At 42.7% G+C, this 115,343-nt stretch carries 120 protein-coding genes, 6 pseudogenes and 1 riboswitch (2 of these 127 only partly in view); of the genes and pseudogenes, 23 read left to right on the forward strand and 103 right to left on the reverse strand.

Annotation, left to right across the window (positions count from 1 at the left end):
• Positions 1-1,211: the 5' portion of an ABC transporter substrate-binding protein/permease gene (locus ACUUJN_RS14280; RefSeq protein ID WP_068942601.1), read on the reverse strand. The gene continues 253 nt to the left of window position 1, outside the view; 1,211 of the gene's 1,464 nt are visible here — the first part of the coding sequence; the start codon lies at positions 1,209-1,211; the stop codon falls past the left edge of the window.
• A gap of 148 nt (positions 1,212-1,359) precedes the next feature.
• Here ACUUJN_RS14280 and ACUUJN_RS14285 point away from each other — a divergent pair, with 148 nt between their 5' ends.
• Together ACUUJN_RS14285 and ACUUJN_RS14290 are read left to right on the forward strand one after the other, a co-directional pair.
• Positions 1,360-2,538, forward strand: a complete 1,179-nt coding sequence (locus ACUUJN_RS14285; RefSeq protein WP_068942603.1) for a M20 family metallopeptidase — start codon at positions 1,360-1,362, stop codon at positions 2,536-2,538.
• 42 nt (positions 2,539-2,580) lie between these two features.
• On the forward strand, positions 2,581-3,651 hold the full coding sequence (locus ACUUJN_RS14290; protein WP_068942605.1) for a glycine-rich domain-containing protein: 1,071 nt from the start codon (positions 2,581-2,583) through the stop codon (positions 3,649-3,651).
• A gap of 88 nt (positions 3,652-3,739) precedes the next feature.
• Here ACUUJN_RS14290 and glgA read toward each other — a convergent pair whose 3' ends face one another.
• The gene (gene glgA / locus ACUUJN_RS14295) at positions 3,740-5,182 is read right to left on the reverse strand and encodes a glycogen synthase GlgA (RefSeq protein ID WP_068942608.1); all 1,443 of its coding nucleotides are present in this window, start codon (positions 5,180-5,182) and stop codon (positions 3,740-3,742) included.
• A gap of 21 nt (positions 5,183-5,203) precedes the next feature.
• Entirely contained in the window at positions 5,204-7,126 is a 1,923-nt protein-coding gene (gene glgB, locus ACUUJN_RS14300) for a 1,4-alpha-glucan branching protein GlgB (protein ID WP_068942610.1), read from the reverse strand.
• A 236-nt stretch (positions 7,127-7,362) separates the two neighbouring features.
• On the opposite strand from glgB, the gene ACUUJN_RS14305 reads away from it, so the two are divergent.
• Positions 7,363-8,589 carry a glucose-1-phosphate adenylyltransferase gene (locus ACUUJN_RS14305; RefSeq protein ID WP_023988958.1) on the forward strand — a complete coding sequence of 409 codons (1,227 nt, stop codon included), beginning with the start codon at positions 7,363-7,365 and terminating at the stop codon, positions 8,587-8,589.
• Positions 8,590-8,668: 79 nt separating this feature from the next.
• Here ACUUJN_RS14305 and ACUUJN_RS14310 read toward each other — a convergent pair whose 3' ends face one another.
• The 5 genes from ACUUJN_RS14310 to ACUUJN_RS14330 all read right to left on the reverse strand — a co-directional run bounded on the left by ACUUJN_RS14310 (position 8,669) and on the right by ACUUJN_RS14330 (position 14,092).
• Positions 8,669-10,099: a sensor histidine kinase gene (locus ACUUJN_RS14310; RefSeq protein ID WP_023988959.1), complete on the reverse strand. Its 1,431-nt coding sequence runs from the start codon at positions 10,097-10,099 to the stop codon at positions 8,669-8,671.
• A complete protein-coding gene (locus ACUUJN_RS14315; RefSeq protein WP_023988960.1) occupies positions 10,096-10,794 on the reverse strand; it encodes a response regulator transcription factor in 699 nt (232 codons plus the stop codon). Before ACUUJN_RS14315 ends, ACUUJN_RS14310 begins: the two co-directional genes overlap by 4 nt.
• A 1-nt stretch (position 10,795) precedes the next feature.
• A complete protein-coding gene (locus ACUUJN_RS14320) occupies positions 10,796-12,130 on the reverse strand; it encodes a hypothetical protein (protein WP_023988961.1) in 1,335 nt (444 codons plus the stop codon).
• Complete coding sequence (locus ACUUJN_RS14325; protein ID WP_023988962.1) at positions 12,127-12,852, reverse strand: phosphonate ABC transporter ATP-binding protein; 726 nt, start codon at positions 12,850-12,852, stop codon at positions 12,127-12,129. The genes ACUUJN_RS14320 and ACUUJN_RS14325 overlap by 4 nt, the downstream gene beginning before the upstream one ends.
• A gap of 82 nt (positions 12,853-12,934) precedes the next feature.
• The gene (locus ACUUJN_RS14330; RefSeq protein ID WP_023988963.1) at positions 12,935-14,092 is read right to left on the reverse strand and encodes an MFS transporter; all 1,158 of its coding nucleotides are present in this window, start codon (positions 14,090-14,092) and stop codon (positions 12,935-12,937) included.
• Between the two features lie 437 nt (positions 14,093-14,529).
• On the opposite strand from ACUUJN_RS14330, the gene ACUUJN_RS14335 reads away from it, so the two are divergent.
• Together ACUUJN_RS14335 and ACUUJN_RS14340 are read left to right on the forward strand one after the other, a co-directional pair.
• Positions 14,530-15,447, forward strand: a complete 918-nt coding sequence (locus ACUUJN_RS14335) for a hypothetical protein (protein ID WP_023988964.1) — start codon at positions 14,530-14,532, stop codon at positions 15,445-15,447.
• Between the two features lie 66 nt (positions 15,448-15,513).
• A complete protein-coding gene (locus tag ACUUJN_RS14340) occupies positions 15,514-16,278 on the forward strand; it encodes an HAD family hydrolase (RefSeq protein ID WP_068942617.1) in 765 nt (254 codons plus the stop codon).
• A gap of 69 nt (positions 16,279-16,347) precedes the next feature.
• On the opposite strand, the gene ACUUJN_RS14345 is transcribed toward ACUUJN_RS14340, so the two are convergent.
• From ACUUJN_RS14345 to pdhA, 8 genes are all read right to left on the reverse strand, one after another.
• Positions 16,348-18,696 carry a type IA DNA topoisomerase gene (locus ACUUJN_RS14345; RefSeq protein ID WP_068942618.1) on the reverse strand — a complete coding sequence of 783 codons (2,349 nt, stop codon included), beginning with the start codon at positions 18,694-18,696 and terminating at the stop codon, positions 16,348-16,350.
• 563 nt (positions 18,697-19,259) lie between these two features.
• Entirely contained in the window at positions 19,260-20,747 is a 1,488-nt protein-coding gene (locus ACUUJN_RS14350; protein WP_023988967.1) for a glutamate synthase subunit beta, read from the reverse strand.
• Between the two features lie 238 nt (positions 20,748-20,985).
• Positions 20,986-21,474 carry a dihydrofolate reductase gene (locus ACUUJN_RS14355; RefSeq protein ID WP_023988968.1) on the reverse strand — a complete coding sequence of 163 codons (489 nt, stop codon included), beginning with the start codon at positions 21,472-21,474 and terminating at the stop codon, positions 20,986-20,988.
• 17 nt (positions 21,475-21,491) lie between these two features.
• Positions 21,492-22,286 carry a thymidylate synthase gene (thyA, locus tag ACUUJN_RS14360; RefSeq protein ID WP_023988969.1) on the reverse strand — a complete coding sequence of 265 codons (795 nt, stop codon included), beginning with the start codon at positions 22,284-22,286 and terminating at the stop codon, positions 21,492-21,494.
• A gap of 254 nt (positions 22,287-22,540) precedes the next feature.
• Positions 22,541-23,962, reverse strand: coding sequence for a dihydrolipoyl dehydrogenase (gene lpdA, locus ACUUJN_RS14365; protein WP_023988970.1), 1,422 nt, complete (start codon positions 23,960-23,962; stop codon positions 22,541-22,543).
• A gap of 3 nt (positions 23,963-23,965) precedes the next feature.
• Positions 23,966-25,579, reverse strand: coding sequence for a 2-oxo acid dehydrogenase subunit E2 (locus ACUUJN_RS14370; RefSeq protein WP_023988971.1), 1,614 nt, complete (start codon positions 25,577-25,579; stop codon positions 23,966-23,968).
• Between the two features lie 34 nt (positions 25,580-25,613).
• A complete protein-coding gene (locus ACUUJN_RS14375) occupies positions 25,614-26,594 on the reverse strand; it encodes an alpha-ketoacid dehydrogenase subunit beta (RefSeq protein ID WP_013310510.1) in 981 nt (326 codons plus the stop codon).
• 100 nt (positions 26,595-26,694) lie between these two features.
• Positions 26,695-27,762 (reverse strand): pyruvate dehydrogenase (acetyl-transferring) E1 component subunit alpha, encoded by a 1,068-nt coding sequence (gene pdhA, locus ACUUJN_RS14380; RefSeq protein WP_013310511.1) that lies wholly within the window; start codon positions 27,760-27,762, stop codon positions 26,695-26,697.
• A gap of 255 nt (positions 27,763-28,017) precedes the next feature.
• Here pdhA and ACUUJN_RS14385 point away from each other — a divergent pair, with 255 nt between their 5' ends.
• Positions 28,018-28,752, forward strand: a complete 735-nt coding sequence (locus ACUUJN_RS14385) for an alpha/beta hydrolase (protein ID WP_484668620.1) — start codon at positions 28,018-28,020, stop codon at positions 28,750-28,752.
• A 144-nt stretch (positions 28,753-28,896) separates the two neighbouring features.
• Here ACUUJN_RS14385 and ACUUJN_RS14390 read toward each other — a convergent pair whose 3' ends face one another.
• Positions 28,897-29,361: a low molecular weight protein-tyrosine-phosphatase gene (locus ACUUJN_RS14390; protein WP_023988973.1), complete on the reverse strand. Its 465-nt coding sequence runs from the start codon at positions 29,359-29,361 to the stop codon at positions 28,897-28,899.
• Positions 29,362-29,509: 148 nt separating this feature from the next.
• On the opposite strand from ACUUJN_RS14390, the gene ACUUJN_RS14395 reads away from it, so the two are divergent.
• Both ACUUJN_RS14395 and ACUUJN_RS14400 read left to right on the forward strand, forming a co-directional pair.
• Entirely contained in the window at positions 29,510-30,151 is a 642-nt protein-coding gene (locus ACUUJN_RS14395) for a thiamine diphosphokinase (RefSeq protein ID WP_023988974.1), read from the forward strand.
• Positions 30,152-30,431: 280 nt separating this feature from the next.
• Positions 30,432-30,929: a C40 family peptidase gene (locus ACUUJN_RS14400; RefSeq protein WP_023988975.1), complete on the forward strand. Its 498-nt coding sequence runs from the start codon at positions 30,432-30,434 to the stop codon at positions 30,927-30,929.
• 58 nt (positions 30,930-30,987) lie between these two features.
• Here the strand turns inward: ACUUJN_RS14400 and ACUUJN_RS14405 are convergent, their stop codons facing one another.
• The 26 genes from ACUUJN_RS14405 to metH all read right to left on the reverse strand — a co-directional run bounded on the left by ACUUJN_RS14405 (position 30,988) and on the right by metH (position 58,619).
• Positions 30,988-31,680 carry a response regulator transcription factor gene (locus ACUUJN_RS14405; RefSeq protein ID WP_023988976.1) on the reverse strand — a complete coding sequence of 231 codons (693 nt, stop codon included), beginning with the start codon at positions 31,678-31,680 and terminating at the stop codon, positions 30,988-30,990.
• Between the two features lie 138 nt (positions 31,681-31,818).
• Positions 31,819-32,880 carry a ThiF family adenylyltransferase gene (locus ACUUJN_RS14410; RefSeq protein WP_023988977.1) on the reverse strand — a complete coding sequence of 354 codons (1,062 nt, stop codon included), beginning with the start codon at positions 32,878-32,880 and terminating at the stop codon, positions 31,819-31,821.
• Positions 32,877-33,644, reverse strand: a complete 768-nt coding sequence (locus ACUUJN_RS14415) for a thiazole synthase (RefSeq protein ID WP_023988978.1) — start codon at positions 33,642-33,644, stop codon at positions 32,877-32,879. Before ACUUJN_RS14415 ends, ACUUJN_RS14410 begins: the two co-directional genes overlap by 4 nt.
• Positions 33,645-33,646: 2 nt before the next feature.
• A complete protein-coding gene (gene thiS, locus ACUUJN_RS14420) occupies positions 33,647-33,850 on the reverse strand; it encodes a sulfur carrier protein ThiS (protein WP_013310519.1) in 204 nt (67 codons plus the stop codon).
• Positions 33,847-34,995, reverse strand: coding sequence for a glycine oxidase ThiO (gene thiO, locus ACUUJN_RS14425; protein WP_023988979.1), 1,149 nt, complete (start codon positions 34,993-34,995; stop codon positions 33,847-33,849). The genes thiS and thiO overlap by 4 nt, the downstream gene beginning before the upstream one ends.
• Positions 34,996-35,059: 64 nt before the next feature.
• Positions 35,060-35,653: a thiamine phosphate synthase gene (locus tag ACUUJN_RS14430; RefSeq protein WP_023988980.1), complete on the reverse strand. Its 594-nt coding sequence runs from the start codon at positions 35,651-35,653 to the stop codon at positions 35,060-35,062.
• 264 nt (positions 35,654-35,917) lie between these two features.
• Positions 35,918-36,026, reverse strand: a riboswitch (TPP riboswitch).
• Positions 36,027-36,119: 93 nt separating this feature from the next.
• Complete coding sequence (locus tag ACUUJN_RS14435) at positions 36,120-37,673, reverse strand: ABC-F family ATP-binding cassette domain-containing protein (RefSeq protein ID WP_023988981.1); 1,554 nt, start codon at positions 37,671-37,673, stop codon at positions 36,120-36,122.
• A gap of 183 nt (positions 37,674-37,856) precedes the next feature.
• Positions 37,857-38,846: a hypothetical protein gene (locus tag ACUUJN_RS14440; RefSeq protein WP_484668621.1), complete on the reverse strand. Its 990-nt coding sequence runs from the start codon at positions 38,844-38,846 to the stop codon at positions 37,857-37,859.
• Positions 38,833-39,387: a hypothetical protein gene (locus tag ACUUJN_RS14445; protein ID WP_053325604.1), complete on the reverse strand. Its 555-nt coding sequence runs from the start codon at positions 39,385-39,387 to the stop codon at positions 38,833-38,835. The genes ACUUJN_RS14440 and ACUUJN_RS14445 overlap by 14 nt, the downstream gene beginning before the upstream one ends.
• Before the next feature lies 1 nt (position 39,388).
• Positions 39,389-39,784 (reverse strand): hypothetical protein, encoded by a 396-nt coding sequence (locus tag ACUUJN_RS14450; RefSeq protein WP_053325605.1) that lies wholly within the window; start codon positions 39,782-39,784, stop codon positions 39,389-39,391.
• 40 nt (positions 39,785-39,824) lie between these two features.
• Positions 39,825-40,304 (reverse strand): hypothetical protein, encoded by a 480-nt coding sequence (locus tag ACUUJN_RS14455; protein ID WP_023988985.1) that lies wholly within the window; start codon positions 40,302-40,304, stop codon positions 39,825-39,827.
• 51 nt (positions 40,305-40,355) lie between these two features.
• Positions 40,356-42,440: a hypothetical protein gene (locus ACUUJN_RS14460; protein WP_484668622.1), complete on the reverse strand. Its 2,085-nt coding sequence runs from the start codon at positions 42,438-42,440 to the stop codon at positions 40,356-40,358.
• On the reverse strand, positions 42,430-44,265 hold the full coding sequence (locus tag ACUUJN_RS14465) for an ATPase, T2SS/T4P/T4SS family (protein ID WP_023988987.1): 1,836 nt from the start codon (positions 44,263-44,265) through the stop codon (positions 42,430-42,432). Before ACUUJN_RS14465 ends, ACUUJN_RS14460 begins: the two co-directional genes overlap by 11 nt.
• Complete coding sequence (locus ACUUJN_RS14470) at positions 44,266-45,123, reverse strand: hypothetical protein (protein ID WP_023988988.1); 858 nt, start codon at positions 45,121-45,123, stop codon at positions 44,266-44,268.
• On the reverse strand, positions 45,120-45,833 hold the full coding sequence (locus tag ACUUJN_RS14475; RefSeq protein ID WP_023988989.1) for a hypothetical protein: 714 nt from the start codon (positions 45,831-45,833) through the stop codon (positions 45,120-45,122). The genes ACUUJN_RS14470 and ACUUJN_RS14475 overlap by 4 nt, the downstream gene beginning before the upstream one ends.
• Before the next feature lie 22 nt (positions 45,834-45,855).
• Positions 45,856-46,842: an SAF domain-containing protein gene (locus ACUUJN_RS14480; protein ID WP_023988990.1), complete on the reverse strand. Its 987-nt coding sequence runs from the start codon at positions 46,840-46,842 to the stop codon at positions 45,856-45,858.
• Positions 46,843-46,881: 39 nt separating this feature from the next.
• Positions 46,882-48,375, reverse strand: coding sequence for a serine/threonine-protein kinase (locus ACUUJN_RS14485; RefSeq protein WP_080751676.1), 1,494 nt, complete (start codon positions 48,373-48,375; stop codon positions 46,882-46,884).
• A 181-nt stretch (positions 48,376-48,556) separates the two neighbouring features.
• On the reverse strand, positions 48,557-49,615 hold the full coding sequence (locus ACUUJN_RS14490; RefSeq protein ID WP_053326575.1) for a 23S rRNA (cytidine(2498)-2'-O)-methyltransferase RlmM: 1,059 nt from the start codon (positions 49,613-49,615) through the stop codon (positions 48,557-48,559).
• Positions 49,616-49,637: 22 nt separating this feature from the next.
• A complete protein-coding gene (locus ACUUJN_RS14495) occupies positions 49,638-50,411 on the reverse strand; it encodes an ABC transporter ATP-binding protein (protein ID WP_023988993.1) in 774 nt (257 codons plus the stop codon).
• Complete coding sequence (locus tag ACUUJN_RS14500) at positions 50,408-50,722, reverse strand: thioredoxin family protein (RefSeq protein ID WP_023988994.1); 315 nt, start codon at positions 50,720-50,722, stop codon at positions 50,408-50,410. Before ACUUJN_RS14500 ends, ACUUJN_RS14495 begins: the two co-directional genes overlap by 4 nt.
• On the reverse strand, positions 50,719-51,057 hold the full coding sequence (locus ACUUJN_RS14505) for a cyclic-phosphate processing receiver domain-containing protein (protein WP_076295954.1): 339 nt from the start codon (positions 51,055-51,057) through the stop codon (positions 50,719-50,721). The genes ACUUJN_RS14500 and ACUUJN_RS14505 overlap by 4 nt, the downstream gene beginning before the upstream one ends.
• Positions 51,058-51,129: 72 nt before the next feature.
• The gene (locus ACUUJN_RS14510; protein ID WP_179086226.1) at positions 51,130-51,978 is read right to left on the reverse strand and encodes a deoxyribonuclease IV; all 849 of its coding nucleotides are present in this window, start codon (positions 51,976-51,978) and stop codon (positions 51,130-51,132) included.
• Entirely contained in the window at positions 51,968-52,786 is an 819-nt protein-coding gene (locus tag ACUUJN_RS14515) for an Fpg/Nei family DNA glycosylase (protein WP_484668623.1), read from the reverse strand. Before ACUUJN_RS14515 ends, ACUUJN_RS14510 begins: the two co-directional genes overlap by 11 nt.
• A gap of 70 nt (positions 52,787-52,856) precedes the next feature.
• Positions 52,857-53,705 carry a TIGR01457 family HAD-type hydrolase gene (locus ACUUJN_RS14520; protein ID WP_081391290.1) on the reverse strand — a complete coding sequence of 283 codons (849 nt, stop codon included), beginning with the start codon at positions 53,703-53,705 and terminating at the stop codon, positions 52,857-52,859.
• Positions 53,706-54,169: 464 nt separating this feature from the next.
• The gene (gene rnz / locus ACUUJN_RS14525) at positions 54,170-55,099 is read right to left on the reverse strand and encodes a ribonuclease Z (RefSeq protein WP_076295952.1); all 930 of its coding nucleotides are present in this window, start codon (positions 55,097-55,099) and stop codon (positions 54,170-54,172) included.
• Between the two features lie 79 nt (positions 55,100-55,178).
• Positions 55,179-58,619: a methionine synthase gene (gene metH / locus ACUUJN_RS14530; protein ID WP_028541730.1), complete on the reverse strand. Its 3,441-nt coding sequence runs from the start codon at positions 58,617-58,619 to the stop codon at positions 55,179-55,181.
• Positions 58,620-58,900: 281 nt separating this feature from the next.
• On the opposite strand from metH, the gene ACUUJN_RS14535 reads away from it, so the two are divergent.
• The gene (locus ACUUJN_RS14535; protein ID WP_023989001.1) at positions 58,901-59,443 is read left to right on the forward strand and encodes a 1,2-dihydroxy-3-keto-5-methylthiopentene dioxygenase; all 543 of its coding nucleotides are present in this window, start codon (positions 58,901-58,903) and stop codon (positions 59,441-59,443) included.
• A 99-nt stretch (positions 59,444-59,542) separates the two neighbouring features.
• Here the strand turns inward: ACUUJN_RS14535 and ACUUJN_RS14540 are convergent, their stop codons facing one another.
• From ACUUJN_RS14540 to ACUUJN_RS14555, 4 genes are all read right to left on the reverse strand, one after another.
• The gene (locus ACUUJN_RS14540) at positions 59,543-60,337 is read right to left on the reverse strand and encodes an HAD family hydrolase (protein ID WP_023989002.1); all 795 of its coding nucleotides are present in this window, start codon (positions 60,335-60,337) and stop codon (positions 59,543-59,545) included.
• A 154-nt stretch (positions 60,338-60,491) separates the two neighbouring features.
• Positions 60,492-61,001 (reverse strand): hypothetical protein, encoded by a 510-nt coding sequence (locus ACUUJN_RS14545; RefSeq protein ID WP_023989003.1) that lies wholly within the window; start codon positions 60,999-61,001, stop codon positions 60,492-60,494.
• Between the two features lie 120 nt (positions 61,002-61,121).
• The gene (locus tag ACUUJN_RS14550) at positions 61,122-61,328 is read right to left on the reverse strand and encodes a DUF896 domain-containing protein (RefSeq protein WP_013310543.1); all 207 of its coding nucleotides are present in this window, start codon (positions 61,326-61,328) and stop codon (positions 61,122-61,124) included.
• Between the two features lie 108 nt (positions 61,329-61,436).
• Positions 61,437-61,805 (reverse strand): LysM peptidoglycan-binding domain-containing protein, encoded by a 369-nt coding sequence (locus tag ACUUJN_RS14555; protein WP_034095187.1) that lies wholly within the window; start codon positions 61,803-61,805, stop codon positions 61,437-61,439.
• A 188-nt stretch (positions 61,806-61,993) separates the two neighbouring features.
• Between ACUUJN_RS14555 and lexA the strand changes: the two genes are divergently transcribed.
• From lexA to ACUUJN_RS14580, 5 genes are all read left to right on the forward strand, one after another.
• The gene (lexA, locus tag ACUUJN_RS14560; RefSeq protein WP_013310545.1) at positions 61,994-62,620 is read left to right on the forward strand and encodes a transcriptional repressor LexA; all 627 of its coding nucleotides are present in this window, start codon (positions 61,994-61,996) and stop codon (positions 62,618-62,620) included.
• Positions 62,621-62,902: 282 nt separating this feature from the next.
• Entirely contained in the window at positions 62,903-63,205 is a 303-nt protein-coding gene (locus tag ACUUJN_RS14565; RefSeq protein WP_028541732.1) for a hypothetical protein, read from the forward strand.
• Positions 63,206-63,441: 236 nt separating this feature from the next.
• Positions 63,442-63,606 (forward strand): hypothetical protein, encoded by a 165-nt coding sequence (locus ACUUJN_RS14570; protein WP_013310546.1) that lies wholly within the window; start codon positions 63,442-63,444, stop codon positions 63,604-63,606.
• Positions 63,607-63,646: 40 nt separating this feature from the next.
• A complete protein-coding gene (locus ACUUJN_RS14575) occupies positions 63,647-63,787 on the forward strand; it encodes a hypothetical protein (RefSeq protein WP_167348633.1) in 141 nt (46 codons plus the stop codon).
• Positions 63,788-64,486: 699 nt separating this feature from the next.
• Positions 64,487-64,978, forward strand: coding sequence for a PLAT/LH2 domain-containing protein (locus ACUUJN_RS14580; RefSeq protein WP_023989006.1), 492 nt, complete (start codon positions 64,487-64,489; stop codon positions 64,976-64,978).
• 853 nt (positions 64,979-65,831) lie between these two features.
• Here ACUUJN_RS14580 and ACUUJN_RS14585 read toward each other — a convergent pair.
• From ACUUJN_RS14585 to ACUUJN_RS14605, 5 genes and pseudogenes are all read right to left on the reverse strand, one after another.
• Positions 65,832-65,939 (reverse strand): hypothetical protein, encoded by a 108-nt coding sequence (locus ACUUJN_RS14585; protein ID WP_023989007.1) that lies wholly within the window; start codon positions 65,937-65,939, stop codon positions 65,832-65,834.
• Positions 65,940-66,824: 885 nt separating this feature from the next.
• The gene (locus ACUUJN_RS14590) at positions 66,825-67,094 is read right to left on the reverse strand and encodes a CPCC family cysteine-rich protein (protein WP_023989009.1); all 270 of its coding nucleotides are present in this window, start codon (positions 67,092-67,094) and stop codon (positions 66,825-66,827) included.
• 504 nt (positions 67,095-67,598) lie between these two features.
• Positions 67,599-67,982, reverse strand: coding sequence for a hypothetical protein (locus tag ACUUJN_RS14595; protein ID WP_484669759.1), 384 nt, complete (start codon positions 67,980-67,982; stop codon positions 67,599-67,601).
• 12 nt (positions 67,983-67,994) lie between these two features.
• Complete coding sequence (locus tag ACUUJN_RS14600; RefSeq protein ID WP_075154279.1) at positions 67,995-69,137, reverse strand: hypothetical protein; 1,143 nt, start codon at positions 69,135-69,137, stop codon at positions 67,995-67,997.
• 152 nt (positions 69,138-69,289) lie between these two features.
• Positions 69,290-69,536: pseudogene (locus ACUUJN_RS14605) on the reverse strand (YolD-like family protein).
• An 883-nt stretch (positions 69,537-70,419) separates the two neighbouring features.
• Between ACUUJN_RS14605 and ACUUJN_RS14610 the strand changes: the two are divergent.
• Positions 70,420-70,752, forward strand: a complete 333-nt coding sequence (locus ACUUJN_RS14610; protein ID WP_023989013.1) for a hypothetical protein — start codon at positions 70,420-70,422, stop codon at positions 70,750-70,752.
• A 57-nt stretch (positions 70,753-70,809) separates the two neighbouring features.
• Here ACUUJN_RS14610 and ACUUJN_RS14615 read toward each other — a convergent pair.
• The 8 genes and pseudogenes from ACUUJN_RS14615 to ACUUJN_RS14650 form a co-directional block, all read right to left on the reverse strand.
• Positions 70,810-71,067, reverse strand: a pseudogene (locus tag ACUUJN_RS14615) (fibronectin type III domain-containing protein); the annotation flags it as partial.
• A gap of 60 nt (positions 71,068-71,127) precedes the next feature.
• Positions 71,128-71,379, reverse strand: a pseudogene (locus ACUUJN_RS14620) (hypothetical protein); the annotation flags it as partial.
• A complete protein-coding gene (locus ACUUJN_RS14625) occupies positions 71,376-72,041 on the reverse strand; it encodes a Kelch repeat-containing protein (protein WP_076295951.1) in 666 nt (221 codons plus the stop codon). The gene ACUUJN_RS14625 and the pseudogene ACUUJN_RS14620, both read right to left, overlap by 4 nt.
• 333 nt (positions 72,042-72,374) lie before the next feature.
• Entirely contained in the window at positions 72,375-72,857 is a 483-nt protein-coding gene (locus ACUUJN_RS14630; protein WP_076295950.1) for a hypothetical protein, read from the reverse strand.
• A 168-nt stretch (positions 72,858-73,025) separates the two neighbouring features.
• Entirely contained in the window at positions 73,026-73,148 is a 123-nt protein-coding gene (locus ACUUJN_RS14635; protein WP_256026491.1) for a hypothetical protein, read from the reverse strand.
• Positions 73,149-73,259: 111 nt separating this feature from the next.
• Positions 73,260-74,719 (reverse strand): annotated as a pseudogene (locus tag ACUUJN_RS14640) (6-phospho-beta-glucosidase).
• 21 nt (positions 74,720-74,740) lie between these two features.
• Positions 74,741-75,166: a PTS sugar transporter subunit IIA gene (locus ACUUJN_RS14645; protein WP_081326443.1), complete on the reverse strand. Its 426-nt coding sequence runs from the start codon at positions 75,164-75,166 to the stop codon at positions 74,741-74,743.
• Between the two features lie 117 nt (positions 75,167-75,283).
• A pseudogene (locus ACUUJN_RS14650) lies at positions 75,284-75,421 on the reverse strand (PTS transporter subunit EIIB); the annotation flags it as partial.
• Positions 75,422-76,089: 668 nt separating this feature from the next.
• Between ACUUJN_RS14650 and ACUUJN_RS14655 the strand changes: the two are divergent.
• Positions 76,090-76,995 carry an EamA family transporter gene (locus ACUUJN_RS14655; protein ID WP_339200248.1) on the forward strand — a complete coding sequence of 302 codons (906 nt, stop codon included), beginning with the start codon at positions 76,090-76,092 and terminating at the stop codon, positions 76,993-76,995.
• 984 nt (positions 76,996-77,979) lie between these two features.
• Complete coding sequence (locus tag ACUUJN_RS14660; RefSeq protein WP_179085453.1) at positions 77,980-78,222, forward strand: IS3 family transposase; 243 nt, start codon at positions 77,980-77,982, stop codon at positions 78,220-78,222.
• Between the two features lie 64 nt (positions 78,223-78,286).
• On the opposite strand, the gene ACUUJN_RS14665 is transcribed toward ACUUJN_RS14660, so the two are convergent.
• Together ACUUJN_RS14665 and ACUUJN_RS14670 are read right to left on the reverse strand one after the other, a co-directional pair.
• Complete coding sequence (locus ACUUJN_RS14665; protein WP_484668624.1) at positions 78,287-78,427, reverse strand: hypothetical protein; 141 nt, start codon at positions 78,425-78,427, stop codon at positions 78,287-78,289.
• A 588-nt stretch (positions 78,428-79,015) separates the two neighbouring features.
• Entirely contained in the window at positions 79,016-79,777 is a 762-nt protein-coding gene (locus ACUUJN_RS14670; protein ID WP_209942554.1) for a collagen-like protein, read from the reverse strand.
• Between the two features lie 482 nt (positions 79,778-80,259).
• Between ACUUJN_RS14670 and ACUUJN_RS14675 the strand changes: the two genes are divergently transcribed.
• Entirely contained in the window at positions 80,260-80,811 is a 552-nt protein-coding gene (locus tag ACUUJN_RS14675) for a MepB family protein (RefSeq protein ID WP_484668625.1), read from the forward strand.
• A 116-nt stretch (positions 80,812-80,927) separates the two neighbouring features.
• Here ACUUJN_RS14675 and ACUUJN_RS14680 read toward each other — a convergent pair whose 3' ends face one another.
• From ACUUJN_RS14680 to ACUUJN_RS14700, 5 genes and pseudogenes are all read right to left on the reverse strand, one after another.
• The gene (locus tag ACUUJN_RS14680) at positions 80,928-81,152 is read right to left on the reverse strand and encodes a DNA methyltransferase (protein ID WP_370671133.1); all 225 of its coding nucleotides are present in this window, start codon (positions 81,150-81,152) and stop codon (positions 80,928-80,930) included.
• Positions 81,106-81,324, reverse strand: coding sequence for a hypothetical protein (locus ACUUJN_RS14685; protein ID WP_023989025.1), 219 nt, complete (start codon positions 81,322-81,324; stop codon positions 81,106-81,108). Before ACUUJN_RS14685 ends, ACUUJN_RS14680 begins: the two co-directional genes overlap by 47 nt.
• A 403-nt stretch (positions 81,325-81,727) precedes the next feature.
• Positions 81,728-82,183 carry a DinB family protein gene (locus ACUUJN_RS14690; RefSeq protein ID WP_023989026.1) on the reverse strand — a complete coding sequence of 152 codons (456 nt, stop codon included), beginning with the start codon at positions 82,181-82,183 and terminating at the stop codon, positions 81,728-81,730.
• A 56-nt stretch (positions 82,184-82,239) separates the two neighbouring features.
• Positions 82,240-82,497, reverse strand: coding sequence for a YdcF family protein (locus ACUUJN_RS14695; RefSeq protein ID WP_075154283.1), 258 nt, complete (start codon positions 82,495-82,497; stop codon positions 82,240-82,242).
• A gap of 282 nt (positions 82,498-82,779) precedes the next feature.
• Positions 82,780-83,418, reverse strand: a pseudogene (locus tag ACUUJN_RS14700) (hypothetical protein).
• 135 nt (positions 83,419-83,553) lie between these two features.
• Between ACUUJN_RS14700 and ACUUJN_RS14705 the strand changes: the two are divergent.
• The gene (locus ACUUJN_RS14705) at positions 83,554-83,880 is read left to right on the forward strand and encodes a hypothetical protein (RefSeq protein ID WP_023989029.1); all 327 of its coding nucleotides are present in this window, start codon (positions 83,554-83,556) and stop codon (positions 83,878-83,880) included.
• Between the two features lie 61 nt (positions 83,881-83,941).
• On the opposite strand, the gene ACUUJN_RS14710 is transcribed toward ACUUJN_RS14705, so the two are convergent.
• From ACUUJN_RS14710 to ACUUJN_RS14730, 5 genes are all read right to left on the reverse strand, one after another.
• Positions 83,942-84,067 (reverse strand): hypothetical protein, encoded by a 126-nt coding sequence (locus tag ACUUJN_RS14710; protein ID WP_023989030.1) that lies wholly within the window; start codon positions 84,065-84,067, stop codon positions 83,942-83,944.
• Positions 84,068-84,237: 170 nt separating this feature from the next.
• Positions 84,238-84,408, reverse strand: a complete 171-nt coding sequence (locus ACUUJN_RS14715) for a hypothetical protein (protein WP_155613684.1) — start codon at positions 84,406-84,408, stop codon at positions 84,238-84,240.
• Between the two features lie 151 nt (positions 84,409-84,559).
• A complete protein-coding gene (locus tag ACUUJN_RS14720) occupies positions 84,560-84,772 on the reverse strand; it encodes a hypothetical protein (protein WP_028540714.1) in 213 nt (70 codons plus the stop codon).
• A 30-nt stretch (positions 84,773-84,802) separates the two neighbouring features.
• Positions 84,803-85,078 (reverse strand): hypothetical protein, encoded by a 276-nt coding sequence (locus ACUUJN_RS14725; protein ID WP_023989034.1) that lies wholly within the window; start codon positions 85,076-85,078, stop codon positions 84,803-84,805.
• 123 nt (positions 85,079-85,201) lie between these two features.
• A complete protein-coding gene (locus ACUUJN_RS14730; protein WP_023989035.1) occupies positions 85,202-85,399 on the reverse strand; it encodes a hypothetical protein in 198 nt (65 codons plus the stop codon).
• Positions 85,400-85,764: 365 nt separating this feature from the next.
• Here ACUUJN_RS14730 and ACUUJN_RS14735 point away from each other — a divergent pair, with 365 nt between their 5' ends.
• On the forward strand, positions 85,765-86,199 hold the full coding sequence (locus ACUUJN_RS14735; protein WP_023989036.1) for a hypothetical protein: 435 nt from the start codon (positions 85,765-85,767) through the stop codon (positions 86,197-86,199).
• Positions 86,183-86,539, forward strand: coding sequence for a DUF6199 family natural product biosynthesis protein (locus ACUUJN_RS14740; protein WP_254664506.1), 357 nt, complete (start codon positions 86,183-86,185; stop codon positions 86,537-86,539). The genes ACUUJN_RS14735 and ACUUJN_RS14740 overlap by 17 nt, the downstream gene beginning before the upstream one ends.
• Before the next feature lie 28 nt (positions 86,540-86,567).
• Here the strand turns inward: ACUUJN_RS14740 and ACUUJN_RS14745 are convergent, their stop codons facing one another.
• The 9 genes from ACUUJN_RS14745 to ACUUJN_RS14785 form a co-directional block, all read right to left on the reverse strand.
• Positions 86,568-86,753: a hypothetical protein gene (locus ACUUJN_RS14745; RefSeq protein ID WP_068942649.1), complete on the reverse strand. Its 186-nt coding sequence runs from the start codon at positions 86,751-86,753 to the stop codon at positions 86,568-86,570.
• A 592-nt stretch (positions 86,754-87,345) separates the two neighbouring features.
• Positions 87,346-87,549 (reverse strand): hypothetical protein, encoded by a 204-nt coding sequence (locus ACUUJN_RS14750; protein ID WP_071558640.1) that lies wholly within the window; start codon positions 87,547-87,549, stop codon positions 87,346-87,348.
• A 436-nt stretch (positions 87,550-87,985) separates the two neighbouring features.
• Positions 87,986-88,381 carry a LytTR family transcriptional regulator DNA-binding domain-containing protein gene (locus ACUUJN_RS14755; protein WP_071558639.1) on the reverse strand — a complete coding sequence of 132 codons (396 nt, stop codon included), beginning with the start codon at positions 88,379-88,381 and terminating at the stop codon, positions 87,986-87,988.
• A gap of 15 nt (positions 88,382-88,396) precedes the next feature.
• On the reverse strand, positions 88,397-88,543 hold the full coding sequence (locus ACUUJN_RS14760; RefSeq protein WP_071558638.1) for a cyclic lactone autoinducer peptide: 147 nt from the start codon (positions 88,541-88,543) through the stop codon (positions 88,397-88,399).
• A complete protein-coding gene (locus tag ACUUJN_RS14765) occupies positions 88,521-89,075 on the reverse strand; it encodes an accessory gene regulator B family protein (RefSeq protein WP_071558637.1) in 555 nt (184 codons plus the stop codon). The genes ACUUJN_RS14760 and ACUUJN_RS14765 overlap by 23 nt, the downstream gene beginning before the upstream one ends.
• Positions 89,053-89,685, reverse strand: a complete 633-nt coding sequence (locus tag ACUUJN_RS14770; RefSeq protein WP_071558636.1) for a hypothetical protein — start codon at positions 89,683-89,685, stop codon at positions 89,053-89,055. Before ACUUJN_RS14770 ends, ACUUJN_RS14765 begins: the two co-directional genes overlap by 23 nt.
• A gap of 185 nt (positions 89,686-89,870) precedes the next feature.
• Positions 89,871-90,131 carry a group-specific protein gene (locus tag ACUUJN_RS14775; RefSeq protein ID WP_071558635.1) on the reverse strand — a complete coding sequence of 87 codons (261 nt, stop codon included), beginning with the start codon at positions 90,129-90,131 and terminating at the stop codon, positions 89,871-89,873.
• 93 nt (positions 90,132-90,224) lie between these two features.
• The gene (locus ACUUJN_RS14780; RefSeq protein WP_340958639.1) at positions 90,225-91,292 is read right to left on the reverse strand and encodes a thermonuclease family protein; all 1,068 of its coding nucleotides are present in this window, start codon (positions 91,290-91,292) and stop codon (positions 90,225-90,227) included.
• Between the two features lie 113 nt (positions 91,293-91,405).
• Positions 91,406-91,741, reverse strand: coding sequence for a YolD-like family protein (locus ACUUJN_RS14785; RefSeq protein WP_484668626.1), 336 nt, complete (start codon positions 91,739-91,741; stop codon positions 91,406-91,408).
• Positions 91,742-92,083: 342 nt separating this feature from the next.
• Here ACUUJN_RS14785 and ACUUJN_RS14790 point away from each other — a divergent pair, with 342 nt between their 5' ends.
• Complete coding sequence (locus tag ACUUJN_RS14790) at positions 92,084-94,552, forward strand: hypothetical protein (protein WP_484668627.1); 2,469 nt, start codon at positions 92,084-92,086, stop codon at positions 94,550-94,552.
• A gap of 50 nt (positions 94,553-94,602) precedes the next feature.
• Here the strand turns inward: ACUUJN_RS14790 and ACUUJN_RS14795 are convergent, their stop codons facing one another.
• From ACUUJN_RS14795 to ACUUJN_RS14850, 12 genes are all read right to left on the reverse strand, one after another.
• Positions 94,603-95,052, reverse strand: a complete 450-nt coding sequence (locus ACUUJN_RS14795; RefSeq protein ID WP_484668628.1) for a NucA/NucB deoxyribonuclease domain-containing protein — start codon at positions 95,050-95,052, stop codon at positions 94,603-94,605.
• Between the two features lie 147 nt (positions 95,053-95,199).
• Positions 95,200-95,361, reverse strand: coding sequence for a hypothetical protein (locus ACUUJN_RS14800; protein ID WP_484668629.1), 162 nt, complete (start codon positions 95,359-95,361; stop codon positions 95,200-95,202).
• 175 nt (positions 95,362-95,536) lie between these two features.
• On the reverse strand, positions 95,537-96,124 hold the full coding sequence (locus tag ACUUJN_RS14805; RefSeq protein ID WP_484668630.1) for a hypothetical protein: 588 nt from the start codon (positions 96,122-96,124) through the stop codon (positions 95,537-95,539).
• Between the two features lie 176 nt (positions 96,125-96,300).
• Positions 96,301-97,179 carry a hypothetical protein gene (locus tag ACUUJN_RS14810; RefSeq protein WP_484668631.1) on the reverse strand — a complete coding sequence of 293 codons (879 nt, stop codon included), beginning with the start codon at positions 97,177-97,179 and terminating at the stop codon, positions 96,301-96,303.
• A gap of 73 nt (positions 97,180-97,252) precedes the next feature.
• Entirely contained in the window at positions 97,253-97,411 is a 159-nt protein-coding gene (locus ACUUJN_RS14815; protein ID WP_413986265.1) for a hypothetical protein, read from the reverse strand.
• Positions 97,412-97,572: 161 nt separating this feature from the next.
• On the reverse strand, positions 97,573-98,127 hold the full coding sequence (locus ACUUJN_RS14820; protein ID WP_484668632.1) for a phage holin, LLH family: 555 nt from the start codon (positions 98,125-98,127) through the stop codon (positions 97,573-97,575).
• 2 nt (positions 98,128-98,129) lie between these two features.
• A complete protein-coding gene (locus tag ACUUJN_RS14825) occupies positions 98,130-99,086 on the reverse strand; it encodes a GH25 family lysozyme (RefSeq protein WP_484668633.1) in 957 nt (318 codons plus the stop codon).
• A complete protein-coding gene (locus tag ACUUJN_RS14830) occupies positions 99,064-99,516 on the reverse strand; it encodes a phage holin family protein (RefSeq protein ID WP_484668634.1) in 453 nt (150 codons plus the stop codon). The genes ACUUJN_RS14825 and ACUUJN_RS14830 overlap by 23 nt, the downstream gene beginning before the upstream one ends.
• Positions 99,517-99,538: 22 nt before the next feature.
• On the reverse strand, positions 99,539-99,760 hold the full coding sequence (locus ACUUJN_RS14835) for a hypothetical protein (RefSeq protein WP_484668635.1): 222 nt from the start codon (positions 99,758-99,760) through the stop codon (positions 99,539-99,541).
• Positions 99,761-99,817: 57 nt separating this feature from the next.
• Complete coding sequence (locus ACUUJN_RS14840; RefSeq protein ID WP_484668636.1) at positions 99,818-100,171, reverse strand: hypothetical protein; 354 nt, start codon at positions 100,169-100,171, stop codon at positions 99,818-99,820.
• Between the two features lie 29 nt (positions 100,172-100,200).
• Positions 100,201-100,977: a BRO-N domain-containing protein gene (locus ACUUJN_RS14845; protein WP_484668637.1), complete on the reverse strand. Its 777-nt coding sequence runs from the start codon at positions 100,975-100,977 to the stop codon at positions 100,201-100,203.
• A gap of 570 nt (positions 100,978-101,547) precedes the next feature.
• Positions 101,548-101,967: a hypothetical protein gene (locus tag ACUUJN_RS14850; RefSeq protein ID WP_452510973.1), complete on the reverse strand. Its 420-nt coding sequence runs from the start codon at positions 101,965-101,967 to the stop codon at positions 101,548-101,550.
• 262 nt (positions 101,968-102,229) lie between these two features.
• Here ACUUJN_RS14850 and ACUUJN_RS14855 point away from each other — a divergent pair, with 262 nt between their 5' ends.
• Complete coding sequence (locus ACUUJN_RS14855) at positions 102,230-102,373, forward strand: hypothetical protein (protein WP_250271250.1); 144 nt, start codon at positions 102,230-102,232, stop codon at positions 102,371-102,373.
• A 75-nt stretch (positions 102,374-102,448) separates the two neighbouring features.
• Here ACUUJN_RS14855 and ACUUJN_RS14860 read toward each other — a convergent pair whose 3' ends face one another.
• The 10 genes from ACUUJN_RS14860 to ACUUJN_RS14905 form a co-directional block, all read right to left on the reverse strand.
• Complete coding sequence (locus ACUUJN_RS14860) at positions 102,449-103,141, reverse strand: hypothetical protein (RefSeq protein ID WP_484668638.1); 693 nt, start codon at positions 103,139-103,141, stop codon at positions 102,449-102,451.
• 103 nt (positions 103,142-103,244) lie between these two features.
• Positions 103,245-103,841 (reverse strand): stalk domain-containing protein, encoded by a 597-nt coding sequence (locus ACUUJN_RS14865; protein WP_484668639.1) that lies wholly within the window; start codon positions 103,839-103,841, stop codon positions 103,245-103,247.
• A gap of 64 nt (positions 103,842-103,905) precedes the next feature.
• Entirely contained in the window at positions 103,906-106,059 is a 2,154-nt protein-coding gene (locus ACUUJN_RS14870) for a phage tail protein (protein ID WP_484668640.1), read from the reverse strand.
• A gap of 12 nt (positions 106,060-106,071) precedes the next feature.
• Positions 106,072-106,710 carry a phage distal tail protein gene (locus ACUUJN_RS14875; protein WP_484668641.1) on the reverse strand — a complete coding sequence of 213 codons (639 nt, stop codon included), beginning with the start codon at positions 106,708-106,710 and terminating at the stop codon, positions 106,072-106,074.
• Between the two features lie 16 nt (positions 106,711-106,726).
• Positions 106,727-108,094 carry a right-handed parallel beta-helix repeat-containing protein gene (locus ACUUJN_RS14880; RefSeq protein WP_484668642.1) on the reverse strand — a complete coding sequence of 456 codons (1,368 nt, stop codon included), beginning with the start codon at positions 108,092-108,094 and terminating at the stop codon, positions 106,727-106,729.
• 9 nt (positions 108,095-108,103) lie between these two features.
• Positions 108,104-108,514 carry a phage tail fiber protein gene (locus ACUUJN_RS14885; RefSeq protein WP_484668643.1) on the reverse strand — a complete coding sequence of 137 codons (411 nt, stop codon included), beginning with the start codon at positions 108,512-108,514 and terminating at the stop codon, positions 108,104-108,106.
• A 12-nt stretch (positions 108,515-108,526) separates the two neighbouring features.
• Positions 108,527-109,081, reverse strand: coding sequence for a phage tail domain-containing protein (locus ACUUJN_RS14890; protein ID WP_484668644.1), 555 nt, complete (start codon positions 109,079-109,081; stop codon positions 108,527-108,529).
• Positions 109,082-114,496 (reverse strand): transglycosylase, encoded by a 5,415-nt coding sequence (locus ACUUJN_RS14895; protein ID WP_484668645.1) that lies wholly within the window; start codon positions 114,494-114,496, stop codon positions 109,082-109,084. It abuts the gene before it with no gap.
• A gap of 375 nt (positions 114,497-114,871) precedes the next feature.
• Positions 114,872-115,210: a hypothetical protein gene (locus tag ACUUJN_RS14900; RefSeq protein ID WP_484668646.1), complete on the reverse strand. Its 339-nt coding sequence runs from the start codon at positions 115,208-115,210 to the stop codon at positions 114,872-114,874.
• 65 nt (positions 115,211-115,275) lie between these two features.
• Positions 115,276-115,343, reverse strand: partial view of a hypothetical protein gene (locus ACUUJN_RS14905; RefSeq protein WP_484668647.1) — the 3' portion only. 721 nt of this gene lie beyond the right edge of the window; 68 of the gene's 789 nt are visible here — the last part of the coding sequence; the start codon falls outside the window, past its right edge; it ends in the stop codon at positions 115,276-115,278.

The following is a 115,343-nucleotide window of genomic DNA, read 5'->3' on the forward strand; positions in this document are numbered from 1 at the left end:
ATGACATGACGCATAGCTTTACCTCGTCCCATACCCAATGAACGGGCAGCCTCCATCTGTCCACGGTCTACTGCCTGGATACCTGCACGGAAAATTTCAGCCAGATATGCCGAGCTATTCAGAGACAATGTGATTATACCAGACTGGAGTGGAGTAAAATTGACACCCAGCGTCAAAGCAACCCCGTAGTGAATGATCATGAGTTGCACCAGCATAGGTGTGCCACGCAGGATCTCCACATAAGTGGTACCTAACCACTCAATGATGCGTATACCACTCATCCGCAGCAAGGATACGATTAGACCAATGATGAATCCGAACAGTACTCCGAGTGCAGACAGCAACAGAGTGTAGCCGATACCCGTAGCGTATAAACTGCGGTATTTCCAAAAAATATCTACAATGTTATTAGAAGAAACCTGACGATCCGCAGAAAGTGCACTCGCTTCCGTGGAAAACTTCTCAATCGAACCGTCTGCTTTCAGGCGAGCCAACGTTTTATTTACAGAAGCAAGCAATTCTGCATTCCCTTTACGGATACCTACAGCTGTTTCTGCTCCTGCATCCTCAGGCACAGCCTTGGCAAGGGTTACGGTACCGTCTAACGTGTATCCTTTAGCAACCGTATCTTCGATCACGACAGCGTTCACACGCTGGGTCCGCAGCTGGAGTACCAGGTCAGATATTTTGTCCAGTGAAGTTACAGAGGCATTGGGCACTTTTTGAGCAATTTCTTCCTGAATACTTCCCTTTTGTGCGCCGATCTTCTCGCCTTTCAAAGCATCCATCGTCGGATATTTGTCTTTATCCTCCGGGCGTACCATGATGACTTGCTTGGAGCGATAGTATACATCCGAAAAATCAATACTCTTTCTGCGTTCATCCGTTGGTGTCATACCGGACAGTACCAAGTCTACACGACCACTTTGCAGAGCAGGCAGCAAAGAGTCAAAACTCATGTCTTCAGGGACCATCTCCGCATCCAAATCTTTGGCGATTTCCTTGGCGATATCCACATCGAACCCAACAATGGTATCCTTACCGTTAATGACTTTATGAAACTCATACGGCGGAAAGTCGGCACTCATGCCCACTACAAGTTTTTTCTGTGGCTTTGCTTCCGTTCCGTATGCATTGAGCATGGGAAGACCAGTCAACAGCAAGATAACCGCCGTCAAAACCAGGGCGGTAAAACGATATGCCTTTTTCAATCTTTTTTTCTCTCCTTAAATTCTTTATAATAAATAAGATTGTGTCATTATAAATGAATATGCATGATTATGCAATGAATGTTATAGTACAATTTCAGCATACCTAACGCAGTACCTACATTACAGCTTATATAAAGGAGTTTTCAGCATGGATTTTAAACAGACCATTCAACAGACCATTGAGCAGCATGCCCCACGGTTTAAGAACATTTCGTTATATATTGGCGCAAATCCTGAACTTGGAAACGAGGAATTTCTGGCCGCTGCCCGTTTAAAAGAAGAACTGGTTTTTCACGGATTTGAGGTCCAGGCACCTGTATTGGGCATAGAAACAGCCTTTATTGCAACTTACAAAGCTGCAAAACCCGGACCGGTTGTCGCTTTTCTGGCAGAATATGACGCTCTGAAAGGTCTAGGACACGCCTGTGGGCACCATCTGATATGTATGATGAGTACCGGTGCTGCCGTCGGCCTCAAGTCGATCATCGACGAAACTGGTGGAGAAGTACGGGTATACGGCACACCTGCCGAAGAAACACGCGGTGCAAAGGTTCCGATGGCCGCTGCCGGGTTGTTTGATGATTGCGACATAGCACTTATGACGCATCCTTATGACCGTTACGAAAAATCAGGCAAATCTCTGGCGATTGATGCTGTACAATTCGAATTTTTTGGTCAATCTGCTCACGCGGCTGCCAGCCCGCACGAAGGCATTAACGCGCTGGACGCTGTGATTCAAACGTTCAATGGCATCAATGCGTTCCGTCAACAAGTAAAAAGTACAGTGCGTATCCATGGGATCATTAATCAGGGTGGGCAAGCAGCCAATATTATTCCTGATTACGCCTCAGCCCAATTTTATGTGAGAGCCGCTACACGTCAAGAACTGAACCCGCTGACTCGCCGTGTTATTCAAATTGCTGAAGGAGCTGCTTTACAGACCGGGTGTCGTTTGGAGACCTCCAATTATGAGACTTCTTATGATGAAATGGTCACGAACCGTGTACTTTCCGATGCGTTTACCGCAAATTTGGTGCAGGCTGGCATTTCACAAGAAGATATAACGGAAGGCGAAGATCACGGCTCCATGGATATCGGAAATGTATCGCTTCATTGCCCTGCTATCCATCCTTACATTCAAGTTATTGACGAGAAGCATGCCTTGCATACACCAGAATTCCGCGATTTGACGATGCAGGACCGGGCCATGGAAGGAATGCTGCTGGCTGCGAGAACTTTGGCATGGACTGCTTGCGATGTAATCACGAATCCTGAACTGCTAGCCCGGATAAAAAAAGAATTCGCTCTGCTGAATAACGAACGCTAAATCTTAATTCCGTGTTCTTTCAGAAAGGAGTAGTCAGCCATCATGGATAGTATGAGCAGCTTTTGGACGTTGTTTATTGTGGTGATCCTCATCATTTTTTGGTTTATATTCCGTGCAATACGCAGAAACCGGGGAAACAGAAAAACACGGAGCCGGAATGCTTTTTTCCTCAGCTCCCCATCCCCTTCGTCCCTTGCGCAGGAGCGTCATCCAGAGATTACAGAGCTGATGCAGCTACTGGAGCAATCCATTCCCGCCTCCTATGCTCATAGCGTAAGGAGTCGTGTAATCGAAGCCCACCCTGAGCTGACGGAGCAAGAATATGATTGGCGCTGGCATGAGCTAAAACGATATTTTATGCTATGCGCGATTATGAATCGAGTGCCTATGTTCAGTAGTGATGTGGATGAATTATGGCACGAAATGTTGATGTTTACGCGCGAATATCAGCAATTCTCGGAAGCTTTTTTTGGTCGTATGCTTCACCATGCTCCTCATTCCGGCGGCTCTCAGCCGATGCCTGAGGAGCGGGCGTGGTTTGACTGGTTGTATGTAGAATGCTTTGGCTGGAACCGCTATAGCGCCAGTTTGTGGGGAACTTTTTTTAATCATCCATTACCGAGCGACGAGCTTTCGCGCTATTACAAACTCACAACTTCCGCGCAGCCAGCAGGTGACCGCTGGAATATGCAGGAGAATATAGCTATTTCACAGCAGGCCCAACAAGCGGTTCATAAGATTGTACGACATCTGCGCGAGCGGGTGAATAAAGCGGTGGATGATCCTGAGGGTAAGCAATTGCCTAAGGTCAACTATTTGCAGGTCGACTACTTGTTATTAGCTGTTGTGTGGTATTCATGGTATCAACCTGAACAATTTGCCATACACATGCACCCGGATGCTACAGGTAATGCCGTATTAGCTAGCTCATCCGGCTGTAGCTCGGCAAGCGGCTGTTCGAACTGGGATACGCATCACTCGCACCATCATTCCCCCCATGACAGCTCTCATCATGGAGGCTCTTCTCATCATGATTCAGGCGATTCTGGTAGCCATTCTTCGTGTAGCAGCGGCTCTTCATGTGGAAGCAGCTGTGGTGGCGGGGGCGACTGATCATAGCAAAAAGGGAATTCCTCAGCCAGAAAACTTGGCTAAAGGGATTCCCTTTTTCTTTAACATGACTGGGGTGTTCCTATTCTATTCAGTCCGTTTTTGTTAGCAAATGGTAAATATCTATATACGCTTCGGCCGAAACATCCCAACTATATTCTCCTGCAAAAGCCGTCTGTGTAAGCTTCGACCAATGCTCAGATTGGCGATAAAAATGAACAGCACGACGAATGGTGTTCAGCATATCATGTGCATTGTAGTTCGTGAAACTAAATCCGTTTCCTTCACCTGTGGATTCATTGTAAGCCTGCACAGTATCGTTTAGGCCCCCTGTTTCTCGTACAATAGGGATACTTCCATAACGAAGTGCCAGCAGTTGGCTGATCCCACAAGGTTCGAACCTTGATGGCATAAGATACATATCGCTTGCCGCATATATTTTTCGTGACAGAGGTTCGCTAAAAGCGAGCTGCGCCGACATTTTCAGTGGATAGCGTCCCGCTGCCTCACGGAACCAATGCTCAAAAGCCGGATCCCCTGTTCCCAGCACGACAAACTGGATATCATCATAATACAAGATTTCGTCAAGCACTCTCGTTACCAGATCTAGCCCCTTCATATCTACAAGCCGGGTTACCATGGCAATCATAGGTACGTCTGGCCGCACCGGCAGACCCAGCTCCTTCTGCAGGCCAATTTTGTTTTCCTTTTTCTTTGTCAGATTCGTTCGGTACTTCGTATAAATACGATTGTCCGTGGCAGGATTGTAGCTTTTGGTGTCAATTCCGTTCACAATCCCCGTTAAGCGACCCTGATCTCCCAATTTACGAAGCAGACCCTCCAGCCCATATCCGTAAAATTCCGTTTGAATCTCCTCTGCATAGGTTGGACTCACGGTCGTGACATGATCCGAGTACGTAAGCCCACCTTTCATAAAATTCAGTCTGCCATGATACTCCACACCCTCGGGGGTGAAATAGCTCCCATCCAGGTTGAGCAGCTCAGTTAAGACCTCATACGGAAAATCCCCCTGATACAGCAGATTATGTATCGTAAACACCGTGCGAATATCACTGTAGAAGGGCAAATGTCGATAATCGGCATTCAGAAGCAGCGGAACCATCGCCGTATGCCAATCATGACAATGCAAAATATCCGGCCGAAAGTTCAGTTCAGGCAGCACTTCTAAAATCGCCCGGTTAAAAAAGGAAAAACGTTCGCCATCATCCATATAACCGTAAATACCGTCACGACCGAAGTAATACTCATTGTCAATAAAATAAACCTTGATTCCGTCTAATGTCAGTTCCTCTATTCCACAATATTGATTACGCCAGCCTACGGCTACTTGCTTCACCGCTACCGGACGCAGAGACTTTTTATAAGTATCGGGAATCCCCGCATATTTAGGTAAAATGATTCGGACGTCGCACCCCGCCTGACGAAGTGCCTTCGGCAGTGCGCCAATGACATCAGCCAACCCGCCTGTTTTAATAAATGGATGTGCTTCTGCTGCCGCAAACAAAATGTTCATATGTGCTTCCTCCTTATGTGTTTAATCTGCTTTTTTAGGCCTCCGAGGCGCTTTCTTGAGTATAACGATGCTCAGGGGTGGTATGGTCACCTCCAAGCTGTGAAGCTGTCCGTGGCAAGGGATGGGGGCGGTCCGTATTATTCCCGTATTCAGCTGGTCCCTTCCCCCAAAGTCCTTATGATCACTGTTCAGCAGTTCGATATAACTCCCGGCCTTTTCCAGCCCAATTCGGTAGTTCTCTCTGGGCACGGGCTGAAAGTTAATAAGCACGACCAGTGTATCTCCCGGCTTTTTACTTTTACGTAAATACGTAATTACGCTCTGCCCACGGTCCTCCGCCTCAATCCACTGATATCCATCCCACGAATGATCCAGTTCCCATAATGCCTTTTCCTGAATATACAAATGATTCAGCGCTTTCGTAAAAGCGTGCAGCGAACGGTGACTGTCATAATCCAGCAGAAACCAGTCAAGCTGCTCCTCATCCTTCCATTCGATGAATTGGCCGAATTCCCCTCCCATAAATAAGAGTTTTTTGCCCGGTGAGGTGATTTGGTAACCGAGAAGCGCTCGAAGCCCGGCAAATTTTTGCTCATAGCTACCCGGCATTTTATCAAGCAACGACTTCTTACCATGAACAACCTCATCGTGCGACAACGGCAGTGTAAAATTCTCGCTGTACGCATAAGCTATGGGGAATGTCAGCAAATTATGGCGCTCCGGCCTCTGATCGAAATCCGTTTCGATATAATCAAGCGTATCGTTCATCCAGCCCATATTCCATTTGTAATTAAAACCGAGTCCTCCATCGCTTACCGGGGAAGTCACCATCGGCCAGGCACTGGACTCCTCTGCCATCATCAGAGCATACGGATAATAGCGGAATACTGTTTCATTCAGTTGTTGAAGAAAGGCAATAGCCTCCTCATTTTCAATGCCTCCTTTAGAGTTAAAACGATATTGACCGTCCTGCTTTTCAAAATCCAGTCGTAGCATACTCGTCACAGCATCTACGCGCAGGCCGTCAATATGGTACACATCCATCCAGAATAGCGCATTAGATATCAGGAAAGAACGCACCTCCGGCTTGCTGTAATCAAACGTCAGTGTTCCCCAGCCGGGCTTTTCCGCAATCAGCGGATCCGCGTATTCGAACAGGGGCGATCCGTCAAACAGCCTTAATCCATGAGCATCTTTTGCAAAATGGGCTGGGACCCAATCCATCAGCACTCCAATTCCCGCCTGATGGCAACGATCCACCAAATACATAAAATCATGCGGTTCTCCATACCGGCTTGTGAGTGCAAAATATCCGGTGAGCTGGTAGCCCCAGGAAAGATCATACGGATGTTCACTCAGCGGCATTAGCTCAATATGTGTATACCCCATATCGGTCACATAAGGCACAAGAAGCTCAGCTATTTCCCTGTATGTATAAAACGTACCATCTTCTTTTTGCTTCCAAGTGCCCAGATGAAGCTCGTATATGTGCAGAGGCTTTCCATAAGGTGCTCTACGTTTTCGGCGCCAAATCGCATCGTTCCAAGCATAACCATCTATAGAAGCTACCACAGAAGCCGTTGCCGGTCTCACTTCAGCACGTACCGCGTAAGGGTCTGCTTTCAGAAATCGTTCACCGTTTGCACCCGTAATTTCGTATTTGTAAAAAGTTCCTTGGGATATCCCCGGAAAAAAACGACTCCAAAAACCGGATTTGGGAACCCTATATAAGGAATCCTGTTCCCCATTCCAGTTGTTGCGATCTGTAGCAAGCCCGACATGGAGAGCATGAGGAGCCCAGACCGTAAAGCGGACGCCCTGTTCTCCGTTCTCCACAGTAAGGTGGGAACCCAAAGATCGGTAGCTGTGATAAAGCGTTCCTTCATGAAACAAATAAATATCTTCTGATGAAATAGCCTGTTGCGGAAGAGTTTGGTCTGTCATCACGTCACCACCCTTATATGTTTTGTAGGTAAAAATGTATGAATCGGTAATGCATTCGCTTTTGGGTCAAAGCTGACCTGAGTTATTACCCCATTCTAGCCACAATGAACAGAAAAATGACTAGGAAAAAAATAAACCTTAGTTTTGGGGGAATCTTATATACCTTATGGTTTCAAGAGTACCCCATACCGTTTATGTATGTACTACACTGACAACTAAACCGGGAGGGAAACGAAATGTTTAATAAAGAATGCATTGCCATGCTGCTGGCAGGCGGAGAGGGACGCCGTCTTGCTCCCCTTACTTCAACGATTGCAAAACCCGCCGTACCTTTTGGCGGTCATTACCGGATCATCGATTTTCCTCTCAGTAACTGCGTAAATTCAGACATTGATACTGTAGGTGTACTGACGCAATATGAGGCAGAATCCTTGCACGAACATATCGGGGATGGAACACCATGGGGTCTTACAAAAACAGATGACAAAGGAATTACCCTGCTTCCATCTTATAACACAGGTAACGCTGAATACTTAGGAACGGCAGATGCTATTCATAAGAATATCGAATATATTGACAGCCAAAATCCGGAGCATGTGCTTATTTTATCCGGTGATCATATTTACTATATGAATTATCGTGAAATGCTAAACCACCATAAGGAAAAAGGAGCTGCGGCTACCATTTCTGTCATGGAGGTACCTTGGGATGAAGCACACCGTTTTGGTGTTATGAGTGCCGATGAAGATCTGCGTGTCACAGAATTTGCAGAGAAACCGGAGAAACCGGAAAGTAATTTGGCCTCTATGGGGATTTACCTTTTCAAATGGGATTACTTAAGAAATTACTTGTTAGAAGACGCACAGGATGCTCAATCCAGTCATGATTTTGGTAAAGATATCATCCCTAAAATGTTAGCGGACCAAGAATCCTTGTACGTTTATGAATTCCAGGGCTATTGGAAGGACGTGGGTACCGTTAAAAGCCTATGGGATTCACACATGGATTTGTTACAGGATGATTGTGCTATCGACCTTCAACGCAAGGACTGGCCGATGTATACACGTGAACGCCGCACAAGGTTGAGCGCACAAAAGGTACCTAACCGTCAAACACAACCATTGGGCAGCTTGCTGCATGATTCCTGCCAAGTAGAGGGCCGAATAGAACGCTCCGTTGTATTTAGTGGTGTCGAGGTAGGTAAAGGATCAGCCATCAAAGAAAGTATCGTTATGCCTGACACACGCATTGGACGTAACGTCCATATTGAACATGCGATTATCGGTGAAGGTGCTGTGATTCGCGATGGTGCTGTCATTAAAGGTAACCCGGGCGAAATTATGGTCATCGGACCCAATGAAACGGTATTTGGTAAAATGGCGGTACGACCGCAAACTACACGTATGCTGAAAGAAGCTTACGAGCGCAATACACGCTTGCGTGCCGAAGGTTTTACCTCATAACGTACCCCCAAATTAAAAACAGCCAGCCCTCCCGATTGAGAGGACTGGCTGTTTTTCTAATTACACCTATAAGTAGGCTTTAAATCTGTCCTTCAGTAAGTTGTGATGGTTCCACGGACTGCTCTGCTTGCAGAGCAGGTAATGAAACCGTAATCGTAGTTCCAGCCCCCAGTTCACTTCTGATGAGCATCTGACCATGATGGCGCTCGATAAACTGTTGCGAGATTGCCAATCCCAGTCCAGTACCACCGTTTTGGTGGTCTACCTGGAAAAAGCGGTCTCTGACTCTGGCAAGATTTTCAGCACTAATTCCAATCCCTGTATCTTGTACGGATATCTCGATATTGCCATCAATCCGTTGTAGAGACAGGAAAATAATTGAGCTTTCATGCGAAAACTTGATAGCATTGTCCACAATGTTCAAAAACACCTGTTTTAGACGGTTACCGTCTCCATGGACGAGATATGCCGTTTCCTCCGAATCCAGCTGAAGTTTTATCTGCTTCATTTCTGCTTTGGCCCATACGTTCAGCATAATTTCCTGCAAAAGCTCCCGTAGATCCACCGTTCCCATCACAAGCTTCATGGCATTCTGCTCCAGCTTGGAAAAATCGAGGATTTCCTCCACCAAGCCAATCAGTCGATCCGTCTCTTTAGAAATAATCTTCATCCCGATTTTCGTCTCTTCCGGGTCATAACCGCCAGAATTTAACGTTTCACTCCAACCTTTAATAGATGTAAGCGGAGTACGCAATTCATGAGATATGGATGATATAAAATCATCCTTGATTTGATTTGTTCTGACAATTTCCTGTGCCATATAGTTCAGAGTCGAAGCCAGTTCACCCAACTCATAGCGATAATCGCCTTCAATGCGTGCATCAAACCTCCCCTGAGCCATCTGAGCAGATACATCGCGGATATTATTAATTGGTCTAACAATGGAATTCGCGAGCCCTGTACTGACCACAAATACAATAACCAGTACAGCTGCCATGATGCCAAGAGAAAACAGCGTAATCGTAAACAGCTTATCATTTACCAATTCCAGCGAAGTCGTATACCGAATAACATACACCTGGTCTCCGACGATATTGTCCAGTTTTTGAGATACCGCCATCACCTGCTGCCCCGTACTCGGTTGCTTTCCGATCCATTTGCCCGTATCTCCAGCTAATGCTTGTGTCACATCACTTGTTTGCACACTTAGATCTGCTGCAAAATTAGTCGAGTTATCAATTACATTTCCCTGTTCATCAAGCAACTGCAGTTCAGTGAAGGGCAGAGAAAATGTATTTAACAAATACGATTGCAAAGACTGTTCCGGCTCTTTGAATTTGGGTGCAAATTCACTTACCGATTCGATACGGCTTTCGATATGTTTGTAAATGGAATCGTAATAGTACGACCGGAGTGCAAACATAAAAATGACTTCTACTAACAGAAGCGCCAAGAACACTACGAAAAAATAGTGAAGCACAATCTGTCGGCGAATCCCCTTTTTGATCATTGAGACTGACCTTTCCATTTATATCCATGTCCCCACACTGTTTGTAAAAAAGCTGGCTCAGATGGATTGTTTTCAATTTTCTGCCGCAAACGTCGGATGTTCACATCCACAATTTTCGGATCGCCCATATATTCCTTGCCCCATACGTGATCAAGTAGAACATCTCGGCTGAGCGGCGTGTTTTCTTTTTCGAGAAAAAATTGAATCAGGGAAAACTCAGTCGGTGTCAGCTCGATCAGCTGCCCGCTCTTCTTAAATTGCTTAGCAATCAAATCTAGCGTAAACGGTCCAGACTGGAAGGACACTTTGGCTGCTGTTTCACGATGTACATTCACCCGACGCAATAACGATTGAATCCGTGCAATCAGCTCCGTCGGGCTAAAAGGTTTACTCACATGGTCATCGGCCCCTACAGACAAGGCATACACCTTATCCTGCTCCTGTACCTTCGCTGTGAGAAAAATAATGCCGATGCGCTCATTCGTTTCCCGGATTCTCCGACAGACTTCAAAACCATCCATACCGGGTACCATTACGTCAAGCAGTGCAATATCAATATCCCGCACCGTGTTCAAAATATTCAGAGCCTCATGCCCTTCCGACGCCTCCAGCACCTCAAAACCGTTACGTTTCAAGTTAATGACAATAAAACTGCGAATGGATTCCTCGTCTTCCATGATTAAAACTTTACTCACTCTACTCTACCTGCCTTTCCCCCATCTTGTTTTTTATAGTTTTACGCGGTTCCAGCTCACTGGATCGCTTAATGCCAATGACCTGCGCATTCGTTCGCCACAGTTGGCTATACCCTTCGTTGTTTCGCTCCCATTGTGACAACGAGAAAAATTTAATTTCCGCAATCGTTTTGTCTGTATCATCCAAAATGAAGCGCAAATAGCTGTCCTTCTTCGAAACTTTCGGATCAATCGTCACCTTGCCATGCAGCTCTTTCGGTAATCTGAAGTAGACCTGTTCATTAGAATCACGATACTGCTGCTGCTTAAAAATCGTCCCTTTCGCCCCGTCCCACTGATAGAACGACACAAAATATGGAACCTCATCCAGCGGCTTGTTACTCCAACCTTTTGGCTTCTCCAAATTACCAAATTCCAGAATACCGTCACCATCCACATCACCACTGGCGATGGTCGCATCCTTGAAGGTGACATCCATAAGATTAAGCTTCCTGAGCTTGCCGTGATCCATCACAATGACATTGGAGACGGTAGTGGTCTGGGCAATTTTGGTATCTATAACAATCCCCTGCCTACCCTCGGCTACCTTGCCAGCAACGACATTATAGACACCTAAGACCTGACTGTCCAAATCCAACGATCCGATTTCCTTAAAGGTTCCCCCACTGAATTGAAATGTTTTAACTGTAAAGAATTCATTACGTCGCAGCGTGATAATCGTCAAATCATTCAAATTATCCCCGTTCAAGTCCATCTTGTTATGGTTAAAATCATCTACGACGAAGTCCGTATAGCCTGTAGCATATATTTTCTCCAGAGTTCCTCCGGTATAGGAATACACGATGAGTCCCTTCTGATCCCCGCCATCGCCACTATCTCCACTGGAAAAACCCGCTACAATATCGAGTGTTCCATCATTCGTTAAATCCACGAGCTTAAATGACTCTAGCACAGTGCCTTCCCCATCAAACGTTAGCTTCTTTACCCACGTTCCGCCCTGATCTTCAAACAAGGCACCATGTATTTTTACACTCTCATCTGGCGTTTCATAAAAGAGCACTGCTTCGTCTGTGCCATCATTGTTCAGATCACCCGTCCGAATTGGCGTCGGGTCATCTGGGTCATTCGGTCTTAAAGGCTGTACCGCCCCTAGTTGCGTATTCACTGCACCATTCAACTGCTGTTTCTCGTCAGACATCGTCGGTGTCTCCATCAGCGAAATGGGATCGCTAATAACATTACAGCCGCTTAAAAATCCAGCAAGGAGCAGCAAGGAACAGCAGCCAGCTACCATTCTCAACAGCATTATTTTCACTTCTCTTGCCGTCCCCTTCACAATTTGTTCTTTTCTGCTTGTGTCAATCGTCTTCCCTGAATATCAAACACCAATTCACCATCATTCAACCCCCATATACGGGAAGCAAAGCGTTCAGCCATTTCCAGCGGCAATACAGTAATGATCGTCACCCGCTCGTCAGAACACAGCTTGCGAAAGGTCTCCAATACATGCGCTGCCGAAGCTGGATCAAGTCCATTTACAGGCTCATCAGCTAAAATAACTTTGGCTCCGTGCACGAGAGCACGCGCAGTCGCTACCCGCTGCCGCTCGCCACCGCTGAGCTTGTCGCATTTATCATGCGCCTTATCCAGCAGACCCAGATCCTCTAGTACGTCCATCGCTCCCATGTAATCGTCGGAACGCACCATACCGGTCACCATTCTCCACATTGGAGTTTGACCGGATCTGCCAATGAGCACATTTTTAAGAGCGGTTCGATTCATATTTAGATGCGGGTTTTGCTCCAGGTATGCCCATTCCCGCTTTATTTTCATCTTGCCCGTCCACCCGGATTTCAGCACATCATTGCCACCTACAATTAAACTGCCTTCATCCCATGGCTCTAGTAAAGCAAGACAGCGAAGCAGCGTCGTTTTGCCGCTTCCACTTGGCCCTACTATGGCAATGAATTCGCCCTGATGAATTTCAGCATCAATTCCTCGAAGTAGCTGGGTCCGTTCAGGCCCCACTTGCTTGGTCAGCTTCCGAATTTTAATCATCTAAGTGATTCCCCTTTGCGCGCCATCAATACTGTTTATATTTTATAGTAAATGTGAAACAAATACCATGCAAACCGCAGTTTTAAACCGCAGGTACTCTTTTTCTGGAAAACAGACCTAACAATCCGAAAACAACGTAACTACCTCCAAGGACAAGAAACATGCTGCCTTGAGTTCCATAGTCCAGCAATCCTCCGCTAATATTAGGTCCGATCACACTTCCCAGATTAAAGTGAAAGGATGCCAGTACATTCGCGGCTGCTAAAAATGATTTGGGCAGCAGATCAGCGGCATAGGCCAAACCGAGGGAGAAAAAGGAGCCTACTAAACCACCTGCTAGGGTCAGCAATATCAAAGTGAACATAAAATGATTACCGCTCCATGGTAGCAACATAAAGGTTATTCCCCCTGCTATACCTACGCTCATTAGCACCTTTTTACGTCCCCAACGGTCACTCAGTATCCCTAGCGGTAGCTGCAGCACTAACCCTCCCAAACTGACGAACGGCAGCAAGGCGGCGATTTCATCGGTATGAAAGCCAATACGTAGGCCATAGACTGGAAAGTTACTGTTCAGGCTCGCTTCCATATAGCCGTATAGAAATGCTGGCAAAAGAGCGTACCATGCCCAGCTGTAACTGCGACGAAATCTTTGAGTGGGACGTGCCTCGGACTCCAGCTTCTCCGGTCTGGAGTCCGGCAGCTTAATTAACACCAACAGCAAGACAAGCAAGCACAATAAGGCCAACGCAGCGAATGGAACCAGCATTCCATAATCGAGTAGCCATAATCCCAATGGTCCTAATGCAAAACCCAGACCGTATGACATACCATAAAAGGAAATGTTGCGGCCTCGCTTCTCTGCTGGAGTCACCAGCAATATCCATAGCTGCGCAGAGTAGTGCAGTGCACTGTCACCAATACCTACTAGCAGACGCAGTACGAACCATACCCGAATATCAGGGATTAGCGGGAACAACAGCAGCGTAATGAGCACTAGCACAAGCCCTCCGGCCATCAGCTTTTTGAACCCTAACAAGCCCAATGTCCGTTCTGCCACCAACGTCATTGCGAATGAGCCAATATACAGGGCAGCCGCATTCATTCCGTTTAGTGAAGATGAAACTCCCATTTGTTCCAACGAGATAGACAGAATAGGTAATAATAAACCTTGGCATAATCCAGCAACAATAATAACAGCAATTAAAATAAAATAATGAACCCGTAACGACGACGACATCCTAGCTCCTCCTGATCGAACAAATAAAATAATTAAAATTAATGTTAAGAAATGATTTGCATTTGATTCCATAATCAATAATAATTCTTATCACTATGTATTCCATACCGTCCTGCAAAACCGACAAACACATACAAATTCAGGTGTAATTAGTGTATTAAAGAATAGAAGAAAAAAATCGCCATCTGAGATGACGATTTTACGGAAAGAGCTTGTCTGGTATGTATCCGACTCCTTTGGTTAAGGAGCCTCGTATGTTCAATCCGAACCCATTCACGTCACAACGCACTATTTCATATTATAGTGGACAATCCCTGGCAGAACAAGCCATAATAAATAAGTGAGCAATTATTAAAATGCTCATGTTTTGCTTATGGACGGGCTTAATTACGTTCACCGCTCTGGGCTAGAAGACAGAATAGGAGGCATTGGGTTCCATGAGTTATCAAATTAAAATAGACACTTCTCCAATTTATGAATTGCTCGGCAGCTTCATGGCCTATGTGACTAAAAAGTGGGTCCAAGATATGGACTTGGGCCATGAATGGATCGACAAGGTGGATGCACGACTACAACATGAAGTTCGTACTGAGCTTGCTACAGCTCAGGATTGCCCTTTTAGCGATTATGACGCACTCTATGCCTGGGCGTTACTTCGACCGGAATCGGATGAAATATCTGATTATATCTCTTATTTGGACCACGGTCCGGATAAAGATATGTTTGAGCTGCTCGTTCCGCATATCCCTTTTTTAACCTTTGAAGAATCTTTACGCATTCGTAAGGTATACGCACCACTCCTCAAACTGTGGGATCGTGATTATTTTCGGGCCTTGGAAGGCGAACTACGTGTGTTGGCAGAAGAAGACGCTGCGGAAAAGCGCATGCTACTGAGTAAAATGGAACCAGAAGCACTGGTTGAGTATGCGACAGCTGGACTAGTCGTGCCACACATGGAAGACCTGGATACAGTAGTCCTATTTCCGGTTGTCCATAATCGCCCGATTAATTCATACTGTTTTTATACCCGCACACTGCTGATCCAGTATCCAGTAGATATTCCCGAGGAGAGCGAGGAAGAACCGCCTACGCTTCTGCTACGGCTCACTCGTGCGGTCAATGATCCGCAGCGGCTGCGAATTCTGCGTTATGTAGCTCAAGGTCCTAAGTCTCTCGAAGATATGCGCCATGATTTGAGCCGTTTGGAAGATACACTCATGTCTGATATGATGATTTTACGAGTGGCTGGTCTGCTCCGTATTCACATCGGACGTTATCATAAGGAAAAATTCAGCATCCGTCCCGATGGCGCGGCTGATTTACAGGTATTTTTGGAATCCTATATTGGATTGTAATTTGAATTGTACTTTTAGTTATAACCAAAGCAGCGTTAAAGCTTTGGCTTGGAAGGAGTATGCATCATGTCGTATCCGAAGCAGCACATTTTATTTGATCTTGATGACACCTTAGTCCACTGCAACAAGTATTTTGACCTTATCCTCAACCACTTTTTTGATTTGCTTCAGGAATGGTTTGCAACTCATAATCTAACGAAAAATACGATTCGTGAAAAACAAATCGAAATTGATGTGGCTGGAGTTCATCAAGTGGGCTTTGCCAGCGAGCATTTTCCACAATCTCTGATAGATACGTACCAATTTTTCTCGGAACAATTCGGACGCCGTCTCGATTTTCGGGAAGAGCAGGAGCTTCGCTCTCTTGGCCGAAGTGTGTACGAACAGGAAATCGAACCGTATCCAGGCATGGTCGAAACGTTGAACTCCCTCCAAAAAGCAGGGCATTCCCTCCATCTTTATACTGGGGGTGAGCAGATCATTCAAGAAAGAAAGATTGAACAAATGAAACTGGCTACCTACTTTAATGAGCGCATCTACATTCGCCAGCATAAAAATGTCGAAGCACTGGAAGAAATCATCCAGATGAATGGCTTGGACCGAAGCATCACCTGGATGATCGGGAATTCTCTGCGCACTGATGTATCTCCAGCCCTTGCCGCAGGTATTCATGCTGTGTATCTCAAGCAGCCTAAGGAATGGATTTACAATATGGTTGAATTGCAAAAAAACGTGAACTCCGTGATGTATACGATACAGAAGCTAACGGAAGTACCACGAGTTATCCACGAAAGCATACAATTGCATCAACAAAAAAGGACCCTCGGATAGGGTCCCTTTTTTGTTTTTAAAATGTTATTCAACCTTTGATTCAGCCAAAATGGTGGTCTAAACCCTGTCTCAGGATTCCTCTCGAACGCTAAGTTGTCCTGTACCTGGTTCATTCAGAACAATTCGCGCTTTGACGGTCGATCCATCTTTACGCTTAAAAGACAACAATTGCGTCTGTCCCTTCGTCAACAGAGATTTGAGCATCGTTCCGGTAATCTGCTTTCCAGCATATTCCTTCCAGACGACAAAGCCACAACCCTGCTTGTAGTGGCTGCACCCATACCCTTTGCGGCCTTCTATAATGCTTCCGCCGCAATTAGAGCGTGGGCAGCTACCCAAAGCTTGCCTTTGGCTCACCGAAAAGCCTGAGGCTCCTTCGGAGGAGCTGCGTGCAGCGGAACCCGCTGTTCCCGCAGCACGACTTGCTGGTGCTGCTGCCTGCTCCAGCGTTGCGCTTCCACCGCGTCCTGATGTAGCACGCCCCACCCCTTTAGCGGCGGTGCCTCCACTCGCGCGTGCATTACGTGCGCCTTCTTTTCCAGCTGCACGCTTTCCCCTTGCTTCCTCGCCAAAGGCATTTGCCGGAGCCGGTGGCTGCTGCCTCACCTTGTCAATGATGGACAACGTAAATCTTTTAACGTTATCCATAAACTTCTCTTGAGCCGCCTCTCCTTTGGAAATTTGGTGTAGACGACGTTCCCATTGACCAGTCATCTCCGGCGAGGCTAATAGATCAACCCCAGCATGACGGATCAGGTCAATAGCCATCTTTCCCTTTTCCGTAATAAGAATCTTTTTGCCCTTCATTTCAATATAGCCAACCTTTTTCAATCGTTCAATTGTGGCGGCCCGCGTCGCAGGTGTGCCTAAACCGGCGTCCTTCATGACCTCACGCAATTCCTCATTCTCCATCTGTTTGCCCGCGCTTTCCATCGCCTTAAGCAATGTACCCTCCGTGTAGCTTTTAGGGGGCTGAGTCGCCTTTTCTTTCATCTCGGCCCGAACACAATCCACGGGACGCCCCGCATCAATCTCAAACTTCTTATCCGTCCACTCGTCCGTTTCCTCTTCATCCTCTTTTTTCGGTGATTTGCTCTTTTTACCTTTATCCTGATCAGCCTTACTCAAAACCACTTTCCATCCCAAGGAAAGAAGCTCTTTGATATTTGTTTTAAACAGATGCTTGTCCACCTGTGTCATTACGGTATGCATTTTGTATTCAGCAGGTGGGAAAAAATGTGACAAAAACCTGCGAATAACCAGGTCATATACATTTTGCTCCTCCTTGCTTAGCGTTCCTGGCCTTTTTAACGTCGGCAGAATAGCATGGTGATCCTCAACACGAGATGGATTGCAGACCGATTTATTCTGTTTATGGACCAAATTGGGGTTGGCTTGTTGTACCAGATCAGCATAAGGACCTGTCCCCAGCATCCGTAGTGCCTTGTGCATGCCGTCTATATTTTGCTCTGTCACATAGTTAGAATTGGTACGCGGATAGGAAATGACCTTGTGACGCTCATAAAGCGCTTGTGCCACATCCAGTGTTTTTTTGGCCGAATAACCGTACTTGGCATTCGCCTCGCGTTGAAGCAGCGTTAAATCGTACAATTTAAAAGGATACTCTTTTGTCTGCTTAGTATCATATTTGATGATTTTACCTGTTTTTCCACGAACGGCCGCAGCGATCGCTTCAGCTTCCTCTGGCTTCGTCAACCGATCCCCCTGCCACGCACCTTTGTACTTGATCTGATCTTGCTTAAATTCAGCCCATACATCATAGAAAGTTTGAGACTGAAATGCCTCAATTTCCTTTTCCCGGTCATGAATCAGTGCCAGCACGGGAGTCTGCACCCGTCCTACCGACAGCAGTGTGTTATGTCGTGTTGTGAACGCTCTGGAAGCATTCATTCCGATCAGCCAGTCCGCTTCACTTCGTGCCCGCGCAGCTTGAGTCAGAAATTCAAACTCCGAAGCATCTCGCAATCGTTCAAAGCCTGTCGCAATACTTTCCGCTGTCAAATCTGAAATCCACAGCCGCTTAACTGGCTGATGCAACTTCAATTGCTGCTGAATCAACGCAAAAATATATTGCCCTTCCCGTCCAGCATCACAAGCATTTACGATGGCATTGCAGCGTTTAGCCAGTTCACCAATCATTTTCAGCTGATCTTTTGTTTTCGGATTCGGTACAATTTTGAACTGCTCAGGGATAATAGGAAGATCCTTAATATTCCATCGTTTGTACTTATCATCGTATGCATCCGGCTCAGCCAAACCCAACAAATGTCCGATCGCCCAGGTTACAATGTATTTCTCACCTTCCAAATAGGTACGGTTATTTTTAGCCCGCGGCTCCATAACAGCGGCAATCGTCCGTCCCATATCTGGTTTCTCAGCAATAATCAACGTCTTCATTCATACTCCATTCCTTCCTGACGGCCTTCTGTTTCTCCTCCATGAATCATACATATACATGGAATGTTAATGAAAACACAGGTATCCTGGCCTCATGCAAAAGGAGCCTTCTCCCGATGAAAGCTCCTTTGTAAATTCATTTAGTCAAACGCTTCAACAATATACGTGTATTATACCATAGATGCCATGCTTCTCTCAGGTCATGATTTTAAACAGTCAATAAAAGTTATGTATATGTTAGTTTATATTACATAAATATCGGATTTTATCTAATTTTCTTGTGAATTAATTCTTTTTTCTATAAAAAAGCTACACTAAACACTCTTTTTTATGTTATGATCATTTTATATAAGAGATATATGATTACACAACTGAATAAAAGTCATATTATATAACATACATTTCACAATACTTTACATACCACCATAGAAAATTAATTGAGAAAAATATTGTAGACCAATAAACATTTATTCATATTTCACTTCTGAGACACTCAGCTTGAAATACAATAAAACCCCATCCGAAGATGGAGCTTTTACTGATCCGTAACATAAAATTTATAATTACACCAAAACAGTAGCGCCCATGAGGTATTTATCAACCTCTCGTGCAGCTTCGCGACCTTCATTAATAGCCCACACGACAAGACTTTGTCCGCGACGCATATCACCTGCAGCAAAAACCTTATCTACATTGGTAACATATTTTCCATAACGTGCTTTAACGTTGGAGCGACGATCCGTCTCCAAACCAATTTGCTCTACAATCGTTTGCTCAGGACCATCAAATCCAATGGCAATAAGAGCAATTTGTGCAGGGAATATGCGCTCCGTACCTGGAATCGGTTGATAGATTTTGCGGCCCGTTTCATCAACAATCCGTTGAATTTGAATGGTGTGTAGCTCTTTCAAATTACCGTTCTCATCACCTACAAATTTGGTCGTCATGATGGAGAACTCACGCGGATCTTCTCCGAACAGCGCCTTCGCTTCTTCCTGTGCATAATCGAGAGAATACACGTTTGGAAATTGTGGCCAAGGATTGGCAATCGGGTCACGCTCCATAGGCGCTTTGGTGTGAGTACCAAATTGAGTGACACTCCGACAACCATGACGCAAAGAAGTAGCTACACAGTCTGAACCCGTATCACCACCACCGATTACAATAACGTCTTTACCTTGGGAGGACAAATAGTTGCCATCTTCCAGGTTGGAATCCAAGTAACTTTTGATGGTACCATTCAGATAGTCCATCGCATAATGAACACCCTTCAAATCGCTACCTTCAATGTTGAATTCTCTTGGCTTCGTAGAACCACCGCATAGGACAACCGCATCATATTCAGCAATCAACTGATCGGTAGGGATATCTTTGCCGATTTCCGTATTTGTGATGAATTGAATACCTTCAGCCTCTAGCAAATCCACACGCCGCTGAACAACCTTCTTATCCAATTTCATAGACGGTATTCCATACATCAATAATCCACCCACACGGTCCGCACGCTCATACACAGTCACGCTGTGCCCTGCTTTGTTAAGCTGAGCAGCTGCAGCCAAACCTGCCGGACCCGAACCAACAACAGCCACACGTTTGCCTGTACGCTTTTCTGGCGGATTAGGAACGACCCAACCTTCCTCAAAGCCTTTTTCGATAATAGCTTCCTCAATGGTTTTAATTGTAACAGACTGTCCGATCAGGCCGACTGTACACGAACCTTCACATGGCGCAGGACAGACACGACCTGTGAATTCCGGGAAGTTATTCGTTTTGTGCAGCCGCTCTAGTGCTTCCTTCCACAAACCACGATATACGAGATTGTTCCATTCCGGAATGAGATTATGAACCGGGCAGCCTAAAGTTGCTCCCATGATATCCATCCCCGTATGACAATAAGGAGTTCCGCAGTCCATACAACGCGCCCCTTGGGTACGCAGCTCTTCTTCAGACATATGCTTATGGAATTCTTCCCAATCCTTTATACGCTCTGCCGGATCCCGGTCTGTAGGAAGCTGTCGTGTGTATTCCATAAATCCAGTTGGTGTAGACATGTTACGTTCCCCCATCTCTTCGCTTATGAACCCCGATCATCCATTCAGAATTTAAGTCAAATTCGAATTTGTCTGTTTGTATTATGAAAGGGTCTGTTCTCGTTGAATTTGATTTATTGTATCACAATACAGCGTAAAAGTGATGAAAACTTATGCAACTTTCTGCATCAACAGCCAAAAGGATTTTTTATATGGTTTATTAATTTTTCAAATGAGTGGGGTCGAATACAGTCTATTCTTATTCCGTTCTCTCGTAAACAACAAAACGATACTCATAGGGATTTTTGTCATCCTTGATACCCGGGGTCTCACTGACTATATTCCAGCCGTTCCAACCCAGCTCAGGGAAGGTTGTATCGCCTTCAAAAGTCTCCTCAATCCGAGTCACAATCAGCCGATCAGCATGTGGCCAAAACAGTGAATAAATCTCCGCTCCTCCAATGACCATTAACTCCTCCTGCTTTGCTAATTGGAGCCCTTCTTCCAGTGAATGAATTACTTCCGCACCTTCTGCCTGATAGCGCTGATCTCGAGTCAAGACGACGTTACGTCGGTTTGGCAGGCTTTTTCCTCCAAAAGATTCCCACGTCTTGCGTCCCATGAGTACCGTTTTATTAATCGTCTGCTCTTTGAAAAAAGCCATGTCTCTAGGGAGGCGCCAGGGAAGTTTGTTATCCCGGCCAATCACACCATTTTGTGCCATAGCCCATATCATTGAAATGCCCATTTTTCCACCTCCTCTAATCAGATGGCGACAGGCGCCTTAATCCCTGGATGATACTCGTAATTTTCAAAAGCAAAATCGTCGTAGGTATAATCAAAAATCGAATCCGGCTTGCGCAGAATTTTCAACTGAGGCAACGGATAAGGATCACGTTCCAACTGCGTATGCACTTGCTGCATATGATTTGAATAAATATGCACATCGCCGCCTGACCAAATAAATTCGCCGGGCTCCAAACCGCACTGCTGTGCAACCATATGCGTTAGCAATGCATAACTTGCGATATTGAACGGTAACCCTAAAAAGGTATCCACAGAACGCATCGTTAGCATACAGGAAAGTTTCCCTCCAGCTACATAGAACTGAAATACAAAATGACATGGCGGCAACTTCATCGATTCGATTTCAGCTACATTCCAAGCACTGACGATGTGTCGACGTGAATCCGGATTATTTTTAATAGCCTCAATGACATTCGAAATTTGGTCAATATGTTGTCCATCTGTTGTTTCCCACGAGCGCCATTGTGATCCATATACAGGCCCCAGATTGCCCTGCTCATCCGCCCATTCATCCCAAATGGTAACTCCGTTCTCCTTGAGATAAGAAATGTTGGTATCTCCCCGCAAAAACCATAACAGCTCATGAATAACGGATTTCAAATGTACTCTTTTGGTGGTCACCAAGGGGAAGCCCTTGGCCAGATCAAAACGAAGTTGTCTTCCGAAAACAGATAGTGTACCCGTTCCTGTACGATCCTCTTTTTTTACTCCATTCTCTAAAATATCCTCCAGCAGTTCCAAATAGTTACGCACGTTATTCCTCTCCTTTGAGCATGAATAAAAACCTGGCATCGCCAGATTCTAATCTTTAAAATTCTTTTTCTGCACCAATATCTATATTTAGTTTATCATGTACGGTGCTTCGTTGACCATGTACTGTGTGAATTTTCATGGTAGTCCTGAAAATCCTAAAGCTTGAAAAAAAAGAGACAAAGAGCGCAGATATAGCGCTCCTTGCCTCTCTTTGTCATGTATGAAAACCAAAAACGAGATAATGAAAAATGGTATTAGCGACGTGGTGCCAATGCATGGATCGGATGACCCAGCACGACTTCCGCTGCTTCCATAACGATTTCGCCCAATGTAGGGTGAGCATGAATAGTCAAGGAGATATCTTCGAGTGTAGCACCCATTTCAATCGCCAGACCCAGCTCAGCAATAAGGTTGGAAGCTTCCAGACCTACGATTTGCGTACCCAGTACCAGACCTGTGTCAGCGTCAGCTACGATTTTCACAAAACCTTCAGCAGCGTTCAGGGAAACCGCACGACCGTTTGCTCCATAAGAGAACTTGCCAACTTTGACATTGTAGCCTTTTTCTTTGGCTTGTGTCTCTGTGTAGCCTACACTGGAGCATTCTGGATCTGTGAAAACGACAGCCGGCATACACTTGTAATCTACTACAGACGGCTCGCCTGCGATTGCTTCAGCAGCTACTTTACCTTCGTAAGAAGCTTTGTGCGCCAGAGCAAGACCAGCTACGATATCGCCGATTGCAAAGATGTGAGGAATGCTAGTACGTCCTTGGTGGTCAACTTTCACCATTCCGCGCTCATCTAGTTCGAGGCCGATCAGATCCAGACCCAGTTCACCGTCAGTGTTTGGACGACGTCCAACAGTTACAAGCAGATAATCAGCAGTTACTTCTTTGCTTTCGCCGTTGACGGAGAATTTCACTGTTACGTCTTTATCTGTTTGCTCTGCACTTTCCGCTTTAGCGCCAGTGAAGATTTCGATGCCAGTTTTCTTCATGCTTTTCGCAACGATTGAAGTCATATCTTTGTCGAAACCAGGAAGCACTGTATCCATACCTTCAATGATCGTTACTTTGGAACCGAATTTGGAGTACATTTGTCCAAGTTCTGCACCAATGTATCCACCACCGATTACGATCAGGCTTTTCGGAATTTCAGGCAGGTTCAATGCTTCTGTAGAAGACAGAATGCGTCCGCCAAATGGGAATGGTTTCAGTTCGATTGGACGGGAACCTGTTGCGATAATTGCATTTTTAAAACGGTAACGTGGTGATTCATGTTCGTTGAATACACGCGCTTCGTTTTCGTTGATGAACATGCACTCACCATTGAAAACTTCAACTTTGTTGCCTTTGAGCAAGCCACTTACGCCGCCTGTCATTTTCTTAACAACACCGTTTTTGAATTCTTGTGTTTTAGCAAAGTCTACTTTTACGTTCTCAGCCGTAATACCGAAAGACTCGCCATGTTTAGCTGCTTCGTATTGATGAGCTGCAGAGATCAAAGCTTTGGATGGAATACATCCACGGTTCAGACAGACACCGCCCAGCTCAGATTTGTCAACGATCAATACGCTTTGTCCCAATTGTGCGGCACGGATGGCAGCTACATAGCCGCCAGGACCCGCACCGATAACCAATGTGTCAATATCCAGAGAAGCGTCTCCTACTACCATTGATTACACCTCCATAACAAGCAACTCAGGGTTAGCGAGCAGCTGTTTGATATAGTTCATGAAGTTTTGAGCAGTTGCACCGTCAATAATACGGTGGTCAAAGCTCAAGGAAAGAGCCATTACTGGAGCAGCTACAATTTCACCGTTTTTCACGACTGCTTTTTCACTGATGCGGCCAGTACCCAAAATCGCAACTTCAGGGAAGTTAATGATTGGAGTAAAGAACATACCGCCTGCGGAACCGATGTTAGTGATGGAGATTGTGCTCCCTCTCATCTCATTCGCAGCCAATTTTCCATCACGACCGCGCACAGCTAGATCACGAATGGAATCAGCAATCATCCAGATACTCTTACGATCAGCATCTTTGATAACAGGAACGATCAAGCCGTTGTCTGTATCTGTAGCGATACCGATGTTGTAGTATTTTTTGTAGACAATTTCGTTTGCTTCTTCGTCGATCGTGGCATTCAGAGCCGGGAATTGACGGGAAGCAGCAACCAAAGCTTTTACGATGAATGGCAGGTAAGTTACTTTTGTGCCTTTCTTCTCAGCAATTGGTTTGATACGAGTACGGAAAGCAACCAATTCAGTTACATCTACTTCATCCATAATCGTAACGTGCGGAGCCGTATAAGCCGATTTAACCATAGCATTGGAAATAGCTTTGCGGATACCTTTAAATGGTACGCGCTCTTCCTCAGCACGTGGATCTGTTGCTGGTGCGGATGGTGCTGCAGCTTTCGCTTCTTTCTTAGCAGGCTCTTGTGCTTTTGCAGCTTCTTTCGCTACTGGTGCAGCCGCTTGACCTCCACCATTTTTGAAAGCTTCTACATCTTCTTTGGTGATTTTACCATTTTTGCCGGAGCCACTCACTTGAGCGATGTTTACACCTTGCTCACGAGCAAATTTGCGGACGCTAGGTGTGGCCAATACGTCTTTGTTAGAAGCAGCAGGTGTTGCAACTGGTTTTGTGTTAGCTCCGCCTTTTGCAGCATCCTCTTCTTGTTTCACAGCAGCTGGTGCATCTTCTTGTTCAGGAAGTTCGCCCTCTGCAGCGATTACAGCCACAACTTGACCTACATTAAAGATGTCGCCGTCTTTGGCAAATACTTCTTGAACCGTACCATTGACTGGACACGGAACTTCAACTACTGCCTTATCGTTCTGTACTTCCATGATGATATCTTCATCTGTTACTTTGTCGCCGGGCTTGATGTGAATCTTGATGATTTCGCCTTCGTGAAGACCTTCACCCAGCTCTGGGAATTTATATTCAAATCTAGCTGTACCTGCAACTCCGCCTTGTGCAGCAGCACTTGGTTCAGGGCTAGCAGCTGGTGCTTCTGGTGCATCTTCTTGTTCAGGAAGTTCACCTTCTGCATCAATTACAGCTACGACTTGACCTACGTTAAAGATGTCGCCGTCTTTGGCAAATACTTCTTGTACTGTACCATTAACCGGACAAGGAACTTCAACTACAGCCTTATCGTTTTGTACTTCCATGATGATATCTTCATCTGTTACTTTGTCGCCGGGCTTGATGTGAATCTTGATGATTTCGCCTTCGTGAAGACCTTCACCTAGCTCCGGGAATTTATATTCAAATTTAGCCACGTTTAAAACCTCCCAAATTTACGGTGTGCTTTAATTAAAATTCCAATACTTTATTAACCGCATCAATGATACGTGTTGGCGTTGGCAACCAAGTATCTTCAATTTGAGCAAAAGGATAAACGGTATCCGGACCTGCTACACGCAGAACGGGTGCTTCCAGATGCAGGATTGCTTTTTCGTTAATTTGTGCAATAACTTCAGCAGCTACACCGGAGCTCTTTTGCGCTTCTTGAACAACGATGGCACGATTGGTTTTTTGAATAGAAGCAACAACGGTATCAATGTCAATCGGGCTAATGGTACGCAAATCAATGATTTCTACTTTGATACCTTTTGTTTTTTCCAGCTCATCAGCAGCTTTAATCGAAGTGTGTACCATCATACCGTAAGTAATGATCGTCACATCGGAACCTTCACGAACTACATTAGCTTTGCCCAGTTCAACTGTGTAATCATTCTCAGGAACTTCAGCGCGGAATGCATGATACAGGTTCAAATGCTCCATGAAAAATACTGGATCATTGTCGCGAATAGACGCGATCATAAGACCTTTTGCATCGTAAGGGTTGGAAGGAACAACAACCTTGATACCAGGTGTTTGAGCCAGAAGACCTTCCAGGGAATCTGTATGCAGCTCGGCTGCCTTAACACCGCCACCAAAAGGTGTACGGAATACGATTGGAGAATTGTAACGTCCACCGGAACGGTAACGCATACGGGATGCTTGAATTGCCATTTGATCGAGCGCTTCAAAGATAAAGCCTACGAACTGGATTTCAGCTACAGGGCGGAAGCCTTGAATACCCAGACCCACAGCAAGACCCCCGATTGCGGATTCCGCTAGCGGAGTATCGAATACACGTTCTTCGCCAAATTCTTTTTGCAGACCTTCCGTAGCGCGGAATACGCCACCTACATGACCTACGTCTTCACCGAAAAGCAGGACGTTAGGGTCGCGTTTCAACTCTACGCGCAGTGCGTCACGAATCGCTTCTTTCATGTTCATTTGTGCCATTTGCTTCATTTCCTCCTTAAACATTGACAGATCAATTTCAGTTCAGGTCAATCGAAAAGCAGACCGGATCGGGTTACCGCCCGGTCTCTTTTAAGTTCAATTATTTAAAATCAGCTTTTTGTTCTTCCAAGTGCTTAGGCGTTGTTTCGAACATGCTATCAATCAGGCCAGGAATTGTCATTTTCTCTGTTTTCTCGGCTTTTTTGATCTCTTCGTTCACTTTTGCCTTAGCTTCTTCTTTTACGCGAGCTGTATCTTCTTCAGTCCAAAGACCTTTTTTCTCAAGGTATTTCGCAAAGCGGGCAATCGGATCTTTCGCATTCCATTCGCCTTCTTCTTCTTTGGAACGATATTTTGTTGCATCATCAGAAAGGGAATGCGGACGGAAACGGTACGTTACGGCTTCAATCAATGTAGCACCTTCGCCATTACGTCCACGTTCTGCAGCTTCTTGAACGGCTTTAATAACTGCAAGCACGTCCATGCCGTCAATTTTCACGCCTTTAATACCAGCAGCTACTGCTTTATGAGCGATCGAAAGAGCAGCCGTTTGTTTTGAGAATGGAGTCGTGATCGCGTAACCATTGTTTTGCACAAAGAAAATAACTGGCAACTTGTATACACCAGCATAGTTCAGGCCTTCGTAGAAATCACCTTCGGAAGAACCGCCGTCACCTGTATATGTAATGGCGACTTGTTTTTGCTTTTTCAGTTTGTAACCCATCGCAATACCCATAGCATGCAAAATTTGCGCGCCAATGATGATTTGCGGCATCAGTACATTAACACCGTCCGGCACTTGGCCGCCGTGTTGATGACCACGGGAATACAAGAAAGCTTGGTATAATGGCAGGCCATGCCAAACGATTTGCGGAATATCGCGGTAGCCTGGAGCAATAAAGTCTTCTTTTTGGAGCGCATATTCGCTACCAATCATGGTTGCTTCTTGTCCGGATACCGGAGCGTAGAAACCGAGACGTCCTTGACGGCCTAAGTTAACGGCACGGTCATCCCAAGTACGTGTAAATACCATTCGATACATAATTTCTTTCAATTGATCATCTGTAAGTTTAGGCAACATATCTTTATTGATAATTTCACCATCTGGAGAAAGTACGGACAGCGCCTCAACTTCCTCTGTGTAAACTTCATAAGGAACCTTGCTCATTTTCTTCACCTCAACAAAAAAATTTGAATATCAAGTTCCGCTGTTATAGGATTATTATACACCTGTTATATCGCTCGCGTCAAAGATTTAGTTATTTTTTTTGAGTTTGCCACATTTTTGTGTATGTAACAGGGTATGTTTTTTACTATAACAGCTTAGTACATGATTGAAATTTTAAACATCTATTGCAATCAGGGTAATCTTAACTTATTGTGATCCCGAATGCAAAATAATACCCAAGAAAGGTGACGAAAAATGACGGATTCTCGGTATTTAAAACGAACCATCCTTAAAGACGAAGTAGACAGCCGCTTTCTTGGCGAGACCAGAACTCTCCGGATTTATTTGCCGCCCGGCTATAATGAAATATTGAGCTACCCGGTCGTATATTGTCAGGACGGAGAAGAATTTTTCAATTTTGGCCGCATTGCAACTCACGCCAACCGCCTCATTCTAGATGAGGGCGTCGAACCCTTCATTATTGTAGGAGTGGAAGTGAATACCAAAATCAGAACTCAGGAGTATGCTCCCTTTGGCAATCGTTTTGAGGCGTATACCGCCTGCTTTGCAGAAGAAATTATTCCCTATGTAGAGCAAAAGTATCCTATAAGAAAAGATGCAGCGTCCCGCATTTTGGCGGGGGATTCACTGGGAGGCAGTGTGTCTCTGCATTTGGCTTTGATGTATCCTCAGCTATTCAACCGCATTATCAGCCTCTCAGGTGCTTACTATGAAGCTTCGCAGGAAATCATCGCCGGTGAGAAAGATCTGTCTCATTTGCGGGTGTGGATGACAGTTGGCCTTCAGGAAGATGCATTTGAGAGTGATACTGGCATTTACAACTTTGTAGAGCTTAACCGTCAATGTGCAGATTTGCTGCGCGAACGGAACGCTGAAGTTTCTTACCGTGAAAAGGATGGCAAACATTTGTGGGGCTTTTGGCAAAACGAGTTGTCTGACGCGCTAATGTATTTTTTGGATCGCGCCTGAGTAAATATTCTTCCAGGTAACTAAGGGGAATGAGAGCATTGACCTAATAGGTCATAAAGCTCCTTCCTCTTTTTCATAATTTGGTTACGCTTTCAAAAGTGTATAACGAAAAACGGCAATTATTGCCGTCATCTTTCGTTCACATTATAGCTTTTCTTCTATGATCTTGTCCAGCAAGGCGTCGCACCCTGCGTCCATTAATCGATAGGTCTCTTCAAAATTCCCTGTAAAATACGGGTCGGGTACTTCTCTTAATTTTTCTTGAGGGAGCAAATCCATAAATTTTAGAATATCAGCCTCCGCCCCACCTGCAATCTTACGCATGTTTTGTTCATTGGAGTCATCCATGCACACAATATAATCAAACGCGTCAAAATCGCGGCCCGTTACTTGCCTCGCCTGTATGCCTTGTTCGCTGATTCCATGCAGCTTAAGTTGCTTTAGTGTTCCCTCATGCGGGGGATTTCCGATGTGCCAGTCGCCTGTCCCGGCCGAGTCTACCCCGATTTCTGCACCCAATCCCCGTTCCTGCGCCTTATGTCTCAGTATCGCCTCCCCCATCGGAGAGCGGCAAATATTGCCCAAACATACAAACAAAACGTTAATCATTTCGTTCTCCTTCCTATTACACGTTACACTTCCTTTTTTCTGTTTCATTGTATCCGTGTCCTCCAAAATTGTGCAAGCCATATTTAACGCGGTATACTTAAAAACGATGGTATATATAGGATCGTATCAGAAAGAAAGGATGTTGATTATGACAAAAAAACGAGCGATTGTATTTTCAGGCGGTCGTCTTAATGAAGAAGATTTACATCAAATACAACCCGATGATTTTATTATAGGTGCAGATAAAGGTGCTCTTTTCCTGATCGAACACGGTATTACACCACATGTCTCTGTAGGAGATTTTGATTCGATCACACCAGAGGAAAAAGAAAAGGTAGAATTAGCAAGCCAACGTATGATTGCGTGTGATCCAGTACTTAAAGACTTAACAGATACTGAGCTTGCTTTGGAAATCGCTATGGACGAGCACGTAGATCATGTATTGTTGCTTGGTGTGACTGGCACCCGGATGGATCACACATTAGCTAATGTTCAAATATTGGTACGCGCAATGCAGCATCATATTAGCTGCGCTATTATGGACGCACATAATTATATTGAGCTCACCGGATCAACGCTTGAGATCCAGCCTATGGGCTATACATATACATCGCTGCTTCCTATGACTTCCGAAGTAACAGGTATACAACTGGAAGGATTTATGTATCCGCTACATAATGCCACCCTCAAAATGGGACAATCGCGTGCTGTCAGTAATAAGCTAACGGCTTCAAAAGGTACGATTTCCATCAAAAGCGGTCTACTACTCGTTATTCAAAGCAAGGATTAATTATGACATTGTTGTAACCATTGTTCAGATTGTTCTTTCACTCAAAACCCTTGATTAACAAGGGTTTTTCCGTTTATAGAGATCTATGAATCGATATATTTTTTACAAATTGTAATTTTTAATCGTTTTTTAATAAACGCTGTGTAAGTCTTGTCCCTCAAGCATTTGAGAGTTCTTTTCCAACTATTAGGCGGCTTCAAAACTGTTATACTCAACGCTGTCAGTTAGTTAGCAACTCAGCAAAATATTGCACAAATCAATTTCTGGAGGTACTTACAACATGAATATGCATAAAATCATAAAAAAGGTAATTATAGCAGGGGTCGCAGCCACTATCGGCTTTGGTACTTTTGCAATTGAGGGAACAAATACGGCACAAGCTGCCACTACTACTTCAGTAGGCCAAAAAGTAATTAACTACGGTGAAAAATATATGGGAACTCCTTATAAGTTTGGAGCTTCCACGAGCACTACACGTAATTTTGACTGTTCTTCTTTTATGAAGCACATATTCAAGAAATACGGAGTGGATTTGCCACGTACTTCTGTTCAACAGTCTAAAGTCGGACATGCCGTATCCAAGTCCAATTTGAAAAAAGGTGACTTAGTGTTCTTTTCAAGCGGTAGCCGTGCCACAGGACGCAACATTACCCACGTAGCAGTCTATATGGGCGGGGGGAAAATTTTACACACTTACGGCGGACCTGGCGTGACCATCTCCGATTTGAACTCCAGCAACTGGAAAAGAACATACATTAAAGCACGCCGCGTGCTGTAACTCATTTTGAAATATGCGAGCCGGGACGAAAAGTTCCGGCTTTTTTATATACCTTATGCTATTCTGATACGGTTGGTGTTCTGAGTGAATAACCAATACCTCGTTCCGTACGGATCATTTTAAACTTATACCCTTTATCTACTTTAACCCTCAAATGTCTGATATAGACGTCTACTACGTTCGTATCAACGATATAATCATGTTTCCAAACATCCTTCAGAATTTGCTGCCTGCTACAAACTTGGTTAAGATGTATCGCCAGATGAAGCAAAAGATCAAATTCTTTCGGAGTTAGTTCCAGCTTTTGTCCCCCTCTGCTCACCATTCTGCTTGCATTGTCTATATGTAAATCACCCGCTTCGATCGCCCTTTTCACATCACGTTCAATACCAAAAATCCGCAATAAATTAGCCACTCTTGCCTGAAAAACTCTAGGATAAAAGGGAAGAACGATCACATCATGTGCCCCTTGTTCAAAGCAGGAAACAATATGGTCCTCCTCATCTGATGAAGTCATTGCAAATAGCGGGACATGAGGATGGTTTTGCTGCAAAATGCGAATCAAGCCTTGTGTATCCGCCTGTTCATCTCCTATGTTCAGGAGTAGCAAATTCACCGGATTGTGGGCTGCATAAGAGCTTGCATCCGATGTATTGCTAACATGTACCACCTGATAACCTGCCTGCTCCAATGGAAGAACAATTACGGGAGACGCTTCATTTACATCCACAAGTAAAATTAACGGGCTCATCTTTTCACCCACCTGGTTTGGACATAGCATTACATTGGATACGAACAAGTTTGTTATAAGCCATTAAAGCATATTAATATTATTGTAACAAAAAAGCAGAAAATCATTCTCCAAAGAATGGCTTTCTGCTTTTATGGTTTAACCCAAATAGCGATGATACAGACTTCTTGCTTTTGCCACGTCCTTTGTCCCATGGATCAACGCTCTGCCATCTGCAAAAACAACCAAGCGATGCTCGCTTGTACTAAAGGAAACCAAAAACGGATTCTGCTCTACTTCTCCTTCTCCCAAAGAAGCAAATCTATCTGCTATTTCCGCAAGATTCAGATGTGTCGGGTTTGCTGGTCTAATTTGAACGGTATCCCTGCCGCACAAAACATCTGTTTTCTGCCGATGAGAGGCCGACAAGTAGGGATACGTCGGTTGGTTGCCGCAAGAAGGACAATTCTCCTTTTTAACGCTATCTACTGCTATCGCTACATACTCATTTTTCCACAAATCAAACGAAAGCAGCTTTCCTCTCAAATCTTCTGGATATCCACCCAGAAGTTTGAAAGCTTCCGTAGTTTGGTTAGCCGTGACCATCTGTACGGCCTGCGGAATAATCCCGGCGCTATCACAGGTTTCACCACCAAACGGCACAGTTCCCAGCAGACAGTGAAGACAAGGCGTTTGACCCGGTAAAATGGTGTAGGTTACACCATAGCTGCCCACACATCCCCCATAAATCCAAGGAATCCGATGCTTTAGTGCCATGTCATTCATAAGAAGTCGGGTATCGAAATTATCGGTTGCATCCATTATGAGATCTACCCCCTGGATCAACTCTTCCAGCTCTTCCACCCTAACATCCAGTACATGTGCATGTATAACCGTTTCCGAATTAATATCCTTTAATCTTCGCTGAGCAGCTACTGCTTTGGGACATCTTTGCGCAGCATCACTTTCCTGAAAAAGCTGTTGGCGCTGCAAATTGCTCCATTCCACATAGTCCCGGTCTACGAGGCTCACTGTACCTACGCCCCCGCGAACAAGTGTTTCCGCAATACCTGTGCCTAGCGCTCCAACACCTATGATTAATACGTGAGAGGAAGCAAGCCGACGTTGTCCTGTCGGTCCAAAGGGTGTGAATCTTTCTTGTCTGGAATAACGGTCACTTGGATGTGTTCCTCCTGCACCGGATTTGTCAGATACCTTCATGCCTGAATCATGCCTTCTGTCGGACTGCTCGCTGAAGCGTAACGTTTTACAGGAATCATCCCCGCCTCAAAACCATATCTTCCAGCACGAACAGCCAGTTTCATAGCCTCAGCCATTTTTACTGGGTTCTTCGCTCCTGATACGGCTGTGTTCAATAAAACAGCATCTGCCCCCAACTGCATCGCCATTGCCGCGTCACCGGGTGAGCGAATACCCGCATCGACAATAACCGGAACCTCCGCCTGTTCAATAATTAGCTCTAATGAAAACGGATTGAGCAAACCATGTCCTGTACCAATCGGTGAAGCTCCAGGCATAACGGCGTGTACTCCAAGCTCTTGTAGCCTCTTGGCTAGAATCACATCGTCCGATATGTAGGGCAGCACGATAAAGCCTTCTTCTAACAGCTTTTCACTAGCCTTCAACGTTTCAAAAGGGTCAGGCAGCAGTGTCTTGCTATCCCCAATGACTTCCACCTTAATCATATCGCACAAGCCGGAGGCTTTTGCCAATTGGGCAATACGAATGGCCTCCTCTGCTGTTGTAGCCCCTGCTGTGTTGGGAAGAAGTGTATACCGGCTCAAATCCAGCATATCGAGAAAATGCTGCTTATCCCGTTCCTCCAAGTTCAATCTCCGTACAGCAAACGTCAATATTTCCGTCTCAGCAGCCTCTACGGCTTGGGATTGGATATCTAGATCAGAGAATTTTCCTGTTCCCAACAACAACCTTGAGGTAAAAGATGCTTTTCCAATGGTTAACATGATCAACCGCCTCCCACAAAATGTACAATCTCTAGGCAATCTCCATCCTTCAGTACTGCTTCATCATGATCTTCACGGGTCAATATACGCCGATTCAGCTCTACCACTACAGTTTTCACCTTTACATCAAGCTCATGTAGCAATTGATCCACATGAGTGATTCGATTAGAAAAGGTCAGGCTCTGGCCGTTAATCGTCAGCTTCATAAGCTTTCCTCCTTGAGGAGCTCAGAAGAAAATCTACTTATCCCAAGTTCAGCTGCACCAGCCCCATTAAGCATAGCTGCCAGCGCACGCCCGGTAGCATCACTCAGCAGGACACCGTTGCGATAATGCCCGACGGCAGCATATACGCCCTCGACCCCAGGGACAGTGCCTATAAAAGGATGACCTGATGCGGCCTGCGGACGTAAGCCCGCCCAAGTGCGTATAAAAGAAGCTTCACGGACGCGCGGCAGCCAAGCAGAGGCACGTGCCAGCAACCCCTCCAAGCCTCCTACGGTCACCTCTTCGTCATATTGATGCGGAAGGCTCGTTGCCCCAATCCAAAGCTCGTTATTCTGTTTAGGCACGAGGTAAATATCATCAGCATAAATGGTGTATTCTAACGGGTGATCCTTCAAGGAGACCGCTACCGCTTCGCCCTTGACCGGATAAAGTGGATATTCAAATCCAACCTGCGCTAGCAATTTCATGCTATCCAAGCCTCCGGCAATAATGACCTGATCGCAGGAAAAAAAGCCACTATCTGTTCGAACACCGCAAACTCGACCATTCTGTATGACCAGTTGCTCTGCCTGTGTACCAGACCATACCGTTGCCCCCAGCACCGCAGCAGCACCTGCATAAGCACGGCAAAGCTGGACAGGAGCCACTTGTGTCTCTTTTGAACGATATATTGCCCCGATCGCTTGTTCATCCAAACCTGGAATTCGTCGGGCCAATTCCTTCGCATCCCACCAGATAGGACAATCATCCTCTCGCGTTTTAGCAGCTTTCCAGCGTTTTTGGCCTTCAGTTTCCGTACGGAAAGGAGTCACAAATCCTTCTGTACGGAATTCCACCGAAATACCTGACAAACGCTCCAGATCACAGACAAGCTCAGGGAATGCGTCTCGACTTATGCGAGCAAACCGTGCCAGCTCAGAGTCGGTGAACTCTTCACTTTCCGCTGCCAGCATTCCAACCGCTGCTCCTGAGGCTCCCTCACCCGGGATCAATCGTTCCAGCATGATCGTACTTCTTCCCTCCTTGGCCACATGGTAAGCAATGGAACTGCCGATGACACCTCCACCTATGACCAAGCATTCAGCGTGTCCTATCGCTCTTGCCTCTGTGTGTATCTTTGGCATTTGTTCCGTGTCTCCTCTCCATAAACCATTCTGCTTTCAGCTTGCCTCTACTCTCGTTTTCTCGCTACAGGTTGTGAACTACAAGATCTGCCATTCGCCTATATTCCAGCGCAGCTGCAACGGGCGACTCAGCCTCCCATATACCAGACATCACCGCAATTCCGCTTGCTCCGGCCCTATAAAGCTCCGGGATATGGTGCGGTTGTATGCCGCCCAGCGCGATCACCGGAATGTTCGACAGCCTGCAAATATGTTCAAGCTGAGCTAAACCCCGTGGTACAATACCGGGCTTACAATGGGTCTCATATATGTGACCATAAAGTACATAGTCCGCTCCTACCCGCTCGGCAGTCTGCGCCTCCTTCAAGGAATGCACAGATACTCCACAGCGTGTACCCTTTGGAAGTAGGCTTTTCACATCCGCTACAGGTAATCCATTAGCTGGTAGCTGGACGGCTCCAACCAAAGTAAGTAAAGCTACATCCACACGATCATTTACTACAATTTGTTGCAAAGGAACTCCCTGCTCCACCATGCTGCGAGTCAAAGATAGCAATGCAGAGGCACCATTCTGTTTTAAACGTGCGTGTACATAATGAACATACGGACAAATCACAGCAGCCACTTGGGCTGCTTGTGCAAAAGTGCCCTTTTCCATCGAAATTGCGTGTAATTCGATTTTGTCTTCACCTCACATTGGACTAATGGATCTAAGCTTAGTCAGCCACGTCTACCAGCAGTAATGAAAGGGGATTGTATGTGAATCGTCTACGGAAGCTCGAACAACTTAAAGTGAACGAAACGCAAAAAAACCACTTCCCCAAGGAAGTGGTTTAACGAACGTCCAATAATCGAACGGACAATGATATCCGTATACGTGTATCGTCCCACGCACAAACAAAAATAAGATGGTGTTGCCTTGTTTGTACGGCGCTCACTTCCCTACGCTGGCATAACCCAGATCAGGTGCAAAGGGTCCGAAATCCATTTATTCCGTCTCAGCCGCATGGGCGGCTCCCCTAGTGTGACTATTTTATTGTATAAGCTAAAGATAGCTTAGCATATTTTCCTAATTCTGCAAACCCCACTTCGTGTGAAATATGCAGAATTGGATTTAGTTGATGTTAGTTAACTTTACTTGACCACTCTTCCACATTCCACGTTTTGGTTACCCAATCCTCGTAAAAGTCCGGTTCGTGAGATACAAGCAATACGGTCCCTTTGTATTCCTTCAAGGCACGTTTCAGCTCATCCTTAGCTTTAACATCCAAGTGGTTGGTAGGCTCATCGAACAGTACCCAGTTGCTTTCACGCATTAACAGTTTGCAAAGACGGACTTTAGCCTGTTCTCCACCACTGAGCGCAGATAGCGGACGCGTGATATGCTCATTCTTTAAACCGCAACGCGCCAAATGCGCTCGTACCTCATGCTGGTTCAAATGTGGGAATTCATTCCACACATCGTCAATCGGTGTAATTTTCTCCGCCTTTACTTCCTGCTCAAAATAAGCGGGCTGCAAAAAATCACCTTGATAGGTTTTTCCACTGATTGGCGGTATTTTTCCCAATATGGTTTTGAGCAATGTCGATTTACCGACACCGTTGTAGCCAACAATAGCAATCTTTTCGCCACGTTCAATCGTCATGGACATTTTAGGCAAAAGGGCATGCGTATAACCAATCTCAAAATCAATACCCTCAAATACCGTCTTTCCGCTTGCACGTGCTTCTTTGAATTGAAAGGTTGGCTTCGCAGCTTCTTCAGGCTTATCTATACGTTCGATCCGATCAAGTTGCTTTTCACGGCTCTTTGCTCGGCCTGATGTAGAGGCACGCGCTTTATTACGCTGAATAAAATCTTCCTGTTTCTTAATAAAGTCCTGTTGCTTCTCATAAGCATCAATATGCTGAGCTTTGTTCAGATCCGCCATTTCAAGAAACTTTTCATAGTTAGCTGAATAACGGGTCATCTTGGCAAATTCAAGATGGTAAATAACATTAACGACCTGGTTCATAAACTCAGTATCATGTGAAATAAGAATAAAAGCATAGGGATAATCCTTCAAATAGCGCGTAAGCCATTCAATATGCTCTACATCCAAATAGTTGGTAGGCTCATCCAGCAGCAGGACATTTGGCTTTTCCAACAGCAACTTAGCAAGAAGCACCTTTGTCCGTTGCCCACCGCTAAGTGCAGATACATCCCGGTCCAGTCCTATGGCCGACAGACCTAGTCCATTCGCCATTTCTTCAACCTTCACATCAATGAGGTAAAAATCCCCCATATCCAGTTGCTCCTGAATTTCACCCATCTGTTCCAGCAGCACTTCCAACTCTTCAGGAGAAGCATCCCCCATTTTGTCAGTAATCTGCATCATTTCCTTTTCCAATTCCAACAAAGGAAGAAAAGCGTCTTTCAAAACATCACGTACCGTTTTGCCCGGTGTCAGCTTGGTATGCTGATCCAGATAGCCGTAACGTACACGTGGAGTCCATTCCACTTTACCCTCATCCTTAAGCAATTTTCCAGTCAGAATGTTCATGAGTGTCGATTTACCGACACCGTTAGCTCCTACCAAACCTACACGTTCCCCCGCAAGCAATCGAAAGGAAACATTTTTAAATAATGCGCGGTCCCCAAAGTTGTGAGATACATTTTCTACAGTCAATAAACTCATAAGCTGTTTTTGGCTCCTTATTGTCATCGGCGCTGCCGACTGTTCTTATTTCATATGCATTTCGTTTCTTTCAAAGCTTTATTGTAGCACATTCTGCAACCATATCGGAATATGGAAAACAGCGATTTTTAAGGTTTTTGATATGGATCTGCCTAAAAAAAGAAAAACCACCCATGAAGGTGATTATTTTAAGCCATTATAACATTTGTACTCAAAGTATCCCGCAGCTGCTGCAGATTTTTCATCCGCAAAACGTTCACTCGCTTTAAAGGGAGCTGGACATGAATCTCTATAAAAATATTTCATCCCAGTATCTGGTTCTATGCCGCCTATAATGTCTTGCTTTCTAACGACTCTCCCACCACCAAATCCATAGTTATTGTAATACCTGTCTCCGACCGGAATGCCTTGGATAAACGCGATCAGACCCACATCATCTACTGTGTTGTACCACTCCTCTTGCGGAATGAGCGGTAGCGTGAACGTATAAGTTATGCCGTTACGTGCAGCTTTTTCGTTATGGACATTAATAATTCGCGCCAGGTCCTCTTGGACGCTGCGAACGATGGTGGAACGACGTATTTGCTCAAAAGTTTCTGAATTATTCAGTAAAGATATAGGGGTCTGGTCCTGAAGTTCCTTTCGAAAGCCCTCCACCCACCTGTGATTCCGCGCATCATATGCGTGCACATAATTATCCAAGGTGAACCCCACACTGTTGCCTACTGAATCAACATAGGCATATGGCTTTTTTTCGCTCCATTTGGGACCTATGGCAGCTTGTCCATGCTCGTCGGTATAGGCTTCTGAAGTGAACGCATAATAACCGTCATAATCTAGAATTACAATGGCTGGTATGTAATCCAATAATGCACGTTGTGCTACTATATCCCCATCAATGCCTACATTAAGAAAAAGGGTGTGCAGGAACGTGTGCAGCGCTGCTTCTTTATCTACACGAAAAAACTTATCCGATCCGTATCCGGCCTCGCGTTCTTGACGTTCATTCTGTGAGAGCATAACCCCTGCATCCTGAACTGCGGTACGGAGAGCCGACGTATATTTCATTTCTAGCTGCTGCACTTCACGCTGATTCTGGACCCGTAAGTCACTAACTACACCAAAGGGCAAAAACAAAAGTATAAATATGACTGCAAAATCAGTAATCTTCATTCAGAACCATGCCCCCGTAAGAAGCTGTAACTGCCGGCTTTCCGCTATCTGCCCCACCGAGAAGCCATGATTTGTACAAGTCCGCAGGAGTCCGATTCGTATTATGTAGCCGGACCGTAAAATAATCCCCGGCCATCAAGGTATACCGACGTAGCTGATCTGATTTTGGCTGCTGATTGTCAGGAAACAGTACAGGTAAGATTTGCGGATTATAGTACCCATCATATACAGTTTCATAATTGCCCAGAAAACTGTCTGGCTTCGCGGCATCTGCATAGTCCGGTACATACTTTTTGTGCATATGCTCCAAGTCAACTTCGTAGATATTGCCTGTCAATTCCAGATCACGCATAAAATCGTTATACATCGTCGGTGTAATGTAACCTTTGGTTCTTACCATATCAACAAAACGTACAGTTGAATGATATGTATTTAACCCGGATATATCATCCTGCCGTTCAGCAGCTTGAGCTGCGGGTACGATGTACAAAAGCAATACAGCGAGCAGTGCCCCCAACAGCTTGGATATTGTTTGAACCACTTCATTCCTCCTCCAATTTCTCAAAACGTACAGATGTTATGTCCCCATTCCCATTACGCTGTGGGTATATGGAATATAAAGAAGAAGCATCCAAGGTCGATACATCAGGCTCAAACGGTTCAGAATACGCATCGTACTCTGTTCCGTCGACATGAATCGAAATCCCCTCCTGTAAGTTCATGCGAATTGCCTGCATTACCTGAGTTCCTTTTATCCGTTCCGGCAACCCCACCCCAGCAGTACGGGCTATTCGCCCTTCAGAATGCTCCTCCTGCTGTGATCTTAATTCCAGTGCACCATCCAGCTGGCTGGACAAGTCTGCTGCCGTTACACATGCGGTTATGAACAGAATAACTGACACACCAAGCCGCAGCATGCTTGAAGCGTGATCAGACATACTCTCATCCCCCCTATGATTATTATCTTTACTGTAGTGCTTAGGACTGGGTAAACAACAATCCACGGACAACGTTCGATTTGTCCTTGACGATTTCAGCCTTGAATTTGCCACTTGGATTTACGTATTCATTCTCTTTCTCATTAAGCGTATTCGTGATTTTCCCAGTCTTATCACTGCCGCCATTCACGGCGCCATACTGTTCACTGTCTGGGCTAATGTTCAGAGCATTACCGTACCACTGGCCTGCCATATTTTTGCCGGTTTTAATCTGAATGCCGAATTGGTCCTTCCCCTGAAACTTCCGCAGCGCATTGGTCACCTGGGAACCGCTAATGGTTGTGCCATCATATACCGTAAAAGAGGCTTGCGACAATTCGGTCTGGATATCAGCAAAATTGTTTTGTGCCGTTTTAGTCGCCTCCTGGGCTGAAATAAACAGTATAACTACAATCGTAATTAGAGCGATGGTCAAAAATATCCCAGCGGCTACCTTTAAAGCTGTTGATGCGTTATTCATTATTTTTCTCTCCTTAGCTTGTTATTTTGTATTAGTCATAATAGAACTTTTTCACTGAATTTTTTGTATTTGCTCATAATAGTTATCCATTTGAACAAAGCTCATACCGATCAACGGAATCACCAAATATAAAAAGATAAGACCATACATCGGGGCAAAACCAATCATCCTCCCCCAGATAGCCTTGCTGTCTATTATTTTTTCATACTCCTGTTTTCTTTGTTCGAAATAGTAGGACATATAGGATTCCAAATCATCGAAGGCCTCTCGAATCGTAATTTTACCCAAAGACAAATGGAGCTTGTCCACTAGACGTTGAAATTCCGGCAAAGGTGCCTCTTCTTTTAGCAAGTCGAGAGCTGCCTCTGGCCCGTGTTCATAATGAAGCAAACATTTTTGCAGAGGTCTTTTGAATATAACTGAAAATCTGTTCAGCCACTCCAATATCTCCTCGACAGACATTCGTTCCATAACCCGTAAAATGGAAATAACCGTTTGAAATTGATACACCTCATGCCTCATATCCAACCGACGCATTTTTCGTTGCAAATATAATAAAAGCATAGGCATTTGATAGGCTACATACCCAACAATCAAACTAATCAGTACTTCCCACCACTTGATGTATTCATCATTCCAATCTTTCAGCTTTTGGAGGATACGCCGAGTATTTGTGGATAGCTGTTCAGGAGTAGCAGTTCCATTAGCATTATGCTCTAAAACAACGTACGTTTGTTCGTATGTGCTGTTCGCCCTCATGTTCAGCGAATGCATGATTTTGCGATCAATCTCACTCTGCTTCAAAGCTTCTTTTTGCTCCACCGGACTTAAACGTCCAAACATTTGACCTGATTGTACTGGGGCGTGAAGGATATGCGTTTTCTCAGCTTCATGTAAAAAAAATATCGTACTGATGCTGAGCACCAATCCTACGATAAAAAGAGCCATTCTGCGTATGTAGAGCCACTCCAGCTTAACCTCCGCACCACTTTCCTTTAATAGACGGGTTATTTGGAAATAAGAAGACATATGCTGACGCGGAATTAAAGAATCCACCACATTACGAATGATGGGAAAACGGTATAGCTTCTGCTCCCAAACCCTCCGGCCTCTACCCGCACGATATCCTGTCTCATCGGTCTGTTGCAGTTTCTGTAACAGGAAATAAGATACGATTATCACAATATAAACGGACAATTTCGTTATATAACCCAATTTTCCCTGATAAAACTCATCCATGGATGGAAAGCTGGATCTCGCCCATGTCTCGATTGGGGTCGTAAAGAAAACAGGTGCCAGTGCGATCACGTTTAGACTTTTTAACAGATAGTCCAGTTTATTTCTTCGCAGCAACTCCAACTGGATTTCGCGTGCGAGACTGCCGAGCCCCTTCAAATAAATGGAGCCCCCCTCATCAACCCGGTCACCAAACTCCATTACCATATATGAGATACCGGCAAAAGCTTTTAAAAATCGATTAGGAGCCGACTCATAGTATCTTTCCAATGCTTCGTGCGGATCAACATCTGTTAGCGCCTCATGGATGAGTCGTGCGTGTCTCCCAGCCTCTGCCTCAGCTAAATCGGCCGCTTCGGATATGGCTTCCTCCACCATACCGTGCTGATGGTAATAATGACGTACATTGGCGAATAATTCGATCATCTGTGCAAGTAGCCTTTTTTCCATCCGGCTAATGGCCATATCCAAAATAAGACTGTTGATTACCACTCCGCATAAAACAGCCAATATAGCAAACTCTATTCCTGGCTTCATCATGACCAGCACAACGCCACTGCAAGTAAAAGCCCCCCAGATGAACAGCGTCATCTTCATGGTCTGTAGGCGAAGCTTGTACTCATCGTAGGCATGCTGACCAGCTAGTCGCTTACGTACACTTGTGATGTATCCAGATAAAAAAGGCACCTTCATACACAGCGTGTACAACTTATGCAGTAAGGCTTGCAGCTCACGTTGAAGTACCGCTTTTCCTTTGCGCCCTTCCTGAACAGAATGAATTCGTCCTCTGCGAACTGCATGACTACCGCGCTTACGCAACCCCCACAAAACTATATATAGAAGCGCAAAGCTCCCACCTGATATTAGTAAAATCCATAATAAAATTTCTTTAAGACTCATAGTCTTCCTCCCAATAGCGGGTCAAAAAACTGCGGAAATCTCTGGCATCCTTTACATTCATCTGCTCACACATTTCTTTTGCACTTTTGGCAGTTAGGGGCTCCATCGGTATATAGCTTCCGTTCCGATATTCCATAACGTGGCGATAACTATAGCTCGATGAAGCATTGGAACCTGCATCCGTATGATCCGGGTCACGCGGCACGCATTCTGTGATCCGTTCGATGTAGCGTCGCCCTTCCGCATCACGTTTGAGATGCACATCAAAGTTAATGACATGAACTACCTGTTCCTCAGCGATGCCTTCATGCTGAAATACTCCTGTTTTGAGCAATGAATTACGAAGTGAAAACACGAGATCACGAAATGTTTTGGCATGATGAGTAAAAATGGTGAACAGACTGGCAACCTGCGACATTTGAATCATCCAAGCAGCTACTTCATCACTTGCTACTTCGCCTAGTATATTGACGGTTCCATCTGTTTTTTTCTGCAAGTCAAGCCCTTGTTGTCCTGAAATATGGTCCGTTTCTCGAAAGGTAAGAATGTTACGGCGACTGTAAATGCTGCGTAGATGCAGTTCAAAGGCCATTTCTTGAACACGAAGCGTATACGAAGCATAAATATGCTTGACCATCGCCATTAACAACGTCGTCTTACCTGAACCCTGCGCGCCTGTAATAGCAGTAATCCGGCTGCCTTTCATTAAATAAGAAAGTAACTGGATTGGAAAATCAGCATTCTGTCCCTTAATTAACTGTTCCAGCGATGCGCTTTGAATATCGAATTTACGGACAAAGAAAGCCCACGATTCTGAGAAAGGAGGGCGCACCACCACTACCCGTGACCCATCCTTCATTTCGTTGACCTTATAACCATTCGCTTCGGAAAGCTGTCCCGGGTAATTGTATTTATAAATATTTTGGCACACCCTTTTAAGTTCACGCTCAGATCCGAAGGAAAGGAACGAAAGATGGATAGTTTTACCTTTATAAAAGATCCATACGCTCTCATAACCATTGGCAGTAGGCGCAGATGTTTGTTCAAATACATACCCATCCGAAGGCCAGTCTGATGATGCAGGAATCCCACCTTCCGGCATACCACTGACGCCCCCACTTACACCGTCGATCCGCTGGTCACGAATATCATCAATGACGGAAAAGCCTTTGTAATGCTGATAAATCCGCTGGACAATAATATCCACTTTCTCCAAAAAGGAAAGAGGGCGGTACTCACAGTCATAGATATAACGAATATCCTCTGCGGTAACGAGATAACTTCCATCTTCTTCACCTTGCTGTGAATACCTCATTTCGGCCAAGTCATAAGTATCCAGTAAACGTGATAGTGCATCAGCGCCAAACTTCTGCTGGTATTGGTAAAATATAATTTCGAATTGATCCTGTATGCTAAACAACTCAGGTCGGGAGAATGGCATAACAATATCGACAATTTTCTCGTTTAAGCCGTAACCGTTAATCAGAAGCTCAGCCATCAGATTTTTAACAAAACGTTTATCACCCATGCTGCCATTGGCACAGTCCTTTAACGCCCTGCGTAGTTCCGCCCTTTGATGGATACGCCGTCTATATTCCTCTTCATGCAATCCGGCATCCGCCATCTGGCTATGACTTAGTTCATGAAGTGCATTTTTGATATACTCTATTAATGTTTCGAATGTGGCATCTTCGTTCTTTTTTTCTACCCGAAGGGTTGAATGTCGCGAGTGAAGATTCCCTCGGTATTTAACAATAATCAGTACGATGCACATCAGTACTATACAGGTAAGAATCAATCCGTTGATCATTTGAGCGGACAGCATTTAAGCGCCCCTCTCCAAAGCCTTGAGCCGAAGATCGGACTCTGCCGCCTCCAGAATAGCTTTGCTGATATGCCGTATACTCTGCGCCCATCTCACGGGCATAAAAAGCTTGCGGTGCTGCTCTTTTCCACTTCGCACCTCACGCTGCACATGGCCGATCACATCCCTGCGGTTCCATGCGTCCATAAATCCGGTGCTATAAGGGACTGTATACAAAGCACCTTTGTAGCCATATCTCCTGCGAATATTCGTTTCATTCACTTGAGAATGCACATCATATTTCCCAAGTACAATCAATAAGGGTAACGATGAATAGGTAGATAACGGAGACACAGATTCAAAATAAGCGTCTAACTCTCGCATATTCTGAGTGAGTGAAAGAACGGCCAGTTTGGCTCGTGCACATGCTTCATGCTGTACAGCCCCCCACCCTGCTCCACTTCCTGCATCAATCAGCGTTAAATCATAATATTGATTCGCTGTATCTATTACTGCCCGTACAAGCCCTGGAGATAGTAACGGCGGTGCAGCTCCAAAGCTGGAGGTTCCCTCAAGTACATCCAAAGTATGTTCGAGTACAGGCGTCGTATAATTACGAATATTTTCTTTAGACAGTGTCCCTCGCAGAACTAAACGTGCGGCAGCATCCCAGCCCCCTTCCTGAAGCTGTAGGGTTGGATCGTCCATACCATACTCTTGTATAGGTAATCCTGATTCAATACCGGTATATTTACGACCCAAATGAGTCAATAATAGTCTTCCTCGATATAGATTGCCTATGGTAATTGCTATTGCTGCCGCCAAAGAGCTACTTCCACTAGCCCCCTTAATGGGGCTCCAAAACAAAATGGTACTCATGCTCTACTCCTTTCCGCACGCTTTAGCGCACGACGACTCACTTTTAATTCCCAACTCATCCATTCCCCAATACAACGGCATAATTGTTTCTTATACGTTCTGGATAGCGGTTTTAGTAGTAGCTGTTTTTTATGCTCATTTTCCAGTTTCAGAGCAAGCAGCCCCTCATCCCATGGCAGTACATATGGCTCTTGCTGCCAAAAAGCTGGGAAATGGTTCATGTATTCCCACAGGTACGGCTCCTCCACACCACAATCCACAGCCTGTAAAAAAAGCTTGTGAAATACAAGATCTTTAGGAAATTCAGGTTGACTGAATAAATGCTCAAGCCAATTCTGTCCGTTATGCATTAGCATGCGGCTATAATCACTGACCCAAACTCGGAGTTCTGCCCTTTTCCAAACAGAAATGGGGCAAAAATTAGGTAACTCTACATCCAAAATAACAATGTCATAAGCCTGCTCTGCCTTCTGATCAGCCGTCATACCTATATGCAGGTCTTCCCATGCTGTAAATCCAATTGCTACATCAAAACCACTAAACTGCGTAATGGGAAGTGGTTTGTCAAGCATCCCTATGCTATACCGATACCGTCCCCGCAGCGTAGCATCCACAAGCAGTACCTGTTGGCCGGAAGCTGCTAATATGCTGCTGATGTATAACAAGGTATCGCTTTTGTCACAAAGCCCGGCAAATATCCATGTTTTCATACTTCCGTTCCTTTTCTCTCATTTATTTGGCATACGGATCAGAGCTTCCGTCCTGCGTCAGAATCTTTGTTTGTTCTTGATGATCCTGCTCGTTCTCATATTCATTTCTTGTATCATCAATTCCGCTTGCTGGGTTTTCTATAGTAGCACCCGCATGCTGAGCTGCAATTTCCTCACTCAGACTCCTTTCCACAGGTGTTGAAATCACACTGTTTGATGAATTAATTGCATTTTCAAGGGAATCCCGCAGCTGCTTGGACAGCTTTTGTTCAGCAATGTGTATCAAATTTGGATCACTATTCATTAACGCTAACACCTGCGCATTAGGCGGATAGGTCGGGATTGCTTTGGGCTGAAATTGGGGATCGACATATGTCAGAGCATAAATGGATGCTTTATGCAGATAGGCATCAACAATCGCGCTCGAAAGCGATAATATTTCCTGCTCATTCAAAGTGACCCAGACAATTGGACCTTCCAGTCGGGAAATCTTCTTTTTAGATAATAGAATGTAATCCTGACCTGTTGGAAATTGAATGCGAATATCCACTTCGTCCCCCGACTTCAGGCTGTTGGGTAGTACCACCACCTTTAGCTCACGGTTGCGTAAATCTTTAGGTGTGGGTTCATCAGCAGTTATCATAGCCGATGTAAGCACAGATCCTTTTTTAAGCTCAATCTTGGCTGTGGTTCCGGAAACTTCACTTTTATCTGCCAGCAAATTTGATGGAGCCTGAGAACCGGGAACTTTAATTCCCTTCAAATCATTAGATGCAATCTGTTCACCTGGAGAAATGTCACGGACAACCACCCAGCCTTTTTTCGCGGTTCGTTGCTCCTGTTCATACACTTTCCATTTCAGTTCTGCCTCTACCTCAGCCTGTTTCCTGACCTCATTCATTTGATGGATATTAACCATAAGGTAGCCAGCAAAGATAATGCCAACAATCCCAGCGCCAATGCAACCGGCGTATAGTTTTTGTTTACTGCTTTTTCTTAGCTTAGACACACAACTTCTCCCCTGCCTCTTTTGATATATACCTTCTATCTAGCGCCGTCGCTTAAGGAATACGAAGCGTCTTCTCCGGGTATCTGGAATGACTCCGCGAAACAGTTCGTCCAACACCTGATCCATCTCATCATCCGGTTCGAAGGGGTCTGAGTGGAACGGTAGAGCAAATACTTTATTGTGATCCAGCTCCTTACGAAGCCTGCGGGCCGCCTCCGAGGTTGCCAATGGCAAGCAGTAATTCCATTTGTGCTGTGGATGGCGCTGAAGAGATCGGGCTAACCCTGCTATATCCTGAACTCTCCATTCGGCCCCTGAGCCAACGACGAGCGGATAATCGGCTCTCAAGAATTCTTCCAGTCGTTCATTGTCCTGCCCACTCCCCAGGTCCAGTACGATAAATCTATAGGAACCACCCAACAAAGAAATGACATCCGCACGAGATGTTTGTCGCCAGTAATGTACTCCATCGACTTCAAAACGCCGACTTGAACTCGATTGTCCAACAGATGTGCCTTCTACGACTTCTTGAAGTCGGGCAAATGCTTTGGCTGTGCTGTGCAGCTCAACCAAAGCTACGGAGCGGGACCTTCGAGCCAGATAGTGGCTCACCGCAATTGCTGTATGCGTAGCACCGGAGCCGGCAGATACACCCAGTACAGCCACTACCCTTGTACCTGCATAATCCAATGAGGCATCATTAACGGATATTCCTTGTTGAGCAGGCTGAAAATCAGCACTGTGCCGCAGTTCTCCAATGACCTCCCCGGCAGATTGAAATCGTTCCTCAGGATGCTGACGCAGCAGTTTTCGAATCACTGGGATCAAATGGCGGGGCAATTCTCCGCGAATATACCCTTCTACTCCCGCAGTCCACTCGCTATATTTGCCTCCTGTACAAAGATACAATAGCAGCGCTCCCAAACTGTATAAGTCTGAACGAGCATCCGTCTGACCAGCTCCATATTGCTCCGGAGCAGCGAAGCCCACTGTGCCCAGCTTTACCGTATCTTGATCCACCTCAGCCTTATAGCTCCTCGCTATTCCAAAATCAATCAGTATAAATTCCATTTCCGGTGTCAGCATAATATTCGTTGGTTTCAGATCCCGGTAAATGACTGGCGGTTGACGGGTATGCAAATAGTCCAACACATCCAGTACCTGCAAAGCGAATGGGACGATTTGCTCCTGTGGAATATAGCCTTGGTAGTCCTTCATGTATGCTTCCAGCGTAATTCCTTCGATGTAATCCATGACCAGATATACCGCACCAGATGGAGGATGCTCAAAAAAATCAACAATTCTCGGTAAACGTGGATGGCTTAGCGAAATCAGCATCTCTGCCTCCGTGCGTACAAGCTTCATCACTTGTGGCCCGGCAACCGACTCCTTCACCGCCCATTGCTTGCCTGGCAGTTTTAAATCCTCTGCCATGAACACGCGGCTCATTCCTCCCGAACCCAATGTGCGAACAATACGGTAACGCTCACCGATAATTGATCCGAATTCCAACTGTGATGGTTGCTTCATTATTCTCCTACCACCTTTCTCAAGCAGACAACGCAAAAAAGGGAAAGCTGCCGCAAAATCAAATTTCCATGTCGTCATGAAAACCGTTTTCGCGGGATGCTTTCCCTTGATTTAAACGTGATTATTATTTTTTAAGGAACAATTTGGATTTATTATATAGCATACCTGTATCCATTGTAAAGTATTATTTTCCATACTTGATCATGTACAGGGTGATCTCATCTCGGTTATGGAATAGCTGCTTAGCTCGTTGAATCTGCATGCCGGACTCTTCAAATGAAGCAATTACATCATGAATGAGCGCCAAAGGCTTTTTATGCATTAGCTTGACCGTAACGATAGCAGTACCACCACTTCGCAAACTATATAGTAAATCAGTAACGAGCCTTGCCATTTGCTTAGGACTCCAGCTCATATCACAAACCAGCAGATCGAACGAATTCTCTTTAAATTTGACTTCACTTGCATTTTTACGCAAAAAAGTCAGATTGGCGTACTTCATCAGTGATGGCTCCATCTTTGCCGGATCAACCGCTGTAACTTTCAGTCCCCGTTCCAGTAAGAAGGAAGTCCATCCACCCGGTGCTGCCCCAATATCCAGTCCCTGATGGAAAGCGGCAAAATCTATGCCGAACGTTGCTTCTGCTTCCAATAGCTTGAATTTGGCACGAGAAATTTGTCCATCTTCTTTTCGAAAACGAACCGCTCCTCCGCTCCAATCCGATAGATTGTCCTCAGGACGCGATACACCTGCATACCACGTATCTGTATCTGCAAAAACGGACACAATAAGATCGGCGCCTTGTACTGTCTGCTCCATAGGTAGATCACTTAATTGTTCACTCAAAGCCTGCTTGAGCGCACCTGCGCTTTCAATCCAACTGCTATTAGATCCTTTGCGCACTTGTAAAGAAACACGTTGATCCATCAGTTCCTTGCGGTTACGGATGAATGCAACCAGACGCTCCTGTACCTGAACCAGGTCCGTTCCTTCTTCCTGAAAATGAACAGGAAATAAGTGACGTAAAAACATCGGCGGCTGACCTGTAATTGTCCTCACTGCCTCAATTTCTTCCGCAGGTAGTGTAGCCAGAAAAATTTCACCAGGTAAAAGCATCGTGCTTTTAACAGAGCCAAATATTCTTCTAAGCTCCTCTTGAGCATAGGGTGCAAAACCGTGATTGGCTGTACAAACAAATCTTGATGATGACAAAGTAGATTCACTTTGTTCATCTGTACTGATATATAGTTCCTCCAAAATAACATTACCCTCCAGTGCACACCCGAATCCAGGGGCGTTCTCCATCCCAATCCAGCTCAACCGGAACTTCATATGTGTGCATAATCAATTCTTTCGTTAAAACTTCCTTTTTCGGGCCAGCTGCTGCGACCTTACCATCACGAATCAATGCAACATGCGTAAAGAGGGGGACAATCTCCTCAATGTGATGAGTCACATAGACCACTGATAACTCCCGCTTGCGGAGCCGATCAATCTCGACCAGCATTTTTTCCCGCTCAAATAGATCCAACCCGGCACAAGGCTCGTCCATAATTAGCAGACGAGGTTCTGCCATCAGTGAGCGGGCCAGCATCACCTTTTTACGTTCTCCTTGAGATAACGTCCCCAGCGGGTGATGAATCAAGTCGCCTAAATTCATACCCTCCAGCAAAGATATGGCCTTTTCTTTTGCCTCTGTCGGAATTTCCTGATAAAAGCGCAAAAAAGCATACGCACCTGTAGCGACCACTTCCCAAACGGGATCTTTTAGCGCCAGCTTTTCCAACAAAGTCTGGCTGATATATCCGATTTGTTTGCGAACTTCCCGCACATCACATTGACCATACATTTGCCCAAGGACTTCAACCGTACCACGACTTGGAAACATATACCCTGTCATCATTTCCAGCAATGTTGTTTTACCGGAACCATTGCGACCCAGAATAGCCCAATGTTCACCTTCTCGTATGTCCAGGCTTACATCGTCCAAAATCCGTCTTTCTTCCCGCTGCAACGTAATGCTCTTCATGGATATCATTCCATCACGCTCCTTATTTTGCTCAGCAAGTGTTCTACAGATTCCATTTTGTAGATGATTTCAGGATTTTTGTTTTCACCATTATATATAAGAAGCGCTGGAACACTGGATATCCGGTACTCCTGTACCAGTTCAGGAATATAGTTAATGTTGCTCTGCACCACTGCTTCTTCAGGGAGCAAATACTCTGCTACCTCCAGCATTTTACGGGCAGCCGCGCATGTTCCACACATGGGAGTGTACACAAACAAAGCCAGCTTGCATCCCTCCCATATGGCACGGCGCACCTCTTTTTGTCCGATCTCTTTCATCGTTCAGACCCTTTTCTGATCTCTCGCATACGTTCCTCTGGTATGGGCCCGTTATGCACGGTGACTCCCTCTGGCTTATTCGCATAGAGTAGCTCGTACATGGCTCGCCGCCCCTCTGGACTGGAGGAATGCAAGTAAATTTCATGTGGATATAACCGTTTCCCTGCGATAGCAGCAGCCACATCCTTTCCCGTAGGCTGACCTGGACCCAAATCATAATCTAGCGATAGTATTGAAATAGGGTATTCATGAAGTAGCAGCAGACACTCATCCGCATCTCTTGCCAGCTTAAAGCCCGGAGGACAAGGCCGATAATCGTCCATAAACAAATACATCAACTTCTCCTCCTTTTTCCCATAAATGCAAGCTCACAAGCCTCAAAGATAGTTATTACCAATCAGACCGATTTACTCCCAGCTTAGAATCATTTGAATATCCTCCTGATGTGTCCCATCAGGTCCCGTCCCACTCTCCAAAACGATAGGAATACCTCTTACAGCATCCTGATCTGTCATCCAACGCATTCCTTGAGTACCAATGTAGCCTTGGCCCACACGGGCATGTCTGTCTTTTTTAGAGCCATACGGGTATTTAGAATCGTTCAAATGAACTCCGCACAGAGCTGACCAATAGCCGAGACGATTCCCTTTTTCGATCAAAGCCTCGTCCATTCCACCGTTCCATAATCCCGCTGCATACGCATGACAAGTGTCAAAGCAAAAGCCGATACTGTCAGGATTCTGGCACAACTGACGGATTTGCACCAGTTCCTCAAGCGTGGTTCCCATGGGCCCGTGATCCCCCGCCTGATTTTCAATCAATATTTTAGCTTTTCCTTGCCAGCCTTCCAGCACATCATTAAAACAGTTAATAATGTTACGATAGCCCTCTAGTGGGTCTGACGAATGCAGATGCCCAAAATGAACGACGATCCCTTTTGACCCACAGGCTTCAGCAATATCCAGATCATTGCGTAATGAAGCAATCGTCAGCTCATAAAGTTCCTGACCACGCTCGGACCCATGAGCCGGATTAACAGGATATGGTGAATGAGCAATGGATTGAAGCTGGTGCTCTAAACAGTAAGCGTTGCAAGCAGCAGCATCAGTAGCACTCCATTCCTTCAGTCTAAGACTACGAGGATTTTTCGGGAAATATTGAAATGAACGTCCCCCCTGCTCTCGCGCACGCATAGCGGCTTTGGAAAAGCCACCACGCGTACTCACATGGGAGCCGATGAGCAATTTAGGCATCATGCTGCTGTACCGGGCAATAAAATGCTTTTTTCCCCGCCAGTTCAACCCTTACAATTTTTCCGCCACTTGGAGATTCTTCTCCTTCGCGGTCATATACTCGACACTGATGATCAAATCCACCTGTTAGCGTGTCCCCCTCCATTAGAGGCATTTCCATGTACCCGCCTTCCGCAGTAGCTTCACGTAGTACGGATTGAGTGGCATGATATAGTTTTTCCACTTTTTCTGGGGACTGCACAATGTTTTGTACTTTGGAACCCGGTGTAAATCCGGCGATATAAGCAATTTCGTCCGAATAACAATTGCCAATACCCGAAAAAATCTGCTGATTCACCAGCGTTGTTTTCAAAATCCCCCGGCGTCCCTTCAGCCGTGCTGTAAACTTTTCCAATGTCATGCGGCGGTCTAACGGATCAGGTCCCAGGTCTGACAAAGCCTCCTCTGTTTCTTTAGCCGTCAGTAAGTGCAGATAACCTAAGCGCAGTCCGATAAAATAAAGCTTTAATCCACTAAAATCTAATTCGATCTGAACTGTACGATCTGGACGCTGCTCCTCCGTTCCCAGATATAACAGTCCTCCCAACATCAGATGAAGTACGAGCCGCCCGCCCGTGTTTAAATGAAAAATCAAATGCTTGCCTCGACGTTCTAAATATACAACAGTCGTTCCCAGCAATTGCTTCTCAAACGTTTCCACTTCAGTATTAATGGACTTTTCACGGCTAACCTTCACTCCAGTAATCGGAATGTCCAAAATTTGTTTTGATAATAAGATTCTGTAGTTTTCCATTTCAGGAAGTTCCGGCATATCAACATCTTTCCTTTCGTAGCTACATAGCTTTTAATTCTCGCAAGTTTTGTAAGACATATACTTTCTATTATTTCAGCTCTTCTTTCATCCAGTCCTGCAGTTCAGCGAGATTTTCAAACATCAGGTCAGGCTTCACTCCAACGGTATGCACATGTTCATCCATATTAGCGCGGGTCGTCACGCCCGACAGGATCAGAGCTGTTTTACAACCTGCTGCTGCACCTGCCGCAATATCTGTAAGCATATTATCGCCCACAACCAGAGCTTCATCCGCCCTAATGTTTAAGCGGTTCAGCGCATAGTTCATCAATACGCTTGAAGGCTTGCCGATGACAATAGGCTTTACCTGTGAAGCTGCTTCAATTGCAGCTCCAATCGTACCTGCACCTGGCGTTAGCCCATCATGTGAAGGCAATTGGAGATCCGGGTTTGTCAAAATAAAAGTTGCTCCTTCCCGAATCCAACGCATGGCAGCGGCCAGCGCATCATATGTAAATTGACGATCTATCCCCTGCACCACATAATCAGGATGGTTCTCAACAAGCTGCAAACCGGCTCCTGTGAGTGCATCGCGTAATCCTGTTTCACCAATACAATAGACACGAGCTCCAGGACTTTGCTGTGCAACATATTGTGCAGCTGCTAACGCCGAAGTATATACTTCATGGCTGGCCGCTTCAATTCCCATACCAACCAAATGCTCAGCCACCGATTCGGGTGTGCGTGAAGCATTGTTTGTAACATAAGCATAAGGTATCTGGTCTGTACGCAATCGGGATATGAACAGATCCGCACCCTTGATCATCCGATTTCCATGATAAAGTGTTCCATCCAGATCAATTAGTAACGATTTTATCGCAATCCCCTCCCCCACTTCAAATCCATTCACATCAGAGCATTGAAAATTATAATTCATCCCACGAACGATGTTCTCCTTCTTATTTAACCACCTTAATTATTCAGGTCATAAAATAATCGGCCGTCTCCATTCATCTCATCTATCTTAAGTCAAAAATGCTTATGAAGTCCATGAATTGCTGGTAAACCCTCCAAAATGGCGCCATTCCTCGCTAAAAGCCGTCGCTTTCACATGACATAAGTTCACTTCTTCGTCGAAATCCATCGAAGGAGCTATTTCCTCAAAGGAAATCTCCTGTATTTCCTGGTCATACTCAAGAAATAGAATCCTTTAAATTCGATATATAGAAACTCGAATATGACACGCCTCTATATGTGGTAGAACAAATTCATCCCCCACCACCGTGTACGGGTTCTCATCTCTTGTCGCATCCTGCGCTTTCCCGGAAAATAATTTGGGTGAAAAACAAAGGCACCGGGGCAAGCCCCGGCACCCATGAACATATCTTCTCCAATCGTTTATTAACCGATATCGGGTACCGGTAACAACACATGCTGCTCCGCAAGCAATGAATTGGGAAATATGCTTCGCGCTTCCTCCAGCAATGGCTGAAGCTGCTCCTGATCTTTATACCTAGAACTAAAATGCGTCATGATTAGCTGACCCGCACCTGCGGCTTTTGCAGCTTCCGCTGCTTGAAGCGCCGTACTATGATGATACTCGTATGCTGTATCTGACAGTTCATGCAGAAAAGTGGCTTCATGAACGACGACAGTTGCATCTTGAGCCAGCACTACCGTATTCGGACAAGGTCTCGTATCCCCTAAAATCGTGATAATACGCCCTTTTTTCGGCGAACCCAGTACATCCTGAGGATGCAAAATAACTCCACCTTCTACCTCCACGCTTTCCCCACGCTTTAACTTACCGTACACCGGGCCGGGCTTAATACCATATCGCTCCAACAGCTCTTGGTTAAGCTTACCGGGCTTATCCATCTCTACAACTCGGTAGCCATAGCTGTCGATCCGATGATCCAGCAAAGCTGACTCCACCCGGAATTGACCGTCATCAAACAGAACCCCGCCCGTATGCTCCACAATATGTAGTTGGTAATTGATACGCGATTGGCTGATCCCTAAAGATAGCTCGATATATTGCTGGATTCCAGGCGGTCCATATACCGTCAGTGGTGTCGTTCCCCCCTGATACGCCCTGCTCGACAGCAGTCCCGGCAGACCGAAAAGATGATCCCCATGCAAATGGGTGATAAATATTTTTTCAAGTCTGCTTAGTTTGAGCGGCGAACGCAATACCTCTTGTTGAGTGCCTTCGCCACAGTCGAACAGCCACATGCTTCTTCGTTCTTCCAGCAAACGAAGAGCGATGGACGTTACATTTCGCTGAATCGTAGGCACCCCTGCATTTGTACCGAGAAAATAAAATTCCATAACATTAACCTTCTTCCTGCTGACCAGCAAAAAACCTCCGAAGCTCGGAGGGTATTTGCTATCCTATCTGATAAAGGTGTTAAACCTTTTCGACGTTAAAATACTGCGCCTGAGGGTGGCTGAACACCATGGCTGATACAGAAGCCTCCGGTTCCATCATAAACCCTTCCGTCAGCTCAACGCCAATATCCTCAGGTTTTAACAACTGGAACAACGGCCCCTGATCCTCCAGATCTGGACATGCCGGATAGCCAAAGGATACCCGTATGCCTTGATATCTGGCACCGTGTCGCTGTTTCATTGTCATATCGGCAGGGTCTGGGAACCCCCAGCTATCCCTGATAATATGGTGAAGCCGTTCCGCTAACCCTTCTGCTACTTCGAGTGCTACCGCTTGAAGTGCATGCGAGCGCAGATAATCCCCTTTATCTTTCCACCGGGTAGATATCTGCTGAATCCCATGACCAGCTGTAACGACCATGAAACCTACATAGTCCATAACCCCGGATTCCACTGATTTCAAGAAATCAGCCAGACATAGATAAGGCTCTACCTGCTGGCGCGGGAATGTAAATGTGTGCAGTACCTTGCTCACATCCGACGGATCATAGATCAGAATTTGATTTCCTTGGGACTGCGCTGGAAAGAAACGATACATAGCATGTGCCTGGATGATTCCGTCCGTCACAGCTTCAAACATGATGCTGTCCACGGTTTCCTTCAACTGAATCGCTTTCGGATCTTCCGAAGCCAGCAGCTGCTCAACATTGCCTTTTAAACCAAGATGATGCCCCATTAGCATTTGCATATTCACGTAAGGCAAAATATAATTCAGTGGATAATTACGCAGTACATGACGATCCGTATCTGGTGGAATATAGACGGGCAGATCCTGAGCAATGTTAGAGCGCACAGCTCGAGTGAGCTTAGGGAGCGGCTTAGCTTCCACGACTATTGCCGCTTCAGCCTCCCGCTCAGCCTCCATGTCCTCAGCCATTTTTTTGCGGGACTCAGGATTCATAAGCTTGTTGGCAATATCCAGCCCATCCATAGCATCCTTTGCATAGGCAACCAGACCATCATACTCAGGACGGATACGATTTTTAGTGAACTTACGTGTTAAAGCAGCTCCACCAACCATTATTGGAATATCAATATTCGCATTTTTCAAATCCTGTGCGGTCAGCACCATTTGTTGTGCCGATTTAACAAGCAGTCCGGATAAGCCAATCATATCGGCCTTTTCTTCACGGTAAGCCTCAATAATGCGTTCTGGTGGTACTTTTATACCCAGATTCACGATATGGTAACCATTGTTGGATAGAATAATCTCCACCAGATTCTTACCAATGTCATGCACATCACCTTTGACTGTAGCCAACAAAATCTTACCTTTTACTGAGGATTCATTCTTCTCCATGAACGGCTCTAAATAGGCTACGGACGCCTTCATCACTTCAGCGCTTTGCAGCACCTCCGCAACAATCAGTTCGTTATTGTTAAACAGTCGTCCTACTTCCTCCATCCCCTTCATCAGCGGGCCGTTAATAATCTCCAGCGAAGAATATTTCACGAGCGCTTGCTCCAGATCCGGAATGAGTCCCTCCTTACTTCCCTCGACTACATAGGAAGCCAGTCGTTCTTCGAGCGAAAGGTTTGATATCTTTTCTTTTTTCTCCACTTTCTTGTTACGGAAAGCTGCTACAAAAGCGGATAAAGTATCGTCATTTGTTTTATAGATCAAGTCTTCCGCAAGTTTCCGCTCATGCTCTGGAATGGATGCATAACGTTCAAGCTTCTCAGTGTTTACAATCGCATAGTCCAGACCTGCTTTGGTGCATTCATATAAATAGACGGAATTGAGCACTTCACGACCCGCTTCCGGCAAACCAAAAGATACGTTACTGATGCCCAGGATGGTATGCACCCCGGGAAGCGCTTCTTTAATAATGCGAATGCCCTCAATGGTTTCCTTAGCTGAACCGATATATTGCTCATCACCTGTTCCTACTGGGAATACGAGCGTATCAAAAATTAGATCCTCCGCTGCCAAACCATAACGGTTCACCAACAGATCATAAGAACGTTTAGCTACCTCAAGCTTATCCTCACGTGAAATAGCCTGTCCGCGTTCATCAATTGTTCCAACAACAACAGCGGCGCCGTACTTATGAATAAGAGGAGCCATTTTCTCAAATTTCTCTTCACCATCCTCCAAATTAATGGAGTTAATTATTGCCTTGCCTTGCGAATATTGAAGTGCTGTATCAATGACTTTAATATCCGTGGTATCAATCACTAAAGGTACCTTTACCTTGTTTACAACCAGTTTCAAAAATGCTTCCATATCCGTCATTTCATCGCGATCCGGGTCCTGCACACAAATATCAATGACATGCGCTCCGCTTTTTACCTGAGCACGGGCAATTTCAGATGCCTCTTCATATTTGCCTTCCACGATCAAACGCTTGAATTTGCGGGAGCCCAGAACATTCGTTCGCTCACCAACCATATACGGACGATTGTCCTGTTCAATATATACAGGCTCAATGCCCGATACGGCAGGAGGATGATGACCTACCAGCGGACGCGGCTCAAACTGCGCCATACTTTCACTCATAACTCGAATATGCTCAGGCGTGGTACCACAACAACCCCCAGCAATATTCAACCAGCCTTTTTCAGCAAAAGCAGCCATTTTACGTGCTAAAGAATCAGGCGATTCATGGTATTGGCCATTTTCATCGGGCAAGCCCGCATTTGGATAACAGCTAATAGCTGCAGAGGACATTTCAGACAGAGAGCGAATATGATCACGCATAAACTCTGGACCTGTAGCACAATTCAATCCAATCGAAATTGGGTGCAAGTGTTCCAGTGATATGCAAAAGGATTCGATATTTTGTCCGGCCAACGTAGTTCCCATAGGCTCAATCGTGCCTGAAATCATTAGCGGAAGCTCGATACCTGTCTGCTCAAAAGCTTGCCGAATTCCGATGCTTCCAGCTTTGACGTTAAGCGTATCCTGTGAGGTCTCCAAAAGGAGTACATCCACGCCGCCTTCAATAAGCGCCAAGGCCTGCTCTTGATAGCTTTCAATCAGCTCAGCAAATGTAACCCCACCTGTGACAGACAAGGTTTTCGTGGTTGGGCCCATAGCTCCTACTACAAAACGAGGCTTGTCCGCAGTGCTGTATTTATCCACCGCGTTACGCGCCAGTTTGGCCGCCACCAGATTAATTTCACGGGCACGTTCTGGTATATCGTAATCCGCCAAAACGACGGATGTTGCTCCAAATGTATTCGTTTCAATTAGATCTGCTCCGGCCTTCAAGTATGCTTCATGAATCCCTTGAATGACATCCGGTCTCGTTAAGACCAGCATTTCATTACAGCCCTCCAGCTCTTCCCCACCAAAATCATCGGGGGAAAGGTCTTCCTGTTGAATCATGGTGCCCATGGCCCCATCAAGAAGGAGTATTCTTCGTTGTAATGCATCCTGCAAGCTAACTTTATCCAAATTTCTTCACCCCCGCAAAACGTTAAATCCTAGTTTAGCAGAAACCGTATCATTTAGATAGATTGAAGTAAAAACATACGTTTTATACAGGTTGTTCTTTGTAAAAATGACTTCTCTTATCCATTTTTATAGTTTGTAGCATTATAGAGCGTACTTAACCCTGCATCCTTTAGCTATGGTCATTTGCATTATAAAATGTTGAAATCCTGTATTGTACAACGTTTCAAGACATGGTATTCTTTATACAACATTAATCCAAGTGGAAAAGAGGGAATATATATATGGCCGAAATCTTAATACGTAATACGAATGAACGAATTAGCGGTGAAGAACAAGTACGTGAATTTCTGGAGAGTCACGAGATATTGTATGAACATTGGGATGCTTCCAAATTGTCTGGGGAGCTGCAAGAAAACTTTACCTTAACAGATGATCAAAAGGCCGCTGTTCTCAAAACATTTGAACCCGAAATCAAGGATTTAGCCGCACGTCGCGGATATAAAATATGGGACGTTATCACTTTATCTGAAGCAACGCCGAATTTGAACGAGCTGCTGGCCAAGTTTGAGCAAATTCACACCCACACCGAGGATGAAATCCGTGCCATTGTCGCTGGTAAAGGCATCTTCATCATTAAAGGCCCAGAAGAGATCGGCTATTTTAACGTAGAGCTTTCACCGGGGGACGTTATCTCCGTACCTGAAAATATACCTCACTTCTTCACTTTAATGGAGAATCAAAAGATCGTCGCAATCCGCTTGTTCATCGAAGAAAATGGCTGGATTGCCGAACCGTATGAAGATCCAACCTTCATTAAAGCATAATTACGAATTTATCCTTGTGTGAATAAAAAAACTCCCTCTGCTCTGTAACAATAGCGAAGGGAGTTTTCTTAATACTCGTTTCTAAAGACTATTGATTTCTTACTTTAACGATTGAATAATTCCGTCCAATTCAGACAGATGCTTGATTTGGAACTTCGGCTTGATCTCTGTGGTATTGGTTTTAGTGTTTCGGTTCACCCAGACCGAGTGTACACCTGCTGCCAACGCTCCTTGAATATCAGTCGTCAGTTTATCTCCTACCATTAAAGCATGTTCAGGCTCAATACCAAGAAGCCCCAAAGCATGCTGGAATATAGACGGATCAGGCTTGCCTCGACCAAATGAACCTGAAATGACAACATGATCAAAGAAAGGAGCTAATTGAGGAACTCCATCCAGTTTCTCCTGTTGTAGATCAGGGGAGCCATTTGTCAGCAATAACAGCTTGTAATGTCCCTTCAATTGTTCTAGAATCTCGAACGTTTCTTCATATACATGTGGACGCGCGCGTCTTTCCGAAGCAAATTGGGTAGCCAGCTTTTCCGCCAACTTCTCATTATCTATCCCTAGTTGCTGGAGTCCTCTGCGCCATGATTCCTTTCGATAAACAGGGGCCAACTGTTCCAATTGGCGGAATTCAGGTTGCTCACCTGCTGTAAAATTCGCCCACAATCCTTCAAACGGATTAATGCCGATCATTTGAGTAAAACTAAAGGTTTCATAGGATTCATACAAAGCGCGTGCTTCCTTACGTACGGCTTCCTCCAGAGTTTTTGGATCAACGCCTGCTTCACGGGAGCCTGTTTGACACGCTGCATCAAATGCCTCTTCTACACTACGTTCATCCCACAAAAGGGTATCATCAAGATCAAACATTACCGCCTGAATCGTCATCTGAATTATCCACTCTCTTTCCACAGTATATGTACGCCTATTTGCTTGATTAAGCATTTGAATCGTTATGTGTGCCCATATTAAGCAAGCGGCCGCAGCATGTTATATGAAATAACATCATACGGCCTTTGTTACAGAGCTACAGGCAAATCAGTTATTTCTTGTCTACCTGTATCTGATTGGATAGCGCAAACTTCTCAAGTCGCTCTGCAATGGCATCCGTGTCATAGCGACCTAATGATTTTGTGAAAATAAAATTACCACCCTTACCTTTTCTTTCAACGGTTACGTAACCCTTTTCAATCTTGATGGCTTTCATGTCCCCTGCCGTCATTGGACGTTCTCTACCACCTTTCAGCATATAGAGAGTATCCTTTCCCACTTTCAAATAAGGACGACGGATGAAAAAGATAACAGCCAGCATCAAGTACAGGCCGAATACAAGCCAATCCATCCCTCGCATACCGGTCTTAGTCAAAAAGTAACTCATAAGCATGTACAATACAGAAAGACCAGCCAGCATAATTGGCACAGTAATGTTACGGCCACGGAAAATATCCATTGTAGAACCTGCGCCGCTAATGGTTTGAATGCCTTGCTTTTTGCGCGATTTATTTAAATGCGCTGTGTTTTTGCGTACTTTTCTTTCAAATGATCGGGCCATCTCTCAATTCCTTCCCAGATATATTACATTAAAACAATTGCCTCAAAGCTGATCTATATAGATACCATAAAAGGTACCTAAAACAAAAGGCAAATTGCAGGCTTGGGCACTTTAACAACATTAATGCTTCAGCCCGTCATTTCCTTTCGATGTATCATCGTCCACAAATTCAATCGTCTCAAGCTGCTGCCGAAAATTACGGCGAATGTTACCTAAATAAATTTCCCGAAGATTGGCGCGCTCTGTGGCTTCCTCTTCCGTCAAACCCTCGGATTTTGCTTTGCGCGCTAATTCATTAATGCGCTGTACCAAGCTGTCTATATCCAAATTGTGTCCCCTCCATAAAAGCAAAGATATAATACACTTTGACATGTAGAAAAGAGCTTGTCAAGGCTCCCGTATTACGCTCCCTGACAAGCTCTAATAGTCTATAGATCAGAAGTTAGGAAGCTTGAGTACCTGACCTGCCTGCACTCCCCGATCCTCCAAACCGTTAATCCGCACAATTCCTTCTATATATACCCGTGTATCCATTCGTTCCGGTTTATGATTTGCGGCAATCTCCCACAACGTATCCCCAGGTTGTACGGTCAGTTTAGTCACTTCTTCCTTGGAAGCTGAAGGTGCCGCGAAAACTGTAAGTACACCTGCCCCTGCAATCCAAGCAACAATCACTATAATAAGAAGCTTAAGTAAAAGAGTATTGGTAATAATCTGCATAAAACGTGCCCTACCCTCTTTTCGAGTCTCCTGTAAATTTTCTAAATTCATCGGAAAAATACTTTGATAAGTGCTATATTTCATCATTGGCTGTGTCCTCCAAACGTTTGTTCTTATGTTTTCACAATATAACACGAACATTTGTTTTGTTCAATAGAAAAGAGAACAAAAGTTCGTAATTATTTTTAGGGATTATTTAGAACTTATGTTTGTACGAACGGAGGTTCTATGCTATAATTTTCCCAAACGTTACTAAATGGGGTTGATACGGTATGTCTAAGATTTCGAGCCGCCAGCAGGCCATTCTTGAATTTATCCGCAATGAAGTGCGTCTAAAGGGATACCCCCCTTCTGTACGCGAAATAGGCGAGGCTGTCGGATTAGCCTCCAGTTCTACGGTTCATGGTCATTTGGATCGTTTAGAGAAAAAAGGACTCATTCGCCGCGATCCTACAAAACCACGGGCTATTGAGTTACTCGGTCAAGACGAATCGGATAACAGCAACTTGATTAATTACTCCATTAGTCGTGTCCCCGTCGTCGGCAAAGTAACTGCTGGCCTTCCTATTACGGCGACAGAAAATATTGAAGATTACTTTCCTCTTCCCCAACACTTTGTTGGTGAGGATAAAATATTCATGTTATCTGTTGTAGGCGAAAGCATGATTGAAGCTGGTATTGCTAACGGAGACTATGTAATCGTACGTCAGCAGCAGACCGCTGATAATGGTGATATTGTTGTAGCTATGACAGATGAAGACGAAGCTACAGTTAAAACCTTCTACAAAGAAAAGGATCATATCCGGCTTCAACCTGAAAATCCAGCCTTTGAACCGCTTCGCCTGACACACGTCAGCATTTTGGGCAAGGTTGTAGGACTCTTCCGGGACTTCCACTGATTTCTCGTTCTTTCTTCCCCGTTATTCTATCCACTAATATAAAACCGGCTGCCTAGGGCAAGCCGGTTTTGTATTGCTATTATGTTTATTATGTATCTCACAACTTTTTTTTCATTTCAGCAACCTATCCCTATTTTTTCTACTAAAAATCAGCCTCCTCATCTCAAATAATTCCCCACTGACCTTGAGCAGCTATACTGTCATGGGCAAAACTAATAGATCTTTCTTTGTTTTAGATAAATATGGTATATTAATTACTTATAGCTCTGTAGGAGGAATTAAATGAAAAAAATTATAATTTCAGCGTTTGTTGTGATATTTATCGCCATAAGCTGTGTAGTTCCAACAATGGATCATTTGTATGCAAAAGAGAACTCCCACATAACAACTTACGACCGTATTAAGTATATACAAATACTTATCCATTTCAGGTATTTAGAAAAGCAACTCGAAGCTGTAATTTTCGAAAGAAATAATTATCCAGAAGACAGCCAAGAATATAAACAGCTCTCTGAACAACTGAATCATATTCTTGCTCAAGAGGCGTACTACGAGAAAAAACTTAACACTCTTAATAGTAAATAATTTTCATACTAACTGCCTATTATCTTTATCTACACTATTAGACTCATGCCGACCTGCCTATAACATTCTCCTGCAACGTAAAGTTGAAAAGGCGAAGACAGGTTCGCATGAGTTTTTTTATTATCCATTAGGAATATAGGTACTAGCTTCTTTTTGCTTTTAATAGATTTATGCTGATACATTACTATCACAATTGACATATGTATATAGCAGAACTAAGCAAAGGAGATATGCAGATGATCAGAAATAGAGTTAAAACGTATAAGCATCGCATCGGGAAAAACAGATATCTGGTCGTTAAAGTCTTTCAAGCCGCAGCTGCTAAAACAGGAAGCGGAAATGCACTAGCAACCAATGCCTTGAATATCAAAATTTCCAAGCGTAAGCATAAACGCCACTAAGATTTAACCGTACCTTCATTTCTTGAAGGGAGGTGATATTATGAGCAGAAGACATTGCAAACGTGATTTAAGAAGAAGAAGATTAAACATCCGTTCCACTCAAAGAGCCATTGCGCGTGCAAGAGGTAACGCACTGGCTGTTAATCTGTTTAGCGTAAATGATAGACAACGCAGACGTTAATAATCGTTTTCAAGCAAAAGCGGGAAGGATTCTTCCTGCTTTTTTTGTGTTAAACGATACACCCAACTCCTAAATTCCATAGAACTGCTAAATTCAGTTGCCTTCCTTTTAAATACCATACATATTCAACTATGCTTCCACTGGTTAAAACAGAAGCGAAATGGTACCCAGTCAAAAGCAGCAGCATTCTTGACTCAAATACTTTGTGTACAACTGACCACACCTATAGCCCTCAAACTTGCTTCAGCTTTTTTCACTTAAGTATTCCGGCTGTATATCCGTCCATGGTTTGTACGTTGCTGCATTGTTTGCTCAATTTTTTATTTTAAAACTTTATAAGGCCCCACTTGCCCACCACCGTATTCCACAAACTCCATCATATCCTACTCAACGGCTGGACTACAGATGCTCTTATCTGACTTAATGCAGCTGAAAACAATTCGATATTGGATCAACACTTCATATGTATGATTCATGTTGATCAACTCGACAATTCATTCTGGATAAGCGCTAAAAATCCTTCTCTAAATAATCATACCCTTACATGATTATTTAGAAAGCTAATATCCGACACATAAAGATAAAATACAACAAACAAAGACAAGAAAAAAATTTCTCTTCACAACCAATGAACTATGTACAAATACATTACACATGTATAACATTAAATACAAATACTAGAAAGGTGGTAACAATTTAATGAAAAAAGTATCTTTACTAGCATCAGTAGCAATGCTTATCTCATCTGTAGCTTTTGCTGCACCTTCTTTTGCAGATCAGGTCACAAGTGACACTTATAGTTCATTACAAGACTCAAATAGAAGTATAGAGTCTGTTACGCCTTTTGCTAATGTTGAATATGTCGTTACTGTAAATACGGCCAATCTCAAAGATGCCGGAACAGACTCGAACATCTCTATAACTCTGTATGGTTCTAATGGAGATTATGCTACCGCTACACTCAATGGTAGCTTTGAACAAGGAGATTCCGATACAACAAGAATCAGCACTAGTAACCTAGGTGACATCAGAAAAATTACTATTAGAACTGATGGATCTGGGTATAAACCAGGTTGGAAAATCGCTAATGTCAAAATATCTGGAAACGGGAAAACTTTCTCATTTGCAGGTCCTAACCGTTGGCTTGGTGACGGCGGTTCCGCAGATTCCGAAACACTTTTTCCATCCTAAAACAAATATTCATACAAAAGACTCTGTCGATATTTGGATAGAGTCTTTTAGTTTTGGATGAATAATCCTACTAAAATTGTATCGCCGTAATTATAACCCCATCTCAAGAATCAATTTTAAGAATAAACTCACTAATGGGAAAAATGTTATGTAATTTTGCTATATAAACAAAAGCTAAGAAATGGCCGCTGGAAAAACATATTGAATCTACCAAGAAAATCATAGCTTTAAAAAGAATTCAAGCATCAAATCACAACACCTAATTTTTTCGATTTAGCATGTCTCTTTTAGTCTCAATACTTTTAAGTTGATCATGTACATTTTCGAATATTGGATTATTATTTCCATCTACCTGACTTAGCGTAGCTGCGAACAGTTCGGTATTCTACTTTACCACTTTGTACTTATGATCAACAGTTACATTACTCTCTTGTATTTTCACAATAATCTCATCCCCAATAGCCGCCAGTGAAAGCAATTAACCCTCAAGCCAATTCTCTTATCATAGGATACCTCCAAAGTATAATAAATCTTCTAAATACTATAAAAGATGTGTCAAAGTATCGTGCGTATTATCGCAAATAAAAGACTCATACCAGTTATTGTTGCAAACTAATAAGGCCCTATCTGAGATTAAATTTAGGTATTAGGAAGGATTATACCCATTCAATGAAACATTCCCCTTCTTACAAAATACAATAAGCGCAAATCTATTATGGCAGGAAATCCACCAAGTATTCGCCAAAAGAGAAGCGAATACTGTAGCTATTGCCAAATAGCTTATGCGCTCATTGAGTTCAACTATTTGCCATCCATGAGTGAAGTGGTATTATCCAACAGTTCTTTTCACGAATTAAACCCAAAGTGATTTAGTGATGATAACTAAGAGAATAAAGAGCACTAAAATTGCCGCTGTAGAAGTCCATACACCGCCGCCACCTGCACCTTCATATGCACCCATGTCTTAAACCTCCTTTATTTGTCGTTCACCTTAATATATGTATAAATACGTTCAGTGATAGGGCATGCAGGTAAACAAAACAAAGGCTCACACCCAGATAAACCGGTAGAGCCTAATAATCTTTATAAAAGAATTAATTTCAAGATGATTACCAACAAAATGAAGAGTGCCAAGACAGCAGCTATCGATGTCCAAATCTTCCCGGCCGTCTCTTCGTAACCTCTTTCTATTCCTCTCACACGTAACGCCTCCTTTGTTTACTCCACAGGCTATGCGAGGTCTTGTTTATGGGATGGACTTCTAGGAAAATAAAAACACTTTACCAGCGTATCCAGCAAGGTGCCACTGATGAAGAACTTTTACTATTGCCACAACTAAAGAACAACAAGAAGGACTCCTACAGCATTTAGCTGATAGAGTCCTTCTTTATATCTGCCTTAATTCAATTTAATTGCATTGAGTTATGGCTTCGAGTATATATTTTTCACTCCTCAAGACTCAATTAATGAATTCTACTATATTCCAAAACAATAAACATCCCGTCAGCGCATGCCAGTAGGGTATCACCCATTCTTTCGGATTATGCAACGGTTTGGTGATATTTCAAAAGAATTTATGTAAGGTCAAGCTACTCGCCTTACGATATTAAACGTTCTGTCCAGTTCCAAGTACCTTGGCTTGTTACTTTGATCTTATCCCCAACGATAAAAAAGGCCGTTTTTGTGGTGGAATCCCCGAAGAAGCCCTTGTACCACTCTTTGCCTGGCTAATCGATTAAACCCTTCGGCGCGTTCCAGTGCCACCCCACATATCTATATTTGCTCCTTCAAAAACTTCAAGAAAATTCCTCTTAACATTAGATGGAAAGTAGAACTAACGTTCCAGTTAGTTATAGGGTTCCCAGTTCGTATCGCGTATATCTTTATCTGAGGCTTTTCTCACAAACTCTATGCATTTTTCTTCGCAAGCGCCAAAAACTTTATAATTTTGCTGGCCCTGTCTTAAAGATACTATGTTTGCCCCGCCATCATAATCAGGATCTGCAAACTGAATACCATCATCTTCCCAAAAACAAATTTCACAAATATCATAGGTTCCAGGCGGTTCATCGTTTAAGGTTTTGTAACCACAGCAAGGACAAGTATATTTTCCCACCGCTATAAGACCTCTCCTTATTATGTATCTATTTTTTTGTTCCGTTAGCCAGTTAAGTGAGTCCTTCATTACTTGTAATTAAAGGAGATAGGAAGATATCTTTCGGATAAATCGCTTTAAACTTTAAACATCAATATATCGGTCTGTATATCCTGTCTGTATCTGTATCAATCACATAACCAACCTCTGTGTCATCTTCAAAACGCAATCGATTAAAATTATGAAGTCGACAAAATATATCAGGTAAATCTCTAATATTAAGAGTTATCATTTTTGCTTGTATATACTTTTGATATAGTTCTTCTTGTGTGCATTGGTGACCAGTAATCAAATTTTGAAAAAAGTAACCTTCAATTTTAATAATCATAAAATCACCACTGGTGGTTAACCATTTTTTATAAATTTAGAATACTTACATAACAATTACTCAACTAAAGCGCATATTAACTTAACCTTAGTGAACAAATTAAAGCTCCCTTTCTAACACATTTGCTATGATAACTTCTATTTTTCTATTAATTTATTGAATATTTCTCTATCTTTGGAAGTAAAGTCGGAAATCCGTTTCTTTTGCTCGTACGTGTTGGTACTTGAATCCAATTTAATGAAGCCTTTTTCACCAATCAAATACACAATATTTTTTTTCATCTTATATGACACAATATTATCAACAGCATTTTCCAGTGGATCAGCAAGATGATTATAAAGTATTAAAGGGTCGTGTGGCCCCCCTCTGAAAATTTGAAAAGTCCCGTCACCAAAATATTCTACGGTATCTTTGCCTGATGGGTATTTATACTTCGTATTATCTCCAGAACTCACCAGGAAAATTAGAGTAGTAGTTGTAACTAGTATAGCTATCAAGATAAAGATGTATCTGTGCTTCATCCAATTCACACCTCACTTCCAAGCTTTTCTTGTATCAGTTACTGTAACATAAGATGTATACTCTTTGAGCGTCCCCCATGATTCCATTAAATTTGTTAGATTGGCCGCAGCCCAACCGAGTTTGTTGTGCCCAGTAAACATTTGTTTAAAATTATACTCGAAATTATATATATCATAATATATTGTAGTAATTTTCCATTGCCCGTTAACGTAATTTCCATTTATTTTATAATACATGTTGTGAAAAGCATTATATAAATCTCTATCACTTTCTAATCCCTCAGATCCATTATATGAAAAACTTTTAACTTTATTAGCATTAGCTTTTTTGACTGCGGCATTAACTATTGCGATGTGCTCTTTAGATTTTTTAACTTGCTGCGCCTCATATGACCACTCGTTAAAGTGTAAATGTCCTGGTTTGTAATCAAGTGAATGCTGAAGTAAATTTGCTGTGATGTCCCCGTACTTCTTTCGAGCTATAGGAACAGCTACTAATGTAAATGCTTTACGATCAGGATAATGTATTACAGTGTCTGTCGAATCTTTTACCTGCTCTACGCCTCGCACCCAAGTCTTTTCTAGTTCTACCATAGGATTTTCAAACGGAAAAGTATTATTTCCTGCATACACTAACATATTCTTACTATATGCGCCTTCTAGTATTTTTTGCGAGACATCAGGCTGATCCTGTTCTCTTGTTTCCTTAGGTTCTAACTGAGGAGTGTACTGAATTTTTCCCAATTGATCTTCTTTTTGTTTTAAAACAAGTTCAAACTCAAGAATCTTTTTGCTGGTATCAATCTGTTCTTGATACTTATCTACATAAGCGTGTGTAAACGTAATATCACGGATCGCGTTTTCATTTCTCACGACTTGGATGTTACATTTTCGATAGTAGTCCTCACTATCAGGTTTATATTCTGCGTTTGCCCATGTGTACAGCATGTTGGAATTATCCGCATTGTATATAACTGAAGGAAGCGAATGAAGCGGAATTTTGCTTCGAATATGTAGCGAATGAGCCAAGTTTGTAGACTTAGCTGAAAGGTTTATGGAACTATTATTCTTATAAGTAAAGCCAGTGATCTCACCTTTTATAAACTCGATTGGTTCAACACCGGATTTGCGTTCTATTCTTAATGAAATGCTCATTGAGATAATCTCCTCTATTAATTCAATCTATTTTCGCAGGAAAAATTTATGAAAAATAATTTCCGAATATTAATATATACGAAAAATATTAAATAGTAAACATATTTTAACTTGGTAAAGGACGTAAAAAAGACCCGGTTACCTAGGGCCTTTTATGTACTTGCAGAAATAATATCCTCCAACTTAATCCAGCTAAAATCATCCTCACCGCGTGACAGCCGTACGTGAGTTGTAGGAATCTATTAGCGCTTGCTCGATTAGCTGCACTTCCTGATCATCCAACTCTGGCTTGCCGCGCCGTTGACGGTCTTTCATGAGCTTTAGATACGCTTCCTTATGTTCCAGTATGAAGATGCAGCTGCTTTCCCATAATCCATTACCTTCGAGTCTTTTTGACATGTATGTAGCCTCCTGATGTGTTATGCACAAATTATATTCTGAGTACAAAAAATAAACTCCCGATCATTGGAGGTTTAATACCGTATAATGCCTATTTCCAGCGAGGAAAATGTAATGATCTTTTGGTCACCATCCCAGCCCTCTATGATTACAATATAGAGCGCATATCGCTCTTGTTGTCCCCTTCTTCCCAAAGCCAGCAACCGCGCGCCTTTATGTCCACTACACTGCTACCTGTCTTTATCTCCAGTTCCATCATGTTGGGCACCCGTCTTCGCTCAGCAGAATTATTGTAGAGTATTGGAGTAGCGTTCGATATCAGGTAACAAAGCGTTCAACTTCTTTGTTACCCAGCGTTTCCGTATACTATACAGATCAGAACAATGAACGACGAAAGCGGACACAACTATTATGCAACAATAGCGGAATAGACGGTTGCCAAAGTTACACTAAACTTTTGCAGAAGTTTACGATGGCGCACGTAAAGCCATGGAAAGAATATGGGGGCGATATTCCTGAGCCAATAGGATAAGACAAGAACAGCAGTAAATTTAATGTGTGTATTCCTAAAAGCCTACTCGTCCAATGTCAAAAGGGGCTACTGCCGAAAATTCTCCCTTGAACCAGCATTGCCTTTACAAATTGAGCAAATGAGGGATTTACAATAAAGTTCGGACCTCCCCCCCATTAACCCAGCCTAAACAGACGTATCGCAGTTCGTGCCAACCTCAAACGGCAGGTCATTCACCCCATTGGTGCCAAGATGCCAAAGGCTGAGGATAGCTGCGAGTTCCCAAAAAACAGTGTTCAATAAAGCGTACAATCGCAGCACGTTAGTTACATTTAACTAATCAGGAAATTATCCAAGTAGGAGGAAATAACCATGGCATTTGAAGGTTATAGAGAAGACAAGCGAGAACATTGGTTTGACTGGCCATTCCCCTTGTCGGTATCAATACTGTATGTGGATGCGGATGTAGATCTAGATGTAGATGAAACAGAAACGAAATGGTACCTCATTGACGAACAAGAAAAACACTTGATCCGAATTAGGGATGAAAAACAAATTGAACTGCTTCATCACTGCATGTATGGAGTCTTGTTAAATGACGAGAAGATCAACTGGATTATTGATAAAAATGGCGGTAGATTTACCTATCATGATGGTGTGGAAGATTATATCAAATCCCAGAAAGAATACCTTGATACATTATAAGAGGCGTGAACAGTTAAAAGCTCTACCGACCAATTAAGGTTAGCAGAGCTTTTAAATTTATTTAGAATATTCACTTACTTCAAATGTTAGGATACGATCATATAGCATGTAATCCTTTCGGCTGCTGAATGGACCTTTATTATTATCGTGTTTATTAATAGCGTATGAAGCCGATCCAGAACCAGCCTGCTTGCCCTCATACCATGAGATAAAGTCATTAACCTCTTTCATGCTTAGGTCAAACTCCTTTTCCAAACCAGTTGTCATAGTAACCACCAGAATTGCACGGTCCCCAGTTGGTAGAGATGGATCAGTTGGTTCGGGAGTTGGTGCCGGCTCAGGTGTGGAACCGTCAATCTTCCCGAATATTTCTATAGTATTAACCGGAGAATTAGCCAATGTACTCTGACTTCCTCCAATAACGTAAATTTGTCCACCTAATGTTATAGCCCCAGCCCCACTTCTGGCTTGCTTTAAGCTAGCCTCAGGAGACCATTTATTCTGTTCAAAATCAAAGGATTCTACTGTATTAAGTTCATAACTACGTCCACCTGCTTCAGTTTTTCCAGCAATAGCAAATATTTTATTGGAATAAATGACAGCTTGGGCCCCTCCACGTGCTGTCAAAAGATTGGGTTTAGTTGACCAGTATCGTTATCGGGATCACATTCAAGAAATGTGTTTAGTGAGACATTTGAATTATTATCAATATGTCTACCTGCTACAAGATAGATTTTGTCCTTATGTACAACTGCAGAGGAACCATGAAGTGTATTCGGCATAGGTTTCTTCGTTGACCAGATGTCGGAAGCCGGATCATATACTTGGACAGTAGCAACTGAACGCGTATTTGTTGTCATCCCACCAAACACATAAATCTTTCCCTTATACAAAACACTTGTCAACGAACCTAAAGCCTGCGGCATAGCTTTCCTAACACTCCATGTATCTGTCTGGGTATTGTAAACTTCAACATTATTTACTGAGGACCCTCCTGTCCAGCAAAAGGCATTACCTGTATAGCCACCAATAACATAAATATCATTTCTATAAACAACGGAAGTTGCTGTAGAACGAGCCGTAGGCATGCTACTTCCTGAGGCCCATATATTATTTTTCGGCTCATAAATTTGAATATCCTTATATGGGTTTGATTCTGAAGAACCACCGAAAATATATATCTTGCCATTCAATTCAGAAACAGCACTTACCGCCTTAGGATTTTCTATAGTCGTTTTAATCGACCATTCATCGCTTACAGCTTCTGCTTTTACCTCTAAAGCTGACATATTCAAGAACACTATCGCTACAATTAAAATACTCCATAATGCTTTAATTTTACTTATTACTCGATCTCCTCCTAGCCATATATTGAACTATTACCAAGATAAATCATTCTTAAAAACCTGTCTAAACATAAACTTGCTGATCTATGAATATATTATAAATATTTGTATATTTAGTTTTTATTGGGTATAAAAAACTCAGCCAGTTACCCGGTTGAGCCTTTCACATCTACTCTAATTCAAACTGGTCAACGAAAAATCTCTGCCAACCAATTGTAGTTAGCAGAGATTTCTGTTTTATTTGAGCATTCACTTACCTCAAACGTTAAGGATTTTTTAATATTTAATTATAGCTGATCCTGCTTTAGCCCACTCTTTTGATTCTAATTGAATCCATCCATATAATTTTGAATCAGAGTTGATCTTTTGTTTTATCAGAGAAAGGTTCTCATAGCTACTGGAACCGTAAAGACTCCCTGTTTTTGGAGCAATTTTTACTGATAACGTATTTTCTATACTCGGTGTATTTTCATCAGTTGTCCAGACCAAACGATTATAATAATTAGCATTAAAAGGATTTTCCAAACCATTAATTGAAAATTTCACTCTTTTCCCTGTAACTGATACATCTGTATATGCCGTGTCATCTTTAAATATTACTGATTGTGATAAAACTATTTCTTGATTTGTGAAATTTTTGTAAGTGTCAAGCGTTACAGTTGCTGCATCTGCAGAAGCTGACAACGGAGCAATAACTGAAAACAAGAGAGCGATTGTGGAAAAACATAAAGTAGCTTTCCTTCCTAATTTCATTCTCATTTTTTTGTCCTCTCCTTCTTTTAATACTCATTAATAAACATACAGCTTAATGACTGTCAAAGTAAGGGGAGCTTTGTCTGACATGAAAAATACACATTTGATTAAGTCTCCTTTTTCGCGTCCACTCTAAATTCAAACTGCTCACGAAAGAAATAAGATCCGTTAATCTTAATTAACTCCGGTGTAATCTTCTCCAACTGCGCCGTAGTCCACAATATCTATCAAATCCTCGCCCAACGGTTGTATTACACCAAAGCCACTAAACTTGGTGATATAAACAAACAAATTCAATAAACAATATTTTTCACCCTAACTAAGAAAAGAACATCAGTGTCTGATGCCCTTTCAATTTGCAGCAGTTTCAAAAATTTAAGATTATGCGGTCCATTACAGATAAAGTGATTATTTCTGAAAGTACTTTGTTCCATTACTCGCAATGACGTCTTTGTACCAATGAAAACTTTTCTTTCTAATTCTTCTAAGCGTGCCAGAACCGTCATTGTTTTTGTCCACATAGATGTAACCATACCGCTTCTTCATTTCGCCGGTACCGTTACTCACAAGATCAATCGGCCCCCAACTTGTGTACCCTATAATATCAACCCCATCTTTTATTGCTTCAGCAATCTCTGCAAAGTGAAGATCCAAATACGAGATGCGGTAATCGTCTTCAATGGTATCGTTGTCCATAAGAGTATCTTGCGCACCAAGTCCATTCTCAACGATAAACAATGGTTTGTTGTACCTTTCATGCAACTGGTTGCAGGTAATACGCATGCCTTTTGGATCAATCGTCCATCCCCACTCGGAAGTTTCCAAGTAAGGATTGATTACGGAACCAAACACATTCCCATCCGTAAAATTTTTCAGAATTTCAGGATCAGCACTGGTACAACGGCTCGAATAATAGCTGAAGCCGATGTAATCCACAGTATATGTCTTCAAAATCTCCAAATCTTCAGACTCAAGCTGTAGCTGAATTCCATTCTCGATGAAAAAGCGTTTGGCATAACCGGGATACTCCCCTTCGGACTGCACATCAATCAAGAAGTATGAATCACGCTCCATTTTCATTACTTCCCAGTAATCTTCCGGATTGCTACTGTATGGATACACATTTCCAGCCGCCAACATACATCCCATCATGGCGTTAGGAATAATTTCATGACAAGCCTTGACTGCTAGTGCACTTGCAACCAGTTCATGATGCGCTGCTTGATACAGAACTTGTTGTTTGTCCTCGCCTTCTTCAAAAATAATGCCCGCTCCTGTATAAGGAAGATGCAATAACATATTAATTTCATATTAATTTCATTGAATGTCATCCAGTATTTCACTTTATTTTTATAGCGTTCAAACAGTGTTTTAGAGTATTTTTCAAATAGTTTAATCATGATTCGGTTTTTCCAGCCGCCATACGTTTTCGCCAAGTTCACGGGTAAATCAAAGTGACAAATCGTAACGACAGGCTCAATATTGTACTTCAGAAGTTCATCAAACACGTCATCGTAAAATTGCAATCCTGCTTCATTTGGAGTTATATCGTCACCATTGGGAAAGATACGGGCCCAGGAGATCGACATTCGAAATGATTTGAAACCCATTTCAGCAAAAAGCGCGATATCCTCTTTATAACGATGATAAAAATCGATAGCTTCATGTGAAGGATAAAACTCGCCTTCCTCGGGTACAAATGAATTTAAGTTGCCAGTCGAAACCTGATTACGTTTGGGCCCCGTCGGCATCAAATCAATGGTCGTCAGTCCCTTACCATCAGCCAGGTAAGCTCCCTCAATTTGATTCGCAGCTGTAGCTCCACCCCACAGAAAATTATCCGGGAATTTAGTGATTTCATTAAACATTTCCACGTACCTCCCTATTTTTTATACATATACTTTGATTAAATGTTCTTTTTCATTAACCATGTCATTTTTGGTCCCTACAATGACATCACCGACCTGAACACGATCACCATCCTTAACAAATGCATTGAAATGCTGACCTTTTAACTGAACCGTATCTTGTCCGATATGAATGAGTATTTCTACCCCGTCATCACTAATGAGACCAATGGCATGTTTAGTACGGTAAATCGTTTGTACAATGCCGTTCACTGGGGATACGACACGTCCATTCGTGGGGCGGATGGCTATCCCTTTACCCATATGCTCTCCTGCAAAAGTCTCGTCTTTAATATCTTGGAGTCTAACAACAGTACCGGTCATCGGACTAACAATTTCAAATGGTTGGTCATTCAATTGACTTATGTTGGGAATGGGTTCTTGTTTGTCGCCCATATTTGTTGACATTGTTTCTGTTGGATCTTTAAAACCAATGAAGTAGGTCAAGACAATTGATACGTCCCAGATGTTTCAGTAATCCAACCGAAAGCAAAAACAGTTCATTGAATCCTTTAATCATTCCTGTCGCAGCCATTCCGTTTTGGACAATCCTTCGTCCTTCAATTGAAAGCGCAATCGTGTTACACAATGAATAACTATGGTAACGCTTTCAATACCGCCAACTCGAGACAAAATCTCCTTGGCCAACTGGTCATAGTTCATGAATACTCTTCCTCTCTGGCTGTGACTTTGCATCAAAATAACTGAATAGCTGCCCCGTGCATAGATCTTAGGCAACATCACCATGCTGGAAGTTTAGCGATCCAGGTTTTGCCCTGCGACGGTTACAATCCTGTAAGGCTGTGTTAGCGATTTCCGATTTGTCACAGGCCTCAAATTTTGTGAAAGTTAGCTGAAGGTACGTCTTTTCTGGCCAGAAATGGTATTGCCTGATTGAACAGTCACAATCCAGTTGATGTACAAGCTCCCTTTGCGGACAATAATAAAACACTCTTTTTTGAAAATGCAAGGTTTTTTTCTCTGGAATTTAACTTGTAGAGAGGAATTCACATGAACATTCTTACATTTCATATATGAAGTAATTTTGGCCCAAATATTTAAAAAATAATTTGGGCTTGATTGCTATTTAATCATATTACTTTGTATTTAACTGTTACTGTCGCTTTGACCTACTTTAGATTTCATCCTGATTCTCTCCGAATCAGATTATTGACAAGAACAAACCTTTGCTTTTATACTGATACCGAAATGAACGAAATACTAAAACCCGATGGATGTGGATTTTTCTAGAGAGTCATCTCTATTTTCGCCACACGAATGCCTTTACGCATTTGTGTGGCTTTTTTGTATTCAAAAAAGGAGGATTGTTCATGAAGTTGTGGCATTATGCAGTTATTGTTTTCTTGGGAGGTTGTTGTTACGGCATACTTTCCACATTTGTTAAACTGGCATATAGCGCTGGTTTTTCAACACCAGAGGTAACTGGTGTGCAGTATTTCTTTGGTGCAGTTTTGAGTTGGATGTTTGTAATTTTTGTAAAAAAGAAAAACCTTACGTACAAGCAGGTTACAAAACTCCTTCTATCCGGAATTCCATTTGGACTGACAGGTATGTTTTATTATCAATCGCTACAGACCATAAATGCTTCCCTAGCTATCGTCCTTTTATTTCAGTTTGTTTGGATTGGGACACTATACGAATGGGTTCTCCAGAAGAAAAAACCAACCAGGGGTAAACTTATCTCGATTGGAATACTGCTCATCGGCTCGGTTTTGGCGGCAAACATTTTTTCTCAAGGTGATCTCTCACTCTCGTGGCAAGGAACGATTTGGGGGCTATTGGCTGCTTCAACATTCGCTTTATTTGTTTTCCTCAGTGGTGCTGTTGCGAAAGAATCTTCGCCCACACTGAAAAGCGCCCTTCTTTCAACCGGAGCTGTTATTACTGTTTTTGTGGTATTTCCGCCAACCTTCTTATTTAACCTCGATGTGCTGGCAGGATTGAGTCCTTTTGGATTAGTCCTCGGGGTGTTCGGAGTTGTGCTGCCTCCGCTTTTGTACTCCATAGGTATGCCACATATTGGGTCAGGAATGGGTACAATTATGACTGCATCTGAATTACCCATGGCCGTTATTATGTCTTCTCTTGTATTAGGAGAATTTGTAGGCTGGTCTCAATGGATCGGTGTTATCATCATTTTATGTGGCATCGCATTTAGCAACATAAGACACAGAGGATCAAAACCACAGACTTTAGTGAAGAAGAACATAGCATAACAAGATATCTATAATTTTAATAGGTTAGATGGACAATGATTTCAGAATAAGATTTGAAGCATTTACAACGCTGTGTAAAATGCGGGGGCTTATAACGCTCATCCCAGATTTCAAAATCATAGTCTTAGAAGATTCACCCGCTCTGTTCAAACAAAAAAGGACCTATCGGTCCTTTTTGAATATATGGCTAAACCTGTTTTTCATGTTTGAAAGGTTAAATTTTTTTTCGCAGGATTAGATTCCTCAGTTTCAAATATAGCTCCCCAAATTTTCCAAACTCGTATGTTTTCTGTTTTTATTATCAAGCATAATCAAATTATCTTTAGGCTGGTTAAGCCCCTCTTTTAGACTCTTAGCCTCATTATAATGCTAAATGAAAGTTGCTTCGATGAAGTGAAGCTCGTTAAATATTCTGTTCTTGTCATTTTTGTAAACTTCAAAGATTTGTTCAATATTTGGAAAGTATACATCATCATTTTCTGTTAATTCGATAGTCCTTGGGATTCGCTTGTTTAAATCATGGATTGCTACAGGTATACGCCAGATCCATGTATTCCTGCCGATTCCGGTTTCTCTTTCTAAGAGAAGATAAGTTAGTTAATGCTCTAGAGGGAAAACGAGGCAAAGCAAAAGGGCCAGGCATCGGCAGACCTCGAACACGACCCGAATATCCGGAGGTCAAGCTGAAACGCCTCGAAGCGGAAAATGAAATGCTAAAAAAGCTCTTGCAAATGTGAACGGAGGAATGGATGCTGTACCCAAGAGTAAAAAGTTTGCGGTGATCCAAGAATTGCTTAGTAAGGGACATAGCATCGTACTACTATGGCAAGAAAGTAGCCTACGTTGTTTCTGGCAATCATCTGAACCGGGAGTTTAAGACTGACCAGCCGAATCAAAAGTGGGTAACGGACATCACTTACCTCATGTTCAATGGACAGAGACTCTACCTTTCCACGATTCAGGATCTTCTTAACAACGTAATGGTTGCCTACCAGATCAGCAGCAGAAAGATTTGAGCCTGGTGTTAGATACGGTGAAAAAGGCAAGAAAGCGACAGGACGCGCGAGGTGTTACTGCATAGCGACCAAGGATTTCAATATACCTCTCGCCTCAGCTCAACAGGTGGAGCATGCCATCCAGAAGTATATCCATTTCTACAACCATGAACGCTTTCATGAGAAACTAAACAACCTGACTCCTTATGAATACAGTACTCAGGCTGCTTAATTATTGCTTTTTGATAGCTGCCTGCTTGAAAGGGGTCACTTCATGATTGCGGATGCTTCTTAATTTACTTTGCGAAGAAACCAAGATCAGATAGCGACTTGACCTTCTTCGGCTTTTTATTTTCCACCTTACCACCGTGGAGAATGATTTCGAATTCTCGGTTTCTGTTCTTGGCCTTCTTCGTCGTCAGGCTCATAATCTTCATCAGGTGGAAACGACTCCTTATAGAAATCGTTCTAAGAGGCCGTCCAACTCCTTAATGCCCTCTTCATCTACATTTTCGTATTCATCCTCCGTCAGTCCTTCTACCAACACAAGATTAAAGGCTTCCTTATGCAATGCCTAAACTTTAGGCCAATCGACCTCGGCCCGTTCTTCTGTAGCTTCCCATTTTTCGCGACCAATCGAAAAAGAAAATTTATATTGATTGCCGCTCATGAGTTGTCGTTTCTGACGGATCAAAGCAATAGTTCCTATTTTGTCACAACAAAAAAAGAAGGTAGGAAAAGTTTCCTGACCTTCTTAGCATCCATATTTCTATGTCTGAATAATATCATTGCTTTTTACCATGTTACTACGGATTTTCCATTTTAACTTTAAAGATAGGCTTTGGAGTAGTGGTAATGTTTAATGGATCTTATTACTACCACTACGTTCTCTTGCCATGCTACACAATCCCCCCCATAAATACGTCTGCTTACTATGAGTGTAATTAGACAAACTGACGATATGAAATCGTACAGTCTTTTCTAAAGCGGCTACATATAATGTTCTATATATCATTAAGAATGGCTTAAATAGTCAACTTTAATATAGTAAGAGTAGTATTGGTAAAGTTATGAAGTTGGGCTGGGGTTGCATTTGCATTTACTAATTGAATAGTTGTAGGAACGACCCCTACAGTAATAATGACTTCTGCCGAAGTTGGTCCGCCACCGTTACCCGTGAAAGGTACTGGGGTAACAGGGAATCCATTTACGGTAAGGTTAAAGTCAGCATTGCCTTGGTTATGAATTGTAAAATCTATTAGATAGCTCCCCGTTTCGTTGATTGTTATCGTTGGAGATGGAGGAGTGAAAGTAAATGCACCACCAACATTAGCCAAAACTCCAGTAAAGGTAATTGGTGAGTTACCCGGAACTGTGTCAGTTCCCGTACCAGGATCTGCTCGGAAAACACTTAAGAAGTCTGATATCCCGGCGCCTGCAGGCCCTGTTGCCCCCGTTGCTCCTGCTGGTCCTACCGCCCCTACCGTTCCCGCTGGTCCTGCTGGTCCTATCGCTCCTGCCGGTCCCACTGGTCCTGCTGGACCTACTGCTCCTGCTGGTCCTGTTGGTCCAGGAATTCCTTGAAAACCTTGTAGCCCTTGCTGGCCTTGAGCGCCTGGAACTCCCTGTGGACCCGGCAGTCCCTGTGGTCCCTGAGGTCCTTGAGGTCCTTGAGGTCCTCGGATCCCTTTAACAATAACTTTCGGTAAAACTTTGACTTTTTTAACTACACATCTTCTAAATTTTCTCCGATGCATTTTCTTTTGCCAATAATAATGTCGAAACATATTTAATGATCACCTCCAAAGTCTAGTCAAATTAGTTTATTGTGCAATTAACCAAAAAGATTGGGCTGTTGACTTCATCTTGGGAAAATAGGCATAGGTCTGACTCTATCGTGTTAGCATTATTACAGCTCATCCTTCTGAAGCTTATATCCAGTTCAATCAACCGATCCAGATTCTGCACTATCTGCATTTTTATATTTCTAGCCTGTAGGTCTTTGACCCACTGAGCTATACCAGCCTTAACAATCTTTCGGTACTATACCATTGATCAAGGATACCCTCGACGAACTCTATTTCGCGCTGTAGTAGTGTCTCTTGCTATTCGTTGTCTGTCCCATTGTCATTGGGGAGACGTTCACACGTCTCCCTTTTTATTTATACTAGGCAGAATATACACAAACTTGTGAACCATCTGCGGTTACATTAATATAGTGAATGCTACGTTAAACAACGGTTTTATATATGGGGGAGAATAAATAACAATGGTTAACAAAGAAATATCTTCTGGTGACCAAAATTCTTGGACAGCATCTGATAAGATTCATACCGACCTGCTTGCCGCTAAAGTTTCAGTTTATAATCCATGCAATTTTAAATGTACTGGACCAATTCCAGAAAAACAAAACTCTGACTATGGGGCCTACTTCTTTAATTTAAATGCCCACTCTATACGATTCCGTATTGCAAAGACAACTCCAAAAAAGATCGGGCAATTTGTGACTATATATAAGAGAATTGGGGATGGATCAATACAACCCTATGACGTATCAGATCCAATCGACTTTTTGGTTATGTGTAAAGACAGTAGCTTGGGGCAATTTGTATTCCCAAAATCCATTCTGATTAAACATAAAATATTATCTAACAAAGGTGAAGGTGGTAAAAGAGCAATACGTATTTATCCACCATGGGACACGCCTACAAGCCTTCAGGCTCAAAAAACTCAGACATGGCAGTTAAAGTATTTTCTTAACATACCTGTAAACGAACCAATAGACATTTCTCGTGCAAACGTACTTTACGATTTAGAATAATGTGTTGCAACATTAGAAAGACGTACCGGCTCCATGCCGGTTGCCTGCTGATATCGCATTTTAATCACATCACAAAATACCGGGTCCAGTTCCATGGTCCTGCAACAGCGGTCAAGCTAATCACAGGCCATAAGGGTAGAGCCGCTGCCGCCAAAGAAATTGACAACTACGCCACTAAGCTGGCTACTATTCATAATGGGAATAGCTAGTAGATCAAGGGGCATCTGAGTGGGGTGAACATACTTATTTACATTGCCCCGTGAAACTTCCCATACTGTCCTAGGCAGCGGTTCCTCAACAGGAAGACCAGCCTTCCATACCGTAGTCTGTGTTCCGATCACCGTATCGGGCTGGAGCCTTGCTTTTCAGATGAGCGTAAAAGATCGGCTCATGTTTAAAACGATACTGTGCCCAACCAAAGGAAGCAGCATTCATAGCATCCTCAAATTTTCTTTCTACAATAACAAAAGTATGTTTCTTAGTAGAAACAAAAGCCTGATGAACAAGTGTCATCAGGCTTTGCTAAAATCAGGACGGCTGCTTTGGTTTAAATAGAGAGCGGTATTATGGTAAAGAAATATTTGAAAAGTTAAAGACAGGAGAACATATTTATAAGGGTTTAACGTACATATTTTTAGAATATTAAAAAAAATATAAATCGCAAATATTGGATTTTGGTACACAACTTTATTGTATATCGCACAGGGGAAAATAATTGTAGTTGACTCGCTAGTACACAACTTTATTGTTCGAAGAAAACTCCATAAAATAAGTTTTAGACTGACCTTAGAAATTAGAACAGCGACAACCAAGGATGAAAAAATAAAGGTCCTAGACTGTCGCTGTTCCATTAAACTAACGTGTCCCGTTAGTTCAATACCAATCCCATTCCGAGTAATGGTGATTATTAGCCCTGTTAGAGCCTCGCGAACGTGATGTAATCGACTTGGGCAGGCTCTGCCGATTCGATCCGAAGTGCCCGGTTGATCTGCCCCCGGTGATATTGCCCATGTAAGAGGACCTGCGACAGGATGTCCCGGACGGACGTTCGGAACGGAACCCCGCTCTGGTTCGCATAGTCGATCATCTCGTCCAACTCGGATTCCTCGAACCCTTCGATATAGACGCGATATTGCTCGGCGTTTTCTTCGAACATCGTCCGGATCGCCGTCAGGTCTTCCGCTTCCTCCCACAACGAATATTGCGCGCTGCCCTTGCCCTGCAATCGGGACAGCCAGACTCGTTCCGCGACCGCGACATGCCGAACCAGCTTCAGAAGGTCCTTGTTCTTCACCTCACTCTTCTCAAGCACGTCCAAGATGCGTTCGTCCGCCCAGTACAGGTGGTCCATCATGCACTTGATCGTCTTCATTTCGGTTCCCCCCTCTTCGTTTCATCGATTACTTGAACCTACTGTTATTCGTTAGTTTAATCATTTGAATGAACTAAAACAACCTTTTTTGGATGAATTCCTTGTTGCTGTAACACTTCCAAGGAGAAACGTACATTTTCAAAGGTATTAGTTGCTTTATCTTCTTTAAGTAATGATTCTGAAGGTACTCCTAACGCTACCCCGACATTTTTTAGAAACTCCCATTCGGTTGTTTCTACATGAAGGGTCGTACCACCAGAAGGTAGAATAAATTGAGCGATACCGCTATGGTACAATGTTGCGACTCTTTCCATTAATTGTGGATGACTTGCTTCTGGAATTAATATAATGTCTGACTGTTCCAACTCCGTTTAGAAAAACATAAAATTACTAATACATTCAAAGGGGAATGACATATGAAGAACTCCTCAGTATTAACGCCTCTGGAATCCGGTATTTTCGAAGTATTCAAAGACTATTTATTCTCTTTTTGGTTAAATTTTACTGACCGTTAGCTTAATGAAACATCGTAAGACTATTACTTTATTTTCTTCTGACACCTCAATAAAGACCGCAAAGGCTTAAGCCCTTACGGTCTAATTTACTTCTGGCATCCTAAGTCCGATTTCACCTTCCTTGTTGCGGCCCCGACCATAGTCAATAACCACAAAATCCAAAGTCCGATTAATTTTAAGACTGTTTGCTATATTTACAATCGCTCGTCGTCGTTTAACTGCAAATGTCGTGGCTGAGATACTAGGCACATCTTTTCTGTATCCCTTCTCCATATACTGCTGGGCCTTGAGGTATTTTTTACCGTCTATGAACAGCAGCTTAGCAGCAAGTCCCTCGTGTGGATCCCTCATGTTGTTTACGGCGAAGCGGACATTGTTTGTGATGAATTGATAGAATTTGTAATTCATATGCCGTTTGTCCTTTAGGATTACAGCGTTTGCTGTTACACCTGCCGTTAACTCCTGACCTGACTCTCGTTTTGCAATTGCCCCCTCGGCGGAAAGTAACTCATACGCATACATTCCGTTTTCAATCTACTGGAGAGCAAACTCATAGTTTTTGATCACCTCGATCATATCAACATACTTACTAAGAAGCCACTTTGTTTTTCGAATATCTTCCTGCTCAATGTCCGAAAAAAAGTTTACCTGGATTATCTTTTGTGTATCAGAAGACTCATCTTCAAGACTATTAACTATACACATTTGATCGTCATTCATCGTTTATCATTCCTTTATATAATGTGATAATTTGGTGAAATCGTTATTTTTGGTATATATATGTAAATCAAAACACTATAATTACCTTACACCATAGTTTGCATACGAAGAAAACAAACTAAGGAGGCTTTACTTTTGAGAAAATCTATTATTGCTTTGGCTGCTGGCACAGTTCTTCTTGGGGCATTGTCTGTACCGTCTTTAGGTTTTGCAGAACAAGCCCCAACTTCAGCAAATATTTCTTCTCAGTCACCATATGATCCGCCTCAAGGGAACAAAAAATGGGTAAGTGGCATCAGAGGTGCAACAGTTAAAGAGGATATGAAATCGACAGTTCCAACTCAAAAATTTTACATGACAGGAGGATTTGGAGGAAATATTAATTTATATAAATGGCAACAAAAAGGCAACAACAAAGTATGCCCATTATATCAAGGCTACATTTACAAAATATTCCCTTAATAATAAAACTAACTTTAAAGTAAGCACTTTTTTTCAAAGGTGCTTACTTTTTTCATCGTTATTATTTGCCATATTTAATCCTCACCTCGCTTGCCGGCACAGTCTCAATCAACATATACCTATCTACTTGTACTACACCTATAAACAACAGTACAGCAGCTAATATAGTGGTATATGCGCGTATCATGTGGCATCCTCCTTGACCGCCGCATTCGCAAACACTTTAGATAACTCGATATTAATACACGCTTTGCCCTCTGCGTTCGGTGCATTAAAATAATCAGTCCACAGCTGGAAGGCTTTCATGAGTGACCCGTTTAGTCTGGCTATCTCTGCATCCTTTGTTGTATTAGGGATTCAGATTCCTTTTGAGTATCGACGAGTACCTTTATGTTTCCTTTCAATAATTTCATTTTCGGTGTTCGAAAAATACAACCGTTTTTCTATATCATCTACCCAACTTTTTTCTTTTTCGGCTTCCAGTATCCAGTAATCCATTCGCTTTTCCCAGTCTGGTTTATCTGTCATTGTTGTTCCTCCCCCAGCATTCGTCGTCTTCATCGTCTCCTATAAGACGTTCTGAGCAGCACGGACATAGACGATTGTAACAATCCTCGCATCGCCAAGTAGCCCGCGATTCAGGAGAATCCATCGCTTTCCACTCACTATAGGTTAATCTTCATCGCGATTGTTTCCCGTCGTATGAGTACCACAGTGTATGCATTCTCCTGTCACCCAATCGTCGTCTTCGAAATTTCAGTTCTTCTTCTTTTCGATCAATCTCAATATGCAGTTCTGACCAAAATAATCCTTCTGCCAAAATGCGAAAATCTTCTCCTTGCAAGTCTTCTGTGTCTTCTTGTTTTTCCTTTTCTGATTTGATCAAGTCCATGATCGAATATTCGTGTCCGCTTCCTGCTCATTATTCACTACGATTTTCATCTATATATTCTCCCTTTGGTGCCGTGTGACCGACACCCTGTATAGGCTTAATATTCAAATCACGATATCTTATCCCATGTTCAATGGGGCTGCTGCCTAATTCTTCATGTTCATCATCACATTCCCGACAGCAAGCAAACTCCCCATCGTATAACCTGCCTGTAAGTTTTTCTCTAGCTTCGCTTATCGGCTTTCCGCAGTTGGCACATCTGGACTTACCATCTTGTTTAATAGCCGATATCGGCCACACATTCATATCTATCATCCTTCCAACGTTCCTGGGTGAGCGTATTGTATTGGTGGTTACTCCCTACCTCATCCACGTAAAACCGCTCTATGTAGCGTTTGAGGTGTATTACCTCACTGTGCTTATCGCTCATTATAGGTATATTTGTCTAATATCTATGTCAATCAGTTCTAATCCCCCTAATTCTTCTATTTCTTGTGGGGTTATGATCATATTGGGCTTTTCAGACCGAATCTGCGCTCCGATCTCACGCATTCTATTCCCTTCGTATTCTTCTAGATAAACCAACTGTCTCACCGCTACTGTTTCATACACTTTGTATTTACTCACGGGTTATCTCTCCTTTGGTATAGGGGATGCATTGTGTCTCTCCCCCTTATGGAAAGTTGCCCCTCCTTCTTGTCCCCTATGGGTTTAAAACTTTTAATGCAATGCTCCAAAATACTTTCATGGCATTAGCTTTGTATAAACGGTCTTCGCATCTTCATATGTCAGGCGAAAATATGCACTTTTCTCATCCCATCCGCCTCGTTTTGTAGCTAACCCTTTAGCAACAAGATCATTCCAAACCGATCGACCGTGTCACAGTAAAAATTGTTTTTGTCGGCTTCATGTTGTAGTTAAGCACAAAGCGTGCTCACCAAGCCCTCAACACTGATATCTTCTGCATAAACTATCAAAAAGGAGATGAGATAATGACTAGATTGTTAGATGCTCGAACATCTCAAAATGCAAGCTATGGTAATACAATCTCAATTCCCTTGCCAGCCAATACTCCTGTAGCCATTGCAGAGCTTGGCTTAGACGTGACGGGCGCTGGGGAAAATATGCGTGTACAATTATCAGGGATTGCTGAGCTTTCATTTCCCACTACTCCACCATTTGACTCCGTTATTGCTATTTCTATTGTTAGAGGCACTCTCGACTCTCCTGTTGCTTATGCCCTTTACTCTGTTAGTGTCTCCGAGGCAAATCCCAACGCTGTGCAGGTCGTCACCATTAATGCTTCCGATTACAATGTCCCTCTACCACCATCAAATGAATTGGTGTATACCTTATATCTATTTTGCACAGCGGATGCCACCCGAATAGGAATAGAAAGTTTTAACGCGGTTGCCTATTCAGATTAAAATTACACCTTCAGATGGAGGGCAAAGCCCTCTTATTTTTCTTCTATCCGTCCTTGAGGGACGATACTTTCCATCTGTCGTTCTTTTTTGGTATAGTTTACTTAAAGGGGCTGATCCAATGGGATTCATGCTTATTCTTATTGCGATTATTTTTTTCTCGCTTGGTATTTTAAGTAAACGAAATCCCACTTGGGGATGGCGTGCAAACGAAGCCTGGAAGATCAAAGGTGACTCAGAACCAAGTGATGCTTACATTGATGACATGAAATTTAGAGGCTCTGTATCGATTCTCTTTGGGTTCTTCTTTTTAACATGTGGACTTTTGGTTATATTCCTGTAAGTTCTACTATCTGTTTTCAATCCTCAAATTACCCACATCCATAAGGCACTTGCTGTTTGGCGGCGACTCCCAAAATGTCACTGCTCACGTTTTCAAAAACAGAAATCTGTCTCTCATCCATAGCTTCCAGCAAACGAACTTCCTTAATCTTCAAAGACCGACTGCCGCTGTAGTAAGTAGTAAAAATCATTTTTCTCGCATAGTATTTACTCATCTAACCAGCCACCTATAAGGAAGAACAATGTAGAAACTCGACTCGTCACTTTGGAGTGTGAGTAGCTTAGAAGAGCCAGTATACCCGAGTGTAATGACTTCATTTTCTAAGACTTTCAAGGCATCCAACACATATTTGCATTCAACGTTAGTTTGAAATTTTTTCACAGCCGACGTTTATGCACACATCTACAAAAAAATAGAGATGAATAGCATGGAGAAATATGAGTCTTTTACCGGGAGTCTTCTTCAATAATATTTTTTTATGGGGAGATTGTGGGGAGAACTAATTAGTCTCAAATGACGGATGGATTACACACACAAAAAAAAATCCCTCAACGCTTAGAGCGCCAAGGGATTCCCATTTTAGTAAAGAGTCAGATATTGATCACGTTCCCATTGATGCACTTGGGTGCGATACAAAAGCACTCAGTATTCCTTTGGGTTTCAACATATTTTCTCTCTTGAATATACTGCAAAATATATTATGTTCAGATTATCAATATACTTTCAAATACACTTAAATCTTTAAAAAGCGCGGTCAAAATGCGGTCAAGAAAATAGCTTTAGTGGTCATATGCTAAAGCTATTTTTTATCCTTGTGATGCAAGAACTTTTATGTGATTTAGTATTTTTATGAGTTGTTCGTGTGATATTTCTTTCCCGCCATATCTCCAAACTTCATTCACTATTGACTGTACTTGTACTTCCTTAATACCTCCGTTTTCAACAGAATAAGTAAAAGTATCATTTCCTTTGATTTTCATCTGGTTTTCTTCATTTAATAAAATTACCATAATAGACCTCTCCTAAATCGTATAATTAAATCGTTGTTTACTGACAAGCTAAAATCTTATTTACTTCCTTCTAAAACAGAAAAGTTGGATCCCAACGGAATATGTGCGAAGATCTACTGACGACAGCGCATTATTTCTCACTTCTAAGAAATGACGGTAATAAAATCTAAAAGATATGTACACGCTGCTCAATTCTTCGGTTGTAGGATGAAAGATCTATACGAATGGGTAGTAATTAGTAATCACTTTTCCCATATTATAGTTTTTTCGGAGCAATAACATTCACCATTCCTCTACTTTATTCCTTGTTTAAGAATTATATCCACTAACATATATTAAATCCCATTATTAGGTTCTTTGGCAACATAAATTCAGGCGCTGGATGTGTATCATTTTTCGACATTTAAATACAATATTTTCAACAAAAAAAGAGTTGCTATCTAGTAGCAACTCCCGTGAATATTATGTCTGAATTAATGAAACCCATCTCTTTTATAACCTCGTCAAACCGATGATACGCAATAGGGCACCTTTTTGAGGTTTTTGTTATATCACACTCAAAGTAAGCATCTTTGAAAATACCATTAACGATTTTTACTTTTTCTACATTAAGAGTGTTACTTCTGTCCACATTCAAAAAACGGAATCCGTTACTGTTCAAAAAGTTTTCCCAATGTCTAAGGGTTCCAATCATGTAGTAAGTCTTTTCAAATGTGTGAACTAAAATCTGGTCTCTCTTACGCCCTTTAGATATAAAAAGAACCTTATCCACTTGTACGTTTTCGCCTTGATCAATACCTCCAGGGTCTGCCGATACTGTTAAACTTAGCATTTTGTCATTCCTCGCTTATTTCAACAATTCTTTCGGTGGCTCGGGGCTATGAATCCAAGAAAGACTTGCTGTGCTAACTGACGCAACAGCAAGTGTTGTTAGCATTGCAGCAATATTGTAATACATACCAGCCTTTACTTTACTCAGTTTGTTTTTCTTCATTTCTCACACCTCCTCCTATTAGTGTTAAACTCTGAACAAAAAAGCTAGCGCCTACTACCGGTAAAGCCAACCACAAATTAAGTGCAATAATTGCAACTCCCGAAAATTTTAGCAATGGGTAGTGTCGCTTTGATATGCGTGTCTTCCCCTCTAGCCGTGATGGTGCGTAAACCAAGACAAGTACAATACTTATTATCGAAGTAATGACGATCCAATTGTAATTAAAACTTGCAAAAGATAAAGCGGTAAGTAGAACTGTAGATACAATAATACACGCTATATTGCTCTTTAAATGTATGCCTCCTACAGTTTGACGTAGCATCGAAAAAGATATCATTGCCAGCACAGCTTCTTGTATCTTATCCGTAAAAACTGAAATACCAATAGTTAGCAAAACAATTGAAACTGTGTTGATCGTAACGGCTATCCCATGTTTTAAAACATTTACGGGTGCTGGATGATCGGGGACAACAGTTTTGATGTGTGTTGCTATATCTAGAGCGATGGAGTCAAGACTTTTTATGGTAATCACGCTCCGTTTTTAATGCATAATACAAAAACATTACAGATGCTAGGGTTATGAATAAAATACTCAGAAAGAAATTGTTAAAGTAAAACATAAATGTACAAGCAGCTAGTACCCCGATTATTAAGATAACAACAAGTACATGTTCCCACCTAAAACGGAGATTTTCATAATCTGCTGTAAAGCCTATATTAAATTTATACAGAAACCACGAAACAGCTAACACCCATGCGCTAGTTACTGCTTGCGCCAATGATCCTTCTGCTGAAGTCTGCATTTCAGTTGTTAATGTACCAAAGAGCATCAATATAATTACCGCTTGGAATAACGTATATAGAAATGTGCCTGTAATGGATATTATAGCTGCCCAAATAATTGGCATTCTAACAACAGTGGTTATCAATAATGTAAACAATATAATGTTTATGGTTGGAGCAAAGAAAGATAACGATGTCTCTTCCCTCAAAATAAAGCTCTGCAAATTCATTATTAATCCAATAAACAATGCAGGCCATACATAGTCTAATGCCCTAACTCTGAAAATAGTTAACATTAAAACGAACGCTGCAAAAGTTTCTACAGTTGAAAAAAGCAAGAACCTTATAGGCTCCCACATATCACATAACCCCTTCGCATAATTGGTAACAAGCACACTTTTAATACTACATTTGCTACCAATGAGTGGCAATCCAATTAGCAGTGTAATTTGGTATAAATTGTGCATATGTAAGGTAATTTTTTTACGTGAAGTTATATAAAATTCAAGCAAAAATAACCTTATAGACAAGCCTCTTAAAATATCTATTGTTCTAAAAGCCATTGTTCTAAGAAGGCTCTCGTTTCACGAGCCGGAAAATACCATTTCCTCCCTATTTTCCGTTTGATAAATCTCGGATCGTAAAAAAAGGTATCGAGGATTGCATTCCAACTCATACAAGTTCTCTTCTTCAATTCTTTTGTATCCCAAAATATATATTCAGCATCAACTACTTCCACCAACTCCGAAACTTTTTTCAATATAAGTTTTTTCGCTTCCTTTTCATCTATACTAATCTCAATCAAAATTCTCATCCCTCTTTTTGTAGAGTGTAGTATTAATTAATGAAATCATAAAAATTCCTCGGATATGCACCGAGGAATAGTTTTTAACAAAGATTATCTTTCACAAGCTACTCCATCACCATCACGATCCAGTTTCCTACTATAACCTGGTTCACCTTCATAAATTGGATCGGCACCAGCAGCACGAACCGCAGAACAGTTTTTATAGTATACATTGCTTGATGATTCTCTTGGTTCAGAATAAGTTTGGACGACTTCCTTTTTAGGAGTAACTACTTTAGGCTTAGATTCTTTTACACTTGAATCATTACTTTTAGATTCAGTCTTTGCAGTTGCCTTTTGAGCTGTCTTCTGATTGAATCCATCTTCCTGCGCATAGTTTTCAATACTCCAGATGCCTGTTCCACTCTTTTGAGCAGTAGCTTGAATCTCCTTGAATTGATCGACATATTTAACGTTTGGAGGATTTATGTAGGCCACCCGAGCATAACCTTTCTCGATTAACATTTCATTCAACATCTTATCTCCAACCCATACATAACCAAGTAGACGACCATACTTATCTCGTTCTGAAACATCAAGCTCTAGGGAAAGATTACCCTGCTTTAATTGCTTCAGCGTAAAAGCCGAAGCTTCTTTTGCGAACGGTTGGACTGGTGTACCCTGTTTTACGCTTTCTGGCGTATCTACTAGGAGTAGTCGAATCTTTTCCTCTTTCCCTTGAACTGATGCTTTAAATGTATCTCCATCCGTTCCCGCTATTAAAGTTATAGGAATACGTTTTGGTTGTTCAGAATCCGCCTTTTCGTTAGATGCTGAGGTAGAAACAATGTTTGAAGTTTGCTCAGATTTAGTTGTAGTAGGCACCGCAGAAGTTTGTTCTACTTTAGCTGGAACAGCTGGTACTTTATTCGCTAATTCCTGCTGCTTAACATTAGACAGATTGCCGATGAACGCTAGAAAGAAAATTCCGGCAAGTGAAAATAAAACTATAGCTAGTTTACTTTTTTGATTTGCTCTCTTAGCATTCTGATATTTTTTATAACCCCAGTAGCCAAGCCCTCCTGCGATAATAAGCAATCCTAAATACTTAATAATCGCAACAGCTATAATTACTGCAAAGATAATTACTATGATCTTTCCCTTTCCATTACTTCTCATGATATCCTCCTAGGCACTTAGTTCTAGGATAAATATACCATGTACATTTTCCAATATATACACTTTTATTACAATAATCGCACGAATATTTTGCTATTCTCTAGATTTATCTGCTAGATACTTGCTGAAATGATATCCTCCAACTTGATCCAACTAAAATCATCCTCGCCACGAAACAGTTTTACTTCCCTACGCGCCGTGTTAATTGACGTAACTACACCAGTCATAACCGTATCGTCGAACGGGCTAAAAACAGTCACGCTAACAGGCTGGCGTGAGTTGTAGGACTCTATTAGAGCCTGCTCAATTAGCTGCACTTCCTGATCATCCAATTCGGGTTTACCGCGCCGCTGGCGATCCTTCATAAGCTTCAGGTATGCTTCCTTGTGTTCCGGTATGATAATCCGGCTGCTTTCCCACAAGCCATTTTCTTCTAATTTTTTAGACATGTATGTAGCCTCCTGATGTGTTATTCCCAAATTATAAAACGAACACACGTTCCTTACAAGGGATATGATTTCCAGTACACAAAAAAATAAACCTCAGATTAATCCGAGGCTTAATATTCTGTATAGTACCTATTTGCAGCCCATAAGTACATATTTTGTCTATTACCTCCAGCGACACTTACTCTCCCTTTCCCATCTTAGCAATGGTGTTTCTTCCCAAGTTCAAGCTTTCCGCTAAATTTTTGAACCACATTAATAAATGAAAACATTTCCCTTTAAAACGATTGTATTGTATTCCTCAAAAAGGAAAAGATAAGAAGCAAATAAAAGGAGGTTATTGTAATGAGTGTTGGAGTTTCATCCATCTACGGAGAAAGGCTAATGCCCCCAAGTATCTTTAAGTTTCAGGATTTGTCCCTTTATAATTACCTGTCCAAAGTCCGGAAAGAACTACTTAACGAGCGTGACGACAGTGACAACCCAAGAGGATTTCTTGACGAGTATGGTTATATCGTCGAGTACAGAGATGGTATGCCAACAACACTTGGCGAAGCATCATTATTTACCGCAATAGCTATAGTAGCGTTAGCAACAGGGAATTATCATAAAGATACATGGGAGTCCCGAAACACAAACAATAAGATCAAAATGTTTTTAACCACCCTTTTGAATAGTTGGGGAAATGAAGACCGAAACTATGTAGATCATCCTATTCGTCATATATTAAAGGGTGAGTACACTAAGCAAGGGGATTTCATACGTTTTAGTCCACTGACAAAAGATAGCTTCGGAGCTATAGTGGCAGCATGTTATTACTCCTTTGTATGTCCTAATAGTGATTATGGCGTTCGAAGTAAAGCTCGCGAACTAATTGAAAAATGGTCAGATTATCTATTGAAAAACTCTAAGTGGAGAACCCACTACAACTATTTAGACAATGAATTTGATTACGAAATAATTAATGGAGAGCAATACTATAAGTATATTTATGATCTTGACGGCGGACGAGTTATGTATAAAGGACTGGAGTCTTTTCAACTCTTGCCTCATGAAATAATCACTTTCCGAAATGTCGCGAATTTAATGGGCGTTAAGACTCAGAATTGGGATATTTGGCCAATAGGAATGAGTGATGGCCTAAAGGACACAATCATTCAATTTATTGCTCCCTATATTGCCAATGAAATGGCAAAAGTATTTAACTATGTCTTAGAACAATTAGTGTTTGACAAACCTTATTCAGTCCAATTAGGTCCTAAGGAATGGAACTATGGCAAAGTTGAGGGAAACTTTACAGTAGGTATCCCCGATCATCTTCGTAAGTATGTTGTCGATCGATTCAAGCGGGGTATACAAGACTACATTTATCAAAGCATTACCCTCGATGAATATAGAACTTCCCAAGCTGAGTTTTTTCGAGAGCACGTAATTGACAGTATTCTTTATGCTTTCGAAATTCTTCCGCCCTCCGAATGGAAAACGATATTAAATACAGCTATGAATAGCCTTCTACCTTGGTTAAATAGCTCTATATGGGTAGAGGCCGTTACGTTCCTTGGAACTCAATTGATGTTGACGAAAATGGGTCCAAGTGGAGTCAGTTATTCCTGCTGGTCGTTCATGTCAGAGTTTGAAGTACGTCCAGAAATAACACTGCTGCTAAAAATCCCTACTCAAGATTTTTTTGATGCACTTAAAAAGGATAATAATCCGAATGGTCTTTGGGCCTGGTTAGCCAATGATATATCCACTGTGCTCGATCACCTCACTCGATTTGAAAGCGAAGATACTGGCCACTGGTGGGAGTTTGCTTATGGAGCAACTCCATATATTGAATGGGTTACAAAACCTGATCATGAACCACGAAAAAACCGAGAATCCTCCCGGCTTGATTACTTAGTTCTAGCCGGGTTAACTGAAAAAGGTGCACCAGTGGAAGCAAATACAAGTTTAGATTTGAATATTTTTATTAATGAAGCGGAAAAAGCTTACAACGGGTTTATTCAATCCATAATAAAGAACTTCAAGGATACTGGTGTATATGCCAGAAAATTTATAAACGAGAGTGGAGAAACCGTCAGGGAAATGTGGAACGATAGAGAAGAGTACTCAAAAGCATTATTTAATCGTGGTCGCTTTGTACTGCAGAATATGTGGGGCTTCAATACGTTAAAATATTCCCTTGAGATATTATCGAATGGAGAGCTTGTTGAAGAGATATGGGATTCTGTTAATCAATATTGGCGTGGTGTCTGGTCGCATGCAACCGGAAAAGCAGATGAAATGATCGAAAGGTTTATAATTGATAATGATGGTATAACATCACTTGAATTGTGGAAATCAAGAAAATTAGAATACTTAAATTACTTGAAACAAGTATGGCAAGACAGCAGTATGACGGATGATAAATTGAAATTTAAAACATCTATCGATCTAAGGGAGAGATTAACCCAAATATACTATAACCGAGGGAACTATAAATACTGGCAAGGGGTTTGGTCCGATAAAACAGGAGAAGCTGAAAAAATGATTGTAAGGATCAACCATTCATTAGAGGATGTGCTTACTATTGAAAAATGGCATCCTGTAATTACGATTGACTATATTATGAAGGTCTCTTCAAACGGAAAACAACTTAAACATTATGTGGAACAGGCTGATGGTAAAAAGATCTTGAAGGTGTGGGATGAGGTTGGGAATTGGGGAGAGACCATTTTCAATGCTGCTGGTGAGATCATCAGGGAAAATGGTACTATAAAAATTCCTAAGTTACCGTCTTGGTGGCCACCTAAACCACATTTGCCATTTTGATATGACTTTTAAAGTGTCCCTTCTTACCAATACGGTAAGAGGGGCGTTTGTTATTTAACGATAAATTCAACTTTCGTTCCATCTTGATATTCATCCAATTTGTGACCAACCCACGATCCAGCTCCACGATTATCCTTTGGACTTATGTACTTAATGTCTGCACCCTCTCCACCTTCGGAGCACATCGCCATAGGCCACTCGTCGCGATCCTTGCCCTTCTTGGTGGGTACACCTTTCAATGATAAATCCCGGTTATGGTCGGCTCCTTCGCGGTCTATGGTGCATACTGGTGACTTTCCGGCTGCAATAGCCTCTTTAATATGCTGTGCTGTTTCGGGATAGCGCTCTGACGGAAACTCAAGCTTAACCGTGTCTGCCGATACCTGTGTAACTGGAGGCGCAACAGGAGCTGTTTTGCTGGGCCTAACCACTTCCTGCTGTTGCAGGCTGCAACCAGCCAATAGGATTGTAATCAGTACGCTAAATATCCACTTAAACATATGTATTCCTCCCCCTATAAAACAGAAAAATACCCCACCAGCGTATGTCAGCAGGGTATCACCGATGATAAACTTTTACTATTGCCCAAATAATGAAACGTAAGACAACCTCCACTAACCTTAACTGTCGACGGAGATTATTTTATTCTATATTTTTTTCTCAGTGTTGTCCTTATTCTTTTTCTCGGCAATAAGTAAACCCAGCAGTGTATATCCCCTGTACAATGTTCCTAACAATAGAACACCACCAGCAAAAGAAATGAGGATAAGCATCATGTTAAGTATAAATGGTATTAAATCAAAGGCCAAAATAACACCTCCCATAACGTAAAAGCACCCCACTGGCTTTAGCTAGTAGGGTATCACCGATGCTTTCGGATTGCACGACGGTGCTTCAGTATGCTTGTTATCAGTACAAATAATGGTTCTGGGTAACTCTGCAGATACTAGTGTAATACATCTTGATAACCCCCAATGTCCCCGTTTACTTAAAAACAGCCTCTATTTTTTTTATCAATTTATTCATAATTGTCGTGATCAACTCTGAACTATACCCAAGCACGAAAACAATAACATTCTTATTAGCCATGTCAAACGGCTTATCTGTATTAATGAATAGTACGCTAATAAATACAAAGGCTATAATAACGGCTAATATAAGTTTATTGCTTATTTCATTTATATCTTTAAAAATGGAGGTAATAATAAATAAAATAGCTCCAGATACACTAACTGACAAATAAATCATAAAGGTCTTGAACATCGTAAAAAAATCATTACCAGAAGCCCAGATAAAAGTGAAGGCAAATAACAATATAATCAAGTAAAACTTACTGAATAAATCTGTAGTTTCTAGTTCGGGAGAAGAACTAAATTTAACCTTCAATCTACTCAACTCTATATTTAAAAGGAATAAACTTTTAGAATCTTCTTCTTTTACGTTAGAAAGCTTTTTATATACCCTTTCACATTCCTTTAAAAATTTTAATCGACTACGAACATCGCACGTTTCAAGAATCTCTTTTATCGTAGCATCTAGTTTATCTTCTAGAATTTCTTTAGTATATTTCAATTCATCACCTACATATATATTTACTTATATTTCCTATGCACGATTATTACAGGACTAAGTGAAATAGTCAATACGAACCATTTCAAATTACCCACTAAAAATAAAAACACCCCGCTAGCTTAAGCCAACAGGGTGCCGCCGATATTTTAAACATTCTTCTGAGCAAACATTCAAAACTAAAATTCAACCAACACTTTAAATTGGCTTAGCTCATTTCTTCTAGCATAAAGTTGAGAACTTATATAACTGATCGCCGTAATAGGATGTGCATGCAAATCAATATCATTGACCTTAAATCTCTTATAACCATTTTTTGTGACTTTATGTTGTTTTCCTACACTATCCCAATAAAAAAGTTCCTCGATATCTTTTGTTGGTATTTCAAGCAAAGTTTTAGCGTATGGTGATTTTCTTAAATCTCCTTCTCCATTTCTCCCAGGCGCCTTTAAGGTGACTTCATGTGTGTTACTTTCATCCTCATTCCATGCTTTTGTCCAAGCAGCATTTAACTTGTCATCCTCAAAAATAATTGTATCATTCCTAAGCAATCGTGCGTTATCTCCAATGCGAACTCTTAACATACTCACTCTATTCTCATTAAAAAGGTCTACCAATTCGTCTTGGTTGTATTCCTTTTCGGTAGGGATAGGATTCATTTGTTGGAAATAAACCGCTATAAACGCCTCATTCAAAATTCTCATTAGACGATTCCTGGTAATATCTTTATCTAAATTTGATGGTGAATATTCTCTTAATTGCAATAAAAGAAACTTCTCTTTCAGATCAAAGGAAAAGAAAGTATGGATTGCTGGCGTATCATCAGGTGGATATAATTGTTTTTCTTCATTAAACGAATCAGTGAGAGGGGAATGCTCCTGGCTTAAACTAGCGGTTATTATTGAGTTATCCATTGTTATGTCTTGAGTAATACAATAGTATAATTCTCTTTCTTCCTGTTGAATAGGATATGTACGAAGAAATTCAAAAAATTCCCTTTCTTTTGAAACCAGGTTATCAGGCGTTGCAATTTGATATACGACAAAATCCATTGACATACAAAAAACCCACCTTCTAGTTATGATTTAGGAAAATCATACCATAAGATGGGTCTTTTTTCATAGTATTTTTTTAACAAATTGAGACATTTTCTGCATCAGTCCAAAAACATTCTCCTTCGTCCGTTGTTAATCGGACGTTCGATCCTTTTATTGCTACAATTTGAGCTGTTTGGCCTACAAATTTTTCTTCGGAAGCATAGTTGATTTCAACCCAGTCATTAACTGCCATATCGATATCTCCTTTAGAATAAAGTGTATAGGACTTATTCTCCACGGCTTGTTCAACTCCTTCTTTATTTTGATATTTATTTATACTTAAACACAATTATTCCACTTCATAACAAATATAACCCCCTGCTAGGTCTTATGGCAGGGGACTACTTCATTCGTTTACTCTACTGCTATTCCCGTTACATTCGCCTGTGGTGCTGGAGCAGTATCTTGATGAATTTCAGGCGTCGCGCTTGCCACGGTATCAGCTCCAGTAGCTTGAGATAGAATAGCCGTGACTTGTGCAGCTAAAGAAGAGACTGCTTCCTTAGCAGCCGCTTGAGTAGCTTCTTCGTTAGGTTGTAATTCAGTAGCGAGTACCGCTTTTGTTTTGACCTTATACTCCAGATATGCTTTCTCAATCGCGGATTTTAGCTCTACTTGGGATACTACAATACCTTGATTAGAAAGAGTAAGTGAAGCATACTGCAAAGCCTCCTGAAGCTTACGTTCTCCTCCCGCTTCTTTAAATGCTGTTTGAGCAAGTGCAAATGCCTCCCCTGCTACTTTATGGATTACCTCTCGCTGTGCCGCTGTTGTACGCGCTTCTAGCCACACGTTAACCTTAGTCTTGAGTTTGTTCAGACCTCCTAAAACAAACGCTGTAAGCACACCCGCAGCGGCTGTGGCGATGGTATTTACGTAAGGTTGTACAGTTTCGATAATTGTTTGCATGATTACTTATCCCCTTCCGTTTTCAACGATGCAATTTTATTCTTTGAATCCCAAGACACTACCGCCCCATAAGCATCAGCAATTGGTCTGAGCTGCACATACGCTGTACCCTCTACAAGTTGGACAGTTTGCAGCTTGGACCCATTTAAATAGGCTTCCTTGCTGGTATTGTCCCAACGATAAGACACGCCCAAGGCATTTGCCAAAGACCGCAGCGGTACATAGGTTCTGGAACCATACAGAAGCGCTTTTCCTGCTTCTTTTCCGTTGACGCGGAATATGCCAGGTGTAACGGATTCTGTCTCTTGTGTAGGGACAACAGCGCCGAATCGACTACGCAGCTCGTCCGCCGTACCATCATACTCATTCATATCCACGTTCCCTTTTATCCCAGCTACCTTGCCGCTGTCGCTGTATTGCCAAATATCCCAACGTTTCCACGTCACTGTATCGCTTGGGACGCGAGTATCACTATACCGGGCTATCCATAATGGATAACCGCCCAAGGAGGCGTTAAAATTAGCTGCGAATGGATTGCCTGTATAGATAATGGGCTTGCGTCCTGTAAGTCGCTCCAGCTCAAGCAAGAAGGCCAACGCTACAGCACTAATAAGCGTTTTGGACAGGTTGCCGGGGTTGTTTTCATAATCCATCACCGCAGGAAGATCCAGCGCTTTTGCACCGCCTACCTGATCTAACACATCAGCAAAATGTCGTGCTTCCCCTTTCGCTGCGTCAACACTTGTGGCATCTAAAAAATGATAGGCACCCAGCAACACGCCTGCTGCCTTGGCCCCTTTTGCATTCGTGGTGAATGTAGGATCAACGTAACGTTGCCCCTGGCTGGCCTTAATAAAAGCAAAAGATATACCATATTCCTTGACCGCCTTCCAATCAATCTTTCCTTGATAACGCGATACGTCAATCCCTCTTGCATTACGGCTGTTTCGTCGTTGCATCCTCTTTCTCTCCTTCCTTACCACTTTTACTTTTTAAAACTTCTACGGCCTGTCGGATCACAGGCGGGATAGGAGCGCCGAGTCTGCCACCATTCTCCAAAATGGACAGTAGCTCATTTGCCATATAAAAATAGGCGACCGCATCCCGGAATAGGTGCGAATCGCCTAAGACTCCATCTATTAGATGGGATACTGCTACCATTGCAAAAATAAATACCTTTCGAGCGATACCGATAAGACCAATCTTACTTTTCAAACCGGGTCCGGTACCCTTCTTACCTTCTGCGCCAGCCGCAAATAATCCGGTCACATAATCAATAATGACCAGAGCAAGTAACACCCCCAATACTCCCGACCACCCACCGTAAAAATACGTCACAGCGCTACTTCCTAAAGCAGTGCTGAACTTAAAAACCTCCCACTTATCCACCTTGCTTCCCCCGTCTCTCCGTTCAGGAAACTTTTCCTGAGCTACCTTCGTCTACTTTCTGTTTCTTTTCTTCTTGGGCCTGTATCTCTGCTAATGCATTTCCTACCGCTATATCCAAACCTATAAGTATTTCTTTCCGGCGTACTGGCTGCGAAGCAATGACAGCAGAAATAACCTCAGTCAAATCCTCAACAGGTCTGGTTAGATCTAGTTGTATATCCAATGTAGATTTTATCTTTGCCATGGGTTCAATCACCTCCTTCGAACGAAAAAAAGACACCTTATTAAAAGTGTCTTGCCGTCATTGTTTTGCTATGGAAATACCTTCTGGCGGAATTACACCGCTATTGAACCAAACTGCATATCCCGAGCCTACAATACATATGGTGAACTGCATCTCGGATATATGTTTCGAAAATTTATGTTTTTCGATTTCAAAAGAAAAAGTAGTGGTTCCGAGTTCCAAAGCTATTGCAACTCCAGTACCATCTCCTTCATAAAACTCAGGAATGATTTTTTCATCAACCATTCCCATCAGCGGATCGGCTTGTCCCTCAATTTGAAACTCCAAACTACAGGTCGATCCGAACTGATTGATGATTTCAAACAGGCGCACAATTTCCTTTGGATTAGACTCAATCATTTTATCTGACATTAAAAACATCGCCTCTCATGTGGGTTTTATTATCTTGCGTTCAATTCATACAGTTCCTCAGCAAGCTCTTTCACATCATTCTCATATAGTTTTGCCGCAATTTCATAAAGCTCTGGAATCTTTTCCATCACTTTGTCGATATATTCAATTTTGTTCTTCAGCTTCGGCTTTCTATTTTCGTTATAGCGTTCCAACCGAGCAGACAAATTGATGTGATATTTCATCTCGAATTGTTTGTACAACTCACGCCAACGTTCTTGATATTTTTTGCCGCCTCTACGAACAACCCTGTTTAGGATTTGCCGTTTAGCAGCAAGGTCGATATCATCAACCAGTCCCACAATGACCGTTTCTTTATATTCAATTTCTTCACGCTGGGATTTGATTACTTCATTTTGTTGCCTTACTACCGTTAGTGTCTGCTTGAACATAGCTTTGGTTTGCTCATCTACAAAAGGGAGATACGTCTCAATGAATGCATTTTCGTTCGCCACATATCCTCCGGTCTTTCTGATGGAAGGCAGGATCTCATCCGCTACCTTAGTCTGAAATGCTTCAGCAACATCATTCTTGGCCTTCATTGCGAGTCGATAAAAGATGTTTTCAGGAATAAAATCTTCTTTCCCAACAAGTTGGGAAAAACCAAATTCAAGCAAATATGAATTAACAGTCTCCCATCGGACATACTCAGTCCCATTCTTGAATTGAGTAAACCCCAACCCGCGTGAAACATCATTAATGTTTAAGTGAGCCGTGCCGTTTCCATCAATAAATCCTCTTACTCCGTGAATTGTAAGTATATCCATTGCTAATCTCACCTTTCTTTGAACACAAAATAAGCCCCTGATTTATCAGAGGCTTTCATACTTATATCTTAAGTTGGTTCTGTTGCTATAACGCTGCGGATTTTCAAGGAAAATATTGTTCAGTGAATATAAAGTTGTAGACTAACAGTTCTCCAATAGGCGGTACTACGTCATACTTTAGTCCAATGCGGAAGTTTAAGGGCCTGGTTCAGCCTCTGTGTACCGTTCCTAGTCTAAAACTTATTTCTCAATCCCTGACGATTTTGTAACCATAAAACTGCGTCAAATCAAATCTCCAGTCTAGTACTTTATTTTCTCTGGACAGTACGACGTTGCGTCCTCTCGGGTTTGATTAGCATGGAAATTCAAGGAGCCATGACGATATTCACCGTCAATTTAAAACGAATATTGAAACTGATGGAGTAGACCAAAGCTAAGTAAATAGTGAGAAAAGACGACGTCCATTCGGAAGAAACCGAGTGGACGTCGTCTTTTTTGACATGTGTTCGTACGTTTACCAAGAAAGGCTAGTTTTTCAGTGGCCTCGGTATCCCGCGCGGATCTTGAAAATTATTGATCTAAAAAATAGTGTATGTCACCACTTACGCTCGATACTGCATTATTGCTCTTAAATACTATCCTGAATGTATTTAAGCCAGCATCCCGATTATCCCAAGTCAACGTGCCTCCACTAAAAGGATATCTTGTATTTACATTCTTTGTTTCAACTGTAGTCCATGTACCATTTAAATACTCTTGAAGCGTGAAAGACCCGGATGGCGTACCGATTCCAAGCGGTATATCAATTGACCATAAAATGAAGATATCACCTCTGCTAGCTTGGAAAGATCTGGATACAGCACTCGATGTATTTTTTCCTGAAAGTGGTGTTGTATGCCACGTTGCTGCTTGAACAAATGTTGGTACCGTTAATGCTAGCATTAACGTTAGCATTAAAGTTAAAACAAAAATTTTCCTTATTCCTTTCATGAATAAAACCTCCTTGTTTCTCATATTGGTGAATGGCTTTTAATATCACCTAATATAATGGTATCCATTTATGCCATAAAAATGGGAAAGAGATAAATTGAATTCCGATAAAAAAGGGGCTGCCCTTCCGTAAGAAAAACTACTTTTGGACAGCCCCTTTTCTATATCTGCATTGTATCTTCTATTTAGTACATTGGCACTACGGATAAAAGAGGATTTTCTATGCTTATGTCGAATTTTGGAAAGCGAAAGGAGGGTTCTTGTGACAGATAAAAAAGAAGAACCTCGGCGTATTTATATCCAAGGTTCCGTAGAAAAAATGTCCGCCAGACTAACCGATGCGGACAAGCTCGTGAGCAGTGGCGAAACAGATACATCAAAATCATCAGAAGGAGATAAAAAATGAGCAACCTTCAACTACGCAAATCCAACCAAGGTGACGAGCAACGATCTATTGATAAGGAGAGCGCCCGCATTACTCCTAGTCAACCGAAGGGGAAATAGACTTTTCATCCTCATATTGAGCATGTCTTATATACGCCGCATCAAAAATTTTAATGTAAGTGCCAGCTTTTGTGTCATAGAATATTTGAGACACAGGAATGCGGTGTCTGTTAACCAAGTCCGTGAAAAACTGAATATCATCCAAATTCAAGTAGCGTTCCGGCTCAAAAGTTCGGGACGCTTTATTAATGCACCCAATAACTGGTTCGCCCTCTTTGTTCATTTTCCCTATCTCAACAACCTGAGCGTCATTATTTCCAAACACTTCATCCCATACGGAAGCACTCTTCGAAAGACTGGCAACTTTTCTCCAATTTCTCACTCTGTTTATGAGTTTCAGTTGATAGGGCTGCACCCACTTGACCCACAACATGCTCATGAAGAAGCTCACAACCACACTTAGGATCAGAAACACGACAAGAAAGAAAATGCTATTCGCATGATTCTTTAATGCCCCTAGTGACCAAACCATTTCAGCTCCTGCTATGTACATTACTCCATTGTAAATACATAGGGTCACAAATGAAGTTGGCAACCACAACAAAGCAGCTACTGCCGTAAATTCTCCAGGTGTGTGTTTTACTACTGGGTTAACACCAAATGATTGAATCCAGAAATACATTAGGAATCCGGGCAAGATAAAGACAATTGAGCCTATAAAGTTCTCCATATAACACTTCCCTTTCCTTTAGTCTCATACAAAAACCCTCTGTTTTAAAGAGGGCTTCTGCATATAAGTATATAATTTGGTTATTACGGTAGTACTACGGATTTTATTTCAGTGAAGCTATAGCTTTATTTATTTCTTCTAGTTCAGTCTTATATTTAGCTATATTAGTTTCAGCTTCTTGTAATACTTCTTCCGTGCCTTTTGTATTGGAGTCCAGAGTGTCTATCGCCTTTTTATTTCCTGCGTATTCTTCTCTAAATTTGCTGTATTTTTCAAGAGTTTTTCGCAAGTTTTCTTTATCTTTTTCTGTATCAATTACAAATTTCTCAAGCTCCGACTTTCTAACTTCCAGTTTAGAGACAGGCCATCCTTGGTACTTATTCGAAACAGACTGTATCACATCAGCAGTTTGTTTTGAAGAAAAGTTATCCGATGATTCAATTTGAATCGTTTTTCCGTCCACTTTTAAATTCGCCCCCAAAGAGTCGGTGACAGCGCGAAGCGGAACATGCGCCTTTCCGTCAACAACAATTGCGTTTTCTGATAATGAGTTGCCATTGACCTTGACTGTATATTCCCCTGCTACTGTCTGCCCAATCATTGACTTAATTTGATCCGCAAAAGCGCTACCAGCTGTGGCAATAACCGTACCGATTAGCATCCCGCTAAGTAAAACCAGCAAATAAGACCATTTTTTCATGAAACGTTCCTCCTACATAGTATATATGTCCTAATATTACCATTGGTAGGAGGTGCAGTAAACATTATGTTGTCGAACTGCTAGAGCTTCCACCAGCAGGAATATTAACGGTAGCCACGGTTTTGCCTTGGCTGAACAATTTTAGATTCCTGGAACCAGGGTCGAATGTTGCATTAACGATCAAACCATTAAACAAATCTCCATGTATTTTGTCAATATCGTTACGTAAATCTCTAAGTTTATTTTCGAGACCATTAATGCTCCCTACCTCTAAAGCAAGTCCGCTCACAAACGCTTCAGAAAAATCCACAGGTCCTTTTAAATAAGTAGCATCATCAACTGATCGGATGATAACAGGTCCCATGTTGCCTAAATGAAACCCTTCTCTATCTCCGTAGACGCTTCCTCTTGGCGAACCATCATCCATAAACAATAAGCCGCCACCATCATTATACTGACCTAATGAAACAGCTTCTCCTCCACGGGAGTTATAAGCAGTAAGACCAGTAGAGTTTATTTCGATCCTCCGGCCTTCCTTTGCTGTACGGAACAAGGCTCCTGTAATAATACCGCCCTCTATTTCATTACCAATCAGTTTACTACCTCGTATGGTACTTGCATTAACTGTACTAGCCCTTATATCTGAAGCGTTCATTTCTGAGTTATCTATCTGCCCAGTCAACTTAATCGAACGAGCTACAACATTCCCCTGCATGTCTACTCGGAATGGCGCAATGGTATAATCGTCATTCCCTGCACTAATTCCATTCGTGTTGATTTTGGTTACATTATTACCGCTACCAATAACCAAAGAAACGAAGCTACCAAGTTGCCCAATAATCTGTTCTGCCAATACTCCGCGAGCAGTTATAGCAGCACGGATCGTTTTCCAACCATCTGTTGATATGCCTATCCCTTTTGAGGTCAGACGTACTTGTTCCAATGGATTTGTCTTTTCTTGAGCCAATATTCCGCCTTCTGGTGGATAAATCAATTCCGTTTTACTATTATTGATATCAATGACAGCCTGTTTGGCATAGGCCTCAAAAACTTCTGTTCGGATCTTTCCGTTACTAAATGAGTTGTTAACAATGTTTTTGCTTCTCTCCAAGTCACTGATAATATCGGCATAGTCCCGTAAATTGACATTGGATATCGTAGGCTCGCTGTGTTTGTCACGGCTATACGGATACTCTGTAAGCTCTGTGATTCGGGCCTTGAGTTTGTTCATGTCCATCGCTGGATCAATACACATTACAGCATCACCCAAATGCGGCTCCAGTTCCGAGTTGTCAATTTTAAACAGGTCTGCTGTTGATACAGTTACCTCCAGCGTTACATTCTCCTGTTCAGCAAGAGCCTTGCGTGTAGCCTTCAGCAAGTCTTCCGGTTCTTCTATATCCTGTTCTATAATCTCTCCATCATAAAACGGTACGGAATCACTTGCCCAATAATGAGCATAAGGAGAAATTAAATAGTTAACAGCCAGCTTCCCATTTACAATCGTTCCCGGTACACCAGAAAGCAAGCTTCGCTCCTCGTCGGTCAGCTTGGACGCATCCATGCCAATAAACGTCCGTCCATCCTTCATTTGAGCGAACATACGCGTCACTAGAGACTCGCCTTTGTCTTTGAAGGAACTGGATACGATGTTCTTCTTGAGTCTGTATTGAAGCCCACTATCAGTCCCGATCTTTTTTCTAAGGTTGATTACAAAGTTATCCGGCTCGACTTCACACTCATACATCTGAATGATTTTATTAAGCGCTTCAAGACAATTGCCTCGCCCAAAGTCCTTAACATCGTGCAAATCAAATGTGTCGTGAATAACAAACTTAAACCGTCCACCTGTAGCAGCTGTAATCAGGTCTGTGAGTTGATTGATATGGATACCATAGGCTTCTGCAATGTATGAAGCATATGGAAACTTGTAATCATTGAGCTTGAACATAACGTGATTACAATAAATATTGGCAGTCAGCTTTTTTCCCTCGCGTGATCGGCTACGAGACTGAATGACGTAAAATTGGCCACGCTCGTCTTGAACGTGGCCTTTGATTGCTATCTTCTCCCTATAGTCTTCACTGGTCATTGGAACCATGAAGGTTAATTCATAATCACTGTTAATCCTGCGCCGCCGCTGAATGTCGTAGCTATCTACTAGCGTCCCAACGCGCCGCATGTTTTTATCAAACATTTGCATAGTTGGAGTAGGCATAATCCACCTCGCTTAATATAAGAATTTATCTCGATGTGTAATACGGAACAAGACCGTCCGGCCTGTCTCCGGGTCTGTCCAGGTCAAATTATTGTTTCCAAGATTCAGGTCGAAGAAGTCTCCATTGTAAAGATGTGAGACGTTCTGACCATTTCTCATAATTTTGAATTTTCCTGCATCTATAGTAATGACTTCACCAGGACGGAAAACGTCCGTAAACTCAATAAAATCTGTATGGAATCGGCTGGCCTCGGCTGGCTGCAATCGTCCCTCTCCCGACATAGGTAAAGCTTGTAGAATGATTTCACGAGTATACTGTGCATCTGTTACGCGTCCATCGCCGGACATTGGCATAGCCTCTAAGTCATAAGACCGAACAAAATCAGATTGCGCCCGGCCTTCTCCTGAAAGTTCCACGCCTGCGGTCATATCTAAATTAAAGTCCAATATATATTCCGTGACCGTTTCTATGTCCGTGACATTGAAGGACATTAGGTTAAATGCATTGTCAGCTTCGGCCCCAATAATCTCTTTACGCCGGGAATACATTTGTGCCTGACCGGATAAATGAGCGGACAAATCAATAACATTTCCGTCCACTGAGCTGCCCGAATTAAGAGCAAGGCCATTAAATCCACCTGTATTAAACATAGACCTCCCTCCTAAATTAAGTCCTTCTTTGCCCGATACATGTAAGCCTCATCTGTGTGTTATAAACATTGTGTTCTGCCGAATCACTTTGAAAGACTTTGAATGATATTACGTCTCCTGCTGCTAGATATTGTTGATCATCCATCGTTAAAAATGTGACCAGTCCCGTACCTAGCCCAGCTCCTTGGCGAGTGGTTAAGTTGCTCCCATTTTTGTACACTGTTATATCAGCGATTTTAGTATTTGGAAGGCTTTCTATCGTAGCTAGAAAATTGATGTGATACCAGCCACTTTTATTAATGACCACCGTGTTTCCAACGCGCATATTATAGCTGTCTTCCATCACTGTAGTAACGGGTACTTCAGCAGGCGCGGAATTAGCTGGCAAGGTGTATCCCCCGCTACGAAGGTACACAAAAGGCGTATTCCCGAATATTTGGCCTGATAATGGCGATTTTTCATCCGTTGCACCTTTTGGAACTGTGCCAGTAACGACGATAATAGAACCCAGCTGCGATTGTATACCTGTAACGTTCCCGGACCCTGTGCAATTTTCGATATAAAACCAAGAACGGGCATCTGCTGCAATACCAATATTGCGATTAGAAATTTTACAGTTTACGATCCGTGCGTTAGCGTCATAGCTACTAATACCATGCTGGCCTGTTGAAGCACCTTCAATTACAACGTTTTCAATCAAAGTTCGGTTACAGTAGACCAGAGATATACCAACTTTTTCAGTCGTTGTGATTGTCAGATTGTAGACACCTGCGCGATTTGTAAAATTGTCCAGAGTAACAGATTTAACTTTGTATAAGCTAGCATCCTCTGTTTCACCCTTTAGTTCTAGCGTCTGGGCACGTAGCTTATGCTTAATCTCAACGTCTTCATCATACGTTCCTGGTAACAGCACAATGGAGAATCGTGACAGGCTTATAGGTTTCATGACGCTTGCTGCTTTGGCAATGGTCTTGAATGCCTTGGTCTTAGTCAGACCATCGTTATCATCTGAACCGTTAACAGCATCCACGTAATATAAAAAGGCATCCGTTAACTCCATGCCTTGTAATTTGTCGTCAATGGCTCCTATGTTTTTTTGTACAACTCGCAAGTCGGACGCGGTAAAATTACGCGCTACAACAGCACCGGATGCCCAAGCACGTGCTACGCCTTCAAAGCCACGTACACAGCCTTTAAGCGTGTTATCCTCTATGCTTATATAAGTGATTGTTTCCGCTACATCTCCATTGCCTATAACCGCTATTCCCTCGCCTTGAAGCAATACAGCAGCATTCGTTACCTTGATTTCGGTCTGAGTCGCGGTAATGATTTCAGCCAGTTCAGTCCGTGGTGAATTTGCTACCGGAGCGTACATTTTTTCCATAATTATTCCCTACCCCTCGTCAATCGAAATCTGACCAGACATAAAACGAAGCGTGTCATTTGTTTGGACTGTACGCGGCGTTTTCACAGCTCCGTGATACATTAGATTGCCCCCTGTTGCTGCGGTGCGAATACCAATATGGGTAACCAAGCCCCAATCAGCCGATGCAATCGGGAAAGATACATCTGCCGAACTGGCCGCAACTGCCCTACGATCAGTAATAACTGGCGCACCAAACGTCACAGCTCGCCGTACATAGCCGCCACCGCTAACTTCCTGCCCTGTATCTGCATCCGTTGGATTGCTTGTGTATAGAGCGATATATACGGTCTGAGGGGCTGCAAAGTTTATCCCCCTTAAGGCTGCATTAATACAAGCCGTTTTCCACCAATTACTTTTGCTTAAAAGTATGTCTGCCAATGTAAAGACCTCCTAATCTATTTGATATTCATTTGCAATTCGAAAATTTTGTATGTTGTTATCACCAATATTGGTTAGAACAATAATAGGGCTAGCCCGTTCATCGCCAACTGAAGTAACTGAAATAGTCTGCGGAGACTGTGTAACGGTAATTTCTTTAATGTTTTCCTCCGATTCAGGAAACGGATGTTCTCCCATCTTGATTGGTAGGGTCAGTTCCCCGTCCCAAAGTATCTTTTCGATATCCAATGTGCCAGCATACCGACCGATGTATCTCCTTCCCGGCAGATCAGAAAATGTAAATACGATATCCCCCTTTTTGGCATTAAAAAGAGCCGCCACTTGGGCGACTCTCCTATGGTAATCAAGGGTTGTATCATCAGCCATTAGGACGCATTCGAGATTGATTGTTCGCGCTCCATAGGTACTGCCAAAATCCAGTTCTCCATCCCTTTCAGCAATTTCAAGACTGTGGTCCTTTGTCGGTGGCAAAACGGGTATGTTATGCTTTTTAAGCCCTAACCCAATGGAACTAAACGACTTACCGTCCGCAGTAGCCTCAATCATTTAGGATTTACCTCCCCTCACTTGCAACCTCCGCACTAGGTTGTCTCGTTCGGTCCAGAAAACCTTTGCTGCGGATTCGTCTTCAATATAAGTATCGCCTGATTTTATTACGAACTGGTTGCTGATTTGCTGCGGATTTGAACCGCCCGAAGCCATTGGCATAGAGAAGTCTGGCATAGAAAAATTAAGTTTCGGCATCTTAAAATTGATAATCTTCCACAAGTTGCTCTGCTGTTGACCATTCAAATACATTTCCCCTTCTCGGGCAATGACTGGAACATCAGCCCCCTTTTCGCCCTGAACGATCCCGCCAGAATGGAATTTTTGAAGCTTTCCTGTATCTTTCTTGATACCATACTTATTCCGCAGAGCAGCATTTTCTTCGTGCAGCTTGGCCTTCTCAGAAGTGCCTGCCGAGTACCATTTATCAATATTGGAATTATATCGCGCCAAGTCACTGTCCTTTTCAGAGATTTGGGAACCTGTATCCAAGGATGCAGACAATGAAGTGGCATTTATTTCAGCCATTTTCATCTGATAGTCTAAGATGAATTGATCCAACTGGCGCAAGATTTCTGCGTTCTTCTCGGATTCCTTTGAAATCTGAGTATTTTTCAAATCTTCAGCTTTGGATTCAACACCATCCGAGTACTCGTCAAACTTACTGGTGAGTTCATCATAATGATGTTTGGCAGCTTCAATCTGGTCATTGTAATCCTTTTCTCGCTCAGTCTTCTCATCTTGAAGCTTTTTCTTTTGATCCTCCAATCCTCGCTTTGCCAGCGTCCGGTTATGTTCCCGTTGCATATCCTCAATGTCTTTCTCGGTTTGTTTGCGCTCAGCGATACCCTCGGGACCAACGGCGGATTGGAGCAAGGCAAGACGTGCTTGTTTCTCCGCCATAGCACGATCATAGTCCTCGTCTTCATTAGCTGTCTGCATCTTGGCAAGCAAGTCATCTATGGCCTTGATTTTAGCGTCCTGAGCTTCGATAAAAGCATCACGTTCCGCCTCGATACGCTTTACTTCCTCGTCCCGAGTCTTTTCAAGCGCCTCCTTCTCCTTTTTAGCTGCTTCGGCAACAACCTTCTTCTGATCTTCAAGAAGCTGTTTTTTAAGGTCATGAACCTGTACATCAATTTCCATCCGTTGTTCTGATCCTTCTTTATAAAGAGCCTGCATTTTTGTCCATAAATTGAGCTGATCGGAAACAGATACAGCTTCCATACTCTTTTGGTAATTGATTCGTTTTTGGAAATCGGACAGGAACTCATCTTCCAGAGCTTTGCGTTTCTCATAAATCTTCTGCTGCAACTCAAAACTCTGTTCGGCGGTACGATCCTTTGCCTTACTCATACGCGTATAAGCGTCATATTCCATTTTGAGGATAGCAATCTGGCTTTGACCTGCCATTTCATTTTTAGAAGTCTCTTTATCAATCCATTTTTCTGAATTTTGATACCGAAGCTCATTGTATTTGACGGTTAAATCATAGATTTGTTTGGCAATCTCTCTACGGTTAGCAGGAAGCAGATAATTTTTATTTTGCTCCTTCTTGTAGAAATCCAGACTGGTTTTAACCATCTCAATTTCCTGTTTATTGGCCTGCTGCATGCGCTCGGTTCTTCGCTCAAGATTCTCAACGTCTTCCTGAAATCTGGAATCATTCAGTTTCTGAACATCGCGGCTCCATTGCTTCATTGCATCCTTATCTTCAGATAGATACTGCTTATGTCGTTGAGCCAATCGTTTGTATCCTGCAATCTGCTGGTTTATAGACCAATCATTTCGTTCAGCTATATACTTAAAGTTATCAAGATCGTTATCATAACTATCTTTTCGTGCCGCAGATGCGTCCTTAGCTGCTTTTTCAGCTGCGCGTTCCGCATCGCTCTTGCCTTTTTTGCCCCCACTCCCCTTCGCTTTTTTTGAACCAGAAGAACTCACACCAAATTTAGGGTCATTATATAGCTTGGTTAAAGCATTTATCTGAGTGTCATACTGCTTCATATCTTTCTCGTATCCACTATATATTTCGCCTATATCTTTTTTGCTTTTCTCCATATTTTTCTTATCTTGGTTTAACTGGTTCTGAAAAGGAGCACTTAGGAAAGACTTCACTCCAGTCATGTTGTTTAGTTCTTTTTGTTTATTAAAAACATCTAATGAACTCTGAGCCATAACTCCATTCAATCTAGCTTTCAATTCAGCAAGACTTTTAATCGCCCCAGCCTCTTTAATGTAAACTGCAATACGGTCATCAGACTCAAGTTTTGTACTTAAACTAGAAGCTTTTTCTGACCTTAGATCGTCTATAGCCTTTTGAATTTTAGCCTTACGAACAACTTCAATTGCATTCTTTTCGAAGGCCCACCCCTCAGATGTTTTGTAAATCTCTGAGGCTAATTGAGGGTATTTGAGTATTAACTCTGCCGCAGCTTCTGCGTTCATGGACTGTTTATTGGCCAGATCATTTAAAACAGTATTCATCTCAGAAATAGCCTGACCATTGCCCTGAATCTGCTCTCTTAAATCGGCAAGGGCTTCCTCCTGTGATTTAACACTTTCGGTTGCTGTTCCAGCTTTCCCGGCAAATTGGTCAGTTTCAACAGTTGCTTGGCCTAAAGCTACTCCTACTTCTGTTACAGATAAAGTAAGCTTGTTATTCTCTTGTTCTAACGATTTGATTTTTTCTTCTAATTTGGCAGCATCTTCTTTGAATTCACCTGTCCCTAAAAAATCTCCAATCGGATTAGCAATGATTTTCTTTACTCGTTCCAGTTCTTTGGTGGCTTCTGTGATTTCATTTATTTTTTGCTTTTGTTGGTCCAGTAATTGCGATTGCTGATCTTTCAATACATTTTTTCGGGCTTCATTCTGCTTCTCGATGAGTTTGTTCAAAGCGGCAACTTGCACCTGTACAGCCTCATCGGTATAACCAGCTGCTTCAAGTTGCTTAGCCCCTTCTTTTCCGAGAGTAATGACCAGCGCTTTTGAAACCTCTTCGAGTTGTTTTTTTACTTGGGTTTGTTTTTCTGTCGAACCGCTGCTTAGCTTTAGAGATTGCTCAAGAGAACGATGTGCATTGACCAATTTTGGCAAAAGTTCTATCTGCCGTTGATACTGACTTACCATTTGTTGTGATGCCGAGTCTTCATCTTTTAAACTCTGGATTCTATCACGAGCAGCCTTTTCTTCTTTACCGCTATTCATTGCAACTAGAGCAATTGCACCAACAAGCAGACTCAATCCTGCCGTTGCTGCTGCTGTCGTCACGGTTGCTGTAGCTTGAGCAACAGATAATGATTTCGTAGCAACTGTAGCTCCCTCGGTTGCCACCGTTAACGCCCCTTGTGCTACTGTAGCTCCTTCGGTAGCTGCAACTCTTTGGACCGTTGAAAGAGTAGCACCTTGTGAGGAAACGATATTAACGTTATTAGCTACCGTATTAGCGCCAATAGCAACGGTTTCCGCTGCCTTAGCTGTGGTTAACACTTTCACAGCAGCAATTACATTCATGATTGGGCCGCTCAGGGCTTTATAGGCAAGCAGTAGACCACCGATAGCTGCCGTTCCCTCAAACACGCCGGAAGGAACTTTTGTAAGCCCGATAAGTAGTTGGTCAATTGCATCCAATACATCCTTGATCGTTCTTCTCAAACCATCATCACCAGCATTGTTGAATATTTCTAACAACGAAGCCTTGGTTTGAGTTGCTTTACGCTGAATGGTATCCATCTGAACTTTCAAGTATTCCATTGTCGATCCGGTAGAACCGATAGACGCTGCTGTACCTAGCAAGATATCCCCTGCGTTTAAGGAAGCAGCCAATTTAGCATATTGATAGACACCGCGTGAAATATCCGCGTATGATTTTGTAAGATCATAATTCTTGTCGATTACTTTGGTCGACAACTCTAACAGAATGTCTTCTGCCCTTTTCCACTGCTCTGTACCATTTACAACTTCTTTTGTTTGAACTCCTAATCTCTCAATCTCTGCAACTGCTTTATCTGTACGGATTGTACCCAGGACTGTCTTCCACATGTTCCCCAAGTTTTCCCCGCTAAGAGCCGTGTTACGAACACCTGCTGAAATCAAGCCGTTCATAAAATCAAATGAAACGCCTGTTTCTGCCGCTATCTTACCTGTCCGTTCGAAGGCAGCCCCCAAATCCCTCGCTGGTGCCATCGTGTCATGGGCAACCTTGGACCAGGAATCCAGCACGCGACCACCTAGCACCATGGCGTCGTTGCTATCTTTAATCTGCACGCCATATTGAGCAAATGTGGACTCCATTGATTTAGTCGCGCCTTCAAGAGAAACCAAATCGACAGTCGAGAGCATCGTAGACTTACGCACCATTTCCTGAACTACGCCTGCATCCTTATACATCCGGCCCCAAAGACGTGCTGATTCGGTAACGTCCATAATTTCCGAACCAAGGTCATGCGCCGTCCGAATAAATTTGGTCGTCTGGTCATGAAGCTTTTCGGTGTTCATCACCATTTCTTTGGTGCCTTCGTTGTATTCCAAAAAATAGTGCTCATTGGTTTGGATATAGCCCGCCATGTTGGACTCAATGCCAACCAATCCCTCTTTAAGCGCTTCCTGTGTTTTATGCAGGGCTACATACGCTGTGTTGAATACAAGTGCATGCGTAGCCATATCTCCTACTCGACTCATCCAATTAGGAGTTGTACTGAAGGTTTGCTTCATCTGCGCTTCGGTCTGACTCAGTGAACGACGGATCTTCTGTTCTTCCTGAAGCACCTTCTCTCGTACTTGCGCCTCTTTTTGCTCTCTGCCACGTAATGCGTTCAACCAAAATTTTTCATAGTCTTGAGCGTTCTTCCTTGCCTGCTGCGCTTCCTTGTCAGCCATTTGCTGTAACTTCACACGGATAGCCTGTTCTTGCATAAGGACACGTTCACGAGTCTTATCGTCCGTCCCTGCCCCTGAAACTTTGGCAGCTTTCTGCCCGGTTGATGTCGCCTTATTTTGAAGGGCTTCCATCCGTTTTAGATGCTCTCGTTCCTGCTGTTCAATTGCATCCTCACGCTTTTTTACAATGGCCTGCTGTGCTCTGAGTTTCTCGTCGGTTATCTTATTCGCCTGGTCCAGTTGATTCTTCCGAGCATTATTTAATTCTGCCTGTGCAGTACGCTGCTTTACAAGAGCTTCGGATTCAGCGAGAATCTTCTTCCGTCTGTCTTCTGCACTCAAAGCAAACTTATCCGCACTACTGGCTAAGGATTTGAAATTTTTCTCACTGATTCCTAATTCAGCATTTAGAAGTTTAAACGATTCAGCATTGGCTCTTGCTCCATTGTCGATAACCTTGAATGCAGGTAATATCTTGCTGGTATCCAGGTTTATTCGTGCGCCTACTACGTCCTTATTTAAGTCTGTCACTTAACTCACCTCACAAATGGTTCAGGAAAAGTTTCCTGACCTAAATACAGAAAAAGAGGCATCCTGCATGATTGCGGATGCCTCTTAATTTAATTGGCGAAGAAACCAAGATCAGATAATGTCTTAACCTTCTTCGGCTTTTTGTTTTCCACATTGCCACCGTGAAGAATGATTTCGAATTCCCGGTTTCTGTTCTTGGCTTTCATGAGCGCTCTAATCTTTGGAATGGTCATATTAGGCCACTCTGAATCAGAAATACCATTACTCACGCATAAAGCCCAAAGTTCTAACCAGTCCGTCTCATGATCATTCTCGGCAGGATTAGACTCCTCCTGTTCATCTTCCTCATCTGACTCTTCATCTGGAGGAAACGACTCAGAATAGAAATCGGTCTAACAAATCATCCAGTTCTGCAATACCGTCCTGGTCAATCTGTCCGTACTCTTTTTCCGTTATTTCCTCAACTAGCACGAGATTAAACGCCTTTTTGTATGTTTCCTCCACTTTAGGCCAGTCAACAGCCTCCCGTTCCTCGGTAGCTTCCCATTTCTTGCGACCGATAGAAAACGAAAACTTGTGTGCTACACCGTCCATCTCTTCACGAACCTGACGAATCAATGCAATGGTCCCGATCTTCACATGCTTTTTGATGCCCTCTGCCAACCGAATTTCTGAACCTATATTAAGCGTTTTATCCAATTGTTTGTCTGTCATTTAAATTTCCTCCTCAATGTATGTAACCCCCTACCTGAGCGATAGGGGGTTGAGTTAGTAATTGATTAGATACCGAAAATGATTTCTACTGCATATCCATTAGGATTCTCTGGCGTGATATCCGGCTCCATAA

Source organism: Paenibacillus sp. LRG-1, assembly GCF_057220305.1.

What these genes read in the sequence shown, in the direction of transcription:
- ACUUJN_RS14285 (WP_068942603.1), top strand. Translation starts at nt 1,360, where the DNA reads ATGGATTTTAAACAGACCATTCAACAGACCATTGAGCAGCATGCCCCA.
- ACUUJN_RS14290 (WP_068942605.1), top strand. Translation starts at nt 2,581, where the DNA reads ATGGATAGTATGAGCAGCTTTTGGACGTTGTTTATTGTGGTGATCCTC.
- glgA (WP_068942608.1), bottom strand. Translation starts at nt 5,182, where the DNA reads ATGAACATTTTGTTTGCGGCAGCAGAAGCACATCCATTTATTAAAACA.
- glgB (WP_068942610.1), bottom strand. Translation starts at nt 7,126, where the DNA reads ATGACAGACCAAACTCTTCCGCAACAGGCTATTTCATCAGAAGATATT.
- ACUUJN_RS14305 (WP_023988958.1), top strand. Translation starts at nt 7,363, where the DNA reads ATGTTTAATAAAGAATGCATTGCCATGCTGCTGGCAGGCGGAGAGGGA.
- ACUUJN_RS14310 (WP_023988959.1), bottom strand. Translation starts at nt 10,099, where the DNA reads ATGATCAAAAAGGGGATTCGCCGACAGATTGTGCTTCACTATTTTTTC.
- ACUUJN_RS14325 (WP_023988962.1), bottom strand. Translation starts at nt 12,852, where the DNA reads ATGATTAAAATTCGGAAGCTGACCAAGCAAGTGGGGCCTGAACGGACC.
- ACUUJN_RS14330 (WP_023988963.1), bottom strand. Translation starts at nt 14,092, where the DNA reads ATGTCGTCGTCGTTACGGGTTCATTATTTTATTTTAATTGCTGTTATT.
- ACUUJN_RS14335 (WP_023988964.1), top strand. Translation starts at nt 14,530, where the DNA reads ATGAGTTATCAAATTAAAATAGACACTTCTCCAATTTATGAATTGCTC.
- ACUUJN_RS14340 (WP_068942617.1), top strand. Translation starts at nt 15,514, where the DNA reads ATGTCGTATCCGAAGCAGCACATTTTATTTGATCTTGATGACACCTTA.
- ACUUJN_RS14345 (WP_068942618.1), bottom strand. Translation starts at nt 18,696, where the DNA reads ATGAAGACGTTGATTATTGCTGAGAAACCAGATATGGGACGGACGATT.
- ACUUJN_RS14350 (WP_023988967.1), bottom strand. Translation starts at nt 20,747, where the DNA reads ATGTCTACACCAACTGGATTTATGGAATACACACGACAGCTTCCTACA.
- ACUUJN_RS14355 (WP_023988968.1), bottom strand. Translation starts at nt 21,474, where the DNA reads ATGGGCATTTCAATGATATGGGCTATGGCACAAAATGGTGTGATTGGC.
- lpdA (WP_023988970.1), bottom strand. Translation starts at nt 23,962, where the DNA reads ATGGTAGTAGGAGACGCTTCTCTGGATATTGACACATTGGTTATCGGT.
- ACUUJN_RS14375 (WP_013310510.1), bottom strand. Translation starts at nt 26,594, where the DNA reads ATGGCACAAATGAACATGAAAGAAGCGATTCGTGACGCACTGCGCGTA.
- pdhA (WP_013310511.1), bottom strand. Translation starts at nt 27,762, where the DNA reads ATGAGCAAGGTTCCTTATGAAGTTTACACAGAGGAAGTTGAGGCGCTG.
- ACUUJN_RS14385 (WP_484668620.1), top strand. Translation starts at nt 28,018, where the DNA reads ATGACGGATTCTCGGTATTTAAAACGAACCATCCTTAAAGACGAAGTA.
- ACUUJN_RS14390 (WP_023988973.1), bottom strand. Translation starts at nt 29,361, where the DNA reads ATGATTAACGTTTTGTTTGTATGTTTGGGCAATATTTGCCGCTCTCCG.
- ACUUJN_RS14395 (WP_023988974.1), top strand. Translation starts at nt 29,510, where the DNA reads ATGACAAAAAAACGAGCGATTGTATTTTCAGGCGGTCGTCTTAATGAA.
- ACUUJN_RS14400 (WP_023988975.1), top strand. Translation starts at nt 30,432, where the DNA reads ATGAATATGCATAAAATCATAAAAAAGGTAATTATAGCAGGGGTCGCA.
- ACUUJN_RS14405 (WP_023988976.1), bottom strand. Translation starts at nt 31,680, where the DNA reads ATGAGCCCGTTAATTTTACTTGTGGATGTAAATGAAGCGTCTCCCGTA.
- ACUUJN_RS14410 (WP_023988977.1), bottom strand. Translation starts at nt 32,880, where the DNA reads ATGAAGGTATCTGACAAATCCGGTGCAGGAGGAACACATCCAAGTGAC.
- ACUUJN_RS14415 (WP_023988978.1), bottom strand. Translation starts at nt 33,644, where the DNA reads ATGTTAACCATTGGAAAAGCATCTTTTACCTCAAGGTTGTTGTTGGGA.
- thiS (WP_013310519.1), bottom strand. Translation starts at nt 33,850, where the DNA reads ATGAAGCTGACGATTAACGGCCAGAGCCTGACCTTTTCTAATCGAATC.
- thiO (WP_023988979.1), bottom strand. Translation starts at nt 34,995, where the DNA reads ATGCCAAAGATACACACAGAGGCAAGAGCGATAGGACACGCTGAATGC.
- ACUUJN_RS14430 (WP_023988980.1), bottom strand. Translation starts at nt 35,653, where the DNA reads ATGGAAAAGGGCACTTTTGCACAAGCAGCCCAAGTGGCTGCTGTGATT.
- ACUUJN_RS14435 (WP_023988981.1), bottom strand. Translation starts at nt 37,673, where the DNA reads ATGAGTTTATTGACTGTAGAAAATGTATCTCACAACTTTGGGGACCGC.
- ACUUJN_RS14440 (WP_484668621.1), bottom strand. Translation starts at nt 38,846, where the DNA reads ATGAAGATTACTGATTTTGCAGTCATATTTATACTTTTGTTTTTGCCC.
- ACUUJN_RS14450 (WP_053325605.1), bottom strand. Translation starts at nt 39,784, where the DNA reads ATGTCTGATCACGCTTCAAGCATGCTGCGGCTTGGTGTGTCAGTTATT.
- ACUUJN_RS14455 (WP_023988985.1), bottom strand. Translation starts at nt 40,304, where the DNA reads ATGAATAACGCATCAACAGCTTTAAAGGTAGCCGCTGGGATATTTTTG.
- ACUUJN_RS14460 (WP_484668622.1), bottom strand. Translation starts at nt 42,440, where the DNA reads ATGAGTCTTAAAGAAATTTTATTATGGATTTTACTAATATCAGGTGGG.
- ACUUJN_RS14465 (WP_023988987.1), bottom strand. Translation starts at nt 44,265, where the DNA reads ATGCTGTCCGCTCAAATGATCAACGGATTGATTCTTACCTGTATAGTA.
- ACUUJN_RS14470 (WP_023988988.1), bottom strand. Translation starts at nt 45,123, where the DNA reads ATGAGTACCATTTTGTTTTGGAGCCCCATTAAGGGGGCTAGTGGAAGT.
- ACUUJN_RS14475 (WP_023988989.1), bottom strand. Translation starts at nt 45,833, where the DNA reads ATGAAAACATGGATATTTGCCGGGCTTTGTGACAAAAGCGATACCTTG.
- ACUUJN_RS14495 (WP_023988993.1), bottom strand. Translation starts at nt 50,411, where the DNA reads ATGATATCCATGAAGAGCATTACGTTGCAGCGGGAAGAAAGACGGATT.
- ACUUJN_RS14500 (WP_023988994.1), bottom strand. Translation starts at nt 50,722, where the DNA reads ATGAAAGAGATCGGACAAAAAGAGGTGCGCCGTGCCATATGGGAGGGA.
- ACUUJN_RS14505 (WP_076295954.1), bottom strand. Translation starts at nt 51,057, where the DNA reads ATGTATTTGTTTATGGACGATTATCGGCCTTGTCCTCCGGGCTTTAAG.
- ACUUJN_RS14510 (WP_179086226.1), bottom strand. Translation starts at nt 51,978, where the DNA reads ATGATGCCTAAATTGCTCATCGGCTCCCATGTGAGTACGCGTGGTGGC.
- ACUUJN_RS14515 (WP_484668623.1), bottom strand. Translation starts at nt 52,786, where the DNA reads ATGCCGGAACTTCCTGAAATGGAAAACTACAGAATCTTATTATCAAAA.
- ACUUJN_RS14520 (WP_081391290.1), bottom strand. Translation starts at nt 53,705, where the DNA reads ATGAATTATAATTTTCAATGCTCTGATGTGAATGGATTTGAAGTGGGG.
- rnz (WP_076295952.1), bottom strand. Translation starts at nt 55,099, where the DNA reads ATGGAATTTTATTTTCTCGGTACAAATGCAGGGGTGCCTACGATTCAG.
- ACUUJN_RS14535 (WP_023989001.1), top strand. Translation starts at nt 58,901, where the DNA reads ATGGCCGAAATCTTAATACGTAATACGAATGAACGAATTAGCGGTGAA.
- ACUUJN_RS14540 (WP_023989002.1), bottom strand. Translation starts at nt 60,337, where the DNA reads ATGACGATTCAGGCGGTAATGTTTGATCTTGATGATACCCTTTTGTGG.
- ACUUJN_RS14545 (WP_023989003.1), bottom strand. Translation starts at nt 61,001, where the DNA reads ATGGCCCGATCATTTGAAAGAAAAGTACGCAAAAACACAGCGCATTTA.
- ACUUJN_RS14555 (WP_034095187.1), bottom strand. Translation starts at nt 61,805, where the DNA reads ATGAAATATAGCACTTATCAAAGTATTTTTCCGATGAATTTAGAAAAT.
- lexA (WP_013310545.1), top strand. Translation starts at nt 61,994, where the DNA reads ATGTCTAAGATTTCGAGCCGCCAGCAGGCCATTCTTGAATTTATCCGC.
- ACUUJN_RS14565 (WP_028541732.1), top strand. Translation starts at nt 62,903, where the DNA reads ATGAAAAAAATTATAATTTCAGCGTTTGTTGTGATATTTATCGCCATA.
- ACUUJN_RS14570 (WP_013310546.1), top strand. Translation starts at nt 63,442, where the DNA reads ATGATCAGAAATAGAGTTAAAACGTATAAGCATCGCATCGGGAAAAAC.
- ACUUJN_RS14575 (WP_167348633.1), top strand. Translation starts at nt 63,647, where the DNA reads ATGAGCAGAAGACATTGCAAACGTGATTTAAGAAGAAGAAGATTAAAC.
- ACUUJN_RS14580 (WP_023989006.1), top strand. Translation starts at nt 64,487, where the DNA reads ATGAAAAAAGTATCTTTACTAGCATCAGTAGCAATGCTTATCTCATCT.
- ACUUJN_RS14585 (WP_023989007.1), bottom strand. Translation starts at nt 65,939, where the DNA reads ATGGGTGCATATGAAGGTGCAGGTGGCGGCGGTGTATGGACTTCTACA.
- ACUUJN_RS14595 (WP_484669759.1), bottom strand. Translation starts at nt 67,982, where the DNA reads ATGAAGCACAGATACATCTTTATCTTGATAGCTATACTAGTTACAACT.
- ACUUJN_RS14600 (WP_075154279.1), bottom strand. Translation starts at nt 69,137, where the DNA reads ATGAGCATTTCATTAAGAATAGAACGCAAATCCGGTGTTGAACCAATC.
- ACUUJN_RS14610 (WP_023989013.1), top strand. Translation starts at nt 70,420, where the DNA reads ATGGCATTTGAAGGTTATAGAGAAGACAAGCGAGAACATTGGTTTGAC.
- ACUUJN_RS14625 (WP_076295951.1), bottom strand. Translation starts at nt 72,041, where the DNA reads ATGTCAGCTTTAGAGGTAAAAGCAGAAGCTGTAAGCGATGAATGGTCG.
- ACUUJN_RS14630 (WP_076295950.1), bottom strand. Translation starts at nt 72,857, where the DNA reads ATGAGAATGAAATTAGGAAGGAAAGCTACTTTATGTTTTTCCACAATC.
- ACUUJN_RS14645 (WP_081326443.1), bottom strand. Translation starts at nt 75,166, where the DNA reads ATGTCAACAAATATGGGCGACAAACAAGAACCCATTCCCAACATAAGT.
- ACUUJN_RS14655 (WP_339200248.1), top strand. Translation starts at nt 76,090, where the DNA reads ATGAAGTTGTGGCATTATGCAGTTATTGTTTTCTTGGGAGGTTGTTGT.
- ACUUJN_RS14665 (WP_484668624.1), bottom strand. Translation starts at nt 78,427, where the DNA reads ATGAAGATTATGAGCCTGACGACGAAGAAGGCCAAGAACAGAAACCGA.
- ACUUJN_RS14670 (WP_209942554.1), bottom strand. Translation starts at nt 79,777, where the DNA reads ATGTTTCGACATTATTATTGGCAAAAGAAAATGCATCGGAGAAAATTT.
- ACUUJN_RS14675 (WP_484668625.1), top strand. Translation starts at nt 80,260, where the DNA reads ATGGTTAACAAAGAAATATCTTCTGGTGACCAAAATTCTTGGACAGCA.
- ACUUJN_RS14685 (WP_023989025.1), bottom strand. Translation starts at nt 81,324, where the DNA reads ATGACACTTGTTCATCAGGCTTTTGTTTCTACTAAGAAACATACTTTT.
- ACUUJN_RS14690 (WP_023989026.1), bottom strand. Translation starts at nt 82,183, where the DNA reads ATGAAGACGATCAAGTGCATGATGGACCACCTGTACTGGGCGGACGAA.
- ACUUJN_RS14695 (WP_075154283.1), bottom strand. Translation starts at nt 82,497, where the DNA reads ATGGAAAGAGTCGCAACATTGTACCATAGCGGTATCGCTCAATTTATT.
- ACUUJN_RS14710 (WP_023989030.1), bottom strand. Translation starts at nt 84,067, where the DNA reads ATGATACGCGCATATACCACTATATTAGCTGCTGTACTGTTGTTTATA.
- ACUUJN_RS14715 (WP_155613684.1), bottom strand. Translation starts at nt 84,408, where the DNA reads ATGACAGATAAACCAGACTGGGAAAAGCGAATGGATTACTGGATACTG.
- ACUUJN_RS14720 (WP_028540714.1), bottom strand. Translation starts at nt 84,772, where the DNA reads ATGGACTTGATCAAATCAGAAAAGGAAAAACAAGAAGACACAGAAGAC.
- ACUUJN_RS14725 (WP_023989034.1), bottom strand. Translation starts at nt 85,078, where the DNA reads ATGAATGTGTGGCCGATATCGGCTATTAAACAAGATGGTAAGTCCAGA.
- ACUUJN_RS14735 (WP_023989036.1), top strand. Translation starts at nt 85,765, where the DNA reads ATGACTAGATTGTTAGATGCTCGAACATCTCAAAATGCAAGCTATGGT.
- ACUUJN_RS14745 (WP_068942649.1), bottom strand. Translation starts at nt 86,753, where the DNA reads ATGAGTAAATACTATGCGAGAAAAATGATTTTTACTACTTACTACAGC.
- ACUUJN_RS14750 (WP_071558640.1), bottom strand. Translation starts at nt 87,549, where the DNA reads ATGGTAATTTTATTAAATGAAGAAAACCAGATGAAAATCAAAGGAAAT.
- ACUUJN_RS14755 (WP_071558639.1), bottom strand. Translation starts at nt 88,381, where the DNA reads ATGCTAAGTTTAACAGTATCGGCAGACCCTGGAGGTATTGATCAAGGC.
- ACUUJN_RS14760 (WP_071558638.1), bottom strand. Translation starts at nt 88,543, where the DNA reads ATGAAGAAAAACAAACTGAGTAAAGTAAAGGCTGGTATGTATTACAAT.
- ACUUJN_RS14770 (WP_071558636.1), bottom strand. Translation starts at nt 89,685, where the DNA reads ATGTGGGAGCCTATAAGGTTCTTGCTTTTTTCAACTGTAGAAACTTTT.
- ACUUJN_RS14780 (WP_340958639.1), bottom strand. Translation starts at nt 91,292, where the DNA reads ATGAGAAGTAATGGAAAGGGAAAGATCATAGTAATTATCTTTGCAGTA.
- ACUUJN_RS14785 (WP_484668626.1), bottom strand. Translation starts at nt 91,741, where the DNA reads ATGTCTAAAAAATTAGAAGAAAATGGCTTGTGGGAAAGCAGCCGGATT.
- ACUUJN_RS14790 (WP_484668627.1), top strand. Translation starts at nt 92,084, where the DNA reads ATGAGTGTTGGAGTTTCATCCATCTACGGAGAAAGGCTAATGCCCCCA.
- ACUUJN_RS14795 (WP_484668628.1), bottom strand. Translation starts at nt 95,052, where the DNA reads ATGTTTAAGTGGATATTTAGCGTACTGATTACAATCCTATTGGCTGGT.
- ACUUJN_RS14810 (WP_484668631.1), bottom strand. Translation starts at nt 97,179, where the DNA reads ATGTCAATGGATTTTGTCGTATATCAAATTGCAACGCCTGATAACCTG.
- ACUUJN_RS14815 (WP_413986265.1), bottom strand. Translation starts at nt 97,411, where the DNA reads ATGGCAGTTAATGACTGGGTTGAAATCAACTATGCTTCCGAAGAAAAA.
- ACUUJN_RS14820 (WP_484668632.1), bottom strand. Translation starts at nt 98,127, where the DNA reads ATGCAAACAATTATCGAAACTGTACAACCTTACGTAAATACCATCGCC.
- ACUUJN_RS14825 (WP_484668633.1), bottom strand. Translation starts at nt 99,086, where the DNA reads ATGCAACGACGAAACAGCCGTAATGCAAGAGGGATTGACGTATCGCGT.
- ACUUJN_RS14835 (WP_484668635.1), bottom strand. Translation starts at nt 99,760, where the DNA reads ATGGCAAAGATAAAATCTACATTGGATATACAACTAGATCTAACCAGA.
- ACUUJN_RS14840 (WP_484668636.1), bottom strand. Translation starts at nt 100,171, where the DNA reads ATGTCAGATAAAATGATTGAGTCTAATCCAAAGGAAATTGTGCGCCTG.
- ACUUJN_RS14845 (WP_484668637.1), bottom strand. Translation starts at nt 100,977, where the DNA reads ATGGATATACTTACAATTCACGGAGTAAGAGGATTTATTGATGGAAAC.
- ACUUJN_RS14850 (WP_452510973.1), bottom strand. Translation starts at nt 101,967, where the DNA reads ATGAAAGGAATAAGGAAAATTTTTGTTTTAACTTTAATGCTAACGTTA.
- ACUUJN_RS14860 (WP_484668638.1), bottom strand. Translation starts at nt 103,141, where the DNA reads ATGGAGAACTTTATAGGCTCAATTGTCTTTATCTTGCCCGGATTCCTA.
- ACUUJN_RS14865 (WP_484668639.1), bottom strand. Translation starts at nt 103,841, where the DNA reads ATGAAAAAATGGTCTTATTTGCTGGTTTTACTTAGCGGGATGCTAATC.
- ACUUJN_RS14870 (WP_484668640.1), bottom strand. Translation starts at nt 106,059, where the DNA reads ATGCCTACTCCAACTATGCAAATGTTTGATAAAAACATGCGGCGCGTT.
- ACUUJN_RS14875 (WP_484668641.1), bottom strand. Translation starts at nt 106,710, where the DNA reads ATGTTTAATACAGGTGGATTTAATGGCCTTGCTCTTAATTCGGGCAGC.
- ACUUJN_RS14880 (WP_484668642.1), bottom strand. Translation starts at nt 108,094, where the DNA reads ATGGAAAAAATGTACGCTCCGGTAGCAAATTCACCACGGACTGAACTG.
- ACUUJN_RS14890 (WP_484668644.1), bottom strand. Translation starts at nt 109,081, where the DNA reads ATGATTGAGGCTACTGCGGACGGTAAGTCGTTTAGTTCCATTGGGTTA.
- ACUUJN_RS14900 (WP_484668646.1), bottom strand. Translation starts at nt 115,210, where the DNA reads ATGACAGACAAACAATTGGATAAAACGCTTAATATAGGTTCAGAAATT.